This is a genomic window from Pseudomonas sp. FP2300, assembly GCF_030687595.1.
GTDB classification, from domain to species: Bacteria; Pseudomonadota; Gammaproteobacteria; order Pseudomonadales; family Pseudomonadaceae; genus Aquipseudomonas; species Aquipseudomonas bijieensis.
In genome coordinates this window covers 4,702,923-4,818,265 of sequence record NZ_CP117440.1, presented here as the reverse complement: position 1 = coordinate 4,818,265, position 115,343 = coordinate 4,702,923, and the positions used below count along the sequence as shown (strand labels likewise).

Sequence of the window (115,343 nt, the reverse complement as noted above, 5' to 3'; positions counted from 1 at the left end):
AACCCGGTGGTGATCCCGCAGATTCTCGACGGTGGTCACGAACAGATCCAGGCCTTCGTCCACCAGCAGATCGCCGAGCCATTCGACCTGCAAAACGGCCCGTTGCTGCGGGTTGGCCTGTTGCGGGTGGCGGCCGACGAGCATGTGCTGGTGCTGACCCAGCACCACATCGTCTCCGATGGCTGGTCGATGCAATTGCTGGTGCAGGAGCTGATACAAGGTTATGCCGCGTGCAGCCAGGGCGAACCCTTGGCATTGGCCGAGCTGCCGATCCAGTATGCCGATTACGCGGTGTGGCAACGTCAGTGGATGGACGCCGGCGAACGGGAACGGCAACTGGCGTACTGGACCGAGGTGCTGGGGGGCGAGCAGCCGTTGCTGGCGCTGCCCACCGACCGGCCGCGCCCGAACCGGCAGAGCTTTGCCGGCGCCCGCCTGGCCATCGACCTGCCGCCGGTCCTGGGCCAACAGTTGCGACAGCTGGCCCAGCGCGAAGGCAGCACGTTGTTCATGGTTTTGCTGGCGTCGTTCCAGGCCTTGCTGCATCGCTACAGCGGCCAGTCGGACATCCGTGTCGGCGTGCCCATCGCCAACCGCAACCGGGTGGAAACCGAAGGCCTGATCGGATTCTTCGTCAACACCCAGGTGCTCAAGGCCGAGGTCGATCCGCAGCAGCGTTTCAGCGCGTTGCTGGCCCAGGTCAAACAGGCGGCCATCGGCGCCGAGGCTCATCAGGACCTGCCGTTCGAACAACTGGTCGAGGCGCTGCGGCCTGAGCGCAACCTGAGCCACAGCCCGTTGTTCCAGGTGCTGTACAACCACCAGAGCGTCGCACGCCAGGCACTGCCGGCGCTGCCCGGGCTGGTGATCAAGGCCCAGGAATGGGAAAGCCAGACCGCCCAGTTCGACTTGACCCTCGACACCCTGGAAGCCGAGGGTGAACTCGGTGCGGCGCTGACCTATGCCACCGATTTGTTCGACGCCAGCACCGTGCAACGCATGGCCGAGCACTGGCTGAACCTGCTGCACGGCATCGTCGCCAACCCTCGGCAACGCATCGGTGAACTGCCGCTGCTGACGGCCGCCGAGCAACAGCAGCACATCGGCCAATGGAACCCGGCGCCGCGCAGCTTCCCGGGCGAGACCTGCCTGCATCAGCGCATCGCCGAACAGGCGCGTTTGCGTCCTGATGCCGTCGCTTTGCGTTTCAACGCCCAAACCCTGACCTACGGCGCCCTCAACGCCCAGGCCAACCGTCGCGCCCATCAGTTGATCGCCCACGGCGTTGGCCCGGATGTACTGGTGGGGCTGGCGGCCGAGCGTGGTTTCGACATGCTGGTGGGCCTGTTGGCAATCCTCAAGGCCGGCGGTGCCTACGTGCCGCTGGACCCGACGTATCCCCAGGATCGTCTGGCCTACATGATGCAGGACAGTGGCATCGGTTTGCTGCTGACCCAAGCGGCCCTGGTCGATCAGCTGCCGGTGCCGGACGGCGTGCAAACGCTGCTGCTGGACGCCGACGTCAGTGCATTCGCCGACAGCGATCCGCAGGTGTCGATGGACGCCGAAAACCTCGCCTACGTGATCTACACCTCCGGTTCCACCGGCAACCCCAAAGGCACGTTGCTGCCGCACCACAACGTGCTGCGCCTGTTCGAGGCCACCGAGCCGTGGTTCAACTTCGGTGCGGTGGATGTCTGGAGCCTGTTCCATTCCTACGCGTTCGATTTCTCGGTCTGGGAAATCTTTGGCGCACTGCTCCACGGCGGCGAGTTGCTTATCGTGCCGTACGACATCAGCCGTTCCCCGCAGCAGTTCCACGAATTGCTCTGCGACGCCGGGGTGACGGTGCTCAACCAGACGCCATCGGCGTTCAAGCAATTGATGCACGAGGCTTGCGCCGACTCGCGAAGCAATGCCTTGCGCTACGTGGTGTTCGGCGGCGAGGCGCTGGACGTCAAGTCCTTGCGCCCGTGGTTCGAGCGTTTCGGCGATGCGGCACCGCAACTGATCAACATGTACGGCATCACCGAAACCACCGTGCACGTGACTTACCGTCCGCTGTCGATAGCGGATCTGGAACAGGACGCCAGCAGCCCCATCGGCGAGCCAATTGCCGACCTGTCGTGGTACCTGCTGGACGGCGATTTGAATCCGGTGCCGAAAGGCTGCATCGGAGAGTTGTACGTCGGTCGCGCCGGCCTGGCCCGGGGTTATCTGAATCGTGGCGACCTCACCGCATTGCGGTTCATCCCCGACCCGTTCGGCGACAGCGGCGCACGTTTGTACCGCACCGGCGACCTGGCGCAATACCGCAGCGATGGGGTGATCGAGTACGTCGGCCGCATCGACCATCAAGTGAAGATCCGTGGCTTCCGCATTGAGCTGGGCGAAATCGAAGCGCGCCTGAACGCCCTGGCATCGATACGCGAAGCGCTGGTGTTGGCCCAAGAAGGGCCGAGCGGCCAGCAACTGGTGGGTTACGTGATTGCGGCGCAAGTCGGCGAGGACGAAGCCGGCCTGCGCGAGCAGCTCAAGACCCAACTCAAGGCCGAGCTGCCGGACTACATGGTGCCAACGCACCTGCTGTTCCTCGAGCAATGGCCGCTGACCGCCAACGGCAAGCTCGATCGCAAGGCCTTGCCAACCGCCGACGCCAGCCAGATCCAGCAGGACTACGTGGCGCCGCGAAGTGAACTGGAGCAACAGATCGCAACGATCTGGCAAGACGTGCTCAAAGTCGAGCGGGTCGGCTTGAGCGATAACTTCTTTGAGCTGGGCGGCGATTCGATTGTCTCCATCCAGGTGGTCAGCCGCGCCCGTCAGACGGGCATCCGCTTTACCCCCAAGGACTTGTTCCAGCACCAGACCGTGCAGGCGCTGGCGAGCGTCGCCCAAATGGGTGGGCAGGCGCAGGCCATCGATCAAGCGTCGACCGAAGGGTCGACACCGTTGTTGCCGATCCAGCAGGCGTTTTTCGCCGAGGTGATTCCCGAGCGTCACCACTACAACCAGTCGGTGCTGCTGAAACCGGCCAGCCCGTTGCAAGCTTCCGTGTTGGGGCAGGCCTTGCAGGCGTTGGTGCTGCACCACGACGCCTTGCGTTTGTCCTTCAGTGAAACCGCCGAAGGATGGCGCGCCGAACACCGTGAGGTGGCGGCGCAACAACAGGCTTGGGCGAGCAACGGTTTGCTGTGGCAGCGTGACGTGGCCGATGCCAGCGCGCTGGAAACCCTCGCCAATCAGGCCCAGCGCAGCCTCGACCTGGACGCCGGGCCGCTGTTGCGCGGCGTCCTGGCGACCTTGGCCGATGGCAGCCAGCGCCTGTTGCTGGTGGTTCATCACTTGGCGGTGGACGGTGTGTCGTGGCGGATTCTGTTCGACGACCTGCAAACCGCCTACCAGCAGTTGCTCGCCGGCCAAGCCCTGCAATTACCGGCCAAGACCAGCTCGGTCAAGGCCTTTGCCGAGCAGTTGCAAGCCCACGCTCGCAGCGCGGAGCTGCAGCAGCAATTGGCCTACTGGCAAGGGCTACTGCACGACGCACCGACCGATCTGCCGTGCCTCGACCCCGAGGCGATCGGGCAAAACCGCGAGGCCGTCACCGTTCACACACGGCTGGACGCGCCCTTGACCCGGCAGTTGCTGCAAGAGGCGCCAGCGGCCTATCGCACCCAGGTCAATGACCTGTTGCTCACGGCCCTGGCCCGGGTGATTTGCCGTTGGACCGGCCACGACAGCCTGTTGCTCCAGCTCGAAGGCCATGGCCGCGAAGAGCTGTTCGCCAACGTCGACCTGACCCGCACGGTGGGGTGGTTCACCAGTCTGTTCCCGGTGCGGTTGTCGCCGGCGGTCGAACTGGCGGACTCGATCAAGTCGATCAAGCAAGGGCTGCGGACGATTCCCGACAAAGGCGTGGGCTTCGGTGCGCTGCGTTACCTGGGTGACGACACCAGTCGGGCGGCCCTGGAAGCCTTGCCGGTGCCGCGCATCACCTTCAACTACCTCGGCCAGTTCGACGGCAGTTTCGATCAGGACCAAGGCGCGCTGTTCAGCCCGGCCAGCGAAAGCGCCGGCGACGAGCAAAGCCCGCTGACCACCCTGGGCAACTGGCTGACGCTCAACGGTCAGGTGTTCGATGGCGCGCTGCGGCTGGGCTGGACGTTCAGTGCGCAACAGTTCGAGCCGGCGACCATCCAGCGGTTGGCCGATGAGTACGCCCGTGAGCTGGCGCTGTTGATCGCCCATTGCTGCGACCCGACGAGCCAGGGCATGACGCCGGTGGACTTTCCCCTGGCCGGCCTGACCCAGGCACAACTCGATGGCCTGGCGCTGTCGGCACGCGGGGTGGAAGACCTTTACCCGCTGGCACCGATGCAGCAAGGCATGTTGTTCCACAGCCTGTACGAAGCGGGCAGTGGCCAGTACATCAACCAGATGCGCCTGGACATCGAAGGCCTCGACCCTCGGCGTTTCGAGGCGGCCTGGCAAGCGGCGGTCGATGCCCATGACAGCCTGCGCAGCAGTTTTATCTGGCAGGGCAGCGAGCGGCCGGTGCAAGTGGTGCACAAGCAGGTGCGAGTGCCGTTCACCTCCCTGGACTGGAGCGCCCGTGCCGATGCCACCCAGGCCCTGGCCGAACGGGCGGACGCCGAGCGCGAACAGGGCTTCGACCTGGCCTGCGCGCCGTTGCTGCGCCTGGTGCTGGTGCGCACCGCTGAGCGGCGTTATCACCTGATCTACACCCATCACCACATTCTGATGGACGGCTGGAGCAACTCGCAGTTGCTCGGCGAGGTCCTGCAACGCTACGACGGCCAGGCCCTGCCGCGCCCGGCCGGGCGGTATCGGGACTACATCGCCTGGCTGCAAGGCCGCGACGCCCAGGCCAGCGAAACCTTCTGGCTGGCGCAATTGCAAAGCCTGGAGGTGCCGACCCGTCTGGCCGAGCCCCGTGTCGCACCGCTGCAACCGGCGTTGGAAAGCAGCCACGCCAGCCACTACCACGACCTGACGCCCCAGCAGACCCAACGCCTGAGCGAGTTCGCCCGCCAGCAGAAAGTCACCCTCAACACCGTCGTCCAGGCGACTTGGTTGTTACTGCTGCAGCACTACACCGGGCACGCCACCGTGGCCTTCGGCGCCACCGTGTCGGGGCGGCCGAGCGAGCTCAAGGGCGTTGAGCAGCAGATCGGCCTGTTCATCAACACCTTGCCGGTCATCGCCAGCCCGCGTCCGGAGCAAGCGCTGAGCGCACTGCTGCAACAGATCCAGGGCCAGAACGTGGCCTTGCGCGAGCACGAGCACACGCCATTGTTCGAGATCCAGCGCTGGGCCGGGCAGGGCGGTGACGGTTTGTTCGACACCTTGCTGGTGTTCGAAAACTACCCCGTGTCCCGGGCCCTGCAAGCGCAGGCGCCCTCGGGTTTGAGCTTCGGCAGCGTGGCCAGCCAGGAACAGACTAATTTCCCGTTGACCCTGGCCGTCAATCTAACTGACATCCTGAGCCTGCACTTCACCTATGCCCATGCTGCTTTCCCTATACACACCGTCGAGCGCCTGGCTGAGCAGGTGGCCTACGTGCTCGCGCAGATGGTGAGCCTGCCGGCCGGCGGTTGCGTGGGCGACATCCAACTGCTGGATGAGGTGACCCGTGACAGGCTGCTGCACGACTGGAACGCCACTTCGGTGGTGGAGCCGCCTCGGCGCCCGGTCCATCAATGGATCGAGGCCCAGGCCCGAAGCACCCCCGACGCGGTCGCCGTGGTCAGCGAGCAGGAAACGCTTACTTACGCCGAGCTCAACGCCCGGGCCAATCGCCTGGCCCATGGCTTGATCGAACGCGGCATCGGCCCTGACGTGCTGGTGGGGCTGGCGCTGTCGCGCAGCGTGCAGATGGTCGTCGGCTTGCTGGCGGTGCTCAAGGCCGGTGGCGCCTACGCGCCGCTGGACCCGGCCTATCCGCGGGATCGCCTGGCGTACATGGTCGAGGACAGCGGCATCGCCTTGCTCCTCACTGATACCGATGGGTTGCCGCTGTTCGGCGACGCTGCCGTGGCCACGCTGCTGTTGGATCAGCCCGGGCAATGGCTGGCCGGCTACAGCGAGCGCGACCCGGGCGTGGCCATCGACGGCGAGCACCTCGCTTATGTGATCTACACCTCCGGCTCCACCGGCAAGCCCAAGGGCGTGACCCTTCGCCATGCCGGCCTGAGCAACCACATGGCGTGGATGCAGGATTGTTTGAAACTGACCGCCGCCGACCGCGTCCTGCAGAAAACCGCGATCAGTTTCGATGCCTCGGTCTGGGAGTTCTGGCTGCCGTTGATGAGCGGCGCGCAACTGGTGCTCGCCAGCCCGCACCTGAACCTCGACCTGACCACCCTCTGGGCCGACGTGGCGCGGTGGCGCATCAGCGTGCTGCAAATGGCGCCCTCGCTGTTGCAGGCCTTGCTGCCTCTGGCGACCCGCGAGCAACTGGCCTCCCTGCGCCTGCTGCTGTGCGGCGGCGAGGCCTTGAGCACGCACCTGTCACGCCAGGTCATGGCGCTGTTCGAGGGCGAGCTGCGCAACCTCTATGGCCCGACCGAAGCGACCATCGACACCAGCAGCCATGCCGTGGTGCGCGGCCGCGAAGAGGACGCCGAGCGGATCATCGCCATCGGCCGTCCCATCGATAACGTGCGCACCTACGTGCTGGACGCGGCGTTGCGGCCTTGCGCCGTGGGCGCCGTCGGCGAGTTGCACATCGCCGGTGATTCCCTGGCCCGTGGTTACCACCAACGACCGGCACTGTCCGCCGAACGCTTCATTCCCGACCCGTTCGCGCCAGATGCCGGCGGTCGCCTGTATCGCACCGGTGACCTGGCGCGTTACGGCGCGGACGGGGTGATCGAGTACCTCGGCCGGATCGACCATCAAGTGAAGATCCGTGGCCTGCGCATCGAACTGGGGGAAATCGAAGCGCGCCTGCAGGCCGATGCCGATGTGCGCGATGCGGTGGTGCTGGCGCGGGACGACGTGAGCGGGCCGAACCTGGTGGCCTACCTGGTCGGCCAGGACAGCCCGCTCGACAGCCCTCTTGACCAGGCCAGCCTGAGCGACCGGCTCAAGGCGCGACTGGCGGCCCAGGTGCCGGACTTCATGGTGCCGACCCATTGGGTCTTCCTCGACCGCTTGCCGCTGACCCCCAACGGCAAGCTCGATCGCAAGGCCTTGCCGGCACCGGACACCCGTGCCCTGCACTCGGCTTACCTCGCACCGCAGAGCGACCTCGAATGCCGGGTCGCGGCCATCTGGCAAGACGTGCTCAAGGTCGAGCGGGTCGGGCTGGGCGACGACTTCTTCGAGCTGGGCGGGCATTCGCTGCTGGTGGTGAGCGTGGTCTCGCGCCTGCAACTGGAGCTGGGCCTGACCTTGACCCCGCAACTGATTTTCCAATTCCCGGTACTCGGCGCGTTCGTGGCGCAACTCGAGCCTGCCGGCGAACCCATGAGTACGTCGAAATTGAGCAAGCTTGAAGCGCTGCTCGATGAATTTGAGGAGGTTTGATGGACACCGCTGTCGCACAACGTATTGCCAGGCGCTTCATAACGCTGCCGCTGGAAAAACGTCGCTTGTACTTGCAGAAAATGCTCGAAGAGAACGTTTCCCCAGCGAACCTGCCCATTGCGCCCGTCAGTGCCGAGTTCGACACGTTGTCGCTGTCATTTGCCCAGGAACGCCAATGGTTCCTGTGGCAGCTGGACCCCGAGAGCGCGGCCTACCACATGCCTACGGCCCTGCGCTTGCGCGGGCCGCTGGACATCGCTGCGCTGGAGCAGAGTTTCACGGCGTTGGTGGCGCGTCACGAGAGCCTGCGCACCACCTTCCAGACCCAGGGCGAGCAGGTCGTGCAGCAGGTGCACGCGGCGGCGCCAGTGCGCTTGCAGGCAGACACGTTGGAACAACGGCCGGACGAAACCCAGCTGCGCCAGTTGATCGAAGCCGAAACCCGCCAGCTCTTCGACCTGCAACAAGGGCCGTTGCTGCGCACGCGCCTGCTGCGGTTGGCGGCGGATGACCATGTGCTGATCGTGACCTTGCACCACATCGTTGCCGATGGCTGGTCGATGCAGGTGATGGTCGAGGAACTGGTCAATGGCTACGCCGCCTTCAGCCAGGGCCACGTGCCGGAGCTGCCGGCGCTGCCGATCCAGTATGCCGACTACGCCATCTGGCAGCGGCACTGGATGGAGGCGGGCGAGCGTGAACGACAGTTGGAATACTGGACCGCACGCTTGAGTGGCCAGCAACCGGTGCTGGAACTGCCCACCGATTTCCCCCGTCCGGCGGTGATGAGCTATCGCGGCGCGCGGCTGGAACTTGCCATCGATGCGGTACTGGCCGGCGACCTCAAGCACATGGCCCAGCGCGAAGGCGTCAGCCTGTTCATGCTTCTGCTGGCCTCGTTCCAGGCGCTGCTGCATCGCTACAGCGGCCAGCACGATATTCGTGTCGGCGTGCCGACGGCCAACCGTAACCGGGTCGAGACCGAGCGCCTGATCGGCTTTTTCGTCAACACCCAGGTGCTCGACAGCGATGTCCAGAGCCAGGATTCGTTTGGTGCCCTGCTGCAACAAGTGAAGCAGGCAGCCCTGGGCGCCCAGGCGCACCAAGAGCTGCCGTTCGAGCAACTGGTCGAGGCGTTGCAGCCTGAGCGCAACCTGAGCCACAGCCCGCTGTTCCAGGTGATGTTCAACCACCGGACCCAAGGCCCGGCGGGCGAGGGGCCGGTCGGTGCGTTGAAAGTCGAGGGGCTGCGCTGGGATTCGCACACGGCGCAATTCGACCTGACCCTGGAAACCGTGGAGCACAGCGAAGGGCTCTCGGCAGGGCTGATTTATGCCACCGACCTGTTTGGCGCCGAGACGATCGCGCGCATGGCCGGGCATTGGCAGAACCTGTTGCGGGCAATCGTGGCCGACCCGACGCAGCGCATCGGTGAACTGCCGTTGCTCGACGCGGCCGAACGCCAGGCCCAGCTCGACGACGGCCAGCGCAACGCGGCGCCAGCGCCCGAGGCGGGGTTTGTCCATCAATTATTCGAACGACAAGCGGCGCGCACCCCGGACGCTCCGGCGCTGGTGATCGACGACGAACGCTGGAGCTACGGCCAACTCAATGCCCGGGCCAATCAACTGGCGGGGAAGCTGCAGAGCCTTGGCGTCGGCCCCGATGTCCTGGTCGGCATTGCCGTGGAGCGTAGCGCGCACATGCTGGTGGGCCTGCTGGCGATCCTCAAGGCCGGCGGCGCCTACCTGCCGCTGGACCCGGCGTTCCCCCAGGACCGCCTGGCCTACATGATCGAAGACAGCGGCATCGAGCTGCTGCTGACCCAGAACTCGCTGCTCAACCGATTCTCGGCACCCTGTGGGAGCGAGCCTGTGGGAGCAAAGCTTGCTCGCGATGGCGGTAGTTCAGTCAATGGTGATGGTGGGTGTGCCGACGCTATCGCGAGCAAGCTTTGCTCCCACAGGTTCGCTCCCACAGGGGCCGGTGTTGGCATCACCACGCTGGTGTTGGACCAGGAGGGTGACTGGCTCGACGGCTATGCCTGCGAGGCGCCGGCGACGCGCCTGGATGCGGAGCACCTGGCCTACGCGATCTACACCTCCGGCTCCACCGGCAAGCCCAAGGGCGTGATGGTGCGCCACGGCGCGCTGACCAATTTCGTCGCGAGCATGGCCAAGGCGCCGGGCATGACCGCCCAGGACCGGGCGTTGTCGCTGACCACGTTCTCGTTCGATATTTTCGGCCTGGAAATCTACGTGCCGCTGATGGTCGGCGCGTGCATCGTGCTGACCGGCCAACACATCGCCCAGGACCCGTACGCGGTGTTGGCGCTGATCGCGGCGGAGCAGGTCAACGTGGTCCAGGCCACGCCGTCGACCTGGCGCATGTTGCTGGACAACGAGCACGCCCAGGGTTTGCGCGGCTGCAAGTGCCTGTGCGGTGGCGAGGCGCTGCCCCGGGAACTGGCCGTGCGCATGCTCGCCCTTGGCGGTGAAGTGTGGAACCTCTACGGCCCGACGGAAACCACCATCTGGTCGGCCCTGCACCCGTTGCAAACCCAGGCTGCGCAACCGTGGCTGGGCGGCCCCATCGACAACACCACGCTGTACATCGTCGGTGCCGACCTGATGCCGGTGCCCTATGGCGTGGCCGGTGAATTGCTGATCGGCGGCCAGGGCCTGGCCCGGGGTTATTTCCAGCGTCCGGCGCTGACCGCGGAACGTTTCGTGCCCCATCCGTTTGTCGCCGGCGAGCGCCTGTATCGCACCGGTGACCTGGCGCGCCAGCGTGCCGACGGCATCCTCGAATACCTCGGGCGCATCGACCACCAGGTGAAGATCCGCGGGTTCCGCATCGAACTGGGGGAAATCGAGGCGCGCCTGCTGGAACAGGGCAGCGTGCGCGAAGCGGCGGTGCTGGCCCAGGACGCGCCGGGCGGCCAGGCGCTGGTGGCGTACATCGTCCCAACCGCCGAACTGGATGACCTGGACGCCACCGCCCAGAGCGACCTGCGTGACAGCCTCACCGCAGGGCTCAAGGTCAATCTGCCCGACTACATGGTGCCGGCCCACGTGGTGCTGTTGCCGCGCTTCCCGCTGACGCCCAACGGCAAGCTGGATCGCAAGCAGTTGCCCAAGCCCGATGCCAGCCAGTGGCAGAAAACCTATGTCGCGCCGCAGACCTCCGTGCAGCAGGCGGTGGCGACGATCTGGGCCGATATCCTCAAGGTCCGGCGGGTGGGCCTGGATGACAACTTCTTCGAACTGGGCGGCCATTCCTTGCTGGCCACCCAGGTGATGTCGCGGATTCGCCAGCAACTGAATGTCCAGGTGCCGCTTCGCCTGTTGTTCGCCCACAACAGCCTGCGAGCGTTTGTCGAGGCCCTGGGCACGACGTCGGCGAATGATGAGCCGAGCATCCCCCGTATTCCTCGCGACCAGCCACTGGCGCTCTCGTACGCCCAGCAGCGGCAGTGGTTTCTCTGGCAACTGGAACCCACCAGCAGCGCCTATCACATTCCCGCCGCGCTGCGTTTGCGCGGTGCCCTCGACCGTGCCGCGTTGCAACAGAGCTTCGATGCACTGGTGGCGCGTCACGAGAGTCTGCGGACCCGCTTCGTGCTCGACAATGAGCGTCCCCTGCAAGTGATCGATGCACCGGCGCCGCTGACCCTGGCGGTGGAATCGGTGGACGCCGGTATCGATGAACAGGCCTTGCGCGGCTTGATCGAAGCCGAAACCCGACGATTGTTCGATTTGCAGCGCGGTCCGTTGCTGCGGGTCAAGTTGTTGCAACTGGGGGCTGATGAGCATGTGCTGATCCTGACCCAGCACCACATCGTGTCCGATGCCTGGTCGATGCAGATCATGGTCGACGACCTGCTGCAGTTGTACGCGGGTTTCAGCCAGGGCCAGCCCGTGGCGCTGGCGCCGCTGCTGATCCAGTACGCCGACTACGGCCACTGGCAGCGGCAATGGCTGGCGGCGGGGGAGCAACAACGTCAACTCGATTACTGGCTCGAGCAGTTGGGCGGCGAACAACCGATTCTCGAACTGCCGACCGACCATCCGCGCCCGGCCCAGCAAAGCTATCGGGGCGCACGGCTGCCCATCGTCATCGAGCCGGCTTTGGCCGAAGGCCTCAAGCGCCTGGCCCAGCAACACAACAGCACGCTGTTCATGCTCTTGCTCGCCGGCTTCCAGACCTTGCTGCACCGCTACAGCGGCCAGGACGACATCCGCGTCGGCGTGCCGATCGCCAACCGTAACCGGGAGGAAACCGAGCGCCTGCTAGGCTTTTTCGTCAACACCCAGGTGCTCAAGGCCGACATCGACGGCAACCTGCGGTTCGACCAATTGCTCGAACAGGTCAAGCAACGCGCACTGGGCGCCCAGGCCCACCAGGACCTGCCGTTCGAACAACTGGTGGAACGGCTGGAACCGGCGCGCAACCTGAGTCACACGCCGTTGTTCCAGGTGATGTTCAACCATGCCAGCGAGGCCCGCCGGGATCTGTCGGCGTTGCCGGGCCTGAGCCTGGAGCAACTGACCTGGGACTCAGGTACCGCGCAGTTCGACCTGACCCTGGACACCTTCGAATACGCCGATGGCCTCAGCGCCGCGTTGACCTATGCCCGCGACCTGTTCGAACCGGGCACCATCGCCCGCCTGGGCGAGCACTGGCTGAACCTGTTGCGCGCCATCGTCGCCAACCCGCCCCAGCGCATCGCCGAACTGCCGATGCTGGACGGGGCGCAGCGGCGCGTGATCGTCGAGGACTGGAACCGCACCTACGCCGACTACCCGAACCATGTTCCGGTGCATCAGTTGATCGAAGCCCAGGTCGAGCGTGACCCACACGCCGAGGCACTGGTGTTCGAAGGGCAATCGCTGAGCTATGCCCGGCTCAACGCCCGCGCCAACCAGTTGGCCCACGCCTTGATCGCCCGCGGCATCGGCCCGGATGTGCTGGTGGGCATCGCGGTGCAGCGCAGCGTGGAGATGGTCGTCGGCCTGCTGGCGATCCTCAAGGCCGGCGGCGCCTACGTGCCGCTGGACCCGGAGTACCCGACGGAGCGCCTGGCCTACATGATCGAGGACAGCGGCATCGAGCTGCTGCTGACCCAAAGCTCGTTGCTCAACCAACTACCGCTGTCCTGTGGGAGCGAGCTTGCTCGCGATGGCGGTGGTTCAGTCAATAGTGATGTTGAAGGTGAGGGCCTTATCGCGAGCAAGCTCGCTCCCACAGGGGGCGGTGTCACCCCCTTGGTGCTGGATGGGGACGACGCCTGGCTGCGGGACTATCCCACCGACAACCCACCTTCCCGGGTCGTCGCCGAGAACCTGGCCTATGTGATCTACACCTCTGGCTCCACCGGCAAGCCCAAGGGCGCCGGCAACAGCCATGGCGCGCTGACCAACCGCTTGTGCTGGATGCAACAGGCCTATGGCCTGGAGGCGGGCGACAGTGTCTTGCAGAAGACCCCGTTCAGTTTCGACGTGTCGGTCTGGGAATTCTTCTGGCCGCTAATGACGGGCGTGCGCCTGGTCGTCGCGGCACCGGGGGATCATCGCGATCCGCAGAAGCTGGTCAGCCTGATCGAACGGGAAAGCATCACCACCCTGCATTTCGTGCCGTCGATGCTGCAAGCGTTCGTGCTCGACGCCAACGTCAGTCGTTGCACCAGCCTGACCCGTATTGTCTGCAGCGGCGAAGCCCTGCCGGTGGATGCCCAGCAGCAGGTGTTCGCCAAGTTGCCCGATGCCCGGCTGTATAACCTGTACGGTCCGACCGAAGCGGCCATCGACGTGACCCATTGGACCTGCCGCGACGAAGGGCGCGATGCGGTGCCGATTGGCGAGCCGATTGCCAACCTGATGACCTACATCCTCGACGATGAACTGAACCCGGTGCCGAGCGGCGTCAACGGCGAGCTGTACCTCAGCGGCCAGGGCCTGGCCCGCGGTTATCACCGCCGCCCCGAACTGACCGCCGAGCGTTTCGTCGCCAGCCCGTTCGTGGCCGGCGAGCGGCTGTACCGCACCGGCGACCTGGCGCGCTATCGCCCGAACGGGGTGATCGACTACATCGGCCGGATCGACCATCAGGTGAAGGTCCGCGGGTTCCGTATCGAATTGGGCGAGATCGAAGCGCGCCTGCTTGAACATGCGGCGGTGCGCGAAGCGGTGGTGGTGGCCCAGGACAGCCGCAGCGGCAAGGTGCTGAGCGGCTACGTGGTCGTCCAGGCCGAGGCAACCGGTGATTGGTCGCTGCTGCGTGAAGCGCTTCTGGTCCATTTGCGCCTGAACCTGCCGGAACACATGGTGCCGACGCACCTGACCCGCCTGGAACACATGCCGCTGAGCCCGAACGGCAAACTCGACCGCAAGGCGCTGCCGGCGCCGGACCTGGCCGAACGCCAAGAAGCATTCACGGCACCGGTCAACGCCATCGAGCGGGCGCTGGTGGAGATCTGGCAAGGGGTACTCGGCGTCGAGCGGGTGGGCACCGCCGACAACTTCTTCGCCCTGGGTGGCGACTCGATCAACTCGATCCAGGTGGTCAGCCGGGCGCGTGCCCAAGGCATCGGCCTGGCTCCCAAGGACCTGTTCCTGCACCAGACCATCCAGGCCCTGGCGCGGGTCGCCATGGTGGCCGATGAGGCGGTGATCGACCTGGCACCGGTCACCGGCGACAGCTTGCTGGTGCCGATGCAGCACTGGTTTTTCGCCAGCGATATCCCGCACCGCGACCACTGGAATCAATCGGTCCTGCTGACTCCGCGCGAACCGTTGGACATCGTGCATCTGCAACAGGCCCTCCAGCACGTGGTGGCCCATCACGATGCCCTGCGCCTGCGGTTCACCCAGGCCGACGATGGCCGCTGGCACGCCAGCCATCAGGCCGTGGATGAGCAACCGCTGGAGATCTGGCAGCGCACCGCCCAGAACGCCGCCGAGATCGTCGCCATCGCCGACCAGGCGCAACGCAGCCTCGACCTGCAGCACGGCCCGTTGCTGCGCTGCAGCCTGATCGCGGTGCAGGACGGCAGTTCGCGCCTGCACCTGGCGATTCATCACCTGGTCATGGACGGCGTGTCGTGGCGGGTGCTGCTGGAAGACCTGCAAAACGTCTACCGCCAACTGCGGGCGAACCAGGCGCCGGCCTTGCCGGGCAAGTCCACGGCGTTCAAGGCCTGGGCCGCTCAGTTGCAGGATTACGCCCACAGCGAAACCCTGAACAAGGAACTGGATTACTGGGTCGGGCAATTGGATCAGCCTCTGCCGCCGTTACCACGGGCCCGTCCCGAAGGCAGCCAGGCCGCGGCCCATGGCCGTTCGGTGAGCACACGCCTGGACGCTACCCAGACCCAGCGTCTGCTCAAGCAAGCGCCGACGGCCTATCGCACCCAGGTCAACGATTTGCTGCTCAGCGCCCTGGCGCAAGTGGTCTGCCAATGGACCGGGCAACCGGCCTGCCTGGTGCAGCTCGAAGGCCATGGCCGCGAAGAGCTGTTCGATGGCATCGACCTGAGCCGCACCGTCGGTTGGTTCACCAGCCTGTTCCCGGTGTTGCTGACACCGGCCAGCGACCCCGCCGAGTCCATCAAGCGGATCAAGGAACAGCTGCGCGCGGTGCCGAACAAGGGCCTGGGCTACGGCGTCCTGCGCTACCTCGGTGCCGAAGCGGTCCAGCAGCGGCTGGCAAAACTGCCGCCAGCGCGCATCACCTTCAACTACCTGGGGCAGTTCGACCAGAGCTTCGATGAGCAGGCGCTGTTCGTGCCAAGCGAGGAGGGCAGTGGCGCAGGGCACGGCGATGACGTGGCGCTGGGCAACTGGCTGACCCTCGACGGCCGGATCTTCAACGGCCAGTTGTCCCTGGACTGGACTTTCAGTGGCGATGTCTTCGACGAGGCCACGCTCCAGCAGTTGGCCAATGCCTACGCGGTGGCGTTGCAACAACTGATCGACCACTGCTGCACCGACGGGCACCAGGGCCTGACACCTTCCGACTTCCCGCTGGCGCGCCTGAGCCAGTCGCAACTCAACGGCCTGCCGGTGCCCGTGGCCCAGGTGGAGGACATCTACCCGCTGTCGCCGATGCAGGACGGCATGCTGTTCCACACCCTGGCCGACGACAGCTCCGGCTTGTACATCAACCAGATCAGCCTGCCGGTACACGGCCTGGACACCGAGCGTTTCGCCCGGGCCTGGACCGCGGTGATCGAGCGGGAGGACATCCTGCGCACCAGTTTCCACTGGCAGGATGGCTTGAGCGCGCCGGTGCAAATCGTCCACCGTTACGTTGAGTTGCCGTTGCAGATCGAAGACTGGCGAGGACAGGACATCAGCGAGCAGGCGATCAGCGCCCGGGCGACCGCCGATTACCTGGCCGGTTTCGACTTGAGCCGTGCGCCCTTGCAACGGGTGCTGTTGCTGCGCCTGGAAGACGACCGCTACCAGATGATCTGGACCTGCCATCACATCCTCATGGACGGCTGGAGCAGTTCGCGCTTGTTCGGTGAGGTGTTGCAGTTCTACGCCCATGGGCAGGTGCCAAGCCGCAATGGTCGCTACCGCGAATTCATCGAATGGCTGCAACGCCAGGACCAGGGTGCGCTGGAGCGCTTCTGGCGCAGCCGCCTCGACCCATTGGAACAGGCGACCTCCCTCAACCAGGCGATGTTCCCGCGGCATGTCGCGGCATTGCCGGGGCACCAGGCGCTGTATTCGCGCTGGGACGCGGCGCAGACCGCGCGGCTGCAACAGGCCTGCCGCGCCTTGCAGATCACACCGAACACCTTGATCCAAGGGGCGTGGCTGCTGTTGCTGCAGCGCTTCACCGGGCAAAACACCGTGGTCTTTGGCGCCACCGTCGCCGGGCGTCCGGCGGGGCTGGTCAACGCCGACAACATCCTTGGCCTGTTCATCAACACCTTGCCGGTGATCCAGACCCTGGACCCGGAGCAGCCGCTGGATCAATGGCTGCAGCAGTTGCAGGCCTACAACCTGGACCTCCGTGAACATTCCCATGCGCCACTGGCGGACATCCAGCGCTGGTCGGGCCTGGGCGGGCAGGGCTTGTTCGACAGCATCATCGTGTTCGAGAACTACCCCATCGACGAACGCCTGGCCGACCAGCAGGACACCGGCCTGAGTTTCGGCGAGTCGCGCAATCATGACGTGACCAACTTCCCGATGGACCTGGCGGTCAACCTGGGTGAAACGCTGTCCATCGAGTACCTGTTCCTGCGCAACGCCTTCAGTGTCGAAGCGGTGGAGCGAATCCGCCGGACCCTGGAAGACACCCTGGAAGCGATGATCAATGCGCCCCACGCGTGCCTGGGCAACCTGCAGCGCTTGTCGCTGGAGCAGTGGCAGGCCTTCGAGCAATGGAGCGCGGCACCGAACGGCTGCTATCAGGCGCAGTTGCTGCCGGAAATGATTGGCCGGCATGCCCGGTCGCGTCCACAGGCCACGGCGCTGGTGTGTGGCGACGACTCGCTGGACTATGGCGAACTGGAGTGTCGGGCCAACCGCCTGGCCCACCGTTTGATCGAACTCGGCGCCGGCCCGGAAGTGGTGGTCGGCGTGGCCCTGGAGCGTTCGGTGGACATGGTCGTGGCGCTGCTGGCGGTGATGAAAAGCGGCTCGGCGTATGTGCCGCTGGACATCGATTACCCACCCGAGCGCCTGGCGTTCATGATCGAAGATTCGGCCATGGCGCTGTTGCTGACCCACAGCCGGGTGCAGGGGCGCCTGCCTGAACTCGACGGTTTGGCGCGCCTGGTCATCGACGGTTTCGACAGCCGTGGCTACAGCGACCTGCCGCCGCACAGCGGCTTGCTGGGTGGCAACCTGGCCTACCTGATCTACACCTCCGGCTCCACCGGCCGACCCAAAGGCGTCGCCGTGGCGCACGGGCCGATGAGCATGCATTGCCAGGCCATCGCCGGGCTGTATGACATGGACGAGCACACCCGTGAGCTGCATTTCATGTCGTTCGCCTTCGACGGCGCCCATGAGCGCTGGCTGAGCACGCTATTGAGCGGCGGCACCCTGGTGATTCGCGACGGCGCGCTGTGGACGCCGGAGCAGACCTTCGACGCCTTGCACCGCCACGGCATCACCATCGCCTGCTTCCCGCCGGCCTACCTCAAGCAACTGGCCGAATACGCTGCCCACAGCCAGCTGTCGCCACCGCCGGTGCGGGTGTACTGCTTCGGCGGCGATGCGGTGCCGGACCAGACCTTCGAGCAAGTGAAGGCGGCGCTGCGCCCGCAATGCTTCACCAACGGCTATGGCCCGACGGAAACCGTGGTCACGCCCATGTTGTGGAAGGTGCCGGCCAGCGAACGTTGCGAAGCCGCCTACGCGCCGATCGGGCGGGCGGTGGGCGAGCGCGCCTTGTATGTCCTGGACGACAACCTCAACCCGTTGCCGCCGGGCATTGCCGGCGAGTTGTACATCGGTGGCGAGGGGATCGCCCGTGGTTATCACCGCCGCCCGGACCTGAGTGCCGAGCGCTTCGTGCCGGACCCGTTCGGCCAGCCGGGCGATCGCCTGTACCGCAGCGGCGACCTGGTGCGCCAGCGTGTCGACGGGGTGCTCGATTACGTCGGGCGTATCGACCACCAGATCAAGGTGCGGGGTTTCCGCATCGAACTGGGGGAAATCGAAGCCAGCTTGCGACAGTTGGACGACGTCAGCGATGCGTTGGTGATCGCCCGCGACAGTGCCTCGGGCAAGCAACTGATCGGCTACGTGGTCACCCCCGAGGGCATGGCCATCGGTGATCGGCTCAAGGCCGAGCTGCGGGCGCAGTTGCCGGATTACATGGTGCCGGCCCAGGTCATCTGCCTGGAGGCGTTGCCGGTCACGCCGAACGGCAAGCTCGACCGCCAGGCCCTGCCAGAGCCGGAATTCAAGGGCGCCGAGTATGTGCCCGGGCGCAACCGCGATGAGCAGCTGTTGGCCGAGGTCTGGGCCGAGGTGTTGCAGGTCGAGCGGGTGGGCATCACCGACAACTTCTTCGAGTTGGGCGGTGACTCGATCCTCAGCCTGCAAGTGGTTTCGCGGGTACGCAACCATCCGGAGCTGAAGATGGAGCTCAAGCTGCGGGACCTGATGCGTGGCCAGACCATCGAGGCGATTTTCGACCAGCGTTCGAACACGCTTGCCGTGACGGTCGAGGATGTGACCCAGGTGGCGGGTGAAGGGCAGTTCAACCTGATTCCGATCCAGCAATGGTGGTTTGACCAGCGCATGAGTGAACCCCACCACTACAACCAGGCGTTGATGCTGCGGGCCCGCCAGGGGTTGAACCTGACGGCGCTGGAATTGGCGTTGCGCGGCATGATGCAGCAGCACGACGCCTTGCGCCTGCGCTTCAATGAGGTCGGCGGGCGTCACCTGCAACATTACCAGGCGTTGGAGGAAATGCAGGCGCAGTGGGCCAGCGAACCCTTGTTGTGGCAGCACACGGTGGCCGATGAAGCCGAGCTGGAGCTGTACGCCGAACAGGTACAGCGCAGCCTCGATGTGCACAACGGGCCGGTGTGGCGCACCGCGCACGTGACCTTGGGCAGTGGTGAGATTCGTGTGCTGATGGTCATTCATCACCTGGTCATCGACACGGTGTCGTGGCGTTTGCTCCTGCAGGATTTGCAGACCGCTTATGCGGCCTACAGCGACGGCCAGACGCCGAACCTGCCGATACGCACCAGCAGCTACCGGGCCTGGGCCGAGGGCTTGCAGGCCTATGCACGGGATTATCCGGCCCAGGAAAAAGCCTGGTGGCTGGAGCAGATCGACCAGCCGGGCAGCGAGTTGCCGTGTGACAACCCGCGGGGCAAGAACCAGGTGCAGTACCAGTCGGTCGCGCATTTGAGCCTGTCGGAGCAGCACACCCAGCAGTTGCTCAAACAGGTGCCGGCGGTCTACCAGACGCAGATCAACGACGTGTTGCTGGCGGCGCTGAGCCGGGTGTTGTGCCGCTGGAGCCAGCAGCCTTCGGTGCTGATCCAGCTGGAGGGGCATGGTCGCGAGGACTTGGTCAAGGACATCGACCTGAGCCGCAGCCTGGGCTGGTTCACCAGCATGTTCCCGGTGCGCCTGACCCCGAGCCCGGACGCCGACATCGGCACGTCGGTGCGGGCGGTGCAGCGGCAGTTGGCCGCCGTGCCGAACAAGGGGTTGGGCTATGGCGTGTTGCGCTACATGAGCGGCGAGCCGATGGCCGCCACCCTGGGCCGCGCCCCCCAGGCGCGGGTGACGTTCAACTACCTGGGGCAGTTCGACCAGAGTTTCGACGACAAGGCGTTGCTGGTGCCAGCGGCGGAAAGCTACGGCAGTTGCTACAGCCCCCATGCCGCGTTGGGCAACTGGCTGGAAGTGGTGGGGCAGGTGTACGACGGGCGCCTGGCGCTGCGCTGCATCTTCAGCACCCGCCGCTACCGTGCCGAGACTGTCGAGGGATTGATGTGCGCGTACCAGGAGGAACTGGAAGCGTTGATCGAGCACTGCGTGGCGCAGGCTGCCTAAGGATGGGGGCGGGTTCATCGTTATATGAGGAACCCGCCGTCGCCTGGAGGAAGATAGCCAGCACCGAACCTGTGGCGAGGGAGCAAGCTCCCTCGCCACAGGGTTTTGCATGAGCCTGAGTGGCTCATCTTTTACCCATGGTTTTTCACAAGGAACCCCTGCGATGTCCCTGCATCCGGAACTCAACGCCTTCCTCGACCTGGCCGAAGAAAGCCAGGCCGAGGGCCCCGGGCCGTTTCACCTGTCGACGCCGGCCCAGGCCCGCGAGGCGTTCGAGCGTACCACCGGGCAATTGCGCTGGAACGCTCCGGCGGATGTGCAGTGCGCCGCTCACACATTCACCGCCCGTGACGGTGCGCCGCTGACCCTGCGTCTGTATCGTCCGGCCACGGCTGCGGCCCAGGTGTTGCCGGTGCTGGTGTACTTTCACGGCGGCGGCTATGTGGTCGGCAGCCTGGACTCCCACGATGGTGTCTGCCGCGAATTCTGCGCCCGGACGCCGTGCGCGGTGTTGTCGGTGGGCTATCGCCTGGCCCCGGAACACACCTTCCCGACCCCGCTGAACGACGGCGCCGATGCCCTCGACTGGCTGGCCCGGCAGGCCCGCGCCGAAGGCCTGGACCTCAGCCGCGTGGCGTTCGGCGGCGACAGCGTCGGCGCGACACTGGCGACGGTGCTTGCGCTGCAAGCGGCCCTGGAACCCGCCTCCCTGGCGATCCAACCGTGCTTTCAGTTGCTCTGCTACCCGGTGACCGATGCGTCCACCAGCAGCCCATCCACCGAGTTGTTTGGCGAAGGGTATCTGCTGGAGAGCGAAACCCTGGAGTGGTTCTACCGGCACTACGCCAATGAGCCCAGCGATCGCCTGGACTGGCGTTTCTCGCCGTTGCTGGCACCCGGTTACCCAGGCCTGGCCCCGGCCCTGATCGCCCTGGCCGGCCATGACCCGCTGCTCGACGAAGGCCGCGCCTACGCCCGGCGCTTGCAGGAACAGGGGGTAAGCGTGGAGCTGATCGAATACACCGGCCTGATCCACGACTACCTGCGTTTGCAGAGCGTGGTGCCGGAGATTGACGAGGTGTACGCGCAATTGAGCCAAGCCTTGCGGATTGCACTCACTGCCTGAAACACCACAAAACAACTGTGGGTGGTCTCAGAATTTGCATAGGCCACAGATCCCCTGTGGGAGCGAGCTTGCTCGCGATAGCGGCAGGTCAGCCAGCACTTAAGTGCCTGATACACCGCCATCGCGAGCAAGCTCGCTCCCACAGTTGTTTTGTGGTGATTTCAGTATTTTGCAGGCACAAAAAAACCGGGCCAGGCCCGGTTTTTTGTGTGGGGTATTGCTTAGAAGTCGTAGGTCACGTCCAGCGAGGCCACGCGTTCCTGGCCGTAGTAGCAGCCGAACGAGTAGTTGCAGTGGGACACGTATTCGCGGTCGAAGACGTTCTGCACGTTCAGGCTGGTGGTGACGCCACGCAGGCTCGAGGTGGCCTTGCCCATGTCATAGCTGATGGTGGTGTCGAACACGGTGAAGGCCGGTACGTCGAACGAGTTGGCCGCATCGCCCGGCTTGCGGCCGGTGTGGCGGGCGCCTGCGCCGAAGGTCAGGCCATTGAGGACGGCCTGGGTGAAGTGGTAGTCGACCCACAGCGTGGCGGAGAACGGAGCCTGTTGTTCGCTGCGGTTGCCCTCGTTGCCGTAGTTGTCCTTGGTGTAGAACGAGTCGAGGTAGGTGGCAGCGGCCATGACGTCGATGTTGTCGACCGTGGATTTGACTTCCAATTCAACGCCCCGTGAACGCACCTGGCCCGACTGGATCGAGTTCTGCGGATCGGCGGGGTCGGCGGTCACCAGGTTCTTCTGTTTGATCTGGAACACCGAGGCGGTAATCATCGTCTTGTCGAACGGCTGGTACTTCACGCCCACTTCGTATTGCTCGCCTTCGGTCGGCTTGAAGGCGTTGCCGCTAGCGTCCGTGCCGGTGGTCGGCAGGAAGGATTCCGAGTAGCTGATGTACGGCGCCAGGCCGAAATCGGTGACATAGGTCAGGCCCACCCGGCCGGTGAACTTGTTGTCACGCAGTGACGAGACGGTGCCCGCCAGCAGGTCCTTGTTGTCCACTTCGGCCCAGTCCTGGCGGCCACCCACGGTCAGGATCCACTTGTCCAGCTTGATCTGGTCCTGCAGGTAGACGCCGGTCTGGCGAACGGTGTTGTCCCACTTGGTGTCCAGCGTCGGGGTCACGCTGCCGGTGTCGTAGTTGTTGTTATTGCCGTACAGGTCGATCGGCGCGACGTTGTAGGCGTTGTAACCATCGTACTTGCGGTTGAAATGACGATAGTCCACGCCCGCCAGGGTGGTGTGTTCCAGGGCGCCGGTGTTGAATTTGTATTCCACGTTGTTATCGACGGTGTAGGCGGTGTTGTGTTGCTGCCAGTCGAGTTTTACGCGGTTGGCCTGGGTCTGGTCAGTCACGCCACCGGTGGTGACGAAGCTGCGCAGGTAGAACCCCCGGTACTGGTCACGCACGTCGGTGTAGCGCGCCGTGGAGCGGAATTTCAGGTCATCGGTGAGGTTGTGGCTGAAGTCGTAGCCCAGGATGAACTGGTCGCGCTTGTAGTCGTTCCACCGCGTATCGCCGGAGAAAAAGTCCCGGTCGATCCGCTGGCCGTTGGGGCCGCGCTCCAGGGAGCCGATCCTCGGCAGCGCTTGGTAGTCCTCCAGGCCGTCGTCGCGCTGGATCTGCGCCAGCACGGTCAGCGAGGTGTCTTCGTTGGGCGCCCAGGTCAGGCTCGGCGCCAGCAGCATGCGTTCGCTGTGGGTGTGATCGACCTGTTGGTTGCCTTTTTTCGCCACGCCGATGACGCGATAGCTGAATTCCTTCTGGTCGTCGATCGGGCCGCTGGTGTCGAACGCGCCGTTGACCCGGCTGTAGCTGCCCGCGCCCAGCTTGATCTGGCTGCGCTGTTCCGTGGTCGGCCGCTTGGAGACCATGTTGATCAGGCCGCCGGGCTGGTTCTGCCCGTACAGCACCGACGAGGGGCCCTTGAGCACTTCGATGCGTTCCAGGGTGTACGGGTCGATTTGCGGCGCGCCGCCGAGGCTGCCGGCGTAGGGCAGGTAAGCCCCATCGAGGTACAGCGGCGTGGGCGAGAATCCCCGGCTGGTGATTTCGTCGGCGATGGCGTTGCGGTCGGTGAAGCCGCCGGTGTTCAGCCCCGGCGTGTAGCGCAGGGCCTGGGTCAGGTTGCGCGCGCCCTGGGTGGCGACCTGCTCGGCGGTGACCACGTTGATGGTCTGCGGGATCTCCAGGATCGGCGTGTCGGTCTTGGTGCCGGTGGCGCTGCGGGTGGCGACGTAACCGTCCACCGGACCGTAGGCGGACTCCACGGATTTACCGGTGATGGTGGTGGCGCCCAGTTCCAGCGAGTCGCCCGCCGTCCTGGCGCGCACGCTGGCCGTGTTGCCTTGAATGGTGAACATGACGCCGGTCCCCACCAGCATCTGCGACAACGCTTGGGCCGGCGACAACCGGCCGCTGACCGGCTGGCTGCGCAGGCCCTGGACATCGTTGGCGCTGTAGAGCACTTGCATGTTCGATTGATTGCTCAACGCCTGCAGGGCACTGGCCAGCGACTGCGCCGGAATATTGAGGTCGACTTCCTGTGCCTGGACCTGCGCGCTGAACGGCATGGCCAGTGCCAGGCTGAACGCGGTGGCGCTGAAGCCTGGTTGCAGCAGGCGGCGCATGATCAGTGCCTTGGTAAAACGTGGAATCCCCGGAGTTGCTGGCATGTGTTTCACTCTTGCAGGTTTTAGTTTTAATAGGGGTGTAGTTGTTATCAATTCTTAATTAGGACGCACGACCCCGGAAAAACCAGAATGAGAATCGTGATTATTTACGCGGATTGCAATTCGGTGATGACGCGGCCGGCTTCCATGCGCACCAATTGGTCGGCCACGTCGAAGTAACGGTCGTCGTGGGAAATCACGATGATGGTCTTGCCCAGGCGCTTGAGGTCCGGCAGCAGCTCGGTGTAGAAAATCCGCCGGAAGGTCGGGTCCTGGTCGGCGGCCCATTCGTCGAAGACCAGCACCGGGCGTTCTTCCAGCCACGCATTGACCAGTGCCAGGCGCTTGCGTTGGCCGGTGGACAGGTCGGTGGTGGTGAAGGCGCCGTCGCGCACGCTGACCTTGTGGGCGATCTCCAGGCGTTGCAGGTATTGGTTGGCGTCGTCCGGGATATGGGTGTCGCCCTGGACGATGTCGTCGAACAGGTAGTAGTCGGCGAAAATCGTCGTGAACAACTGTCGATAGTCGTCGCGGGTCACGGCCGTCACCACGTGGTCGTTGAGGCGGATTTCCCCTTGCTGCGGCGCGTACAGGCCCAACAGCAGCTTGATCAGCGTGGTCTTGCCACAGCCGTTTTCACCGACGATGAACACGATGTCGCCCTGGTCGATCTTCAGGTTCACCGGCCCCAGGCGGAACGGCGTGGCGCCTTCCACCGCCGGGAAGCTGTAGGCCACATTGCTCAGCTCCAGGGTCTGCACCGGGGTTTTCGGCTGGCCCTGGTCATTGAGCAGCAGGTGCGGTTCAGGGGATGAAAACTGCTCCGACAACTCGGCGATGCGGCGAAAGGCGATCTGCGCACGGCTGACGATCGGCAGGGTGCCGATCAGGTGCTCCAGTGGGCCTTTCATGTACAGCAACACCAGCACGAAACCGCTCATCACCGCTTTGTCGGCGCTCGGCCACAGCGATTGCAGGGCCAGGGCCAGGCCGATCACCACGAAGAACAGCATCGAGCCGAAGGTCTTGGCGATCACGAAGATGTTCACCGAGCGGATCTGCGTGTCGCAGATCTTGTCGGCGGTGTGCTCGATGCCTGAGACGAACATGCGTTGCCGACGGGGGCGATGGATACGCAGTTCCTTGGCGCCTTCGGCGATGGCGTTGTAGTGCTTCTGCAATTCGTCCTCGGAGTCGCGAGCCTCCATGAAGCCCTTGATCCCACGACCACGGGCGATGTACTGCACCACGGTGCCGATGACAATCGCCACGACCATCATCAGGAACATCGGCCACGACAGCATGGCCAGGTAACCCATGCACCCGAGGGTGACGGTCAGGGAGATGGCGAGAGGGGCGAAGGCGAAGGCGAAATCGCTGATGGTGTCGACGTCGTGGGTCAGCACCGGGATCAGGCGATGGCTGCGGTAGCGTTCGATCTGCTGGATGGGCGCCGAGAGGACTTTTTCCCCCAGCTCCTTGCGCAGTTTGGCGATGATCTTCTGGCCGACGTAGTTGGTGCCGATGTCGGAACAGATGGAGCTGACCAGGGCCAGCAGGCACAACCCGGCGAACACGCCCACCACGGTGTGGCTCAACCCGCCTTCGGCGTGCAGCACCTGGTTGATGGTCGCCAGCAGCACGGTCACGCTCAGGCCACCGACCATGCCCAGCAGGATGGCGCCGATGACAATCAGCCGGAAGGGTTTGAGCAGGGTGAACAATTCATTGATCACCCCGCGTTTTGGTTGGCTCATGGAGGTTTCCCTGCTAGATGAAAAGGGCGAAGGCCATCGCGGGTGGTTGCCGGAAGGGCTTTAGGGCGCAGGCGCGCCTGTCTGTAAGACGGTTGGAGTGGGAGGGGATTTAACGGCGGATAGCCTGAGGAACACCGTTGTGGCGAGGGGATTTATCCCCGCTGGGGCGCGAAGCGGCCCCCAAACAGGCGACGCCGGTCAGTCAGAAATAGCCAGGCCATATTCATTGGGGGCTGCTTCGCAGCCCAACGGGGATAAATCCCCTCGCCACAAGGTATTCATGTGGCCTGCGGGTTTACATATCCCGCGCCACCCGAAAACCAATCCAGTCCCCCCGATTATCCGGCACCAGCGCGTTGCGGTTGCCGGAGCGGGAGAACACCGGCGCCTCGCCCCAGTCGTTGCCGCGGATGCGCTTGAACTCGCACTTGCCGGTCAGCCAGGCGCTGCCGTCGCTCGGCGCGCCCACGTAGTTTTCGTTGTAGCAATCGGCGGTCCATTCGTAGATGTTGCCGTGCATGTCGTACACGCCGAAGGCGTTGGGCGGGAAACTGCCGGCCGGGGCGGTGAAGTTGTAGCCGTCGGCCGCGCCGTAGGTGTTGGCGTGCTGGGCGATGCTGTAGGCCTTGCCTTCATCGAACGGGAAGGGGAACGGCCCGGTGCTGCCGCCGCGTGCCGCGTATTCGCGCAGGGACTCGCTGACCAGCCGATACGGTTTGCCAGTCTTTTTCGACAACCACGCCACGTAGGCATTGGCCTCGGCGAAATCCATGCACACCGCCGGGTGCCGGTCGGTGTACTGCTTGCGCGGGTCGCTGCCCTGGTAGTCCGGGATGCCGGCCTTGCACGCCCGACCGGGGCGCTCATCGCCGTCGGGCATGGTGTAGCCGGTGTCGCGCAGGTAGGCGAACCATTCGCCCTTGAGTACCTGGAAGCGACTGATCGCCAGCGGCTTGGCAAACGTCACCGGGTGCAGCGGGCCTTCGTCGGGTTCGCGGCCCACTTCGTCGTCCGGGGTGCCCATCTGGAAGGTGCCGGTGGGCAGTACGACCATTTCCGGGCAGTCCTTGCAGTCGCGGAAAACCTGGCCCGGTTGCGACGCCTGGGCGCCGGAGGGCAGCAGGGCGGCGAGGGCCAATGCCGGGAAAAACTTCAGCGAAAAACTGTTCATCCATCTCTCTCGATAAGGTCAAAAAGGTTCGGCTCAGAGCGTTTTGCCCAGCAACCCCATGAAGCGATCGATCTCGGCTTCGGTGTTGAGCAGCCCCGGTGCGGTACGGACCACCGGCCCGGCGTCGCGATGCACGGCGTCGGCGATCACCCGGTTCTTCATCAGGTAGGCGGCGATCTCGTCGCTGTCGCGACCCTTGACCCGGAAGAAGGTGAAACCGGCGGACAGCTCCGGGCTCAGGGGCGTGACCAGTTCGATCTGCGGCTGTGCCACCAATTGCTTTTTCAGGTAGCTGTTGAGGGCATGGATGCGTGCCTGCACCTCGGCCTTGCCCAGTTGCAGGTGCAACTTGAACGCCTCGTCGGCCGCCCAGCGATGCTCGAAAGCGTGGTAGCCCCCCGGGGTCATGACGGTGGAAAACGCCGTGGCTTCGGAGAAGGTCGGGATGATCGGCGTGACGTACTTGAGCGCTTCGCTGCGGCTGCACACCAGGCCCGTGCCGCGTGGGCCGAACATCCACTTGTGGGTGCCAGCGATGAAAAAGTCGCAATTCATGGCGGGGAAGCTGAGGTCTTCGACGCCGAAACCGTGCACGCCGTCCACCACAAAAATGATCCGCTGCTCATCGCTGCGGCCCTGGTTGTGCTTGTCCACCAGGGCGCCGATCTTGTCGATCGGCAGCTTCACGCCGCTGCCCGAGTGCACCCAGGTCATGCCCAGCACCCGGGTTCCGGGGCGGATGTTGCGGTCGATGGCCGTGAGGATCTGCTCATGGCTGGCGTCGTGGGCGTTCTCGAACAGCTTGATCTTGCGCACCCGTGTCCCCGTCCTTTGGGTGCGCAGGTCGAGGATGGTGTGGGTGGCGTAGTGTTCGTGGGCGGTGGTGAGGATTTCCTGGTCGGCCGCCACGTGGACGCCGCCGTAGATGATCGACAAGCCTTCGGTGGTGCTGCCGGTGAGGGCGATCTGCTTCGGCGTCGCTTGCAGGTAGCGGCCGGCCCAGGTGCGGACGTTTTCCTCGCGTTCTTCGGTGACGCCCAGATCCCAGTCCATCAACAGCCCCGGGTTTTTATCCAGGGCGGCGCGGTGCCGCTCGATGGCCTCGCGCACCGGGCGCGGGTGGGTGGTGATCAGGAAGTTGGAGAAGTGCAGGTAGTCCGGGTCCTGGTTGAACAGTGAGCGCAGTTGCGCCCATTTATCCCTGGGCAGTGGCGGCAGAGGATCGGCGCTGGCCGTGGCGGGCAGGTTGGCGGCGAGCGGCAGGCCCGCGGCGAGGATCCCGGCCTGCTTGAGGAAGGTACGACGCTCATTCATGGTTGGGCCGCCTTCTGGATCGAGACGACAGCGGGGCGGGCGGCTTTCTGGACCTGATCCCAGACTCGCAGGAAATTGCCGCCCCACAGTTTGGCGATGTCGGCTTCGGAGTAGCCGCGGGTCAGCAATTCGGCGGTGACGTTGCGGATGTCGCCGACGTTCTCCCAGCCTTTCACACCGCCGCCTTCGTTGAAGTCCGAGCTGATGCCGACGTGGTCGATGCCGATCTTGCGCACGGTGTAGTCGATGGCGTCCCCCAGGTCCTTGAGGCTGGCCTTGGGTTCTTCTTCGAGGATGGCGTAGAGCTGGCCGGCGTATTCGCCGAATTTCTGTTCCGGCCAGGCGGCGATGATCGGGTCGCCGGGCATCAGCGCCATCGCCAGGTTGGGCAGTGGCGGCAGGTCGAAACGTTCGCGCAGGGCGTTGAGTTTGTCCTGGGTCTTTTGTGTCAGCGGGCGCAGGTATTGGGAGAAACCGACGATCTGCACCACGCCGCCACTGGCCTTGATCAGTTGCATTTCCTTGTCGCTGAGGTTGCGCGGGATGTCGACCATCGCCCGTGGCGCCGAATGGGAGGCCACCAGGGGCGTGCGGCTCAGTTGCACGACTTGCTCCAGGGCCTGGGTCGACATCTGCGACACGTCGATGATCACGCCCAGGTCGTTCAGGCGCGTCACCGCTTGCTTGCCGATGTCCGACAGACCGCCCAGGGCGTCGGGCGAGTCGTTGAAGAACGGCAGTGGGCGCGAGGAGTCGGCCCAGTCGTTGTTGCCGATGTAGCTGAAACCGAACATGCGCATGCCCCGCGCCGTCCACAGGTCCAGCAGGTTCAGGTCGTGGCCCAGGGGATAGGCGTTGAGCATGCTGATGAAGATCGCGAACTTGCCTTCCCCGTGCAGGCGGCGGAAGTCATCCGGGGTGTAGGCGATGGCGACCTGGTTGGGGAAGTCCCGGACCAGGCCGGTGATGATCTTGTAGCGCACTTCCTGCTGGTTGCGCGCTTCCTCGACAAAACCGGCGGTGGGCTTGTGCGGCGCGTTGGGCCCGTTCCACAACTCCGGCCAGCCGAACACCGTCAGCGCCGCGCCGGACAGGTGGCCGCGATTGGCTTTCACCAGGTCGAACTGGCCGCTGCCGTCCTTGTCAGCTTCATTGCCGGCGGTGCCGAAGTCCAGCGGCACGGTGATGTGGCTGTCGAAGGACAGCAGGCGTTCGTGCAGTTCCCTGGCTTCTTTCATCACTTTGACCGGGTAGCCGGGGTTGTCCCGCCACCAGTGGTCCCAGGCCGCGACGCCCGCACCGACGGCCAACGCCAGGGTCAGGGGCACGCCAATGAAAAGAGCCTTTTTCGAACGAGGTGTTGTCATTGCCGATCTCAGTCAGGTTCGCCTTGGAAGGACAGGCGCGGGGGCCTTTGCTATCTGGGGAGAACGAGTGATCGGGCGGGAAATTTAGGTGCGCTCGGGGCCGCCATCGCGAGCAAGCTCGCTCCCACATTGGAACGCGGTCAACCTGTGGGAGCGAGCTTGCTCGCGATGGCGGTCTGACAGTCGACCGATTTCTCGCGGATGTACCAGATCCATTGTGGGAGCGAGCCTGCTCGCGATGAGGCCCTCACAGCTCGCCTATAAATTTGTCAGCCCACCCCTCGTTCTAGCTTGGATAAAGCCCGCTCCAGGGCTGGACACAGGTAAGGCAATGACGATTTCTCGACGATGGTTCATGGCAGGCCTGGCGCTGACCGGTGCCGCCGTGCCTGCGGTGTATTACGGGCATCGCGAACTGACCCGGCCGGACCCGACCATTACCCCCGGCGAGGCGTCGTTCGACGTGGCCGACGTGGCGGGCCAGCGCCGGGCCGATACGTTGCGGGGCATCTGGACGATCCGTTTCACCGGCCGCGACGCCGGTCTCGACGGCTTGCCCCAGGACGATCTGCAGCTTTTCCTCGATCTTGGCCAAAGGGGCCGTGGCCTGGTGGGTTACCTCGACAGCGCCGAACGTTTGCGCGCTGCCGAGGAGCCGCGTTACCGGGTGTTGGGCGACCTGGCCGGAACCGATCCGAAGCAACTGAGCTGGCGGCTGATGGGGGCGCAGCACGACGCGCCGGACTATGAATGCATCATGACCCTGGACGAAGTCTGGGCCGGTTTTGGCAATGCCGGCAGCGCCACCCTCAGCGGTCGGGTATTGCGCCTGGACCGTCCCTTGGCGTCGCCTGAACTGGACAATCATTTCATCGCCGTCAAGCAGCGCTTCCCCGAGGCCCGGGAGCGCACGCCGTTGAGCCCGGCACTGCTGGCCTGGCTGGTGTCGCCCGAGCATCGGCTGTTCCACCAGCTCTGGCACGCCTCGCGGGACAAATGGCACACCCTGGACGAGGACAAGCGCAATGCCCTGCGTGGCATCGGCTGGCAGCCCGGCCCACGGAACCAGGAGCGCGATGCCCGCGGGCCGCGCAAGGATCGCAATGGCTCGGGCGTGGACTTCTTTTTCATGCACCGGCACATGCTCGGCACGGCCCGTTCGTTCCAGCCGCTGCCGTCGTGGCCGCGCTTCCCCTTGCCGCAACCGGAGCTGGAACGCGATCGTCTTGGCTTCGCCCGCTACCTCGATAACCACGATGGCACGGCCTTGCCGCCGACCTGGCTGGCTGATGGCGACGAGCAGTACGCCCAGTGGGTCAGCGACATCAAGACCGCCGAGACCTACCACAGCAATTTCCAGGTCTGGGAATCGCGCTACCGCGACCCGCGCTACCTGGCGAAACTGACCCTGGGCCAGTTTGGCTCGGAAGTGGAATTGGGCCTGCACGACTGGCTGCACATGCGCTGGGCCTCGGTGCCGCGTGATCCGTCCAACGGCCACCCGGTGCCGTTCGCCCGCGACCCGGCGGACTTCGCCCAGCGTTGGTACGCCCCGGAGAATGACTTTCTCGGCGATCCGTTTTCTTCCCACGTGAACCCGGTGTTCTGGGCCTTCCACGGCTGGATCGACGACCGCCTCGAAGACTGGTTCCGCGCCCATGAACGCTTCCATCCGGGGGAAGTGAGCCGGCTCAAGGTCAACGGCGTGCCCTGGTTCGCCCCGGGCCGCTGGGTCGAAATCGCCGACCCCTGGCTGGGCCCGGACACCCACGGATGCAGCACCACGCCGGGACTGCAGGTCGGACGCTCGGTGGAGATGGACCCGGAAACCATGAAACTGGCCCTGCGCATCACCTTCGGCAGCGATGACAAGAAGCTCGCCGAACTGTTTCGTCGCGTGCCGCAACGGCCGTGGTATGCGCGCAATCTCAAGTCCAAGCCGGTGTGAGCTCTGGCCCGAACTGACCGAACCTGGGCTGTGTGAATGACTGCTTTTGTGGCGAGGGAGCTTGCTCCCGCTGGGCTGCGAAGCGGCCCCAAAACCAGCCCCCTCCAAACACCTGACCCACCGAGGAGCCAGCCATTGGGGGCTGCTGCGCAGCCCAGCGGGAGCAAGCTCCCTCGCCACAGGTGTCACTTGGCTTGAGGTTAGTGTGGGGCGTCAGCGCGGCGCAGCGATGTCCAGGGCGCGGTTCGCCAGCAGCTCACTCAGCTCGACCATCTGCTGGATCCCCAGGGCGAAACTCCGTCGTGCGCCTTCCAGATCAAAGGCCAGTTCGTTGGCCATGACATTGACTGACGCAAGGGTTTCGCTGAGGTTGGCCAGCAGGCATTCCAAGTCCGCACTCTCTGCCACGGTGAACAACTGGTCTGGTGGTGGAACGGGTTTTTCAGGTTTGGGGTCGAGGTAGTAGGAGAGGGCGCGGTCGGCGGCTTCGTCGAGTTTTTTGGAATCGTCTTCGGGGGGGTTGGGGGTGATCTTGAACATGGTGCAGCTCCTGATTATTCAAAGGACGCTGCCAGACATCACTTGCAGATGATGGGGTGGCAGCTATGCGCGGGTCTGCAAGACCGGGAAACCAGGAACCCGGCAGACCCGAAGGTCTCCCGCACACAGCCGCCATGAAGCGAACACGAACGTGTCGATTGGCTTCGGCTATGCGCCTGGTATTCGTCGGGCTTGCAGACCCGATCACTGATGAGCAGTGACGGGGAACAAGTTATCGATGGGGTGCCAGGCGCACAAGCCGGCGGATTCTGGCGTAGTTGTAGGCAATGACGCAAGGCAACGTAGCCTCACTCGGGAGTCCTACATGGCCCGATAAACAGAACCAAAGCCGAACACTATTTGTGGCTAGGAGATTTATCTGTGGGAGCAAGGCTTGCCCGCGATGCAGGCACCTCGGTCCTCGGAAACCGTGTCGTCTGCATCGCGGGCAAGCCTTGCTCCCACAGGAGATAACCCTAGCCACAATGTATTACTTGGCTTGAAGGTGGGTTTGGGGCTTACATCACCCGCCAACCCCCACCCAACGCCTTGTACAACGCCACGCTCGCCTGCACCCGCGCCAATCTCAGTTGCACGTTCATATCCTGGGCGGCGTATAGGGTGCGTTGGGTTTCCAGTACGGTGAGCAGGTCTTCGGCGCCGGCCTGGTAGCGGCGTTGGGCGATGTCGAAGGCGGTCTGGGCCTGGTGCAGTTCTTCGCTTTGCCATTGCCGTTGGCGGTCCAGGCCGTTGATGCCGTTCAGGGCTTTTTCGACGTCGGCGAAGCCGTTGATGATGGCGGCGCGGTAGAGTTCCAGCAGTTCCTCTTGGCGGGCGGTGGCCCTGTCTCGTTCGGCCCTCAGGCGGCCGTTGTTGAAGATCGGCGCGGCCAGGCCGGCCGTGAGGTTGTAGACGTTGTTGCGCAGCAACTGGTCGGCGATGTCGGCGCCGGTGGCGAGGCTCAGGCCCAGGGTCACGGTGGGCAACATGGCGGCGCGGGCCACGGTGATGTCGGCCTGGGCGGCGGCGAGGCGGGCTTCGGCGGCGGCGATGTCCGGGCGACGGCGCAGCAGTTCGCTGGGCACACCGGCGTCGATGGCGGGCCAGTGCAAGCGGTCGAAACTGTCGTCGTCGAGCTTGACCGACTGCACCGGTTGCCCCAGCAGCGTCGCCAGGGTGATCACCGCTTCCCGGGCCTGTTGCTGCACTTGGGGCACGCGGCGCTGCTGGGCCGCCACCAGGCTTTTTTGCTGGGACAGTTCCAGGGCCGTGGCGCTGCCGGCGTCGTAGCGGGTCTGCACCAGGTCGAGTACGCGTTGGGCGTTGTCCAGGTTCTGTTCGGCAATGCGCTGTTGCTCGCGCAGGGACAGCGCCTGGGTGTAGCTGTTGGCGACGCCGCTGAGCAGGGTCAATTCCACGGTCGCCCGGTCGAGCTGACTGGCTGCCAGCGTGCTTAGCGCACTGTCCCGAGCCGCCCGCTTGCCGCCCCAGAAATCCAGCTCATAGGTGGCGCTGAGGTTGGCGTCGTAGTAATCGATGGTGCGGTTGTCCCGGTCGACGTCCAGTTGGCTATAGCCTTTGCCGCGCAACAGCTCCTGGCGATTGCCGTTGAGCCCGGCCGTGACCGCTGGCAGCAACGGCGCGCCGGCGATCACCGCGCTGGCCTGGGCCTGGCGCACCCGGGCCATGGCGGCGGCCAGGTCGTGGCTGTCCCGGCGCGCCTGTTCGATCAAGCGGTTCAAGGGCGGGCTGCCGAAGTGTGTCCACCATTGCTGGTTATCCGCTCGGGCGCTGGGTGTGTCGAGGGACTGCCAGGCCGCTGGCGGCTGGATGCCGCTGTCCGGCGGCGACGCAGGGGTGGCGCAGGCGGCCAGCAACAGGCTGGCGGCCAGGAGGGTCAGGTGCGCTTTCATAGGGTGGGGTTCATTCACTGGTGAGGGCCGCGACCGGGTCGAGGCGGGCGGCCTTGCGGGCGGGCATGAAGCCGAAGACGACGCCGGTGACCAGGGCGCAGCCGAAGGCGCCGAACATCGCCAGCCATTCGAAGGCCACGGCGATCTTGCCCAGCAGCAAGGCGCCGCCCACCAGCAGGGCCAGGCCGATACCGGCGAGCCCGCCGACCACCGAGAGCATCACTGCTTCGGTGAGGAATTGGCGCAGGATGTCGCGCTGGCGAGCGCCGGTGGCCATGCGAATGCCGATCTCGCGGGTCCGTTCGCGCACGGTCATGAGCATAATGTTCATCACGCCGATGCCGCCCACCAACAGCGAAATCGCCGCAATGGCCCCGAGCATCAGCGACAGTGTGCCCTGGGTGCGGGCCTCGGCCTGGATCATCGCGGCGTTGTTGGTCAGTTCGAAGTCCTGCTTGCCGTTGTGCAGACGCAACAGGGTGCGGGAGACCGCCTGTTCGGCCTCCTTGACCTTGCCCGCATCCCGGGCGGCGATCACCACGTACTCGGGGTGACGGGTGCCGAACAGCCGCACACTGGCGGCGGAATAAGGGATGGCGACGCGATTGTCGGCGTCCGAATCCCCGGAGCTGGCGCCTTTTTCCGCCAGTACGCCGACCACCTGGAACGGCATGTTCTCGATCAGGATGTAGCGGCCGATGGGGTCGGAAACATCCTTGAGCAGTTTCTGCCGGACCTTGTGGCCGATCACCGCCACCGCCGCGGCGCCGCGTTCATCGGCGTCGGTAAAGTAACTGCCCTCGGCCACCGGCCAATTGAAAATGGTCGGAAAATTGGTGTCATTGCCGCCGACGTAGCTGGTGTGATCGAGGTTGCCGAAACGCACGCTGGCTTCGGCGCCGTTGACCGGCATGATGCGCTGTACCTCGGGCAGGTCGGCGAGGGCGGCCAGGTCGTATTCGCTGATGATGCCCTTGGCGGCGCGCGGTGCGGGTGCACTGCCATTGAGGTAGATGATGTTCGAGCCGAACGCGCCCATCTGGGCCATGACCTGGCGCTTGCTGCCTTCGCCCACGGCCAGCATCACCACCACCGAGGCCACGCCGATGACAATGCCGAGCAAGGTCAGGGCGGTGCGAAAACGATTGATCCACATCACCCGCCATGCCGCCTGCACCGCGTCCACCAGCTCACCTTTCCAGGCGTCGTTGTGTTCGCTGCCGGCGCTCAGGCGTTGGCGCAGATCCACCGCTTGCAGTGCCTTTGGGTTGGCTCGCCCGTCGTGGGGCAAAGCGCTGGCGCTGTCGCTGATGATCAGTCCGTCGCGGATCTCGATGATGCGCTTGGCCCGGGCCGCCACTTCGCGGTCGTGGGTGATCAGGATGACTACGTGGCCCTGGCTCGCCAATTCGTCGAGCAACGCCATGACCTCGGTGCCACTCTGGCTGTCGAGGGCACCGGTGGGTTCGTCGGCGAGGATGATGTGGCCGCCGTTCATCAAGGCCCGGGCAATCGACACCCGTTGCTGCTGGCCGCCGGACAACTGGTGCGGACGATTGCCGGTGCGGCTGGCCAGGCCAAGACGGTCGAGCAGGGCGCTGGCCCGGGCGTGGCGTTCGGCGGCGGAAGTGCCGGCGTAGATGGCCGGCATCTCGACGTTCTCCTGGGCCGTGCCGGAGGGGATCAGGTGATAGCCCTGGAACACGAAGCCGAAGGCCTCGCGCCGCAGCCAGGCCAGTTCGTCGCTGCCCAGGCCGGCGACGTCTTCCCCGGCGAAACGGTACTCGCCGCGGGTGGGGCGGTCGAGGCAGCCGAGGATGTTCATCAGGGTCGATTTACCGGAGCCGGACGCCCCGACAATCGCCAGGAATTCCCCGGCGTGAATGGACAAATCGATGCCGCGCAGCACCTCCACCCGAGGGCTGTCGCCACCGCCATAGGCCTTGCGAATGTCCCGCAGTTCGATCAGGGGTGTGTTCATTCAGCCTCCGCTGCCGCTGGCCGGGCCGATCAGCACCCGGTCGCCTTCGCTCAGGCCGTCGAGGATCTGGGTGCGCAGCCGATCGCTGACGCCGGTGCGAACGGTGCGCGGCTGGACATCGCCGTTGTCGGCCAGCACCTGTACCTGGCCGGCGTCCCGCAGGGCGGCGATGGGCACGGTCAGCACGTCCTTGGCCTGGGCGGCGACGAAAAATACCTGGGCGGTCATGTCGGTCATCAGCGCGCGGTCGGCGTTGTCGACGTCGAGCAACACGGTGTAGAGCACCACCCGCTCGCTGCCGCTGCGCCCGCTCGTGGGGCTGCCGCCCTGGCTGGCCTCCAGCGGGCGTGGCGGCACCGGGAGGATCTGGCGAACGGTGCTGCTCCAGCGCCGGCCGCCGCCGGCCAGGGTGGTGAAGTAGGCGGTCATGCCCGGTTTGACGTGGCCGATGTCGGCTTCCGAGACTTCGGCCCAGACCGTCATCGGCGACAGCCTTGCGATGCGCAGGATCAGCGGGGTTTGCTGCTGGGCGTTGAGGGTCTGGCCTTCCCGGGCTCCGACGGCGACCACGGTGCCGCTCATCGGCGCATAGATGCGCGTGTAGCCCAGCTCGGCCTCGTCGCTGCGCAGGCTGGCCTGGGCCTGGCGGATCTGGGCCTGGAACATGTCGATGCGCGCCTGGGTCGCGCGCACTTCGGCCTGGGCGGTCTGCACGTCTTCCTCGCGGGTGGCGCCGCCGGCCTTGAGTTGCTGCTGGCGGCGGAATTTCTGCTGCGCCAGGTCGTGCTGGGCGCGCTGTTCCTGAAGCTGGGCCTTGAGGTTCTCGATCGAAAAACGCCCGGCGTCGAGCCGGGCCTTTTGCGTGGACGGGTCGATTTCCACCAGCAATTGGCCCTCACGCACTTCGTCGCCGGCTTCCACGTGAATCTTCTGGATCTGCCCGGACGCCTGGGCGCCCACATCGACATAACGCCGCGGTTGCAAAGTGCCCAGGGCGGTGACGCTGTTTTCGATATCGCCACGGGTGACGGGCGCGGTGACCAGGGGCGCACGGCTGGGCACGATCGCTTGCCACGCGGCGAAGGCCACGGCCGGAAGCAGGGCGAAGGTGAGAAGCCAGGCGCGTCGGGTAGGGCGGGGACGTTTCATGCAGGGTTCCGGCCGGTGATATCGGGCCCGTCCCAGGAAGGGCAGGGACGGGGGGCTGTTCTGGTAAACGAGCGTTCCGGGCGGGAATTTAGCGGGTGAAACACTTGGTAGCAGGTTGGGGAAAACAGTTGAAGCGCCACAGACCCCTGTGGCGAGGGAGCTTGCTCCCGCTGGGGCGCGAAGCGGCCCTGAAACCTGAATCCCGTTTATGTCAGATTCGCTGGTGTTGCCTGCCTTGGGCCTGCTGCGCAGGCCAGCGGGAGCAAGCTCCCTCGCCACAAAAGCCGCCAATAGAAAGGAACGAATCCGCCTCGATGCAAACCAACGCTTTAAATCTATATGAGAATTACTATAAATTACGCGATTGAATCTGCCACTATCGTGCCATGCCCTTGTCCGGCATGCCGGGTGGCACAGGGATAGCTGTCGCAGTCATTGCGCACGGGAGTCATGGTGGAAAACTACTATCGCGAGCTGGTGTGTTTCCTGAACGCCAGGCTTGGCAACCGCCAGGCGGCCGAGGATGTGGTGCATGACGCCTATGTGCGGGTGCTGGAGCGTGCCAGCGACACGCCCATCGAACAGCCTCGGGCGTTCCTCTACCGCACGGCGCTGAACCTGGTGATCGACGGGCATCGGCGCAATACGCTGCGCCAGGTCGAATCCCTGGATGTGCTGGACAGCGAAGAACGCTTCTTCACTCCGTCGCCCCACACCAGCCTCGACCATGGCCAGCGTCTGGACATGCTGCGGCGCGCCCTGGCCGAGCTGCCACCGCTGTGCCGCGAGAGTTTCCTGCTGCGCAAGCTCGAAGGCCTGTCCCACCCGCAAATCGCCGAGCGCCTGGGCATTTCCCGAGCGCTGGTGGAAAAGCACATCGTCAACGCCATGAAGCACTGCCGCGTTCGCGTGCGACAGTGGGACGCGCCCTGATTCGATCGTCGCCGGTCACCCGGCGGTAAATTTTTTTTCATTGTCCTCGTTCCTCTCAACAGACGACTTGCCGGCGCCTCGAATGCCGGTCAGGTTCCCCAGGCTTTTCGTGCCCTGTTGAGGGGCTTTTCCAGAGGACACTGGACATGACACAGGCAATTGCATCGCCCATCGTTCACGACTTGATCGGCATTGGCTTCGGCCCTTCGAACCTGGCGCTGGCCATCGCGCTGCAGGAGCGGGGGCCGGTCCAGGGTGAACTGGACGTGCTGTTCCTCGACAAGCAGGCCGACTACCGCTGGCACGGCAACACCCTGGTGACCCAGAGCGAGTTGCAGATTTCCTTCCTCAAGGACCTGGTGACCCTGCGCAACCCCACCAGCCCGTATTCGTTCGTCAATTACCTCAAGCACCATGGCCGCCTGGTGGACTTCATCAACCTCGGCACCTTCTACCCGTGCCGCATGGAGTTCAATGACTACCTGCGCTGGGTGGCCGGGCACTTCACCGAGCAGAGCCGCTATGGCGAGGAAGTGCTGCGCATCGAACCGGTGCTGCACAACCAGCAGGTCGAAGCGCTGCGGGTGATCTCCCGCGACGCCCAGGGCGCAGAACTGGTGCGTACCACCCGTTCGCTGGTGGTCAGTGCCGGCGGTACGGCGCGCATTCCCGAGGCGTTCAAGGCGTTCAAGGACGACGCGCGGGTGTTCCACCATTCCCAGTACCTGGAGCGCATGGCGGGCCAACCGTGCGTGAAGGGTCAACCGATGAAGATCGCCATCATCGGCGGCGGGCAGAGCGCGGCGGAGGCCTTCATCGACCTCAACGACAGCTTCCCTTCGGCACAGGTCGACATGATCCTGCGCGGCTCGGCCCTCAAGCCGGCGGACGACAGCCCGTTCGTCAACGAAGTGTTCTCGCCGGAATTCACCGACCTGGTGTTCCAGCAGCCCCACAGCGAGCGCGAGCGCCTGGTCAACGAGTACCACAACACCAACTATTCGGTGGTGGACATCGACCTGATCGAGCGCATCTACGGGATTTTCTATCGCCAGAAAGTCTCCGGCATCGCCCGTCATGCGTTCCGCACCCTCACCACGGTGGAGAAGGCCACGGCCACCGATGCCGGCGTGGAACTGGCGGTGCGCAACAACGCCACCGGTGAGCTGACGGTGCGCCGTTATGACGCCGTAGTGCTGGCCACCGGTTACGAGCGGCAGATGCACCGCACCCTGCTGGAACCGCTGGCGCAGTACCTGGGGGATTTCGAGGTGGATCGCAACTACAAGCTGATCACCGACGAGCGCTGCAAGGCGGCGATCTACATGCAGGGCTTCTGCCAGGCCAGCCATGGCCTGAGCGACACTTTGCTGTCGATCCTGCCGGTGCGTGCCGATGAAATCGCCGGTTCGTTGTATGAGCATGGGAACAATCGCGGGCAGGCGCGTCCGGTGCGCGACTTGCTGCTCGCCGCCGTATAGGCCCTATGGGAGCGAGTCACTCGCAGGAAATCTATCAGCCAACGCAACCCCTTGTGGGAGCGAGCTTGCTCGCGATGGCGTCAGTTCAGTCAATATTGAAGTGACTGACACGACGCCTTCACGAGCAAGCTCGCTCCCACAGGTCCGGGCCCTGGTTCTGGCCTCAAGTCACTCACAGGAAATTCTTCAGAAACTTCCTACACTCACCTCATGCGTCTGCTCGACAGGCGCATCGACGGTTCGCTGTTCCCTCGTATTGGCAGTCTGAACCCCCAGCCGGTGACCCTGACTGAAGGTACGGTCGACGGTGCGCCGGGCCGACTACGCCAAGCGAAACACCCTGATCAAAATGATGCTGCTTTTACGCACAGGCCTGCTGGCGCTGTTGCTGGGCTCATTGAGCATGGCGCCACCGGTAGGCGCGACCTCTGAGTCGTTGCAGGTGCTCGGGCGCTCCCATGTGGATGATTATTCGGTGTCCCTGGACACTGGCGACTGGGCCTGGCTGCGCCAGAAGGGCACGTTGCTGCTAGGTACCTCGGCGCCGGACTATGCGCCGTTCAGCATCACCGGCAATGGTCGTGACTACGAAGGCCTGACCGCCGACTATGCGCAACTGCTGGGGCAACTTTTGCACGTCAAGGTGCAGGTGCAGCGCTATGCGTCCCGGGCCGAAGCGCTCCAGGCCCTGCGCGGCGGTGAGATCGACCTGCTCGACACCGCCAACGGCTTCGAAGCCGCCGATCCGGACCTGGCGATGTCCCAGGCCTATGCCGAGGACTTGCCGACCCTTGTGGCCCGCATCGACGACAGCCAGGACTTGCCCACAGACCTGGCGGGCAAGCGGGTGGCGATGCTCTATCACTACTTGCCACCGGAGACGGTCGAGGCGTTTTATCCCGAGGCTTCCTTGCAGTTGTTCCCCTCGACCTTGAGCGCCATCGGTGCCGTGGCGTTTGGTCAGGCCGACGTCTACCTGGGGGACTCGATCAGTTCCAACTACCTGATCAGCAAGAACTACCTGAACAATGTTCAACTGGCCGATTTCTCGCGCCTGGAAGTGCAGCCGTTCGCCTTTGCGGTGAGTCGCGACAATTCGCGCGTATTGCGCATCGTCAACGCCGCGTTACAAGCCATTCCCACCCGCGAGCGCATGATCATTCTGCGGCGTTGGAGTGCCGGCGGAGCGAGCATGCCCGGTCAGCAGGCGCTGCATTTCAGCGTCAACGAACAGCGCTGGCTGGATGCCCATCCGCGAATCAAAGTGGCGGTCAACGAAAACTTCCTGCCGCTGACGTTCTTCGACGAGCAAGGCCATTTGCGGGGTATCGGCGCCGATGTGCTGGCCCGGATCAGCCTGCGCACCGGTTTGAAATTCGATGTGCAGCGGGGCGACTCGGTTGACGAGTTGATCGGGCAGATCAAGGACGGCAAGGCCGACGTCTTGGCGACCGCCACCCCCAGCGCCGAACTTGAGGACGAGTTGCGTTTTACCCGACCGTACCTGACAAACCCGTTCGTGCTGGTGGTGCCGATCAGGGCCAAGGCGCTGACCCTGGACCAGATGAATGGCAAGCGCGTGGCGCTGGTGCGTGGCAACGTGCTGCGCGAGTTCCTGCTGGAGCAGTTTCCCCAGGTGCAACTGGTGGCGGCGCAGAATGCGGCCGACGCCATGGCCATGGTCGCCGCCGGCACGGCGGACGCCGCGATCAATCCGCTGATCAGCGCCCGCTACATGATTTCCCGCCAGTACCGGGACACGCTGCAAGTCACCAGCACCGTGGGCACCGTGCCCGCACACATTGCCCTGGCGACGAACCGGGGCGCATTGGAACTCCATTCGATCCTGGACAAGGCACTGTTGAGCATTTCCCCGGAAGAAATGGACGAACTGACCAACCGCTGGCGCAGTGAGGTGGTGATCGACGACAGTTACTGGCTGCGCAACCGCACCACGATCCTCCAGGGGTTCGCCGTCGCTGCGCTGCTGTTGCTGGTGGCCTTGGGCTGGGGCATTTATCTGCGGCGCCTGCTGGAACAATTGCGCGTGGCCAAGGAAAGCGCCGACGCGGCCAATCGGGCCAAGACCACCTTCGTGGCGACCATGAGCCATGAGATCCGCACGCCCATGAATGCGGTGATCGGTCTGCTGGAGCTGGCCCTGAAAAAAGCCGACCAAGGCGTCGTGGACCGGTTGTCCATCGAAGTCGCCTCGGACGCCGCCCATGGCATGCTGGACTTGATCGGCGACATCCTCGACATCGCCCGCATCGAGTCGGGCAAGTTGTCGCTGGCGCCGCAACGGGCCAATCTGCACGCGTTGATCGAGTCGGTGGCGCGGATTTTCGAGGGCCTGGCCTGGCAGAAACACCTGCGCTTGCACTGGGCGCTGGAGGCCGGGGTCAACCGCGACGTGTTGATCGACCCATTGCGCTTCAAGCAGATCGTCTCGAACCTGTTGAGCAACGCCATCAAGTTCACCGACCAGGGTGAAGTGCGCCTGAGTGTGCGTGGCGAGCCGGCCCCCGGGCATGAACGCCTGGGCCTTTGCCTGCGGGTCGAGGACAGCGGTTGCGGTATTTCCCCCGAGGATCAGCGCCGCCTGTTCAGTCCCTTTACCCAGGCCGGCCATCATTCCCAGTCGGCCCGCAGCGGTTCCGGGTTGGGCTTGGTCATCAGCCGTACGTTGTGCGAAATGATGGGCGGCACCCTGACGTTGCGCAGCGTGCCGGGGGAGGGTACGCAAGTCGAGGTTCTGTTGGACCTGCCCCTGCTCGACGCGCTGCCGACGGCGCCGCCTGCCGAGGTCGAGGCGCTGTTGCCGGTCCCGGCGCTGAGTATCCTGGTGGTCGACGACTACCCGGCCAACCGCTTGCTGCTGTCCCAGCAACTGGGTTACCTGGGGCATCGTGTCCGGGAGGCACAGAACGGTGTCGACGGCCTGCAGGCCTGGCGTAGCGAACACTTCGATGTGGTCATCACCGACTGCAACATGCCCTTGATGAGCGGCTACGAACTGGCCCGGGCCATTCGCGACGAAGAGCGTGAGCGCAACCTCTCACCGGTGCTGATCCTGGGCTTTACCGCCAACGCCCAGTCCGAGGAACGGGACCGCTGCGTCGAGGCCGGAATGGACGATTGCCTGTTCAAGCCCATCGGCCTCAAGGCACTCAACGCACGCCTGGCTTCGGTCACGCCGGATGCGCGGGCGCCCCAGTCCGACGATGATCTCGACTTGACCGGCCTGGAGCAACTGACCGGGGGCGACACGACGGCCATCAGGGCGCTGCTGGAGGAACTGGTCAGCAGCAATGCCGAAGATCAAGCGCGGTTGCAGCATTTGGCCACCCGACCCGACTTGCCAGGCCTGGCGGACCTGGCGCACCGGATCAAGGGCGGAGCGCGGATCATCCAGGCGCAACGCCTGATCGCCGCCTGCGAGGCGCTGGAAAGCGCTTGTCGAGGGGACGATACGGTGCTGCTCGCCAACACCGTGGAAGACCTTCGCCAAGCCATCGAGCACCTGGCGGAACGGCTCAAGGCCCACGTGGCGAGGGAGCTTGCTTCCACTGGGCCGCGAAGCGGTCCTCCAGGTACCCCGCAGAGATAAATTCCCTAGCGACATGGGCTGTGTCTGTCCTGATTTTAGGAATAGTCCTACATCGCCCTTCAAACGCTTCCTCTAGCCTGAGCGCCCTGAATGTTCTTGAGCCGGTGCCTACCTGGCGCGTTGCTATTGGAAAGCTTGCCATGCCGAACAAAGCACTCCGTATCCTGATTGCCGACCCACAACAGACCCATCGAATCGTGCTGGAACGTCTGTTCAACCAACAGGGCTACCACCGGATTGTCCCCGTGAGCCATTTGCAGGAATTGCTCACGCTGGTGGAGTACGGCAGCGAGCCGTTCGACCTGATTGTCGTCAACGCACAATTGGCGGGCGGCGCATTGGATCTGCACGACTTTGTTATCTACAACCCGCAGGTGTGTCACGGGATGATTTACAACGCACAACCGGCCAGCCAGTCGTCGGTGCCTGTCGCGCGTCGATCGAGCGTGCACCTGAGCCAGGCGCCACTGCCTGACCTCGCGTCACTGCGACGCCTGATGGAGCAGGTTGATCCTCATGTCCATGAGCCGCTGCAACCGTGGGTGCGTCCCCTCAGGCAGGGTCATGGACACTGAACAAGGCCGTTGGTCCGCACTGTCAGGTCTGACAGGTGGCAGGGCCTGGCACTTGTGCAAGAGTCCGGTGCGGTCACGGCACCGGCGCCGTTTGTATTGTTTTGGGGAACTGCCTTGAAAGACGTGTTGATCGTGGATGACCACCCTGTCATACGAGGGGCGCTGCGGCTCATTTGCCAGAATGAGGCGTTCACCCACATCCGGGACGCCAGCGGCGTGGCCGATGCCAGGGCCCTCATCAAGGAGCGCGCGCCAGACCTGGTGATCCTGGACCTGGTGATGAACGGCTTCGATGGCCTGGACCTGCTGGTCTGGATCATGGCCCAGTTTCCTGAATGCAGCGTGCTGGTGTTCACCTCCCAGGATGCGCAGCACTTCTGCAACCGCTGCATCTCGGCCGGGGCCCGGGGCTTCGTGACCAAGAAAAGCGACCTCAAGGAATTGACCAAGGCCATCCAGGCGTTGAAGTCCGGTTATGCCTATTTCCCCCAGATGCCCGTCCGCCTGGATTTCCAGCAACGCAGCGAACAGCAGGCCCTGGAAAGCCTCTCCACCCGCGAGCTGTCCATCCTGCGCATGCTGGCCATGGGCATGCGCGGCAAGGACATCGCCGAAAGCCTGTTCCTGAGTCCTAAAACCGTCAGCACCTACAAGACTCGCCTGTTGGAAAAACTCGGCTTGCAATCCTTGGTGGGGTTGTCGGAGTTTGCCAAGCGTAATCATCTTTGAATGAGTTACACCAAATAAGGTGGGAGCGAGCCTGCTCGATAGCAGTCTGATAGTCGATGCATCATCGGCAGAGGCACCGCCATCGCGAGCAGGCTCGCTCCCACAGTTTTTTGATCGCTGTTCTCCAGATAGAACGCTAAGGCCGGTTTTTGCCATCTAGTGATTGAAGGGTGTCGGTTTTAAGCTGCGTTCATCGAATCGCAGTACCTGATTTTGGAGACACGGCATGAAAAACATCATCGGCCTCTACACCAGTCCACGGCCCCATTGGGTCGGCGATGGCTTTCAGGTTCGCACGCTGTTTTCCTACGACAACCTGGGCAAGCACATCAGCCCGTTCCTGCTGCTGGATCATGCCGCCCCCACGGAATTTACGCCCACCACCGAGCGCCGTGGCGTCGGCCAGCACCCCCATCGCGGTTTTGAAACCGTGACCATCGTCTACCAGGGCGAACTGGAGCACCGCGACTCCACCGGCAGCGGTGGCAAGATCGGCCCTGGCGATGTGCAATGGATGACCGCTGCTTCCGGCATCATCCACGAAGAGTTCCACTCCGAAGCCTTCGCCCGGCAGGGTGGGTTCATGGAAATGGTCCAGCTGTGGGTCAACCTGCCCGCCAAGGACAAGATGGCCCCGGCCGGCTACCAGACGATCCTCAAGGGTGACATCCCGAACATTGCCCTGAAGGACGACGCCGGCAGCCTGCGCCTGATCGCCGGGCGTTTCGAAGGGCATCAAGGCCCCGCGAAGACCTTCACGCCCATCGACGTCTGGGACATCCGCTTGAATGCCGGAAAAACCCTCACCCTTGACCTGCACGAAGGCCACAACACCGCCCTGGTGGTATTGCGAGGCTCGGTCCAGGCCAATGGCCGCGAACGGGTCGAGGCCGGGCAGATGGCCCTGTTCGACCGGGCTGGTGATCAATTGAGCCTGCAAGCCAATAACGATGCCGTGGTACTGCTGCTCAGCGGCGAGCCGATCGACGAACCCATCGTCGGCCATGGTCCGTTCGTGATGAACAGCGAACAGGAAATCCACCAGGCCTTCAGTGATTTCCACTCCGGGCGTTTTGGCCGGATGGACGACTGAACGCGAAAACTACCACCACCCTGAACCCCCTGTTTGCGTGGTCGGTACACTCTCGTCAAAACTGTGCCAATCTTCGCCAATGGCCTTTCTGGAGCTGTCCCGATGCTGTCTCTGATCTCCGATCACCCGCTGCTCTGTGCCCTGGTGCTGCTTGTGCTCGACCTATTGATGTGGCGCCTGGTCAGTGCGGATCGGACCTATTGGAAAATCGGCGCAAGGGTGGTGATTTTTTCGTTGTTCAGCGTGCTGCTGTTCAACGAAGGCCTCAACCCCATGCAGCCGGCGCAGTGGGTCGACGATGTGCCGCGGCATCTGGCCGCTACCGGTTTGCAGATCGCCTGGTGGTTGTTTGCCGCGCGAACCCTGACGGTGCTGATCGGCGCGGCGATGATGCAACGGGTCGGTCATACCGGGCGGTTGTTGCAGGACTTGCTGGGCGCGGTGATTTTCCTGATCGCGGTCATCGCGGCCCTGGCTTATGTGCTGGACCTGCCGGTCAAGGGCGTACTGGCGACGTCGGGTGCGATGGCGATCATCGTCGGCCTGGCCTTGCAGAGCACCCTCAGCGATGTGTTCTCCGGCATCGTGCTCAATACCACCAAGCCCTATCAGCTCGACGACTGGATTTCCATCGACGGCACCGAAGGCCGGGTCACCGACATCGACTGGCGAGCCACGCGCTTGCAGACCGCCCAGGGCAGCATGGCGGTGATCCCCAACTCGTTGGCGGCCAAGGCCAAGGTCATCAACTTCAGTCGACCCAGCGATGTCCATGGCTTGTCCATCAGCGTCCAGGTCAGCCCTCACGCGCGGCCCCAAACCGTGATCGACGCGCTGGAGCGGGCGATGATCGGCTGTCGTTCCTTGCTCTCCACCCCCGCACCCTGCGTCACGCTTAAAAGCAGCGGCAGTGCTGGTGCGGAGTACGAGATCAGCGGTTTCGTTGCCTCCATGGCCCAGAAACGCACGGTGCGCAACCAGCTGTTCGACCTGGCGTTCCGGCATTTGCAGGCGTCGGGCGTGAGCCTGTTGTCTACCAGCGAAAGCACGACTCCCCAGGCGGTGTCGCGCCCCCGGGCCTTGCTGGAAAGCTCGAACATTTTCTCCACCCTGCGCCAGGATGAGAAAGACACCTTCGCTCAGAACATGACCCTGCAGACCTTCCGCGCGGGCGACGTGATCCTGGCGGCCGGGGAGGTCAGCGATCATCTGTTCATCATCGAATCCGGGGTGGTCAGCGTGACCCTCATGCGCAACGGCCAGCCACTCGAGGGCGGGCGCATGGGGCCGGGAGAGGTGATCGGCGAAGCCGGGATCGTCGCCGAGCAGGCTGCGCTGGCGAATTTTACCGCCAAGACCTTCTGCACCCTGTACCGCATCGAGAACAGCTACCTCAAGCCTTGCCTGGAGGCCCGCCGCGACATCAACGACGCCATGAAGAACCTATTGGACGTACGCATCCACCTGGCACAGAACCTCACCCGCGAGCTGCCCAAGCCCGTGGCCAAGAAGCGCTTCCTGCAATGGCTGCGAAGCCGGGCCTGAAGCCTATCTTGAAGTCCCCACGTCCCCCTGTGGCGAGGGGATTTATCCGCGCTGTGTGGGAGCAAGGCTTGCCCGCGATGTAGGCGCCTCGGTTCTCCGGAAGATCGCGTCATCTTCATCGCGGGCAAGCCTTGCTCCCACAATCCCCTGGGTCTTCATTGGCCACCCGAACTTCCCAACAATTGGCTATTTGTACCGCGCCACTGCACGGCTAACTTAGCGCTACACCCAATTGTCCTGGAGTTCACCATGCAACCGCGTATCGATTTCTACACCGCTTCCCCCGACGCTTTCAAAGCCATGCTGGCCCTGGAAACCGCCGTCTCGAAACTGGGCCTGGAGAAGTCCCTGCTGGAGCTGGTCAAGCTGCGTTCCTCGCAGATCAACGGCTGCGCCTTCTGCATCGACATGCACACCGCCGACGCCCGCAAGGACGGCGAGACCGAACGCCGCTTGTACGCCGTGACCGCATGGCGCGAAGCGCCGTTCTTCACGGGCCGTGAACGCGCCGCCCTGGCCTGGACCGAAGCCCTGACCCGCCTGAGCGACACCCACGCGCCAGACGCCGACTACACCCTGTTGAGCGAGTATTTCAGCCCTAAGGAAATGGTCGACCTGACGGTGGCGATCAACGCCATCAACGGCTGGAACCGTCTGGCGGTGGGGTTTCGCAAGATGCCTGAGGCCTGAGACCTCTTGCACCAGAAAACCTGTGGGAGCGAGCCTGCTCGCGATAGCGGTCTGACAGTTCATGCATCACTGACTGACACACCGCCATCGCGAGCAGGCTCGCTCCCACAAGGATCAATTCCAGACTTTAAAGCTTCGGACGACAGGCACCGCAATCCGTTTGCTTCTCCTTAATAGTAACCATTACTATTCACGCCCCGTTCCCACAGCGCGCCGTGATGACCCCCAAGCTGCCCCGCAGACCCGGCTTTTTCGAGCATTACGAAGAGTTGATCGGCACCTGGACCCGTCGCCTGCGCAATCGCCAGCAGGCCGAGGACCTGGCCCATGACACCTTCGTGCGGGTGCTTGAGTCCGATTCGAGCGGGGTCGAGCAGCCACGGGCCTATTTGCATCAGACGGCGCGCAACATTGCAGTGGATGGCTATCGGCGCGAAGATCGACGGGGGGCCATGGAAGAGGCTGTCATCGACCTTGGTCAGTCGTTTTCGGGCGACCCGGAGCACTTCATGCACGCGATCCAACTGGCGGACTCCATCGAGCGGGCGCTTGCCGAGCTGCCGGCCAACTGCCGCACGGTGTTCGTCTGGCAGAAGATCGAGGGCCTGACCCAGGCGGAGATCGCCGAGCGCCTGGGCCTGTCCAAGAACATGGTGGAAAAGTATATGATCCGCACCCTGCGGCATCTGCGCGATCGTCTGGACGGGCCTGGCCAATGATCCGTCGCCATCTTCCACCCGAGCCACAGGACCTTCCATGATGGATAGCCGTGAATGCCCGTGCGGGCAGGACAGGGTTCGCGACGCGGCGGCGCAATGGTTCGTACGTTTGCAAGCACCTGCCATGAGTGTCGAGGAGCGCCAGCGCTTCGAAGCCTGGCTGGACGAGCATCCCAACCACCGCGACGAAATCCAATTGCTGCAGGGGATCTGGAGCGCCACGGACCTGTTGCCCAAGGAACGCCTGCGAGCGTTGTGCGAAGCTCCTGCCAAACGTTCCCCGCGTCGGCCTCTGTTGCGTTATGCGGTCGCCGCCGGGTTGTTCGCGGCGGCGCTTGGTTTGGGGTTGTTCAGCGGCTTGAGTTCTTCCACCGACTACAGCGGCGAATATGCCACCGCCTTCGGTGAGCGTCGGCATATCGCCTTGCCCGACGGCTCGGTGATCGACCTCAACAGCCGCAGCCGGGTGCGTATTCAATTCGCACACCGTCAACGCCGAGTGGAGTTGGCCGAAGGCGAGGCGTTGTTCACGGTCGAGCATGACGCCGGCCGGCCATTCACGGTCGATGCGGGCAACGGTCAGGTAACGGTAACCGGGACGCGCTTTGACGTGCGCCGCGATGCCGACAAGACCCGGGTGGCGGTGGAGCAGGGCAGCGTCAAGGTCCAGGGACGCGATGCACCGCGAACCCAGTACGTCAGTCTTACGCCGGGCCTTGGCACCCAGATCGATGCCCAGGGCAAAGTCGCCACACCTTACGCGGTCAACGCCGAGGCGCTCACCGCCTGGCGCAACGGCAAACTGGTGTTCAATAACGCGCCGCTGAAGGAAGTGGCTGAAGAAGTCTCCCGTTATCGCGCCAACCCCCTGCGGGTCGGCAGTGCGGCGGTGGGTAACTTGCGCCTGACCAGCGTGTTCCGTTCCGACGATCCCGAGGCTCTGCTCAAGGCCCTGCCGAGCATTCTGCCGGTGGCCGTGCGCACCCTGGATGACGGCAGCCAAGAAATAATTGCGCGATAGATTCAGGTTTTTTTCGAGTTCTTCGTCTTCTTGTCCAACTGCAACTGGTTTGCATTAACAGACGCGTATTCTTGCGATCAACAGGACAAGGTTCGACGTGAAAAAAACCGCCAAAAACAACAATCGTAGCCCCGCACGCTGGCTGCCACTGGCCCTGACCCTGGCGGTCAGCGCCGCGCTGCCCCAGGCGTTCGCCGATCAGTCCGCCACCGCCATTCACATCCAGGCGCAGCCGTTGGGCCAAGCCTTGAGCCAGCTCGGCCAGCAAACCGCGTTGCAAGTGTTCTTCAGCCCCGAACTGGTGGCCGGCAAGCAAGCCCCGGCGGTGGACGGCAACCTGTCCCCGGAAGCGGCCTTGCGCCAATTGCTCCAGGGTAGCGGCCTGCAATACCAGATCGATGACGGTTCGGTGACCGTTCTGCCGGCACCCTCGGCATCCAATGCGGGCCCGATGGAGCTGGGCGCCACTGAAATCCAGGTGGTCGGCGATTGGCTCGGCGATGCCAACGCCGAAGTGGTGCAGAACCATCCCGGCGCGCGCACGGTGATCCGCCGCGAAGCAATGGTGGAGCAGGGCGCCATGAACGTCGGTGATGTGCTGCGGCGCGTGCCGGGTGTGCAGGTGCAAGACGCCAACGGCACCGGCGGCAGCGACATTTCCCTGAACGTCGGCGTGCGTGGCCTCACCTCGCGCTTGTCGCCGCGCTCCACAGTGTTGATCGACGGCGTGCCGGCAGCGTTTGCGCCCTACGGCCAGCCACAGTTGTCCATGGCGCCGATCTCCTCGGGCAACCTGGACAGCATCGACGTGGTGCGCGGCGCCGGATCCGTGCGCTACGGGCCACAGAACGTCGGCGGGGTGATCAACTTCGTGACCCGGGCGATTCCGGAAAAAGCCACCGGCGAAATCGGCACCACCCTGGAAACTTCCCAACGCGGTGGCTGGAAGCACATCGACACGGCGTTCCTCGGCGGCACCGCCGACAACGGCCTGGGCGTGGCACTGTTGTATTCGGGCGTCAACGGCAATGGTTATCGCCGAAGCAACAACGACAACGACATCGACGACGTCATCCTCAAGACCCATTGGGCGCCCACCGATGTGGACGATTTCTCGCTGAACTTCCATTACTACGACGCCAAGGCCGACATGCCCGGCGGCCTGACCCAGGAGCAGTATGACGCCGACCCGTACCAGTCCGACCGTGACTGGGACAACTTCAGCGGGCGCCGCAAGGATGTGTCGTTCAAGTGGTTGCGCCAGATCGACGATCGCACCCAGGCCGAAGTGCTGACCTACTACTCCGACAGCTACCGTGGCAGCACCATCGCCTCCCGGGACCAGCGCAACCTGGCCTCCTACCCGCGCACCTATTACACCTTCGGCATTGAGCCTCGGGTGTCCCACGTGTTCGACCTGGGGCCAACCACCCAGGAAGCCAGCGTCGGCTATCGCTACCTCAAGGAAGGCATGCACGAAGAAGCCAGCCGCCTGGCGTTGCGTAACAACGAACCGGTGGTGCGTCCGGGCTCCGACGGTCACGTTTACCAGGACCGCACTGGCGGCACTGAAGCTCACGCGGTCTACATCGATGACAAGATCGATATCGGCAAATGGACCATCACCCCGGGTATCCGCTTCGAAAGCATCAGCACCGAGTGGCACGATCGCCCCGTGCTCGACACCGCCGGTCGCCCCGTGCAGGAAAAACGCCGCAGTATCGACAGCAACGAACCGCTGCCGGCCCTGAGCGTGATGTATCACCTGTCCGATGCGTGGAAGCTGTTCGCCAACTACGAGACGTCGTTCGGTAGCCTGCAATACTTCCAGCTCGGCCAGGGCGGCGACGGCAACAACACCGCCAGCGGTCTGAGCCCGGAAAAGGCCAAGACCTACGAGATCGGTACGCGCTACAACGATGACGTGTGGGGCGGGGAAGTGACGCTGTTCTACATCGACTTCGACGACGAGTTGCAGTACATCAGCAACGACGTGGGCTGGACCAACCTGGGCGCGACCAAGCACCAGGGCCTGGAAGCTTCGGTGCATTACGACATGGCCGCGCTCGACCCACGTCTCGAAGGCCTCACCGCCAACGCCGGTTTCACCTACACCCGGGCGACTTACGAAGGCGAGATTCCAAGCTTCAAGGGCCGCGACCTGCCGTTCTATTCCCGTCAGGTGGTGAACCTGGGCCTGCGCTATGACGTCAACCGCTGGACCTACAACCTCGATGCCTTCGCCCAGTCGAAACAGCGCTCGCCGGGTACCGGCGTGAACGCCGATGGCAGTTTCAGCGGTGACTACATCACCGACGGCACCGCTGACGGGCAGTACGGCGACATGCCGGGCTATGTGCTCTGGAACGTGCGCGCCGGCTACGACTTCGGCGAGCAACTGTCGAACCTGAAAGTCGGCGCCGGGGTGAAGAACCTGTTCGATCACCAGTACTACACCCGCTCCAGCGACAACAACTCGGGTATTTATGTGGGGGCACCGCGTACGTTCTTTGTGCAGGCCAGTGTGGGGTTTTGATCGAAGATCAGGCCCTGTGGCTTGGAACACAATGCCAGGGGCCGAAATACAATCCCAGGGGCTGAGTGACCATCCTGTGGCGAGGGAGCTTGCTCCCGTTCGGCTGCGAAGCAGTCGTAAACCAGTGGATGCGGTGTGCCTGAGGCTCCGCATTCAGCAGGTTTTGGGGCCGCTTCGCGGCCCAGCGGGAGCAAGCTCCCTCGCCACAGGTTTACTGGCTAGCCTAGGCTCCTTGTAGGCCTCAGACCTTCAACACTTTCCCACTGGCCGCCACCGCCACCAGCGACAGCGCAATCAGCCCAAAGGCAAAGCTCAAGCTGCTGCCATGGGCGACGAAGCCGATCAGCGCCGGGCCGGCGAGGATGCCGGCATAGCCGATGGTGGTGATGGCCGGTACGGCGATGGCTTCCGGCATCAGGGTCTGTTTGCCGACGGCGGTGTACAGCACCGGGACGATGTTCGAGCACCCGGCGCCCACCAACGCATAGCCCAGTAGCGCGGCTTGCCACATCGGTGCGAGGGTTGCCAGCAGGAACCCGGCTGCCGCGATCGATCCGCCATAGATGATCACGCGTTTGGCGCCCAGGCGATGCACCACCGAGTCGCCGGTCAGTCGGCCGACGGTCATGGTCAGCGCGAAGGCGGCATAACCCAGCCCGGCATAGGCGGTATCCACCGCGCGTTCGCTGGTCAGGAACACGGCGCTCCAATCCAGCACCGCGCCTTCGGCGAGGAATACGATGAAGCACAGGATGCCAATGAACAGCACCACTCCGTGGGGAATTGCAAACGCCGGGCCCGAGCTTTCACTGCCATAAGGCAACAGGTGCGGCGCAGCCTTGAACAATGCCACCAGCAGCACCGCGTTGACCACCAGCGTCGCCCCCAGCGGCGAAAGCCCCAGGCCGAGCAGGGCGCTCACACCGGCCGCGCCAATGATCCCGCCGAGGCTGAACATGCCGTGGAAGCCCGACATCATGGTCTTGCCACTGGCCCGCTCGACGATTACCGCTTGCAGGTTCACGGTCGAGTCCACGGTGCCGAGGCCGGCGCCAAACAGGAACAATGCCGCCACCAACCAGGGCAGGGAGGTCATCGTCGCCAGCAACGGCAACGCCAGGCAGATCAGAAGCGTGCCCCCGCTGAGCACTCGCCGGCAGCCGAACCGCGCGGCCAGCGCACCGGCAATCGGCATCGCCAGGATCGATCCCACCCCGAGGCACAGCAACAGCAAACCGAGGGTGCCTTCGTCCAGGTTTGCCCGCACCTTGGCGTATGGCACCAGTGGTGCCCAGGCGGCGATGCCGATGCCGGCGATGAGATAGGCGATGCGGGTGGACATCTGTTCCAGGCGTCCGGGAACAAAGGTTGGCGGAGGGGTGATGGCAGTCATGAATCGTCCTTGGCTTGCGTGTGGTGCGCTGGTGCGGGCAGGGAGCCTATGCTTGCATATCCACTGACCGCACCGCGACCCCAAGGTGCCGATCAAAGCGCAGGCTTTGCTCCCACAGCCTGTGCCAGCATAAAGTACCGGCCCTTGCTGGCTGATTTCGGGTCTGGTCCATGACGCAGTTTTATGATGCACGCGGCAATATTTATGGCGTCGTTTCCCCGCGACAGGTGCGTGACCACGGTATCGACCTGCCGCCGTCGGCCGCCCTCGCTGCACAGCGGCGCGAGTCCTGGGCCTTGGCTGCCGTGCATGCCTTCTGCAGTTGGTCGCCGGGTGAAGCACCGCCGGATGCCAAGGACCACCGCAGCGATGGGCTGTTGATCGGCCCGTTCCAGAGCGAACCACCCTTTGACGTTTTGATCGTCAACACTGACGGCACCCTGGCCGAGCGCAGCGGCAACGGCTTGACGATTTTCTCCCAGGCGCTGAAAGAGCAAGGCTTGATGCCGGGCGAGGGGGATTGCTTGTTGCAGGTGCACCATGACAAACACCAGGGCTTGTCGCCGCTGCACACGTCGGTGCGGTCAGCTGAGTTCGAGGGTGTGCAGGGCTTCTGGCTGGACTTGGGAAAACCCCTGTTTGGACCTCAGGCCGTCGCTGCCCAAAGCGTGGAGCGCGTGGTGTTCAATCAGCGTGAGGTCAGTCGGGTGGCGGTGCTCCATGGGTTGAACCCGGCATGGGGCAACAGTCAATTCGTGAACATTGGCAATCCGCATTGCGTGACCCTGGTGGAAGGGGCCGAGGCGCTGCCGAGCAATGCGCAAATGCGTGCTTCGCCATTGTCGCAACGCCTGACCCGTATCGCTTATGCCGCGCCCGCAGGGGCCGGGATGCCGTGCCCGGCGGGGGTGAATCTGCAATGGGCCTGGCGCGAGGCCGAAGGGCGGATCGTTGCCCGGGTATTCGAGCGGGGCGAAGGTCCCACTGCGTCCTCGGGCACCAGCGCCAGCGCGGTGGCCAGTGCTGCGTGGCGGGTGGGTTGGGTGCAGGCTGGGCCGGTGAGTGTGGTGATGCCGGGGGGGACTGCGCCGATTTTGTTGGAAGAAGAGGCTGGTGAGCTGGTTCGGGTCAGGTTGTTTGGTACGGCGCAGCTTGTGTCCTAGAAAATCTGGAGTTCCGCAGTGCGGCTAATGACGCCATCGCGAGCAGGCTCGCTCCCACAATTTTGAGCTTCAGCGGGCACGAATTTGTGTACGACACAAACCCTCTGTGGGAGCGAGCCTGCTCGCGATAGCGGCAGGTCAGTGACCTCAATATCAACTGATGGACACCAAGCTCACTCTCACAACGAGGTGCATCAGCCCAACGGCTGCGCGAACTCCACCACCGGCATCTGCCGCTTCATCAGCACTTCACCGTTGCGAATCGAGTACAGCGGCAAACCCTGGCTGCGGATCACTTCGTAGTCGCTGTCCGCCGACAGGATCAGCAGGTTCGCCGGCCGCCCCGGTTCCAGCCCGTAGCGCTCGCCCAGGGCCATGGCCTTGGCGCTGTTGTCGGTGACCAGGTCGAGGGCGCTTTGCAGGTTGCGGTAACCGAGCATGTGGCAGATGTGCAACCCGGCTTCGAGGACCCGCAGGATGTTGCCGTTGCCCAGCGGGTACCACGGGTCGACGATGGAATCCTGGCCGAAGCACACGTTCATCCCGGCTTCGAGCAGTTCATTGACTCGGGTGACGCCGCGGCGTTTGGGGAAGGTATCGAAGCGCCCTTGCAGGTGAATGCTCTCGGTGGGGCAAGAGACGAAGCTGATGCCCGAATGCCCGAGCAGGCGGAACAGCTTGGCGCAGTAGGCATTGTCGTAGGAGCCCATGGCCGTGGTGTGGCTGGCCGTGACCCGCGCACCCATGTCGCGACTGCGGGCTTCTTCGGCGAGCACTTCGAGAAAGCGCGAGTGTGGGTCGTCGGTTTCGTCGCAATGCACATCCACCAGGCAGCCGGTGCGTTCGGCCAGGTCCATCAGGAACTTCACCGAGCTGACGCCCTGGTCGCGGGTGTACTCGAAATGCGGAATGCCGCCCACCACGTCGGCGCCCATGCGGATCGCTTCTTCCATCAGCTCGCGGCCGTTGCGGTAGGACTCGATGCCTTCCTGGGGAAACGCGACGATCTGCATGTCGATCAGGTGACGACTTTCCTCGCGCACTTGCAGCATCGCCTTGAGGGCCGTGAGTTCGGGATCGGTCACGTCGACGTGGGTGCGTACATGCTGGATGCCATGGGCGGCCAGGGCCTGGATGGTTTTCTTGGCGCGGGTGCTGGTGTCTTCCTGGGTGATGGTGGCCTTGCGTTCGCCCCAGCACTCGATGCCTTCGAACAGCGTGCCGCTCATGTTCCAGCGCGGCTCGCCGGCGGTGAGGGTCGCGTCCAGGTGAATGTGCGGTTCGACGAAAGGCGGGACCACCAGGTTGCCGCCGGCGTCGAGGTCGTCCGGGCCGAGGCTGGGGGCCTCGGTCTGGCGGGCGATGTTGGCAATCAGGCCGTTTTCCAGGTGCAGTTCATGCAAGCCTTCGCGGTTGCGTAGGCGGGCGTTGATGATGTGCATCAGGCGAGTCCTTTATAAGTCTTGTAGTGGTGCGTCAGCGGTGCGAGTACCCATTGCGCCGATCAATAGCACATACGTTAGCGCGCCGGCAGCGATTCCTACCAGCGGCGCGACCCATGGCGAATTGAACGCGGCGACGGTGCCGACCCCATAGGCCAACAGCCCGGGCCAATTGAACGCCGGCAACTGCGCTTCGGCCAGGCGTGGATAACGACCGCGCCAGCGGAAGAAGAAATCGGCCATGATCACCCCGCCAATGGGCGGGATCACCGTGCCCAGCAGAATCAGGTAGGGCACCAGCATGTCGTACATGCCCAGCAGGGCCAGCAGCGTGCCGATCACCGCGCCGCCGAGGGTTACGGTTTTGCGCCGGCGGGTGCGCAGCAGGTTGCAACCGGCCACGGCGAAGTTGTAGATGGTGTTGTCCTGGGTGCTCCAGATGTTGAGCAGCAGCATCGCCATCGCTGCCATGGCGAAGCCCTGCAACAGCAGCACTTCGACCACGTCCGGCTGTTGATAGACGATGGCCCCGTAGGCGCCGATCAGCACCATCAGGCCATTGCCGAGGAAGAAGCCGATCAGGCTCGCCAGCACCGCGACCTTCGCCGAGCGGGAGAACCGCGTCCAGTTGGTCGCCTGGGTCGCGCCGCTGACGAAGGTGCCGAACACCAGTGTGATGGCGGTGGACCAGTCGAGGCTGCCCGTCGGCACCACCGCCAGCAAACCCTCGAAGCCGCCGACCTTCACCGTCGCGACCCACATCGACAGCATCAGCAGCAACATCATGGCTGGCACGGCGAGGTACGAGAGGATTTCCAGCCCGCGATAACCGACATAGGCCGTGGCACAGAACCCCATGCCGAACAGCACCATCAACCACAACACGGTGCCCTGGCCCAACTCGAAGTACTTGCCCAGCACCACCGCCGCCGTCGCCGTGCCCCAGGCGTACCAGCCGATCTGGGTGAAGCCCAGGATCAGGTCACTGAGCTTGCTGCCCACCTCGCCGAAACAGAAACGCCCCATCAACACCGAATTGAGCCCGCTCTTGAAGGCAATGTAGCCCAGGCCTGCCGCATACAGGCCCAGCAGCAGGTTGCCAATCACAATCACCGTGAGCATCTCGGCAAAACCGAACGCCACGCCCAGCTTGCCACCGGCAAACATCGTCGCGGTGAAAAAGGTGAAGCCCAGCAGCACCATGGCCGTGGAGGCCAGGCCCTTGCGGGCATGCATCGGAACTTCGCTCAAGGGGTAGTCGTTGCCTGGATCGTTCTGAGTCATGGGGGCGGTCCTTGCGGATGAGGGGAATATCGCAAGCGTGCAGCGGCCGTGCCAAACGAGTGATCGCGAGGTTATTTATAGACAATCCTGGAGATTGGGTGGGCGAAGGAGGGCGAAAGCGGTGCGGTGGTGATTCAAGTTGGAACACAGATCTCATTGTTCATGAAAGTCCCCTGTGGGAGCGAGCCTGCTCGCGATAGCGTCGGATCAGCCACATCGAAGTCAACTGGTACATCGCTATCGCGAGCAGGCTCGCTCCCACAGGTTCAGGTCAAAAAGCGCAACACCGCCACGGCGATGTCCTGCGGCGCATCTTCCTGAACCAGGTGCCCGGCGTTCGGAACCGGGTGCAACTGCGCGCCCGGAATTAGTTTGTGCAAGGCCCGGCCACGCTCGATGGGGATCCACTGGTCATCCTCGCCCCACAGTATCTGGGTCGGGCAGCGCACGTTTGGGTACAGGCCCTCGACCTCGCGGGTATAACGCTCGTCCATCTGCGCAATCTGCCGGTAGAACGCCGCCTGGCCCGGCTCGCCAAGCCACGGCTGTACATAAGGCGCCAGTTCTGCGTCCGTAATAGCGCGCTTGATCGCGCCGCGGATATAGGCCGGCACGATGGCCCGCTGAATGTAGTCGGGCAGGCCGTTGAAGGCTGTTTCATGCTGGCGTACGTGTTGAACAAAAGGCGAACCCCAGGGCGACAGCGCCACCGGATCGATCAGGGTCAGGCTGCGGTAGTCCTTGCCATTGAGCAGGTGCGTGCGCAGGGCCGTGGCACCGCCAAAGTCATGGGCCACCACGTCCGGGCAATCCAGGCCCCAGTGCTCCAGCAATTGCGCGAGCAGTTGATTTTGCACGCCGAGGGACACATCGGCATCGGGTTGCGCTGACTGGCCATAACCCAGCAGGTCGAAGTAATGCACCCTGTGGGTGGTGAAGAACAGCGGAGCGATCCGGTGCCACACGTAGGAAGAGAAGGGCGTGCCGTGGACAAACACCAGCGGCGGGCCGTCGCCGTGGATGGCGTAGCGGATGGGGTGTCCGTTGAAGTCGTAGGTCTGATCCAGCGGCCAGTGGGTCATGATCGATACTCCCCTGAAAATGGCTCAGGGGACCAAGCATAGGCCAATGCTGGCGGGACGGGGAAACACCCATTGTGGCGAGGGAGCTTGCTCCCGCTGGGCCGCGAAGCGGCCCTCAAACCTGAGGTTGCGGTGTATCAGGTTGAATCGAGTCGCTGCTTTTGGGGCTGCTTCGCAGCCCAGCGGGAGCAAGCTCCCTCGCCACAGAAGCTCCTTTGCCACAAAAGGCTCCCGAGCCAGGAAGCAGCACCTGTCCCTATTCGCCGTGATAGATGCAACCGCTGGTGCAGGTCTCATGGATGCGGATGGCGCTGAGTTCCGGCAGCAACGGCTTCAATTCATTCCAGATCCACTTGGCCAGGACTTCGCTGGTGGGGTTTTCCAGGCCAGGGATGTCGTTGAGGTAGTTGTGGTCCAGGCGCTCGTAGAGCGGCTTGAAGATCGCCTTGATCTCCGAGAAATCGCGAATCCAGCCGGTATGCGGGTCAATGTCGCCGCTCAGGTGGATCGCCACCTTGAACGAGTGACCGTGAAGGCGGCCGCACTTGTGGCCCTCTGGTACGTGGGGCAGGCGGTGGGCGGATTCGAAAGTAAACTCTTTGAAGATTTCCACAGGTTCGGGCTCTTTTAGATAGCGGTCGCGAGGCAGGCGGCGGAGTTTATCAGTTTGATAACGGCGTTGCGCGAGCGTGCTGACTAAAGGGTCAGCAAACGCTCGCCCAGGCCACCGTTGGCTGCCAGTTCAAGAAACTCGTCACCGAGCCGGCGGCTCTCGTCCATTGCCGTGCGCCAATATTTGCGGCGGCTCGGGTCATCGCCCATGAAGCGCTTGAAGTCGTTGCGGTCCGGCAGTTTGCCGTAGGGCAGGCGCGCCAGGTATTCCCGGGACGGTGCCAGCAACAGCACGTCCTGCAGGCGGTCGACGTTGCCCCGGCGCCACGGCAGGCCCTTGTCGAACCAGCCGGGGATGACCCGGTCGGTGAAGTGCGGATACAGCACGATGTCCTCGCCGCTGTACGGCAGGTCGAGGTGGTAGTCCAGCAAGCCGCCATCGCGGTAGGTGCCGGCACCGGCGCCCGGCAGGTCGCGCACGCCCTCCATGATCATCGGGATCGAGCCCGAGGCCAGCAGGGCCTGGCGCAGGTTGCCAGCGGCCAGGGGCACGAAGCGCGACGGAAAGTCATTCAACGGATGCAGGGGCGGGGCCAGGCGCGGGTCATGGATGATCAACCGTTCGAAATGCCGCGACAGCCGCGCACGGCCTCGCAGGTTGTCGGCGATCACCGATGACAACCCCAGGCCCAGCCGGCCGCGATGATCCTGGGCGAGCAGGCCGTGGCTCTTGACCACCATGATATTGAGCCGGTATCGCGGGTTATCGAGGATCGAAGTGTCGCGCCCTTCGAGCAAGTCATCGAGCATGCGCTGCGAGCTCTGGCTGACCCCGGCCATGGTCACGCCTTTGGCGAAGCTTTGTTCGTTGTACAGGGTGCCCAGGCGCCGGATTCCTTCGGCGGCGTCTGGCAGGCAGGCACTGGCGAAGCGCCAGGCGCCCACCGAGGCGCCGATCAGCGAGCGTTCCCGCGGCGCGGCTGGCAGCCATTGGCCGAACAGCGCCAGGTCCAGTCCCTGGATACCCAAGGCCTTGGGACCACCGGCGGCGCCCGGCAGGATGCCGACGTCGGCGGCGTTCAGGCCGGCCTGGCGAATCCGCCCGAAGGCACGGGGGCCGGCCTTGAGGGTAAGGGCGGGGAACTTGATGTGGATGGCGGTCATACCGGCCTCGAATGCAAACAAGCGGACAATTATAGCGACACAAAACCCTGTGGGAGCGAGCTTGTTCCGGGCGGCGTTCCGACGATGGCGGTCTGTCAGTTGATATTGATGTGACTGAGCTGGCGCTATCGCGAGCAAGCTCGCTCCCACACACTATTGATGTGGGTTCCATGATGGCCATTCAGTTTCAGTTAAGTTCACCCCGATACAGTCCCCCGGCAAAGATTATAAAAAAGGAGACAACCCATGAACCGCCTGACTGCCTTTTTCATCGCGACCCTCATGGCCCTCGGCGCTGGCCTGGCTCACGCACGAGACCTCAACAACGACGAAGCCCGCAAACTGCGAGACGCTGGTACCATTCTGTCCACTGAAAAACTCGACGCCATTGCCCTGGCCAAACACCCTGGCGCCACCTTGACCGATACCGAACTGGAAGAGGAGTACGGCAGGTACATTTACCAGGTGGATCTGCGCGATACGAAGGGCATTGAGTGGGACCTGGAATTGGACGCCACCAACGGCGAGGTACTCAAGAATCATCAGGATACGTAATGAAGCTTAATCTGCGCGCCCATAGTCGATGGGCGCTGGCGCTGTTGGCGTTTTGTTCGCTGGCCGTAGCCCGGGACCTGGACCAGGACGAGGCCCTGCAACTGCGCCAGCAAGGCGTGATCCTGCCGCTGGAGCAATTGCTGCAACAGGCGCTGGACCTGCATCCCGGCGCCAAACTTCTGGAAGCCGAGTTGGAGGAGAAACACGGCGTCTATATTTATGAGGTCGAGTTGCTGGACACCGACGGCGTCGTGCGCGAGTTGGACCTGGAGGCCGCGACCGGCCGCTTACTCAAAGATAAGGAAGACTGATGCGCCTGCTTCTGGTGGAAGATCACGTGCCCCTGGCGGACGAATTGATGGCGGGGCTGACACGACAGGGCTATGCCGTCGATTGGCTCGCCGATGGTCGCGATGCGGTGTACCAGGGCAGCAGTGAGCCCTACGACCTGATTATCCTCGACCTTGGCCTGCCGGGTGTGCCGGGGCTGGAGGTACTGGCCCAGTGGCGCGCCGGCGGCCTGGCCACACCGGTGCTGATCCTCACTGCCCGCGGGTCCTGGGCCGAGCGCATCGAAGGCCTCAAGGCCGGTGCCGACGATTACTTGACCAAACCTTTTCACCCCGAAGAACTGCACTTGCGGATCCAGGCGTTGCTGCGCCGTTCCCATGGTCAGGTCAACCAGCCGACGCTGAAGTCGGCCGGGCTGCACCTGGATGAAGGGCGACAATGCGTGGTCCGCGACGGCACCGACATCCAGCTCACGGCCGCCGAGTTTCGCCTGTTGCGCTATTTCATGCTGCATCCCGAGCAGATCCTTTCCAAAAGTCATCTTGCCGAACACCTGTACGACGGTGAGACCGAGCGCGACTCCAACGTGCTGGAAGTCCACGTCAATCACCTGCGACGCAAGCTGGGACGCAGCGTCATCGAAACCCGTCGCGGCCAGGGCTACCTGTTCGGCGGGCAGGCGCAGTGAGATCCATCCAGCGACGCCTGAGCCTGGGCCTGATCGGTGTGATGGTGGTGGTCGGCCTGGTGCTGGCGCAGACCAGCCTGTGGCTGTTCGAACTGGGCTTGCAGCGTTATCTGGAAGCGGGCCTGCGCAACGACAGCGAGAACCTGCTGGTGGCCCTGGTGCGCGGCCCGCAGGGTTTGCAATTGGATGAGCGACGTTTGTCGCCGGCCTATCAGCGACCTTTTTCCGGACATTATTTCCGCATCGATTTTGCCGATGTGCACTGGCGCTCCCGTTCCCTGTGGGACCAGGAATTGCCCCGGCTCGACCACCCGGGCCTGCACAGCAACCTGCAACTGGGCCCCGAGGGCCAGAAGCTGCTGGTGCTGCGTACCGACTATCGGCGGCTCGGCCAGGCGATTTCCATCAGCGTGGCCCAGGACTACACGCCGGTGCGTGACAGTTTCCGAAGGATGCAGCAGGTTGGCCTCGGGCTCGGGTTGGCGGGGCTGCTGCTGATCCTGTTGCTGCAACGCATCACCGTGCGCCGCGCCTTGCGTCCGCTGGACCGGGCCCGGGAGCAGATTGCCCAGTTGCAGCGCGGGCAGCGTTCGCAACTCGACGAACAGGTGCCACGGGAGCTGGAGCCGCTGGTGACACAAATCAACCATCTGCTGGCCCACACCGAAGACAGCCTCAAGCGTTCACGCAACGCCCTGGGCAACCTCGGCCATGCCTTGAAAACCCCGCTGGCAGTGCTGCAAAGCCTGGCTTCGAACGAAAAGCTCGACCCGTATCCCGAGTTGCGCAAGCTGTTGCTCGAGCAATTGGAGCAGGTCCGGCAGCGCTTGAACCGCGAACTCAACCGCGCCCGCCTGTCCGGCGATGCCTTGCCCGGCGCGCATCTGGACTGCGACGCCGAACTGCCAGGATTGCTGGCCACGTTGAACATGATCCACGGCGAACACCTGCACCTGAGCTACGTCGCCCCGCCAGGCATGCACCTGCCCTGGGACCGTGAGGACCTGCTGGAATTGCTCGGCAACCTGCTGGACAACGCCTGCAAATGGGCCGACGCCGAGGTACGCCTGACCATGACCGAAACAGCCGAGGGCTTCAGCCTGGCCGTGGAGGACGACGGCCCGGGCATCCCCAAGGACCGCCGCGACCAGGTGTTCAGCCGGGGCACGCGGCTGGACGAACAGACCGATGGACACGGCCTGGGCCTGGGCATCGTGCGGGACATCGTCGACACCTGGGGCGGCCTGCTGGCGTTGGACGACAGTGAATGGGGTGGGTTGAAGGTGGTGATCGAATTGCCCAAGCGCTGACAGCTATTTCATGGCCTCCCTGTGGAGTGAGCCTGTGGGAGCAAAGCTTGCTCGCGATAGCATTTTTTTGGCCAACACAGATGTTGTAGGTGACGACGTCATCGCGAGCAAGCTTTGCTCCCACAGATCCCCCTCATACAGGGGGGCGAGACTTGAAAACCCGCCCCACGGCCCTTGCAGCTTGCCGCCGCTTGCTGCAAAGTCGCGACCTTTTTGTCCGGTGGCTTTCCATCGCTGTGCTTTGAGGTAACGATGATAAATGCAGTAATTGCTGCGGTAGGCGTCATGCTGGTACTCAGCCTGTCCCGCGTGCATGTGGTGATCGCGCTGATTATCGGCGCGTTGGTGGGTGGTCTGACAGGCGGCCTGGGGATCGAGGCGACGCTCAAGGCGTTCAATGCCGGCCTGGGTGGCGGTGCGACGGTGGCGTTGTCCTATGCCTTGCTCGGAGCCTTCGCCGTGGCGATTGCCAAGTCCGGCATGGCCCATGCCCTGGCCGACAAAGCCTTGGCCCTGGTGGATCGCCAGGATGCCGCTGGCGGCTCGGGCGTCAAGTGGGTCCTGATTGGTCTGCTGGGAACGGTCGCGGTCGCCTCCCAGAACATTTTGCCGATCCATATTGCCTTCATCCCGCTGCTGGTGCCGCCACTTCTCTATGTGCTGACCAAGTTGCAACTGGACCGCCGGTTGATCGCCTGCGTCATGACCTTCGGCCTGATCACGCCCTACATGTTCCTGCCGGTGGGGTTCGGCAATATCTTCCTCAACGAAATCCTGCTGGCCAACATCGCCCGCAGCGGTGTGGACGTCAGCGGCATCAACGTTACTCACGCCATGGGCATTCCGGCGCTGGGCATGGTGTTCGGCTTGCTGTTGTCGTTGTTCTCCTACCGCAAGAAACGCGTCTACGACCTGAAGAAAATTGCCCGGGTCGAGCAAGTGGCCGTGCGCTACAACCCGCTGAGCCTGATGGTGGCCGGGTTTGCGGTGGCGGCGGCGTTCGCGGTGCAGCTACTGGTGGACTCGATGATCATCGGCGCCCTGGTCGGGTTCCTGATTTTCTCGCTCTCGGGAGTGGTGCGCTGGCGCGAAACCGACGACCTGTTCACCGAAGGCATGAAAATGATGGCGATGATTGGCTTCATCATGATCGCCGCCTCGGGGTTCGCCGAAGTGATGAAGGCCACCGGTGAAGTCCAGAGCCTGGTGGAAACCTCGGCGGCCTGGATCGGCCACAACAAGGGCATCGGTGCGCTGATGATGTTGTTGGTGGGGCTGCTGGTGACCATGGGCATCGGCTCGTCGTTTTCCACGGTGCCGATCCTGGCGACGATTTTCGTGCCGCTGTGCCTGCAACTGGGCTTCAGCCCGCTGGCGATCGTCTGCATCGTCGGCACCGCCGGCGCCCTGGGCGATGCCGGTTCGCCCGCCTCGGACTCGACCCTGGGCCCGACCTCCGGCCTGAACATCGACGGCCAGCACCATCACATCTGGGACACCGTGGTCCCGACCTTCATTCACTACAACCTGCCGTTGCTGGCGTTTGGCTGGGTGGCGGCGATGGTGTTGTAATCCGAGACGGCGTTGCCTGCATCGCGAGCAGGCTCGCTCCCACAGGGGACTTGCAGTGGACACAACATCTGTGAACACCTCAATCCAATGTGGGAGCGAGCCTGCTCGCGATGGGGCCCTCCAGATTCAATACCTCCCTCAAGCCTTGTTCACTTTGTCCTACAGTTTTGCCGTGCCTTGCCGTTAATACAGCTAACCACGCCAATAACACCAACAAGAGTGAACAGCATGCGCCTGAGCCTGAAGGCTAAAGTCCTGTCCCTTGCGATACTGCCGGTATTGCTGTCCGCCGTGATCATCAGCCTGACCACGGCTTTCATCTTGAAGGAACAAGCTGGCAAAGAAGTCCAGCAGACTCGCGAACGCCTGCTCAGCGAGGCCAAGGCCACGCTGCAGAACTACGTGGCGGTGGGCCTTACCGCCATCAAGCCGCTGTACGATGCCGCAGCTGCGGGCGATAACGAGACACGCGCCCAGGCGATCAAGCTGCTGTCGAATATCAGTTACGGCAAGGACGGTTATTTCTTCGGCTACGACTCCGAGACCATTCGTCTGTTCAAGGCCAACAGCCCCGATGGCGTGGGCAAGAGTTTCAAGGACAACCGCGACCCGAACGGTGTCTACGTCAACCGTGACCTGGTGAAAGTCGCCAAGGATGGCACGCATTACCTGGAATACAGTTCGCCGCTGCCCGGCAGCAAGGACCTGGTGCCCAAGCTCGGCTACACCGAGTACCTGCCCAAGTGGGACCTGGCGGTCGGTAGCTCGGTCAACCTGGACGGCATCGAAGCCCAGGTGGCGCTGGTGGAAGCCAAGGTCCACGATCGCCTGCAAGGCGTGATCTTGAGCATCGTCGGGATCGCCGCGGTGGTGTTGCTGGTGATTGCGGTGGTGGGCCTGGTGCTCGCCAATACGATCCTGCGTCCCCTGCACCTGATGAAAGACAACCTCGACGACATCGCCGCGGGTGAGGGCGACCTGACCCGTCGCCTGGCCATCACCAGCCAGGACGAACTCGGTCAGTTGGCCGGTTCGTTCAACCGCTTCGTCGACAAGATCCACGGCCTGGTGCGGCAGATCACCGACATGACCTCGCAACTGACCGGCCTGGTGACGCAAGTCTCCGAACAGGCCCAGCGCTCCGAGCAGGCCATGGAGCGCCAGCGCCACGAAACCGATCAGGTCGCCACGGCGATCAACGAGATGTCCTCGGCTGCCCAGGAAGTCGCCCGCAGTGCCCAGGGCGCCGCTGTCGCGGCCCAGCAGACCGACGAGGAAGGGCAGTCGGCCAAGCGCGTGGTGGCTGGCAGCATCCAGCAGATTCATGCGTTGGTGAACGATATTCGTAGCAGCGGCGTGTCCCTGGACAGCTTGCAGCAGGACGTGGCCTCGATTGTCAGTGTGCTCGGGGTGATTCGTTCGATCGCCGAGCAGACCAACCTGCTGGCCCTCAACGCCGCTATCGAGGCCGCGCGTGCCGGGGAAGCGGGGCGTGGCTTCGCCGTGGTGGCCGATGAAGTACGGGCCCTGGCCAGCCGGACCCAGCAGAGCACTCAGGAAATCCAGGGCATGATCGACCGCCTGCAATCAGGCACCCATGCGGCGGTGGAAGCGATGCGCCGTTCCAGTGAGGCCGGCGATGGCACCTCGGAACGGGCCAACGAGGCGGGTGCTTCCCTGGACACCATGGCGCAGTTGATCGGCACCATCAATTCGATGAACGCCCAGATCGCCAGCGCTGCCGAGGAACAGACCGCAGTGGCCGAAGAAATCAACCGCAGCGTGCATCAGATCGCTGTGGCGGTGGACAGTGTCGCCGACGAAACCCAGCTCGGCGCCCAGACCTCCCGCAGCCTGGCCGACCTGGGCCAGCGCCTGGGCCAACTGGTGGGGCAGTTCCGGATCTGATCCCGTCGCAGCAGGAGCTGCCGAAGGCTGCGATCTTTCGCTCTCGATCCAGATGTTTTCGCCTGGGTTACCAGGCCTTATCGGAAGCGGAGGATCGCAGCCTTCGGCAGTTCCTGCCGGGCACGGCAGGCCATCCCCAACCCTGTGGGAGCGAGCTTGCTCGCGATGACAACTTCCAGCCGAGCGCAGTTGTGGCGAGGGAGCTTGCTCCCGCTGGGTTGCGAAGCAGCCCCAAACGCTTGGGACCGCTGCGCGCTCCAGCGGGAGCAAGCTCCCTCGCCACGAATGGATTTCAGGCGGGCGCTCCCTGCACATCCCGCATCAACAACCCAAACCGCAAATCCACCGCATCCGGAATCGGCACGTACACCACATGCCCATCCCCCGGCGCCACCTCGATGCTCTGGCCTTTGACGTCCTGCAACTGATGCAGGTCGAAGTGGAAGTTGCCCTTGGGGGTCATCAGTTCCATGTGGTCGCCCAGGCCAAAACGGTTTTTCACCCGTACTTCGGCCAGGCGTTCGCGACGTTCGCCGGTCAGTTCGCCGACGAACTGCTGGCGCTCCGACACCGAGCTGCCGTTCTGGTAGTTCTGGTACTCGTCGTGCACGTGGCGTCGTAGAAAACCTTCGGTGTAGCCGCGCTGGGCCAGGGACTCCAGGTCGGTCATCAGGCTGCGATCGAATTCCCGGCCGGCCACCGCGTCATCGATGGCCCGGCGATAGACCTGGGTGGTGCGCGCGCAATAAAAGTGCGATTTGGTCCGGCCTTCGATCTTCAACGAATGCACGCCCATGCGCGCCAGCCGCTCCACGTGCTGCACCGCTCGCAGATCCTTGGCATTCATGATGTAGGTGCCATGCTCGTCCTCGAAGGCCGGCATGGCGTCTTCCGGGCGGTTGGCTTCATGGAGCAAAAACACCTGGTCGGTGGGCGCGCCGAGGCCCAGGGTCGGTTCCGGCTGACAGGTTTGCACAATGTCGCCCACGACGTTTTCCACCGCCGGCTGCGCCGAATATTTCCAGCGACAGGCATTGGTGCAACTGCCCTGGTTGGCATCGCGCTTGTTCAAGTAGCCGGACAGCAGGCAGCGCCCGGAATAAGCCATGCACAACGCGCCATGGACGAACACTTCCAGTTCCATGGCCGGCACCTGCTCGCGGATCTCGGCGATTTCCTCCAGGGACAGCTCCCGGGACAGGATGATCCGGCTCAAGCCCTGTTGCTGCCAGAACTCGACGCTCGCCCAGTTCACGGTATTGGCCTGCACCGACAGGTGGATCGGCATCTGCGGGAAGTGTCGGCGCACCAGCATGATCAGCCCCGGGTCGGACATGATCAGCGCGTCCGGCGCCATGGCGATCACCGGCTCCAGATCCTTGAGGAAGGTCCGCAGCTTGGCGTTGTGCGGGGCAATGTTCACCACCACGTAGAAGCGCTTGCCCATGGCTTGGGCCTCGGCAATACCCAAGGCCAGGTTCGCGTGGTCGAATTCGTTGTTGCGCACCCGCAGGCTATAGCGCGGCTGACCGGCGTACACCGCATCGGCACCGTAGGCGAAGGCGTAGCGCATGTTTTTCAGGGTGCCGGCGGGAGCGAGCAGTTCGGGGGCGGCGAGGGTCATGGTGGCGTCAGGTCGCAAAAAGCGGCGAGGGTACGCCACGGTCGGCCCGGCGGTATTGATTTGGATCAATGCCGGGTGCAAACGCGAAGGCACTCCGGCGAGTCCTGGATGACTAATGTTTATCCCGCCTTTGGACATGGAAAGCTGATGAATCGAAAGATGCTGCAAAACAAAGCCCAGATGCTGCTCCTGGTGCTGGTCACGGTCGCCTTCATCTGGATCCTGCTGCCATTTTACGGCGCGGTGTTCTGGGCGGTGATCCTGGGTATTGTCTTTGCCCCGATGCAGCGCCGCCTGCAGTTGAGGTTCGGCTGGCACCGTAATGTCACCTCGTTGTTCACGTTGAGCATCTGTGTGGTCAGCGCGATCCTGCCGGTGATCATCATCAGTACGTTATTGGTCCAGGAGGGCGCGGCGCTGTACAAGAGCCTGGAGAGCGGAGAGCTGGACATTGCCGATTACCTGGCCCGCTTCAAGGATGCCTTGCCGCCGTACTTCCAGCACCTGCTGGACCGCTTCGGCCTGGGCAACCTGAATGGCTTGCGCGACAAGATCGTCAAGAGTGCGATGCAGGGCAGCGAGTTCTTCGCCACCCAGGCCTTCAGTTTCGGCCAGGGCACGTTCCAGTTCCTGGTCAGCTTCTTCGTGATGATCTATCTGCTGTTCTTCTTTCTGCGCGACGGTCCGGAATTGGTGCGCAAAGTGCGCACGGCTGTTCCATTGGGGGAACATCAAAAACGCCGCCTGCAGTTGAAATTCAATCGGGTGGTGCGGGCCACGGTGAAAGGCAACCTGCTGGTCGCCATCAGCCAAGGTGCGCTGGGTGGGCTGATCTTCTGGATCCTGGGGATCCCGACGGTATTGCCCTGGGCAGTGCTGATGGCGTTCCTGTCGCTGTTGCCAGCGGTGGGGGCGGGGCTCGTCTGGGCACCGGTGGCAGTGTATTTCCTGCTCTCGGGGGCGATCTGGCAGGGCGTGGTGCTGACGCTGTTCGGGGTATTCGTGATCGGTCTGGTGGACAACTTCCTGCGTCCGATCCTGGTGGGCAAGGACACCAAGATGCCCGACTACATGGTGCTGGTCTCGACACTGGGCGGGCTGGCGGTGTTCGGGCTGAACGGTTTCGTGATCGGACCACTGATCGCCGCGCTGTTCATGTCGTGCTGGGCGTTGTTCGTCGAAAGCACGCCGCGTGTACAGTTGCCCTAGGCGCTCAACAGGTAGGGGCCGATGCGTTGCGACAATGCCTGGGCGGCGGGCAGTGAAGTCAGCGGGCCGCTGATGGTCACGCCGTCCTGCACCAGATACCAGCAGGCCAGCAACCCGAGCTCCCGGAGTGGGGCGGGAACGGCGCTGCCAATGACAGACATGATTTGAACCTTGGGCATGGGAAACCTCCATCAAACGATGGGGTTACCTTACGACTCAGAAGGAAGGACGAAAAATCAACCGGCTCAATAGTAGGAATCGATGCCGCTCAATCGACGACCAGATCGAGCATGTGCACCACTTCCTGCTCGTTGAGCAGGCCCTTGCGCACCAGGTTTTCCGCCAGCAGCGAAAGGAACTTGGCGCTGCGGTGGCCTTCCAGTTGCTTGAGTTCGGTCAGCACGTTGTACACCTTGCTGGAGGTGCACAAGCCGACAATGCGATGGGGATTTTGCGTGGGCATACCTTCGTCCTTGTTTTTATGAAGCTGTTGTTGGCGGACAATGCCAGTTTGCGGCCCTGTCATGACGCTCACGTGACAGCTTGAGTTGTTGGAAAAAGAAGCAGGATCCGGACCATAATGCCTTTTTGGCGCCGGATTATTGTTCCGGCAGCGACCTCGGGCAGGCTCATACGGCCATCTGGTCTGTTTTTCACCCACAAAAAAGCCCCTGGATCTTTCGATCCAGGGGCTTTTTCTGTTGCTGTCTGGCTCCACGACCTGGACTCGAACCAGGGACCCAGTGATTAACAGTCACTTGCTCTACCAACTGAGCTATCGCGGAATGGCGCGTATGTTACTGATTGGAAAAGAGAAGTCAAGCGTCTATTGCCGGGCGGCGCATTCCTGGGGCCCATTGGCGGTCAATCAACAATTGCGGTTACCGCAATGGCGGGAGAGGGCTACCATGCTTGCCCGGAAGTGGCAGGACGCGCTGCCGGCCATTCGCCGACATTGAGGTACGCGCCATGAACCATCTGTTACCGCTCCACACAGCCAGCTGCGCCGAGGTGTCGTTATGAGTACCGCGCAGATCAGCTTGCCCAAAGGGGTGGGACCGCACGCCGAGAAACTCTACGACGCCATCACCCAGGCCAGCACCGCCGAGGAATTGAACCGCGCTGGCGGCAAGGCCGAAGGTTTTGTCCTGGGGCTGGAAAGCACCAAAGCGATCAAGAGCCAGGTGGCCGAGTCGTTGTATGTCATCTATGACGATGCGGCGAGCCAGCGGGCGACGGAGCTTTAGCCTCGCCGAAAGTGTCGTGCCTGGTGCTTTGTGGCCTTGCTTTTGTGGCGAGGGAGCTTGCTCCCGCTGGGCTGCGAAGCAGCCCCAAAAAATGCTGGGCTAATCAACCTGAAGTACCGAGGTGGCTGGCTTTAGGGCTGCTGCGCAGCCCAGCGGGAGCAAGCTCCCTCGCCACAGGTTCAGGGTGCACCTGTTCTTGCGGGGACACTTCAAAAAAAACGGGAAGCCTTGGCTTCCCGTTTTTCATGTCGCTGGGCTTCAGATCACCTGAACGATGGCCTTGGTCACCGCATCGATGTTGTTCTGGTTCAACGCAGCCACGCAGATGCGCCCGGTGTCCAGAGCATAGATGCCGAACTCGTTGCGCAGGCGCGTCACTTGTTCAACGGTCAGGCCGGAGTAGGAGAACATCCCGCTCTGGCGTGCGACGAAACTGAAGTCGTGCTGCGGGGCGGCCTTGGCCAGCATGTCGACCATCTGGTTGCGCATGCCGCGAATCCGCAGGCGCATTTCGGCCAGTTCGGCTTCCCACTGCGCGCGCAGCTCCGGGCTGTTGAGTACGGCGGCGACGATGCTGGCGCCATGGGTTGGCGGGTTGGAGTAGTTGGTGCGGATCACGCGCTTGACCTGGGACAGCACGCGAGCACTTTCTTCTTTTGATTCGCTGACGATCGACAAGGCGCCGACGCGCTCGCCGTACAGCGAGAACGACTTGGAGAACGAGCTGGAGGCGAAGAAGGTCAGGCCCGACTCGGCGAACAGGCGCACGGCCGCTGCGTCTTCGTCGATGCCGTCGCCAAAGCCCTGGTAGGCCATGTCCAGGAACGGTACGTGATTCTTGGCCTTGACCACGGCCAGTACGTCTTTCCAGTCTTGCGGGCTCAGGTCCACGCCAGTCGGGTTGTGGCAGCAGGCGTGCAGCACAACGATCGAGCGGTCGGGCAGGGCGTTGAGGTCTTCCAGCAGACCGCTGCGGTTCACGTCGTGGGTGGCGGCGTCGTAGTAGCGATAGTTCTGCACCGGGAAGCCGGCGGTTTCGAACAGCGCGCGATGGTTTTCCCAGCTTGGGTCGCTGATGGCGACGACGGCGTCAGGCAGCAGTTGCTTGAGGAAGTCGGCACCGATCTTCAGGGCGCCGGTTCCGCCCACGGCCTGGGTGGTGATGACGCGGCCGGAGGCGATCAGTGGCGAATCCTTGCCGAACAGCAAAGTCTGGACCGCCTGGTCGTAGGCGGCGATACCGTCGATCGGCAGGTAACCACGGGAAACGTGCTGAGCCACGCGAGCCGTCTCGGCTTCGACAACCGCGCGCAGGAGTGGAATGCGCCCCTCCTCGTTGCAGTAAACACCCACGCCCAGGTTGACCTTATTGGTACGGGTGTCGGCGTTGAAAGCTTCGTTGAGGCCCAGGATGGGGTCGCGGGGTGCCAATTCGACAGCGGAAAACAGGCTCATTATTGCGCGGCTCTGAATGGAGTGAGGGGGACGTGTCGCGCTCCAGCCGGATGCACTAGAGCGGTGCACAAACGGGGAGCTAGTATAGAGGCCATCACCCGGTACGGCGACAGGCGATTCGGCTTTTGCGGTAAGTATTTTCGATTTTTTTTGACCGTTAGTCCCTTCTCCGCGTCAAAGTCTGCAAGGCGTGTAGGACGTTCGTCTTGAAAGCGAAGGCATTCACCTCCACATTGTGTGCATCCCAGCTTTTTCCTCGGACGGCATCAGTCGTTTCGGTCTTTCTCATTCCTGTCGGCTGGCCGACAGGAATGAACCCAGAGGTTATGTCATGTCTGAATTCCAGCTAGTCACCCGATTCCAGCCCGCCGGCGACCAGCCGGAAGCCATTCGCCTGATGGTCGAAGGCATCGAGGCCGGGCTGGCGCACCAGACGCTGCTCGGTGTGACCGGCTCGGGCAAGACCTTCAGTATTGCCAACGTGATTGCCCAGGTGCAGCGCCCAACCCTGGTACTGGCACCGAACAAGACCCTGGCCGCGCAGCTATACGGTGAGTTCAAGGCGTTTTTTCCGAATAACGCCGTGGAGTACTTCGTTTCCTACTACGACTACTACCAGCCCGAGGCCTACGTGCCGTCGTCGGACACCTTCATCGAGAAGGATGCCTCGATCAACGACCACATCGAACAGATGCGCCTGTCGGCGACCAAGGCCTTGCTCGAGCGCAAGGACGCGATCATCGTCACCACGGTGTCGTGCATCTACGGTCTGGGCAGCCCGGAAACCTACCTGAAGATGGTGCTGCACGTGGACCGCGGCGACAAACTCGACCAGCGCGCCTTGCTCAGGCGCCTGGCGGACTTGCAATACACCCGCAACGACATGGATTTTGCCCGGGCGACGTTCCGGGTGCGCGGCGATGTGATCGACATCTACCCGGCGGAATCGGACCTCGAAGCGATCCGCATCGAGCTGTTCGACGATGAAGTGGAGAGCATTTCCGCGTTCGACCCGCTGACCGGCGAAGTCATCCGCAAGCTGCCGCGTTTCACCTTCTACCCCAAGAGCCACTATGTGACGCCGCGGGAAACCCTGCTGGACGCCATCGAGGGGATCAAGGTCGAGCTGCAGGAGCGCCTGGAATACCTGCGGTCGAACAACAAGCTGGTAGAAGCCCAGCGTCTTGAGCAGCGGACCCGCTTTGACCTGGAGATGATCCTGGAGCTGGGCTACTGCAACGGTATCGAAAACTACTCGCGCTACCTGTCGGGTCGTCCGGCGGGCGCGCCACCGCCGACCTTGTATGACTACCTGCCGGCCGATGCCTTGCTGGTGATCGACGAATCCCACGTCAGCGTGCCTCAGGTCGGCGCCATGTACAAAGGCGACCGTTCGCGCAAGGAAACCCTGGTGGAATACGGTTTCCGCCTGCCCTCGGCCCTGGACAACCGGCCGATGCGCTTCGACGAATGGGAAGGCGTGAGCCCGCAGACGATTTTTGTCTCGGCCACCCCCGGCAACTACGAGGCCGAGCACGCCGGTCGTGTGGTCGAGCAAGTGGTACGACCGACCGGGTTGGTGGACCCGCAAGTCGAGGTGCGTCCGGCGTTGACCCAGGTCGACGACCTGCTCTCGGAAATCACCAAGCGTGTGGCGGTGGAGGAGCGGGTGCTGGTCACCACGCTGACCAAGCGCATGGCCGAAGACCTGACCGATTACCTGGCCGACCATGGCGTGCGGGTGCGCTACCTGCACTCGGACATCGATACGGTGGAGCGGGTCGAGATCATCCGCGACCTGCGCCTGGGCACTTTCGACGTGCTGGTGGGCATCAACCTGCTGCGCGAAGGCCTGGACATGCCGGAAGTGTCGTTGGTGGCGATTCTCGACGCTGACAAGGAAGGCTTCCTGCGTTCGGAGCGTTCGTTGATCCAGACCATCGGTCGCGCGGCGCGTAACCTCAACGGCCGGGCGATTCTGTATGCGGACCGCATCACCGGCTCCATGGAACGGGCCATCGGCGAGACCGAGCGCCGGCGCGACAAGCAGATCGCCTTCAACCTGGCCAATGGCATCACCCCCAAGGGCGTGTTCAAGGACGTCGCCGACATCATGGAAGGCGCTACCGTACCTGGCTCGCGCAGTAAAAAGCGCAAAGGCATGGCCAAGGCGGCCGAAGAGAGCGCCCGCTACGAGGCCGAACTGCGCTCACCGAGCGAGATCGCCAAGCGGATCCGGCAGTTGGAAGAGAAGATGTACCAACTGGCCCGGGACCTAGAGTTCGAAGCCGCGGCGCAGTTGCGCGACGAGATTGGCAAGTTGCGCGAGCGGTTGCTGACTGTCTGAGGTTTGTAGTGGTTGTAATGGCCTCATCGCGAGCAGGCTCGCTCCCACATTTTGACCGAGTCGCGGTCCCTGTGGGAGCGAGCCTGCTCGCGATGGGCGCGACTCCGTCCAACGGCTGACCACACAAATCCCGCTCTCACTGGAGCCCGCCCGCCATCGCCTGTTACCATTCGCCCCCTGTTTCATCTTCGCTTTTATATTCTTTCCGAGACATGCCATGACCACCGTCCGCACCCGCATCGCGCCTTCGCCCACTGGCGATCCCCATGTCGGCACCGCCTACATCGCTTTGTTCAACTATTGCTTTGCCAAGCAGCATGGCGGCGAGTTCATCCTGCGGATCGAGGACACCGACCAGTTGCGTTCGACCCGCGAGTCCGAACAGCAGATCTTCGACGCCCTGCGCTGGCTGGGCATCGACTGGAGCGAAGGCCCGGACGTTGGCGGCCCGCACGGTCCGTACCGCCAGAGCGAACGGGGTGATATCTACAAGCAGTATTGCCAGCAGTTGGTGGACATGGGGCACGCGTTCCCGTGCTTCTGCACTGCCGAAGAGCTGGACCAGATGCGCGCCGAGCAAATGGCCCGGGGTGAAACCCCGCGCTACGACGGCCGGGCGCTGCTGCTTTCCAAGGAAGAAGTCGCCCGTCGTCTGGCGGCCGGTGAGCCCCATGTGATCCGCATGAAGGTGCCGAGCGAAGGTGTCTGCGTGGTGCCGGACATGCTGCGGGGCGATGTCGAGATCCCGTGGGATCGCATGGACATGCAAGTGCTGATGAAGACCGACGGCTTGCCGACGTACTTCCTGGCGAACGTGGTCGACGATCACCTGATGGGCATCACCCACGTCCTGCGCGGCGAAGAATGGCTGCCGTCGGCGCCGAAACTGATCCTGCTCTACGAATACTTCGGCTGGGAGCAGCCGCAACTGTGCTACATGCCGCTGCTGCGTAACCCGGACAAGAGCAAGTTGTCCAAGCGCAAGAACCCGACTTCGGTGACGTTCTACGAGCGCATGGGCTTCATGCCCGAGGCGATGCTCAACTACCTGGGGCGCATGGGTTGGTCGATGCCGGATGAGCGCGAGAAGTTCTCGTTGCAGGAAATGGTCGAGCATTTCGATTTGTCGCGCGTCTCCCTAGGCGGGCCGATCTTCGATATCGAGAAGCTGTCGTGGCTCAACGGCCAGTGGTTGCGGGACCTGCCGGTAGAAGAGTTCGCCGCGCGTGTGCAGAAGTGGGCGTTGAACCCTGAGTACATGATGAAAATCGCGCCCCATGTGCAGGGCAGGGTAGAGACGTTCAGCCAGATCGCCCCGCTGGCCGGCTTCTTCTTTGCCGGTGGCGTGACGCCGGATGCGAAGTTGTTCGAATCCAAGAAGCTGTCGGGTGACCAGGTGCGCCAGTTGATGCAGTTGATCCTGTGGAAATTGGAAAGCCTGCGTCAGTGGGAGAAGGACAGCATCACCGCGACCATCCAGGCCGTGGTCGAGTCGTTGGAGTTGAAATTACGCGATGCCATGCCGCTGATGTTCGCCGCCATTACCGGTCAGGCCAGCTCGGTGTCGGTGCTCGATGCGATGGAAATCCTCGGACCTGACCTGACCCGTTTCCGCTTGCGCCAGGCTATCGATCTGCTCGGTGGCGTGTCGAAGAAGGAAAACAAGGAGTGGGAAAAACTGCTGGGCGCGATCGCGTAAGCGCTCGATGAGGCAGGACATACCCCGGTTTTCCGGGGTTTGTCGGTAAGTGATTGTTATCCCGGCAAAAAACTTTCAAATTTGTTGAAAATAAATTTGACAGCCCTCCGATACGCCCTTAAGATTCGCCCCGTCCTCAGCGATGAGGGGCTATAGCTCAGCTGGGAGAGCGCTTGCATGGCATGCAAGAGGTCGACGGTTCGATCCCGTCTAGCTCCACCAATTTACACTTCAAGGCCTGGCCACACCGGTCTTGAGGCGATCAACACTCAGCGTTGATCAGTTGTATAGAAGGGTTTGCGTCCCCTTCGTCTAGTGGCCTAGGACACCGCCCTTTCACGGCGGTAACAGGGGTTCGAGTCCCCTAGGGGACGCCAGTTTTACAGAAGCGATGTTGCAAGATGTCGCTCCGCCGCGAGGCGAAAAATCCGGGGCTATAGCTCAGCTGGGAGAGCGCTTGCATGGCATGCAAGAGGTCGACGGTTCGATCCCGTCTAGCTCCACCAATTTACAGGTTCAAGATCTGGCCACACCGGTCTTGAGTCGATCAGTTCTCAGCGCTGATCAAGCTAGAAGGTTTGTGTCCCCTTCGTCTAGTGGCCTAGGACACCGCCCTTTCACGGCGGTAACAGGGGTTCGAGTCCCCTAGGGGACGCCACGATTACCCGCTCTGCGGGATTTTATAAGGGTCATTCAATTCTTGAATGGCCCTTTTGTTTGTCTGGCGTTCGGCCAATTCCCTTATCCTTGAAATCGACTTCTGACCAGCGGTCAAAATTTCTGCTTGCGGAAAATTATTATGGGAATAATATTTCAATCGTAATATTCGGAGGCGACGATGAGCGATAAGAAGGCACAAACCCGTGAACGCATTCTCAAGGCCGCCAGCGATGCGCTGATCCAGCGTGGGCCGGCTGAACCGAGCGTGGGCGAGGTGATGGGGGCAGCGGGGCTGACGGTGGGCGGTTTCTATGCTCATTTCGAAAGCAAGGATGCCTTGATGCTGGAGGCATTCAAGCAGTTGCTCAATCGGCGCCGCGGCTTGATTGCCGATATGGACGGCGAGCTGACAGGCGAAGAGCGGCGCGCGTTGGTGGCGGCGTTCTATCTGTCACGAAAGCACCGTGATTCCACCGAGAATGCCTGCCCGATTCCTGCGTCGGTCGGCGAACTGGGTCGGCTGCCAGATGCGTTTCGTGAGGTGCTCAACGAGCATGTTGAATTGATGGTCGCGCAATTGGCGGCCAGCCCGGAGGACGCCGACAAGGCCCTGGCCGACATTGCCTTGATGGTGGGTGGCCTGGCCCTGGCAAGGGCCCTGGGCCCTGGAGAGTTATCCGATCGTTTGCTGCGCGCCGCCAAGTCGGCAGTGCAATGAGCTGAGGCGCAAGCCCTGGAGATGAGCGATGAACAGGTTGAGCTGGATTCGTAGTGTCAATGGCACGCTTGGCTGGGTGGCTCCGCGCCTGGTGGCCAAGCAGATGCGTCTGCTGTTCATGCGCCCTCGAGACCTGCCGCCGCGGGATTGGGAGTTACCATTGCTGGCCTCGTCCGAGCGTATCACCTTGCGCTTCGGTCTTTCGGCGTTGCGCTGGGGCAAAGGCCCGGTAGTCTTGCTGATGCACGGCTGGGAAGGGCGGCCGACTCAATTCGGGGCGCTGATCACGGCCCTGGTGGACGCCGGTTACATGGTGGTGGCCCTGGACGGTCCGGCCCATGGTCGTTCGCCGGGCCGCGAGGCGAATGTCCTGTTGTTCGCCAGGGCCATGCTTGAGGCCGCCGCTGAGCTGCCACCGTTGCAGGCCGTGATCGGGCATTCCATGGGTGGAGCCAGTGCCATGCTCGCGGTTCAGTTGGGGTTGCGGACCGAGACCTTGGTCAGCATCGCTGCGCCTGCGCGCATTCTTGGTGTGTTACGCGGATTCGCGCGGATGATGGGGCTGCCGCCCAAGGCCCGTTCAGCTTTCATTCGTCTGGTGGAAAGCGATGTGGGCATGCGGGCCGAGAAAATGGACGTCGCCCATTACCAACTGGACGTGCCCGGGTTGATCGTCCATGCCGACGACGACACTTTCGTCTCGGTCAAGGAATCGCAATTGATCCATGAAGCCTGGTTCGACAGTCGTTTGCTGCGACTGCCACAGGGTGGGCATCAGCGGGTGTTGGCCGATTCGCGGGTCGTTGATGGTGTGTTATCGCTGTTGGCCGGGCGCAGCCTGCAAGCGCGGCAATCGGCTTGATCTGTGGGAGCAAGGCTTGCCCGCGATGGCGGTCAAGCTCGGATCCGTTACACTGCCCCAACCAAATTCGACCGGGAGAGGGGCATGGGCTGGGATCGGGCAACGCCGTTCATCATTGATCTTCAAGTAAATGCCGAAGATATCGACGGGCTGGGCCATGCCAACAACGCGGTGTACGTCACCTGGCTCGAGCGTTGTGCCTGGCGCCATTCCCAGCGCCTGGGCCTGGATCTGGTGGAGTACCGGCGCCTGGACCGAGCCATGGCGGTGGTGCGGCATGAAATCGATTACCTGGCGGCGGCTTATGAAGGCGACGAGCTTCAATTGGCAACCTGGATCGTCGACTGGGACCAGCGCCTGAAAATGACCCGGCATTTCCAGTTGGTCCGCCCCAGCGACAACACTACCTTACTGCGGGCCCAGACCACATTTGTCTGCATTGAACTGTCCACCGGTCGGCCAAAGCGCATGCCGCAGGAATTCATCGAGGGTTATGGCGTGGCGTTGAATCCATCTGGCATCTTCATAGACTGAACTGCTGCTATCGCGAGCAGGCTCGCTCCCACAGGGATTTGTGGCGGGCTCCAATTCTGTAAATACATTGGAACCATTGTGGGAGCGAGCCTGCTCGCGATGACGGCAGCACATCCAACATCAATGCAAGCTGACCCATCGCTATCGCGAGCAAGCTCGCTCCCACAAGGATTTGTGGTGAATGCCGGCTATGTGGGCAAAATCCGGTAAACTGCCGCACGTTTTTCGTTTGAGTGTGTGTTTCCATGCAAATTGCCCTGGCACCCATGGAGGGGTTGGTCGACAACATCCTGCGGGATGTCCTGACCCGTGTTGGCGGTATCGACTGGTGTGTCACCGAGTTCATCCGCGTCAACGACCGTCTGCTCACGCCGGCCTATTTTCATAAGCTCGCCCCTGAACTGTTGACTGGCGCCCGAACTGCTGCCGGTGTACCGCTGCGGGTGCAGCTGCTTGGTTCCGATCCGGTGTGCCTGGCGGAAAACGCGGCGTTGGCCTGCGAGTTGGGCTCAGAGGTGATCGACCTGAACTTCGGTTGCCCGGCCAAGACCGTGAACAAATCCCGGGGTGGGGCGGTGTTGCTCAAAGAACCGGAATTGCTCAACGAAATCGTCGAACACGTGCGTCGTGCGGTGCCAGAACACATCCCGGTCACCGCCAAGATGCGCCTGGGTTTCGATAGCCCGGATGGCGCGTTGGTCTGTGCCACGGCGTTGGCCGAAGGCGGCGCGGCGCACATTGTGGTGCATGCGCGGACCAAGGTGGACGGCTATAAGCCTCCCGCCCACTGGGAGTGGATCCCCAGGGTGCAGGAAGTGGTCAAGGTGCCTGTGTTTGCCAATGGCGATATCTGGAGCGTGGAAGATTGGCGTCGATGCCGTGAAATCAGCGGCGTCGAAGACATCATGCTCGGTCGCGGCCTCGTTTCTCGCCCTGATCTGGCCCGGCAGATCGCCGCGGCCCGGGCTGGTGAGGAAGTGATCGAGATGTCCTGGGCCGATTTGCAGCCGATGCTCCAGGACTTCTGGGTGCAAGTGGTCGAGCAACTGACACCCCGCCAGGCCCCGGGCAGATTGAAACAGTGGCTGGCCATGCTGACGCGCAATTATCCCGAAGCGGTGGCGCTGTTCAGCGCTCTGCGGCGGGAAACCGACTTGGACGCGGTGGGGCATCTGCTGGGTGTGCAGCGCACCGAAGCGGCCTGAAAAAATTTCAAAAAAAGCTCTTGAAAAGTTTTTGGCGAACCCTAGATAAGGGTTACGCGATGCCGAATTCGGGTCGCGGAGACAAAAAAACTTGCTGAATTTTTCAGGAGATTTGAATCATGAGTACTGCATTTTCGCTGGCCCCGCTGTTCCGTTCCTCGGTGGGTTTCGATCGTTTCAACGATCTGTTCGAAACCGCTCTGCGCAACGAACCGGGCAGCAGCTATCCACCCTACAATGTGGAAAAACATGGCGATGACGAATACCGCATCGTGGTCGCCGCCGCCGGGTTCCAGGAAGAAGACCTGGACCTGCAAGTGGAAAAAGGTGTGCTGACCATCAGTGGCGGCAAGCGCGAAGCGAGCAACGACAGCGTGACTTACCTGCACCAAGGTATCGCCCAGCGTGCGTTCAAGCTGTCCTTCCGGTTGGCCGATCATATCGAGATCAAGTCCGCCGGCCTGAGCAACGGTCTGTTGAGCATCGACCTGTTGCGGGTGATTCCGGAAGAGGCGAAAGCCAAGCGCATCCCGATCAACGGGGCGCAGCAGCAACCCGCGTTGCAAAACTGATGCATCGCAACTGAAGAAGGGCGCCAGATGGCGCCCTTCTTCATTTTGGAGAACGGTGGAAGATTAATTGTGGCGAGGGGATTTCATGTGGGAGCAAGGCTTTCCCGCGATAAAAGCGATGCGGTCCTTCAAATACCGAGTCAGGCTGCAGTCGCGAGCAAGCTTTGCTCCCACATAGACCCCCCCTTGCCACAAGCGCTCCCCGTAGCGCCTCCATGTCACGGCAACAACCGCTCAAACGCCTCCAGCGGCAACGGCCGGCTGTGCAGGTAGCCTTGGTACAGGTGGCAACCCAGCCCCTGCAGGAATTGCAATTGCTCCAGGGTCTCCACGCCTTCGGCAATCATCACCAGGTTGAGGCTGCGGGCCATGGCGACGATGGCGCGGATGATCTCCGCGTCGTTGGGGTCGCTGGTGGCGTCGCGCACGAATGACTGATCGATCTTCAGCGTATCCACTGGCAGGCGCTTGAGGTAGGTCAGCGACGAATAGCCGGTGCCGAAATCGTCCATGGCAAAGCTCACCCCGAGTTTCTTGAGCCGGCGCATCTTGGCGATGGTGTCATCCAGGTTCTGGATCACGATGCCTTCGGTGATTTCCAGCTTCAGCAGGGAGCATGGCAGGCCGTGGGTGGCCAAGCTGCTTTCGATGCGTTCGACGAAGTCGCTTTGGCGGAATTGCCGCGGGCTGATGTTTACACACAGGCTGAATTGGTCCGGATCGATCTTGCCCTTGGCAATCAGTTGCTTGAAACCATCGCAGGCTTCGTCGAGGATCCAGGTCCCGACTTCCAGGATCAGGCCGCTGTCTTCCAGCACCTTGATGAATTCGTTCGGCGATTGGGCGCCCAGATCCGGGTGATGCCAGCGCACCAGGGCTTCGGCACCGACAATGCGGTTGTCCCGGGCATCGACCTGGGGCTGGAAATGCACGCTGAACTCGCCACGGGCCAGGGCCTGGCGCAGGTCGGTCTCCATGCGCAGCCGTTCGCTGGCGGCTTTTTGCATGGTGGTGTGAAACATCTGCGAGGTGTTGCGCCCCGAATCCTTGGCGCGATACAACGCAATGTCGGCGCGCTTGAGCAAATCGGTGGGCGTGGAGCCGTGATCGGGAATCAGCGCTATACCGATGCTCGGCGTGACCTGCAGTCGCTGGCCATCGAGAAACATCGGCTCCGAAAGCAGTTCGCGCAGGGTGTCGGCCAGGGTTTGCACTTGCTTGCTGACTTCGTTGCGCGAGCCTTCCAGGCCGCTGAGCAGCACCACGAATTCGTCGCCGCCCAGTCGCGCGACGGTGTCTTCCAGGCGCACGCTGGCCTCCAGGCGCGCGGTGATGATTTTCAGCACGGTGTCGCCCACCGGGTGACCGAGGGAATCGTTGATGTGCTTGAAGTGGTCCAGATCGAGAAACAGCAGGGCGCCACGCAAATTATGGCGCTTGAGCAGGGCGATCTGCTGGCTCAGCCGGTCCATCAGCAAGGCCCGGTTGGGCAGGTTGGTCAGTGGGTCGTGATAGGCCAGGTGGCGGATCTGGGCTTCGGCATTGCGTAGCAGGCTCACGTCCCGGGCGGTCAGCAGCAGACACGCCGTTTCATTGAGCGTGATGGGCTCGACCGAGACCTCCACCGTGAGGATTTCCCCCCGTTTATTGCGCCCGAGCATTTCCTGGTGAACGACGCGGCCCTTGAGTTGCAATTCGGCCAGCAGGGCGGCGCGTTGTTTTTCTTCGGCCCAGATCCCCACTTCGTAGACCGTGCGCCCGATCACCTCGTCGGCGCGGTAGCCGGTCAACCGACAGAAGCCGTCGTTGACCTCCAGGTAGCGACCGCTTTTGTGCTCGGTGATGGTGATGGCGTCGGGGCTGGAATGAAACGCCTTGGCGAATTTCTCTTCGCTGGCCTTGAGGGCAGCTTCGGAGCGTTGTTGCTGTGTGATGTCCCGCAAGGTCGTGACGATGCAGGGCTGGTTGCCGACGTTGATCTGCCGGCTGGAAATCACACAGGTCAGCGGCTGGCCGTTCTTATGATGAACGACGATGGCGACATTGTTCAGCGATTGTTCGCGGATCACCCGTTCGATGCGTTGCAGGCTACTGCCCGAGGCGTCCCAGAGGCCGATTTCGTCGGCGCCGAGGCCGATCACGTCGTTGGCGGTCCAGCCGAAGGTCTGGGTGAAGCTTGAGTTGATCTCGAGAAACCGGCCACTGTCCTGGTGGGTGACGCAGATCGGGTCGGGGCTGACCTGGAACAGCGTGGCGAATTTTTCTTCCGAGGCGGCCAGGCTCTGTTCGCGCTCCACCTGGTCGGTGATATCCAGCAAGGTGCCGGCCATGCGCAAAGGGCTGCCGTCGTCGTTGCGGTAGAGGCGGGCGCGGCTTTCCAGGTAGCGCGAGCTGCCGTCCGGCAGTTGCACCCGGTAGGTCAATTGGTAGTTGCCCGCCGGGCCTTCGCGCAGGCTGCGATAGGCGTTGCGCATGTTGTTGCGTTCTTCCGTGGGGACGCCCTCGAAAAACGCATCGAACGATTCGTGGAAGGGCTTGGGGTCCAGGCCATGGAGCTGCGCTGCGCGGGCCGAGCCGTAGAGCATGCCGCTGGGAATGTGCCAGTCCCAGGTACCCAGTTGCGCCGAGTCGAGGGCCAGGTCCAGGCGTTCCTGGCTGTCCTTGAGGGCCTGCTCGGCGAGTTTGCGCTCGGTGGTGTCGAGAAAGGTGCTCAACAGGTAGGGCTGGCCTTCGAGTTCGACTTTTTGCGCACTGAGAATGCCGTTATGAATCTGACCGTTGCTGGCCCGGAACTCCACCTCCATGCTCACCAGCTCGCCCTTGGCTTTGGTCGCTTCCACCAGTTTCGCCCGTTGGCTGGGGTCAACCCACAAGCCCAGCTCCAGGGTGGTGCGGCCGATTACGTCATGCACCGGCCAGCCGAACAGGCTTTCGAAATACTGGTTGGCTTCGCTGATCAGCCCGTCCTCCTGGCGGGTCAGCAAGACCATGTTCGGGCACAGATGAAAGAGCGTGGCGAAGCGTTTTTCCGAACTGCGCAGGGCTTGTTCGCGCTCGCGCTGATGGGTGATTTCGCGGATCACCCCGATCATGCGCGGACGGCCATGCTTGTCGGGCAGCACGCTGCCGCTGATCTCCAGCCAGTGCAGGCTGCCATCGGGCCAGACGATGCGGTGGTGCATCGCCTGTTCCAACGGCGCCCCGGCCACTGCCGCGTGAAAGGCGCGCACGGCCCGGGCCCGGTCTTCGGGCAGCAACAGGTCCAGATAATCCACATCCGCCGGCAATGGCTGGCGCGGATCGAAACCGAACAGCGCCTGGGTGCCGCGGGACCAACTGATCTGCCCGCTGTCGATGTCCCACGACCAGGCCCCCAGCCGAGCGCCGTTCAGGGCGGCCAGCAACTGCGGCGCGCTGTCCCAGCTTTGCTCGGACCGTTTCGGGTCTAGCGCCTGGATGCGTGGCAAGGGCGGGAGATGGTCAGCGGGTTTGGGCATTTCTGGCGAGCCTTGAGCGGGTTTGGGCATTAAGCACAAGCATCCAAGGCCCTACAGGCGCGGCACAACCTATGCCTTTGTCCCTGGCAAATCGATTTGTGCGTCCAGTAAGGCCATGAAAGCCCGTGCGGCGTTCGACAGCGTCCGTTCGGTGTGCAAGATATAGCCTAGCTGGCGACTGAGTTGTATGCCCGGCAAAGGAATGCGCGCCACCTGTTCGTCGAGCATGGTGCGCGGCAAAACGCTCCAGGCCAGGCCGATGGAGACCATCATTTTTATCGTTTCCAGGTAATTCGTGCTCATGGCGATGTTCGGTGTCAGGCCCTGGGCCTCGAACAGCCGTCGCACGATGTGATGGGTAAAGGTGTTGCCCCCCGGGAAAACCGCCGGATGCAAGGCAATGTCCGCCAGGCTGACCGCGCCGTTTTCCAGTAATGCATGCTCGGGGGCGACCACGAAATCCAGGGGGTCGTCCCACACCGGCGTGGCCCTTACCAGCGTGTGGGGTTCGGGGGCGAGGGTGATGACGGCCAGTTCGGCCCGGCCATGGAGGATTTCTTCGTAGGCCACTTCCGAATCCAGAAACTGAATGTCCAGTGCCACCTGGGGGTAGCGGCGGGTGAACTCCCTGAGTAGAGGCGGCAGGCGGTGCAGGCCGATGTGGTGGCTGGTGGCGAGCGTCAGGCGCCCGGTCACTTCGCCAGTCAGGTTGGTCAGGGCGCGGCGGGTGTCGTCCAGCACATTGAGGATTTGATAGGCCCGTGGCAACAGGGCCCGGCCGGCCTCGGTCAGGCCCACTTCACGGCCCAGGCGGTCGAACAGGCGCACCTTGAGTTGTTGTTCGAGGCCGGCAATGCGCTTGCTGATGGCCGGCTGGGTCAGGTGCAGGCGTTCGCCGGCGCCGGAGAAACTGCCCGTCTCGGCGATGGCAATAAAGGCATTGAGATTGGCGAGGTCCATGGCGGTTCCGGTCGAATTCCACTTGGTTATGCAAAGTATAAAAAATATGAATTTGAGTTATTTAATGTAACCCCATAGGATCAGCCTCACAAGCCAAGGGGTTATTGATTCGTTCAGGCCCGGGGCATAGAAACAAGCTGATGAGGAACCGTCTGATGGCCGGCAAAACGCTCTACGACAAGCTCTGGGATTCGCATTTGGTCAAGCAGCGCGACGATGGCTCGGCGCTGATCTACATCGATCGTCACATCATCCACGAAGTGACGTCGCCGCAAGCCTTCGAAGGCCTGCGCCTGGCCGGGCGCAAGCCGTGGCGCATCGATGCCAACATCGCGACCCCGGACCACAACGTACCGACCACGCCGGAGCGCAAGGGCGGCATTGAAGCCATTGCCGACCAGGTCTCGCGTCTGCAGGTCCAGACCCTCGACGATAACTGTGACGAATATGGCATCGTCGAATTCAAGATGAATGACGTGCGCCAAGGCATCGTCCACGTCATCGGCCCGGAGCAGGGCGCGACCTTGCCGGGCATGACCGTGGTCTGCGGCGACTCGCACACCTCGACCCACGGTGCCTTCGGCGCCCTGGCCCATGGCATCGGCACCTCCGAGGTGGAGCATGTGCTCGCCACCCAGTGCCTGGTTGCCAAGAAAATGAAGAACATGCTGGTGCGCGTCGAGGGCAAGTTACCGTTCGGCGTGACTGCCAAGGACATCGTCCTGGCGGTGATCGGCAAGATCGGTACCGCGGGTGGTAACGGCCACGCCATCGAGTTCGCCGGCAGCGCGATCCGCGACTTGTCCGTCGAAGGCCGCATGACCATCTGCAACATGTCCATCGAGGCTGGCGCTCGCGTTGGCCTGGTGGCTGCCGATGAAAAAACCGTGGAATACGTCAAGGGCCGTCCGTTTTCGCCGAAAGGCGCGGAATGGGACCTGGCGGTCGAGGCCTGGAAAGACCTGGTCTCCGATGCCGATGCCAAGTTCGACACCGTGGTCGAGCTCGACGCGACCCAAATCAAGCCGCAAGTCAGCTGGGGCACTTCGCCGGAAATGGTGCTGGCGGTGGACCAGAATGTACCGGATCCGGCCAAGGAAATGGACCTGGTCAAGCGTGACTCCATCGTCCGCGCCTTGAAATACATGGGCTTGAGCGCCAACCAGGCGATCACCGACATTCAGCTCGACCGCGTGTTCATCGGTTCCTGCACCAACTCGCGGATCGAAGACCTGCGCGCCGCGGCGGTGATCGCCAAGGGCCGCAAAGTTGCCTCGACGATCAAGCAGGCCATTGTGGTGCCGGGCTCGGGCCTGGTGAAGGCCCAGGCCGAAGCGGAAGGGCTGGACAAGATTTTCCTCGAGGCCGGTTTCGAGTGGCGCGAGCCAGGGTGCTCGATGTGCCTGGCGATGAACCCGGACCGTTTGGAGTCGGGCGAGCATTGCGCCTCCACCTCCAACCGTAACTTCGAAGGCCGTCAGGGCGCCGGTGGCCGTACGCACCTGGTGAGCCCGGCGATGGCCGCGGCGGCGGCTGTCAACGGCCGTTTCGTCGACGTCCGCGAATTGATCTGAAGGAGCGCAGCATGAAAGCTTTTACCCAGCACACCGGTCTTGTCGCGCCTTTGGATCGTGCCAACGTCGACACCGACCAGATCATTCCCAAGCAGTTCTTGAAGTCCATCAAGCGCACCGGCTTCGGCCCGAACCTGTTCGACGAATGGCGTTACCTGGATGTCGGCCAGCCGTACCAGGACAACTCCAAGCGGCCGTTGAACAAGGATTTCGTGCTCAACGCCGAGCGTTACCAAGGCGCCAGCGTGTTGCTGGCCCGGGAGAACTTCGGCTGTGGTTCCAGTCGCGAGCACGCGCCGTGGGCCCTGGAAGAATACGGTTTCCGCAGCATCATCGCGCCGAGCTACGCCGACATCTTCTTCAACAACAGCTTCAAGAACGGCTTGCTGCCGATCATCCTCAGTGATGCTGAGGTGGATGAGTTGTTCCAGCAGGTCGAAGCCAACCCCGGCTACCAGCTGAAAATCGACCTCGCGGCCCAGACCGTGACTCGCCCCGACGGCAAGGTGTTGGGGTTCGAGATCGATGCGTTTCGCAAACATTGCCTGCTCAACGGCCTGGATGACATTGGCCTGACCTTGCAGGACGGCGAGGCGATTGCCGCGTTCGAGGCCAAGCATCGGGCGAGCCAGCCTTGGTTGTTTCGCGATGCTTGATTTTGCGTAAGGCGTAACGACGCCATCGCGAGCAGGCTCGCTCCCACAGGGATTTTCTTTACGCCGCAAATCCAATGTGGGAGCGAGCCTGCTCGCGATGAGGCCAGAACAGACACAGCCAAAAGGAAGTTCCATGACCAGCACCGCCCACAGTCAGGTTGTACAAAAGCAATTCGGTGAACAGGCCTCGGCCTATCTGAGCAGTGCCGTGCACGCCCAGGGCGCTGAGTTCGCGCTGCTACAGGCTGCGCTGGCTGGCCGTGGCGATGCCCGTGTGTTGGACCTGGGCTGTGGCGCCGGCCATGTGAGTTTCCACGTGGCGCCGCTGGCCGGTGAAGTGGTGGCCTATGATTTGTCCCAGCAGATGCTCGATGTGGTGACTGCGGCGGCCGCGGAGCGGGGCCTGGGCAATATCAGCACGGTGCGCGGTGCCGCCGAGCGTTTGCCCTTCGCCGACGGTGAGTTCGACTTCGTGTTCAGCCGCTATTCGGCGCATCATTGGAGTGACCTGGGCCTGGCGTTGCGGGAGGTGCGTCGGGTGCTCAAGCCGGGCGGGATGATGGCGTTCATTGACATCCTGTCGCCGGGCACGCCGTTGCTGGACACCTACTTGCAAAGCATCGAAGTGCTGCGCGACACCAGCCATGTGCGCGATTATTCGGCCGGCGAGTGGTTGCGCCAGGTCAGCGAAGCGGGGTTGCACACCCGCAGCACCTCACGCCAGCGCCTGCGCCTGGAGTACCACTCCTGGGTCGAGCGCATGCGTACCCCCGAGGTGATGCGTGCGGCGATTCTCCAGCTGCAGCGTTCGATGGGTGATGAAGTGCGTGAATATTTTGAGATTGAGGCCGATGGTTCGTTCAGTACAGATGTACTGGTGCTGTGGGCCGAGCGGTAGCATTTTTCCCGGCCAGCGCCAGAGGCCTGTGTCGACAGAGCAAACGAGGAAAGCATGAGCAAGCAGATTCTGATTCTCCCAGGTGATGGCATTGGCCCGGAAATCATGGCCGAAGCGGTCAAGGTCCTGGAGCTGGCGAACGACAAGTACAGCCTGGGCTTCGAACTCAGCCACGACGTGATCGGCGGCGCGGCCATCGACAAGCATGGCGTGCCCCTGGCCGACGAGACCCTGGACCGTGCCCGTGCCGCCGATGCCGTGCTGCTGGGTGCCGTGGGCGGCCCGAAATGGGACAAGATCGAACGCGACATCCGCCCCGAGCGCGGCCTGCTGAAAATTCGCGCGCAACTGGGCTTGTTCGGCAACCTGCGTCCGGCGATTCTTTACCCGCAACTGGCCGATGCATCGAGCCTGAAGCCGGAAATCGTCTCGGGCCTGGACATCCTCATCGTTCGCGAGCTGACCGGCGGCATCTATTTCGGCGCCCCGCGTGGCACCCGCGAGCTGGATAATGGCGAGCGCCAGGCCTACGACACCCTGCCGTACAGCGAAAGCGAAATCCGCCGTATCGCCCGGGTCGGCTTCGACATGGCCCGCGTGCGTGGCAAGAAGCTGTGCTCGGTGGACAAGGCCAACGTGCTGGCCTCCAGCCAATTGTGGCGCGAAGTGGTCGAGCAGGTGGCCAAGGATTACCCGGACATCGAACTGAGCCACATGTACGTCGACAACGCCGCCATGCAACTGGTGCGCGCGCCGAAGCAGTTCGACGTGATCGTCACCGACAACATGTTCGGCGACATCCTGTCCGACGAAGCGTCGATGCTCACCGGTTCCATTGGCATGCTGCCGTCGGCTTCCCTGGACGCCAACAACAAGGGCATGTACGAGCCATGCCACGGTTCGGCGCCGGACATCGCCGGGCAGGGCATTGCCAACCCGTTGGCGACCATCCTGTCGGTGTCGATGATGCTGCGTTACAGCTTCAACTTGAACGATGCCGCCGACGCGATCGAAAAAGCCGTCAGCGTGGTCTTGGACCAAGGCTTGCGTACCGGTGATATCTGGTCGCAAGGTTGTACCAAAGTCGGTACGCAGCAAATGGGCGATGCAGTAGTCGCCGCGCTGCGGAATCTGTAATCTTTCGGGCCCACTGCTTCGACGGTGGCCCACTTTTGTATAGGTGTAGTTGCGATGAAACGTGTAGGTCTGATCGGTTGGCGCGGCATGGTCGGTTCCGTGCTCATGCAGCGAATGCTGGAAGAGCAGGATTTCGATCTCATTGAGCCGGTGTTTTTCACCACTTCCAATGTCGGTGGCCAGGGCCCATCCGTGGGCAAGGACACCGGTGTGCTCAAGGATGCCTACAGCATTGACGAGCTCAAGACCCTCGACGTGATCCTGACCTGCCAGGGCGGCGACTACACCAGCGAAGTATTCCCCAAGCTGCGTGAAGCCGGCTGGCAGGGTTACTGGATCGACGCCGCCTCCAGCCTGCGCATGCAGGACGATGCGGTGATCATCCTCGACCCGGTCAACCGCAAGGTCATCGACCAGCAGCTGGATGCGGGCACCAAGAACTACATCGGCGGCAACTGCACTGTCAGCCTGATGCTGATGGGCCTGGGCGGCTTGTTCGAAGCCGGGCTGGTGGAGTGGATGAGCGCCATGACTTATCAGGCGGCATCCGGTGCTGGTGCGCAGAACATGCGTGAACTGATCAAGCAGATGGGCGCGACCCACGCCGCCGTCGCCGATGACCTGGCCAACCCGGCCAGCGCCATCCTCGACATCGACCGCAAGGTCGCCGAGGCGATGCGCAGCGATGCCTACCCGACCGAAAACTTCGGCGTACCGCTGGCTGGCAGCCTGATTCCGTGGATCGACAAGGAACTGCCTAACGGCCAGAGCCGTGAAGAGTGGAAGGCCCAGGCCGAAACCAACAAGATCCTCGGTCGCTTCAAGAGCCCGATCCCGGTGGACGGCATCTGCGTGCGCATCGGCGCCATGCGTTGCCACAGCCAGGCGCTGACCATCAAGCTGAACAAAGACGTGCCGATAGCCGACATCGAAGGGCTGATCAGCCAGCACAACCCTTGGGTCAAGCTGGTGCCGAACAACCGCGAAATCAGCATGCAGGAGCTGAGCCCGACCAAGGTCACCGGCACCCTGAATGTCCCGGTGGGCCGTTTGCGCAAACTGAACATGGGTTCGCAATTCGTCGGTGCCTTCACCGTCGGCGACCAACTGCTGTGGGGTGCGGCCGAACCGCTGCGTCGCATGCTGCGGATCCTGCTCGAGCGTTGATCGATTGTCGCTGTGAAAGAACCCGCGCCTTGTGAGAGGTGCGGGTTTTTTATTTGGGGGGCGGTTTTGGGATTTTATGCGCCTGAGGCGGCGCCATCGCGAGCAGGCTCGCTCCCACATGGGATCCTTGGTGGCCGCAAAACCTGTGGGAGCGAGCCTGCTCGCGATGGGACCAGCCCAGGCACCGCAAATCCCCCTGCCAATTGCCTGCATACCGACCACCCGGTAAAGTGCCGCTCCCCACGTTTTACCTGAGGTAGACCCATGAGCCAGTCCTTTGATATTGCCGTGATCGGCGCCACCGGTACTGTTGGCGAAACCCTCGTCCAGATTCTCGAAGAGCGGGACTTCCCGGTCGGTAACCTGCACCTGCTGGCCAGCAGCGAATCGGCAGGCAGCTCGGTGATGTTCCGCGGCAAAAACGTGCGGGTGCGCGAGGTCGACGAGTTCGATTTCAGCAAAGTCCAACTGGTGTTCTTCGCGGCGGGCCCAGCGGTGACCCTGAGTTTCGCCCCGCGGGCCACGGCAGCCGGTTGTGCGCTGATCGACCTGTCCGGTGCCTTGCCGCCCGAACAGGCGCCGCAGATCGTGCCGGAAGCCAATGCCCAAGTATTGGCTGGCTTGAACAAACCGTTGCAGGTCAGCAGCCCCAGCGCGTCGGCCACGGCCTTGGCGGTGGTGCTGGCGCCGCTGCGTGAATGCCTCGATCTGCAACGCATCAGCCTGACCGCCAGCCTCGCGGTGTCGGCCCAGGGCCGCGTGGCCGTGAGCGAGTTGGCGCGTCAGACTGCCGAGCTGCTCAACGCCCGTCCGCTGGAGCCGAAGTTCTTTGACCGTCAGATGGCGTTCAACCTGCTGGCCCAGGTTGGCGCGCCGGACGAGCAGGGGCATACGCAGCTGGAAAAACGCCTGGTCCGCGAGTTGCGCCAAGTGCTGAATCAGCCTTTGTTAAAGATTTCCGTCACTTGCATTCAAGCCCCGGTGTTTTTTGGCGATAGCTTTAGCGTGACTGTGCAGTCTGCCAAGGCCGTCGACCTGGCCAAGGTCAACGCGGCTTTGGAAGCGGCGCCCGGTATCGAGCTGGTGGAGGCGGGCGATTACCCGACGGCGGTGGGCGATGCGGTGGGGCAGGATGTGGTCTACGTTGGTCGTGTGCGCGGCGGGATCGACGATCCGGCGGAGCTAAATATGTGGCTGACGTCAGATAACGTGCGCAAGGGCGCGGCGCTCAATGCCGTGCAGGTGGCTGAGTTGTTGATAAAAGACTTGCTGTAAAAGATACTTGGCATCAATTTGTCGAATGATTCTAGCTGGGCGCTATGCTTGGCCGGAGTGCTGAAGGCGAACATCCCTCTGGGGGACTTTCCCGGGGCATGAGTGAAATGATCGCGCGCACCGTCGCATCGGGGCTGCGCGCAATGCCTTACGGCAGCGGCATCAATACCTTCTCGCTGGCCGAGGAATGTTCAAACAAAGGAAGAGGCTATGGTTCAAGTTCGCAAACTGGTGTTAGCAATAGCGGCCGCCTCGGCGCTGTCCTCCGGTATGGCGCAAGCGCTCGGGCTCGGGGAATTGACCCTGAAGTCGACGCCGAACCAGCCCTTGGTCGCCGAGATCGAGTTGCTCGACGTCCAGCAACTGACCGCCGCCGAAGTCGTGCCGAGCCTGGCCTCCCCCGAAGACTTCGCCAAGGCCGGGGTCGACCGCCAGGCCTTTCTCAATGACCTGACCTTCACCCCGGTGATCAACGCCAACGGCAAGAGCGTCCTGCGGGTAACCTCCAGCCGTCCGCTGTCCGAACCCATGGTCAAGTTCCTGGTGCAGGTGATGTGGCCCAATGGCCGTCTGCTGCGCGACTACAGCGTATTGCTCGACCCCTCCAAATTCTCGCCACAGGCCGCCGACGCCGCCCGGGCGAAGCCACCCCAGGTTGTGTCCACACCGGTTACCGGCGCCACCAAGCCTTCCCAGTACACCACCACGCCGCGCGATACCCTGTGGGAAATCGCCGCCAAGGTGCGCAACGGCGGGTCGGTCCAGCAAACCATGCTGGCGATCCAGGCGTTGAACCCGAACGCGTTCATCAACGGCAACATCAACCTGCTCAAGACCGGGCAGGTGTTGCGCCTGCCGGATCCGGTGCAAAGCACGGCGTTGCCGCAACCCCAGGCCATCGCTGAAGTGGCTGCGCAGAACGCCGCCTGGCGTTCGGGACGTCGGGGCGTGGCGGGTGCCGGCAAGCAGCAATTGGATGCCACCAAGCGTGGTCGTGGCGAAGGCGCGCCGGCACAGGCGGCCGGTCGCGACAACTTGAGCCTGGTGTCGGCCGACTCGGCGAAGGCGGGCGGCAAGGGCAAGGGTGCTGCCGGCGATGCCCAGGCGCTCTCCAACAAGCTTGCTGTCACCCAGGAAAGCCTCGATTCGGCGCGCCGGGATAACGAAGAACTGAAAAGCCGCATGGCGGATCTGCAGAGCCAACTGGACAAGCTGCAGCGCCTGATCGAGCTGAAGAACAATCAACTGGCCAAGATGCAGGCCGAGGGCGCCGCCGTTCCGCCAGCCGGCGAGGCGCCTGGGGCGATGTCCGCACAGCTGACGCCTGCGCCAGCGGCACAAGCCCCGGCGACTGCACCGGCACCTGCGCCAGAAGCGACCCCGGAAGCGACACCGCCTGCCGCGCCGGTCGAACCGACGCCTGCCGCGTCCAACGAGCAAAAATACAACGACCTGCTGACCAACCCGATCCTGCTGGGGTTGATTGGCGGCGGTGCACTGCTCCTGCTGTTGCTGCTGTTGTTGCTCGCTCGACGCCGCAAGGCCCAGCAAGAAGCGGAAAAACACTTGCGCATGGCCCGGGCCCTCGAGGAGGAGGCTGACTTCTCCCCGGAGCTCGATCTGCCCCCGAGCAGCTTCGAGGGCATTGAGGTTCCGCCACCCAGCGTAAAACTCGAGCCGAAACCCGCACCCGCGCCTGCGCCGGCCCCCAAGCCAGCCCCGGTGGTCGCGCCTGTGGTGGTCACGCCGCCTATCGCCGCGCCATTGGTGGCTCCGGCCGCCGAGCGTTCCGACGACGTGCTGCCCCAGGCCCAGTCCCATATCGACCGCGGCCGCTTGAACCAGGCAGCCGACCTGCTCGAGCAGGGCATCAAGGCCGAGCCTCAGCGCAGCGACTTGCGTCTGAAGCTGATGGAAGTCTACGGTCAGCAGGGTGACCGCGACGCCTTTGTCGCCCAGGAGCGCCAGCTGGTGGCCAATGGCGAAAACTTCGCCCAGGTCGAACAACTGAAGAGCCGTTTCCCGGCCATGGTGGTCGCCGCTACAGCAGGCCTGGCCGCGGCGACCGTGGCCGCGGAGCTGGATGCGCAGTACGTCAAGGATCTGCTGGAAGACAAGTCGCCAACCGACGAGGAACTCGACAGCGCCTTCGACCTGAGCCTGGATGACCTGGAAACCCCGGTCGCACCGGCCCCCGAGCCTGTCGCGGAGCTGGACGCGTTTCCGGAAGACGACGACCTGAGTTTCGAGTCGGTGCTCAAGCAGCAGACCGAGGCCAACGAAAGCCTGGACGACCTGTCGGAGTTCGACCTGGACCTGGGCGCCGACGCGCCGACGCCGATTCCGGCGCTCGATGACGAAGACTTCCTGCTGGACCTGGACGATGACCTCAAGGGCTTGGACTTGCCTGCGACTGAAACGCCAGCCTTGGCCGATACACCGGCTGACGACCTGGAGCTGCCAGCGGATTTCGATCTGTCCCTGTCCGATGAAATGGATGCCCACGATGCGCCCAAGGACGCCTTCGAGTCCGAGCTGGATGATGTAAACGCCGAGCTGGATCGTTTGTCCGACAGTCTGGGCCAACCGACCTTCACTGCCGAAGATGCCTTGGTCGGCGCTGAAGACGAACCGGACTTCGACTTCCTCAGCGGTACCGACGAGGTAGCCACCAAGCTCGATCTGGCCCAGGCCTACATCGACATGGGTGACAACGACGGCGCTCGCGATATCCTCGGCGAAGTCCTCAGCGAAGGCGACGCGACCCAGAAGAGCGAAGCACAGGAAATGTTGTCGCGCCTGGTCTGAGAGGCTCGGTTCAACAAGAGCGGCAGCCAATGAGGCTGCCGTTTTTGTTTGGGGTTGGGAGGTGATGGTGTTGGGCTAGCCCCATTGCGAGCGGGCTCGCTCCCACAGGTTTTTGTGTGTAGCGCAAAATCTGAATCCAACAGAGCTCTTTGTGGGAGCGGGCTTGCTCGCGAAAGCAGGGTGTCAGTCATGAATTTTTAGCTGGCACACCGTATTCGCGAGCAAGCCCGCTCCCACATGGTATTTGTGTGTTGCGTAAATTCTGAGTCCATCGCCAGCCCCCTGTGGGAGCGAGCCCGCTCGCGATGGCGTCGGCCCGTCCAGCACAGGACTAACGGTTGCACTGGCATCCCGTCCCGACCGCCTTATAATGCCCGCCTTTGCGTACCTCAGCAGGCTGTAATTCCTTGGCAAACATAGACAACCCGGCCGCCGAAATGGCGGCCGACGGCTTTTTCCGGATCGCCTTGGGCGTTGAATACAAAGGCTCGCGCTACCGTGGCTGGCAGCGCCAGGCTTCCGGTGTACTGACCGTGCAGGAAACCCTCGAAAACGCACTGTCCAAAGTCGCCGACTCGCCCGTGTCGCTGCATTGCGCCGGCCGTACGGACGCTGGCGTGCATGCCTGCGGCCAGGTGGTGCATTTCGATACCCAGGTCGAGCGTTCGATGAAGGCCTGGGTGATGGGCGCCAACATCAACTTGCCGCACGACGTCAGCGTCAGTTGGGCCAAGGAGATGCCGGCGCATTTCCATGCGCGCTTCAAGGCCATCGCCCGGCGTTATCGCTACGTGATCTACAACGATCAGATCCGTCCGGCGCACCTGAACGAAGAAATTACCTGGAATCACCGCCCGCTGGACGTCGAGCGCATGGCCGAGGCCGCGCAATACCTTGTCGGCGTCCATGATTTCAGCGCGTTCCGAGCTGGCCAGTGCCAGGCCAAGTCGCCGATCAAGGAACTGCATCACTTACGCGTGACCCGTCACGGCAAGATGATCGTGCTCGACATCCGCGCCAGTGCCTTCCTGCATCACATGGTGCGCAACATCGCCGGCGTATTGATGACCATTGGGGCCGGCGAGCGCCCGGTGGAATGGGTCAAGGAAGTGCTCGACAGTCGTATCCGCCGTTCCGGTGGCGTCACGGCGCACCCGTTTGGCTTGTATCTGGTGCAGGTCGAATATCACGATGAATTCGAGTTGCCACAGCGTTACATAGGGCCACATTTCCTCACGGGCTTCTCGGAACTCGACGGCTGACGCCCCGCGCAGTATTTGCTACCATCCGGGACTTTCACGGATTTGCCTGAGGTTTTAGCCACCATGCCGGTCGTTCGCAGCAAGATTTGCGGGATCACCCGCGTCGAGGACGCGTTGGCGGCGGTCGAGGCCGGGGCCGATGCCATCGGGCTGGTGTTTTACGCCAAGAGTCCGCGGGCGGTGACGGTGCAGCAGGCGAGGGCGATCGTCCAGGCCTTGCCGCCATTCGTGACTCCCGTGGGCCTGTTCGTCAACGCCAGTCGTTGCGAGCTAGGCGAGATTCTCGATGCGGTGCCGCTGGGTTTGTTGCAGTTCCATGGCGACGAGACCCCGGCCGATTGCGAAGGCTGGCATCGTCCGTACATCAAGGCGTTGCGGGTCAAGGCCGGCGACGACATTGCCGCCCGTTGCGAGGCCTTCGCCAGTGCCAGCGGCATTTTGCTGGACACTTATGTGGAAGGTGTTCCTGGCGGTACCGGCGAAGCCTTCGACTGGTCGCTGGTGCCACAAGGCCTGGGCAAACCGATCATCCTGGCCGGTGGCCTGACGGCGGAAAACGTCGCCGCAGCCATTCGTCAGGTTCGCCCTTACGCAGTGGATGTGAGCGGTGGGGTGGAACAGGGCAAGGGCATCAAGGACCCGGCAAAGATTCGTGCATTCATGGCCGCTGTACGCAGTAGCCAGTCGTCAATGTGACGGCTGGCAGACTGCCGCCGTCCATACCAGCACTGTACAAAGCAGGCAGGCGCCGCCTCCGGGTGGGCCGATAACGTAGGGGTAACCGCGGTGCAGCGGTTGCCGGGATGGCTGAGGAGGTTGGGCTGCATGCAGGTCATGTTTCGCGCTGACCGTGGTGGCCTTCGATCCTCGCCGCACAATGAATTTAGCTCAAGGGCATACGCGGGGCCGCGAACCAGAGCGTTCGGGCCGCCGGTACTGGAGAAAGAAGCATGAGCAACTGGTTAGTAGACAAACTGATCCCTTCGATCATGCGTTCCGAGGTGAAGAAAAGCTCGGTGCCTGAAGGTCTGTGGCACAAATGTCCATCCTGCGAGGCGGTGCTGTACCGTCCCGAGCTGGAAAAGACCCTGGACGTTTGCCCCAAGTGCAACCACCACATGCGCATCAGTGCGCGTGCCCGTATCGATATTTTCCTGGACGCTGAAGGTCGTGTGGAATTGGGCGCCGACCTGGAGCCTGTGGACCGCCTGAAATTCCGCGACGGCAAGAAGTACAAGGACCGCCTGACCGCTGCCCAGAAGCAGACCGGCGAAAAAGACGCCCTGGTGTCCATGAGCGGCACTTTGCTGGGCATGCCAGTGGTGGTTTCGGCCTTCGAGTTCTCCTTCATGGGCGGTTCCATGGGCGCCATCGTTGGCGAGCGTTTCGTTCGCGCAGCCAACCATGCCCTGGAAAACCGTTGCCCGATGATCTGCTTCTCCGCTTCCGGCGGTGCGCGGATGCAGGAAGCGCTGATCTCCCTGATGCAAATGGCCAAGACCTCCGCGGTGCTGGCGCGTCTGCGTGAAGAAGGCATTCCGTTCATCTCGGTACTGACCGACCCGGTCTACGGCGGTGTTTCCGCCAGTCTGGCCATGCTCGGCGACGTGATCGTCGGCGAGCCGAAAGCCCTGATCGGCTTCGCCGGCCCACGCGTGATCGAGCAGACCGTGCGTGAAAAGCTGCCGGAAGGCTTCCAGCGCAGTGAGTTCCTGCTGGAGCACGGCGCCATCGACATGATCATCCATCGCCAGGAGTTGCGTCCGCGCCTGGGCAACCTGCTGGCTCAACTGATGGGGCTGCCGACGCCGAAATTCGTCGCCGCACCGATCGAGCCGGTCGTGGTTCCGCCGGTGCCTGCAGGCCTATGATCCAACGTACCCTGGGCGACTGGCTTGCCTACCTCGAGCAGTTGCATCCATCGGCCATCGACATGGGGTTGGAGCGCTCGCAAGCGGTAGCGTCCCGCATGGGACTCGCCAAGCCCGCGCCCCGGGTCATCACCGTCACCGGCACCAACGGCAAGGGTTCGACCTGCGCCTTCATGGCCTCGCTGCTGCGGGCCCAGGGGCTGAGCGTCGGTGTCTACAGTTCGCCGCACCTGCTGCGCTATAACGAGCGGGTGCAAGTGAACGGCGTCGAAGCCACAGACGCCCAGCTGTGCGAAGCCTTCGCCGCGGTGGAAGCCGGGCGTGGCGATACAACCCTCACATATTTCGAGATGGGCACCCTGGCGGCGTTCTGGTTGTTTGCCCGTGCCGGTCTCGATGCGGTGGTGCTGGAAGTCGGCCTGGGCGGGCGGCTGGATACGGTCAACCTGGTGGACGCAGACATTGCACTGGTCACCAGTATTGGCGTGGACCATGCCGATTACCTGGGTGATACCCGCGAGTCCGTGGCCTTCGAAAAGGCCGGCATCTTTCGCCAGGGCGCGCCTGCACTCTGCGGCGATCTCAATCCGCCCCAGCCGTTGCTGGACAAGGTTCGCGAACTGAGTTGCCCTTTTTTTCTGCGCGGGCGGGATTTCGACCTGGCGATGACCGAACAGCATTGGCAATGGCGCGGCAGCGACCTGCGGGGCAATCCGATGGAGTTGCGCGATCTGCCGCTGTTGGACCTGCCGATGGAAAACGCCGCGTTGGCGCTCCAGGCCTATCTGCTGCTGGGCTTGCCCTGGGATGCCGGGCAAATCGTCCAGGCGTTGCAGGCGACTCGTGTGGTCGGGCGCCTCGATCGTCGTCAGTTCGATTGGCAAGGCAAGCGCCTGAACCTGTTGCTGGATGTCGGCCATAACCCCCACGCAGCGCAGTACCTGGCCGAGCGCCTGGCGCGGCGGCCGGTGGTGGGGCAACGCCTGGCGGTGTTCGGGTTGCTGTCCGACAAGGATCTGGATGGCGTTGTCGAGGCGTTGGGTGCTAGTGTCCAGCACTGGGCGGTGACGCCACTGGATTCGCCGCGCTCACGTACGGCGGCGCAGTTGCAGGAAGCCTTGCAGCGTCGCGGTGCTTCAGTGCAAGCCTACGCCAGTGTGGCCGACGCCCTGGAAGGGCAGTGCGCCCTGGCGACGGCCGATGATGAAATTCTGCTGTTCGGATCATTTTTTTGTGTTGCCGAGGCCCTTCAATGGCTGGCCCGGCGCTCCACGGAGGAGACTGCAGATGGCATTGCTGGATAAGGCGTACAAGCAGCGCATGGTCGGGGCCCTGGTGTTGGTGGCCCTGGCGGTGATTTTCCTGCCGATGCTGTTTTCCCGCCAGGATGAGCAGCGCCAGGTCACAGTCGACGCGCCGGCCGCGCCCCAGGCGCCTTCAGTGCAGCCGGTGCAAGTTGAGCCAGTGGTTGTGCCCGAGCCTCAGACGTTGCCTCAGGAACCGGTGCCAAGCGACGAGGAACTGGCTGAGCAACCTGCTGCGCCTTCCACGCCTATTGCGCCCGCGCCTGCCACGCCTGCTCCGGCCGCGCCAAGCAAGCCGCCTGTCGCGCCAGTGCCTGTTCCAGCAGCACCGGCGGTCAAGCCGGCTCCGAGCCAGCCGATCACTGCGGCACCCGCCAAGCCGGATACGACCCAGAGTCGTGTGGATGCCAATGGCCTGTCAGTCAGCTGGTCGGTGCAACTGGCCAGCCTGACCAGTCGCGAAAGTGCCGAGAACTTGCAGAAAACCCTGCGCAGCCAGGGCTACAACGCCTACATCCGTTCAGCCGATGGCAAGAACCGGGTGTTTGTCGGTCCGCTGATCGAGCGTGCCGAGGCCGACCGCCTGCGTGATCTGCTCAGTCGCCAGCAGAACCTCAAGGGGTTCGTCGTGCGCTTCCAGCCAGAACGCGGCTAACAGCGATTTAGTGGATTTGAATCGTGCAGCTTACCGACAGCCCTGCGCTCTGCTAAAATGCGCCGCCTTATCCGTCTGTAGGCTGCACCGTGCCATTTACCTGGGTTGACTGGGCGATCGTTGCGATCGTCGCCATCTCCGCATTGATCAGTCTGAGCCGCGGCTTCGTCAAGGAAGCCCTCTCGCTGCTGACCTGGATCATCGCGGGAGTCGTAGCCTGGATGTTTGGTGGTTCGCTGTCCCAGTACCTCGCCGGATACATCGAAACTCCATCGGCCCGCGTGATCGCGGGCTGTGCCATCTTGTTTATCGCCACCTTGCTGGTTGGCGCAATGATCAATTATCTGATCGGCGAACTGATTCGCGTCACCGGGCTTTCCGGGACGGACCGGTTCCTGGGCATGGCCTTCGGCGCGGCGCGTGGCGCGTTGCTGGTGGTCGTGGCCGTCGGGCTCTTGAGCCTGGGGCCGGTGCAGCAGGATACGTGGTGGCAGGAGTCCCGGCTCGTGCCACAATTTCTATTGGTCGCAGACTGGTCCAAAAACCTGATCCTGGGTTGGAGCAGTCAGTGGCTTGCCAGCGGTATCAGCGTACCCGCTGAAATACCGTTCAAGGAACACCTCTTGCCGATGGCCAAAACGCCGCAGTGAGTGTTGTTCAGTTCAGATCCATTAAGTAGGGGTTGCGTCGCATGTGTGGCATCGTCGGTATCGTCGGTAAGTCGAACGTCAATCAGGCGCTGTATGACGCGCTAACCGTGCTCCAGCACCGCGGCCAGGACGCTGCCGGTATCGTGACCAGCCATGACGGCCGGTTATTCCTGCGCAAGGACAACGGCCTGGTGCGTGACGTGTTCCATCAGCGTCATATGCAGCGCCTGGTCGGTCACATGGGTATCGGCCACGTGCGCTACCCGACCGCGGGCAGTTCGACGTCGGCTGAAGCCCAGCCGTTCTACGTCAACTCGCCTTACGGCATCACCCTGGCCCACAACGGCAACCTGACCAACGTCGAGCAACTGGCCAAGGAGATCTACGAATCTGACTTGCGCCACGTCAACACCAGTTCCGATTCGGAAGTGATGCTCAACGTGTTCGCCCATGAGCTGGCCCAGCGCGGCAAGCTGCAGCCTACCGAAGAAGACGTGTTCGCCGCCGTGACCGACGTGCACAACCGTTGCGTGGGTGGCTACGCGGTGGTGGCGATGATCACCGGCTACGGCATCGTCGGTTTCCGCGATCCCCACGGGATCCGTCCGATCGTGTTCGGCCAGCGTCACACTGATGAAGGCGTCGAGTACATGATCGCCTCCGAAAGCGTGTCCCTGGACGTGCTGGGCTTCACTCTGATTCGCGACCTGGCCCCAGGCGAAGCGGTCTACATCACGGAAGATGGCAAGCTGCACACCCGTCAGTGCGCGACCAATCCGACCCTGACTCCGTGCATCTTCGAACACGTCTACCTGGCGCGTCCGGACTCGATCATCGACGGTGTCTCGGTCTACAAGGCCCGTCTGCGCATGGGCGAGAAACTGGCTGACAAGATCCTGCGCGAGCGTCCGGAACACGACATCGACGTGGTCATCCCGATCCCGGACACCAGCCGCACTGCGGCCCTGGAGCTGGCGAACCACTTGGGCGTCAAGTTCCGCGAAGGCTTCGTAAAGAACCGCTACATCGGCCGGACCTTCATCATGCCGGGCCAGGCCGCACGGAAGAAATCCGTACGCCAGAAGCTCAACGCCATCGAGCTGGAATTCCGCGGCAAGAACGTGATGCTGGTGGACGACTCCATCGTGCGCGGCACCACGTGCAAGCAGATCATCCAGATGGCCCGTGAAGCCGGCGCCAAGAACGTGTATTTCTGCTCCGCGGCCCCGGCCGTGCGCTACCCGAACGTCTACGGCATCGACATGCCGAGTGCCCATGAGCTGATCGCTCATAATCGCACCACCCAGGACGTCGCCGACCTGATCGGCGCCGACTGGTTGATCTACCAGGACCTGCCGGACCTGATCGAAGCGGTCGGCGGTGGCAAGATCAAGATCGAGCAGTTCGATTGCGCGGTATTCGACGGCAAGTACGTCACCGGCGACATCGACGAGGCCTACCTGAACAAGATCGAGAACGCGCGTAACGATGCGTCCAAGGCCAAGACTCAGGCGGTCAGTGCGATCATCGATCTGTACAACAACTGATTGACGAACCGGCCCTGAGGGGCCGGTTTGCGTTTAAACCGAATTCAGGAGTGACAGCATGAGTCAGGATTGGGGTGCCGGTCGGCTGGACAGCGACCTTGAAGGTGTAGCGTTCGATACCCTGGCGGTTCGCGCGGGTCAGCACCGCACGCCGGAAGCCGAACATGGCGATCCGATGTTCTTTACCTCCAGCTACGTGTTCCGCACCGCAGCTGATGCGGCGGCACGCTTTGCTGGCGAAGTGCCGGGCAACGTCTACTCGCGCTACACCAACCCGACCGTGCGGGCTTTCGAGGAGCGTATCGCCGCCCTGGAAGGCGCCGAGCAAGCCGTGGCCACTGCCACTGGCATGGCGGCGATCATGGCCGTGGTGATGAGTCTGTGCAGCGCCGGTGACCATGTGCTGGTATCGCGCAGCGTCTTTGGCTCGACCATCAGCCTGTTCGAGAAGTACTTCAAGCGCTTTGGCGTGGAAGTCGATTACGTGCCCCTGGCGGACCTGTCCGGTTGGGATGCCGCAATCAAGGCCAACACCAAGCTGCTCTTTGTTGAATCTCCCTCTAACCCGCTCGCCGAGCTGGTGGACATCGCCGCGCTGGCGGAAATCGCCCACGCCAAGGGTGCCATGCTGGTGGTCGACAACTGCTTCTGCACTCCGGCGCTGCAACAGCCGCTGAAGCTGGGCGCGGACGTGGTGGTGCATTCTGCGACCAAGTTCATCGACGGTCAGGGCCGTTGCATGGGCGGCGTGGTGGCCGGTCGTGGCGAACAGATGAAAGAAGTGGTGGGCTTCTTGCGTACCGCAGGTCCTACTCTTAGTCCGTTCAACGCCTGGATCTTCCTCAAGGGCCTGGAAACCTTGGGCCTGCGCATGAAAGCCCATTGCGCCAACGCCCAGGCCCTGGCCGAGTGGCTGGAGCAGCAGGATGGCATCGAGAAAGTGCATTACGCCGGCCTCAAGAGCCATCCACAACACGACCTGGCCCTGCGTCAGCAACGCGGTTTTGGTGCGGTGGTGAGCTTCGAGGTCAAGGGGGGCAAGGAGGGCGCCTGGCGCTTCATCGACGCCACCCGGCTGATCTCCATCACCGCCAACCTGGGTGACAGCAAAACCACCATTACCCACCCGAGCACCACGTCCCACGGTCGCCTGTCGCCCCAGGAGCGTGAATCGGCGGGTATTCGTGACAGCCTGATCCGCGTTGCGGTCGGCCTGGAAGACGTGGCGGACCTGCAAACCGACCTGGTCCGCGGGTTGGCGGCCTTGTGATCGAGCTGGCTACGCCGCCGAGCGGCACTCATGGCCGGGTTGCACTGGTTACGGGCGCCGCGCGGGGTATCGGCCTGGGCATCGCCGCCTGGCTGATCTGTGAAGGCTGGCAGGTGGTGCTGACCGACCTGGATCGTGAACGTGGTTCCAAGGTGGCGAAGACCCTGGGCGACAATGCCTGGTTCATCGCCATGGACGTGGCGGACGAGGCGCAGGTCGCCACCGGTATCGCCGAGGTGCTCGGGCAGTTTGGGCGGCTCGACGCGCTGGTGTGCAACGCGGCCATCGCCGACCCGCACAACATCACCCTGGAAAGCCTGGACCTGGCTTATTGGAATCGGGTCCTGGCGGTGAACCTGGGTGGGCCGATGCTGCTGGCCAAGCACTGCGCGCCGTACCTGCGCGCCCACAACGGCGCCATCGTCAACCTGGCCTCGACCCGCGCCGCGCAATCGGAACCCGACACCGAGGCCTATGCCGCGAGCAAGGGCGGCTTGCTGGCCCTGACCCATGCCCTGGCGATCAGCCTGGGGCCGGAGATCCGGGTCAACGCCGTCAGCCCCGGTTGGATCGACGCGCGAGACCCCTCCCAGCGTCGCGCACAGCCGTTGACTGATGCCGACCACGCCCAGCATCCAGCGGGCAGGGTAGGCACGGTAGAGGACGTGGCGGCGATGGTGGCGTGGCTGTTGTCGCGCAATGCCGGTTTTGTCACGGGGCAGGAGTTCGTGGTGGACGGCGGCATGACCAAGAAAATGATTTATAAGTGAGGGCGGTTGCGGGTGCCGTTTGAAACTGTTTTGAAAAAACTTCAACCCTGCTATTGACTTAGCTTCGGTACCTGCGTAAATTTCGCGGCCTCAACGAAGCAAAGGGTGATTAGCTCAGCTGGGAGAGCGTCTGCCTTACAAGCAGAATGTCGGCGGTTCGATCCCGTCATCACCCACCATGTTTTACGAGAGTCTTGCGAAAGCGAGACGGAAGCTGTCAAAAGCCTCCACCGACGCGCAGCGGTAGTTCAGTCGGTTAGAATACCGGCCTGTCACGCCGGGGGTCGCGGGTTCGAGTCCCGTCCGCTGCGCCATATTTTCCGAAGCAGGTTCGCCTGGTTCGAGATCCGAGCCCAAGGGGTTGGATCAGACGAGTTAACTGGACGCAAGTCCATAGCGATACGCAGCGGTAGTTCAGTCGGTTAGAATACCGGCCTGTCACGCCGGGGGTCGCGGGTTCGAGTCCCGTCCGCTGCGCCATATCTGCTTCGAGGCCCACTGAACGCCTTGAAGCTAAGAAGAAAGCTGAAAAGCTACTTCTAGTCGATAGCAAAGACCCTGGTCGAAAGACCGGGGTTTTTTGTTTTCGGGATTTGAAAGATTGGAACAAGCCTGTGGCGAGGGAACTTGCTGTGGCGAGGGGATTTAGCGAAACGTCGCACCGCCCCGTTGGGCTGCGAAGCAGCCCTTGTTGCTGGGCGCTTCAGAACCCCAATTTATCCCGCAACCCGTAATACCAAGCCCCCATCGCCGCGAACGGCGTACGCAACAGTTGCCCGCCGGGGAAGGGGTGGTGGGGCAGGTCGGCAAACGCATCAAAACGCTCTGCCTGCCCACGCAGCGCCTCAGCCAGGACCTTGCCCGCCAGGTGCGTATACGTCACACCATGACCGCTGCAGCCCTGGGAATAATAAATGTTATCCCCCAGGCGCCCGACCTGAGGAAGACGCGACAGCGTCAGCAGGAAATTTCCGGTCCAGGCGTAATCGATCTTCACATCCTTGAGCTGAGGGAATGCCTTGAGCATCTTCGGACGAATGATCGCTTCAATATTCGCCGGATCCCGCGCGCCATACACCACGCCGCCGCCGAAGATCAGACGCTTGTCCCCCGTCAGTCGGTAGTAATCGAGCAAGTAGTTGCAGTCTTCAACGCAATAATCCTGAGGCAACAGGCTGTGAGCCAGCTCATCACCCAACGGCTCGGTGGCGATCACCTGGGTACCGCAAGGCATGGACTTGGCCGCCAGCTCCGGTACCAGATTGCCCAGATAAGCATTGCCGGCCACAATAATGAACTTGGCCCTGACCTTGCCCTGTGGCGTATGCACAACCGGACTGGCGCCACGCTCGATGCGCACCGCTGGCGACTGTTCATAAATCACCCCACCCAGCGACTCCACCGCCGCCGCTTCACCCAAGGCCAGGTTGAGCGGATGAATATGCCCGCCGCTCATATCCAGCATGCCGCCCACATACTCCTCGCAAGCCACCACCTCGCGAATACGGCGCTGATCCAGCAACTCCAACTGGGTATGCCCGAAACGCTCCCATAAACGCTTCTGCGACTCCAGGTGGCCCATCTGTTTAGCGGTGAGGGCAGCGAATACACCGCCGTCCTTCAAATCGCACTGAATCTGATACTTCGCCACCCGCTCGCGAATGATTCGCCCACCCTCGAACGCCATATTGCCCAGCAACTGCGCCTGCTGAGGCCCGACGCTACGCTCGATCACATCGATGTCGCGGCTATAACTGTTAACGATCTGCCCGCCGTTGCGGCCCGAAGCGCCAAAGCCGACCTTCGCCGCCTCAAGCACCGTCACCTTGAAACCGTTCTCCAGCAAAAACAGCGCAGAAGACAGACCGGTGTAACCAGCGCCGATCACGCAAACATCCGTCTCAACGTCATCCTGCAGGGCAGGGCGCGGAGGAACCGGGTTGGCTGACGCGGCGTAATAGGACGCTGGATAGGATGTGTTCGCCATTCTGCAACCTCTGTTTTATATTTTTTACGAATGCGCCGATCCTACCCGAGTTAAAAATCGGCCGCCAGCCACCGCCAAATCTTCGTCGCATCGGTGAAATTAAATATTTTGCATATTCATAGGGTTAGGTGAAAAAAAGGTGTTGACACCCCTCCGGAATTCCGTAGAATGCCGCCTCACAGCAGGCACGTAGCTCAGTTGGTTAGAGCACCACCTTGACATGGTGGGGGTCGTTGGTTCGAGTCCAATCGCGCCTACCAAACAAAATCCGCTCTGCTGGGCGGTCTAGAAGGGCCCACCGAAAGGTGGGCCCTTTTTTGTTATCGCGCATAAGGACATGGTCATGCGGGTTGTCACTTTCGTCACTTTTCTTTCTATAGCACTTGTGGGTTGCTCTGGAATACCTTCAGTTCCTTACGAAGAGCCTGCTCAATCAGAGGGAGTGGCGCGTGTTCGCGTTATCACGAACTCTGATGTGTACGGAGATAGCATCGTCGGCAGTTGTGCTCCTGCTACCCGGCATAAGATGGCTGAAGCCGGACGTTTCGGGGGGGACGGGGCAGCGAACATCAACTATCCGCAGTATCCCCTGAAGTCGGCGAGCGTTGGCGTACCGAAAAGAGTTTGGCCCAGTCTTATCCAGTACATCCCTGCAATTCGGATGGGGGAAGGGTCTTACAAAGAGGTCGTAACCGAGTATCGCGTCAGGACGGATCTGCCATTCCAAATTGCAACCCGGGGCGCGACCATTGCGGGCAACGGCAGCTCTTACCGGACCTGTGGTGGCCAGGCGCTCGTTTACAAGCTGGAACCAGGGAAAGACTACGAAGCGGTGGTAGGGGTGGATGGCAGACCAAGCAAAGATGGCGATCCAGCGCTAATTTGCATGTTGGCGGTTCTCGAACTTACCACTTTGCCTGGCACTTCGATTGTGATTCCCCAAAAGCTGACGCATGCTGCGCCTCCGCAGGTGGCCTGTAAAAACTAACAAGCACCGCCTGCCATCGAGCGGTTTTTGCGTCTAGCAGAAACGAGAAAGTCCCGACTTAGGTTGGGGCTTTCTCGTTGTGGCGAATTGGGAAAAGCGGGAAAAGGGGACAGATTTATTTTTGCTTCGCTGCGCTGAGAATTTTCATCGAATGGATTTGCTTGGATCAATTAGCTGCAGGTTAGAAAATAAATCCATCCACCTCTCCCCGCCGGTGAAATATATCGTCCCGGCGATTCGGATGGATGAAGTGTCCGATCGGGGACAGACCGCGGTGATAAGAAGGGTTGATTACAAATAAGCTCAATCGTGGTCCGTCCCTTGTTTCACTTACTGGTCTTCGAGACCAGGAATAGAAAGTGGGACAGGAGTATCAGTTGCTGGCGCAACGGGCGGAGCTATAGGAGGGGGCTGATTGCCAAGTTGGCCTTTGACCTGGGGCAAGGCATAGGCGCTTACGAATAAGTTGCGGCGCTCATTTAGTGTAAGTATTTGTTTGCTAAGAGTAGATTTCTCTGCGGATGAAAAGCTCAGGCTTGAGTCGTTGAGTAAGTTTTTGATTCTATTTATTTCATTATCAATTGAGAGAATTGCAGCGCTGTTATCAATGGCGCTAGTCGGGGCTGCTTCTGCCTTGTTCACTAACCCTACAAGAGCGAATGGAATGGAGCAGAGGTTGTGGTAGGCAATTGCGTCGACTATTGCTAAGGGGTATGGGTAGGCACTAATATCATCTTGCTGGCGCGCAGCAATCTTTGCGTATAAATCCTTTCTTGTTTGAAGAATTTCTTTGGTGATAGCGGGCATTAAGATACCCTGGTACATCTCTTGATTAATGGAGTTGTTGGTGGAGCTGAGGACGGCTGCTGTACCTGCAAGGTTCTGGCCTGCTCTGCCTGCCACGATGGCGGCAGCAGTTGAAGCGATAGTTGTCATTGTGCCGAAGCTTATATTTCTTGCGGCGCGCTGGTTGTGGATACTCTCAACAAAGTAGTTGCAATTTACTTCTGATTTGGCAAGGAGTTTAGATTGCTCAAAGTTTCTGATTTTTCTTTGCTCATTCTCTGATCTGGTTGAATCCTCTCCCTTCTTAAGCAGGTCTTCAATGCTGGTAGGGGCCGTGGATTCGGGGGTTATTAATCTGGATGAATAGCCTTGATTGGCAAGGTTTTGTTGCTTGAAGGCTTCAAAAAATTTCTCAGTCGTGGTACAGCCGCTCAACAGCGTTGCTGAAAGCAGTAGGACGGCTCGCATAATTGCTTCCTTTCGGCGAGGGGACAGGGTTTCCATTACTTATAGCGTACTAGTGGCACAATGCAAGCAGTGCTCATTTTTGACATCCGATGCCACTCTCGATCTACTGCGTGCTTGGCAGGGGAACACGAGGATAGACCACGACTATGAGACGGGTCGATTACAAGGGACCTCAAAATTGTGGTCTGTCCCCAGTCTCATGATGGCTCTGGACGACTGAATAGGTTAGCCGGCCACTCAGCGCAACCAAGCGAACGAAGCCCTGTTCAAGGCACGTACCCGCGCATTGCGGGAAAAGGGGAAAGGAGAAAGGGGAAAGGGGAAAGGAGAAAGGAGAAAGGAGAAAGGGGACAGATTTATTTTTTGCTGCCCTGAGGGCTTCCATCGAATGGATTCGCTTGGGTCAACTAGCTGCCGGCTAAAAAATAGATCCGTCCACTTTTCCACTTGCCCCCCCATCGCGACAGCACGGTTTGGGCACGTGGTGCCGATTAGTACGCTCATAGCAATATCTCGGGTGAATCACGTGATCGGTCTTGGAAATAACGGCACCCATGGCGTTGTGCCCGCTTTTCCACGGAACAGGACAGGCAAGGAGTTGTTCGGGCACGTGGCAGGCAATACCAACAGCAGACCCTGCTCCTGAAAGCCCAGTGGAGACTTGTACAGCTTAGCGCCCAGTTCCTGGCATAGAGCTTTGGCGCGGTGCATCTCATCTGCATCGCTCCAGAATCCGATACCTGATTTCGGAAACGCGAAATACTCGCTCGCCATGATTTCACAGGGGTAAAACTGAGAGGTGATATCAAATTTGCTGAGCGCAGCCGTGACCTTCTTCTCACCCTCTTCTGTAGATACCAACGCGATAGCCAGCAATGGAATTTTCAACGAAGATAATTGCTCTGCGATGGGCCCGACCAGCCCCGCGACTCCTTTCGAGAGCGTCTCGCCACTGCCCACCACGTCGTCGACGACGATCAGGGCTTTGGGAGGCCCCTCTTCTCGTAGCTGGATTCCGTTTAGACGCTTGAGCAGGTCGGTATGATCAAGTATGCAGGTAAGGGAGATGGCATTGGCTTTAGCGTACTCGCGGGCGTACTGCTGACCGCTCTTCCCCGCTCCGTCAACGTAGGTGATCCACACGTCCGTGCGCCGGTCGGTTTTTCTGGTTATCGTCAGCGCGCCGATTGCCGGCCGCACCACGCGGTCATGTGCGAGTTTGAGGTGGTCTTCAATTTCTAAAGGTGACAGGAACCTGATGTGCTGCAAAGTCTTGAACAACAGCCTCTGGTTTTGCATCAACGGCAACTGATCCAGCCACGCCCTGACTTGCTCAGCGTTAATTTTTTGCGCGCGGTAGGTTGGCCAGGTAGTCACCAGTTGTTGAATCTCAGTGGCGGTAACATGCGCCTTGTCTTCCGCCTGCTTGATGCTAACTTCGAGCTCATCTCCCAACGTGCTGGTAATCAGCTTGCTCAGACCGAACTCGGTTAGCCATGCTTCGAATATGGGAACCGTGAAAAACAGCTCGCCATTACGTTCGCACAAAATTTCCCTGCGCTGGAAGTCGCTGAGCAACGGAGTGATCTCATGTTCTGGAAGGTGCGCTCCCACTGCCTGCTGTTTGACATCATCCTCTTTTCGCTTGTGCTCTCTCAGCGATCGTCCGATACCGACCAGCAACCTGAGCCGCTTGAGCTCGGTGACCTCGGCAAGATCACGTTCGAAACTGATACCGTCTTTCCACAGATGCGCAAACGCGTTGGTATCGAGCTCCGGCAGGAGCAACGTCAACCCTCTGGAAATGTCTGGGGCAATAATCTCGGTATCCCGCTCTGCAACTGCTGCGCTTACAACCTTGGAGCACAACAGCTTTGTGTAATATGGGTGTCCATGGGTAAGCGTGAATAGCTCGTTGATCGCCGCAGCATCCCAATTCAATATGCCCTCGACAGGCTTGCTGATGAGCTCCAGATACTCCGTCCATTCGGAGCTCCGGGAAAAATAGTCCAGAGGCTCACGCGAGAATTTGTTCAGCTGGTCGCCTTGCGCGCCAATGATGAACGGCATTTTCTCACCGCCCACCAGGATGAACGCCAGATTCTTCCTGGCGGCAAGCGTTCGCAGATTAGCGAAGAAGGTTTCGGCCAGTGGCCCAGAGCGGTACAGCTCAGGATGGATTTCGTCGAACTCATCCAGAATGATGACAAATCGCTTATTGGGATATTTTGCCTCAAGCTTTTTGGCCGCAATATTCAGGTCTGCGATCGACTCGGAAAAATCAGGAGTTGTGACCTCGGCCGCCGAAAGGAACTCGCTCAGGAACGAGTAGATGTTTTCCCCTAACGTCCTGAGTGTCTTTTGAGGGGTAGCAGAACAATATTCGCCATATTCAAGGTACAGGCTGTGAAAGTCGTCGTGTTCCTGAACGAGATAGTTGGCCACAGCCCTGGCTAGGGACGTCTTGCCGATCCGCTTCTGGCCGGTAATGTACGAGGACGTCATGGGGCGCTTTAGCAGCTTGTTCGCGATCGCCTTCACCTTGGCGACCCGTCCCACAAACATGTCGCCCTCAGCGACCTCAAGGCTGTAGGGCTCCAGAGACTCCAAAGAAGTCCAGTCCACGGTTTCGTTCTGACCTTCGATCTTCACCTCGAAAATGCAGCTTTGCCTCGAGCCGAAGACTTCTCCCCAACTGACCTCGATCGCTATCTCGAAGTTTTTCGATGCTTCGATGACATAACCACCAAAACACATCGCGAAGTGGCCCGGAGGTACGTCTCCCAGACAAAGCTGGTCGTTTTCAAGCGCAATGTTGGAGTCCAGCCCGCAGTCGATTTCAACCACCACATCGACAGCCGTGCTTGGGCCTTTGTTGACCATCGGCAGGGTGAAGTTTATATAGCGATCGACCTGATGCAGTGGGTACTTTTTCTCCGCGCATTTCGGGGGAGACCTCAAGGACTCGATCGTGGATCGGAATTTCTCCGAAGCAGAGCTTTTCACCTCCTCCAGCGCGTTACTCACTGCAATGAGGAATGGACTGACAAACTCGTCCGTGAAAAACGACTGGCAGGTCTGCACCAACGTCATCGCCTCGGAGACGGCTCGCTCGGTGTCGTCAAAATTCGTCTTGTAGTCAGCCCCGCCGCTCGCGGATAACGCCTCAAGCCCTTCGCATATCGACTCAAGCTTTATCTTGATCGGCACGATGTTGAAGGGATGCATATACCCTAAAAACAAATTGTGCCTGAGGCATTTCAGTATGGTGTTTTTCTGGCCGGCGATCTCTGAAAGCGAGCCCGACACCGTGGCCAAGGGAGTGTAGTTGGAACATACCGTGCTATGGAGTGAACGCAGAATATTCAGTTTTTCATAGGTCTGCTGTTTTTCGATCTTGGCAAATTTCATCAGATCAGGCGCGTGGCTTTCGATGATATTCAGGATCTTCCTGTCGACCAAACCATGGGGATCATCGAGAGGCAATAACCCTTCAATCGAAATGCATCGAATCAACAGTACAGCGACGACGCGATGGCCAGTGGTGGCTGTTTCCACCTTGCTGAGAACGCGCTCAAGATTCGCGCCAGAGTAATGGCCGGTGAAATGGCAGACATTACCGATCGTCGCAACTAATGCGTCCCTGGCATCGGCATAGGACGCTGAGCTATGTAGGCCAAGGCCAAGCTTGTGAATTTCAGCTTCAACCGTAAACACGTCATTTGTATTGACGGAAGCGTTGTTAACAGCTTCGTGCCCTGGCATTGCAGTCATCTTTATTTCCCTATAAGAAACGGTTTTTATTATTCGAACTTATGAGCTGCTACAGCAACATAGCCCACGGAGTAAGCAACGTCCAGAGCGTTTGCAATGGCTCAGAAGTGACCATGTGCGACGGGAACTTGCCATTGTCACGAGACGGCACCTAGTGCATCACCCGGATGAGTCCCACAGGAAAATCGACTGACCGAGGTGATTCGACGGGGTCACCCGCCGCCGATGTGAGAAAAGGGGACAGATTTATTTTTGCTTCGCTGCGCTGAGAGTTTTCATCGAGTGGATTCGTTTGGATCAACTGGCAGCCGGCTAGAAAATGAATCTGTCCCTTTTTCCGTCGAGGTCCGGTCGTGAAAGTCATCCGCGAGGCGTATCCTCAACTATGTACTCGTCAGTTCCTGGCAAATGAGTGACGTAGGCCACCTTGTATCCATCGCCTAGGCTTGCAGCTCTTGATCTTGCAGCATTTTCAGTCGGAAACGCTGTGACAAAGGTTGATGGGCTCTCACGAACCACCGCCCAAGTGAAAATCCATCCCTCTTTGCGCGGGTCTTTTTGTTGATCGCTCACATTGACCTCCAGATCATAAACGCGCCGAAATTGGCGCAATCCCAGTCCTTGGGCTTGCAGACAAAGGACTGGGGAATCCTTTGAACTAAAAGAGCATAAGCGCAACGTTGAGTACCTCAAGTGAAGGGTCTTCGTCCGCCTCAATTAGATTTGGAACCGCGTCAATATTTTCCCAGTGAGCGTTGCCAATGGGCTGCCCTGGCGGGGCAAAAAAATCGATGAATCTGTCCCGATTGATCGAACTGCCTTCAAGCACATCGAACATGGCTAGCCGAAAGTGATACAGGCCATTCTCAATCAGCGGTGCATTCCTGATTGCGTACCGCATCAAATCCGCTCGCTGTTTATTGGATAAAGGCATTGACCCGCCCCGTGTGACGTAGCCAAACGCTACTACCGAAACACTGAAGTGTGCTACTGGGGATTCGTACAGGACGACATCGATTTTTTTAGAGATTTGGCTTGGATGTTAGATTGCCCAATTCCGAAGAACGGGAAAAAGGGGATTTATTTTTTTGCTTCGCTGCGCTGCAATCTTCCATCCAAATGGATTCGCTTGGATCAACTAGCTGCCGGCTAGAAAATGAATCCGTCCCCTTTTCGGTTGTCCCCTTTTCGGTTACGGCGGGGAAGTTGAAGTCTTCAAAGCCAGTCATCGGCCCGGCCAGCTACAGCCGGTTGGCGCGGTTGGCAGCGAGCGTGATGCCGGCCTTGGGCATCGGTGCGACGCGGTTCATGCCCATCGCATAGGCCTGACCTTGGAACGCAATGAGCTGATCGAGAAGCGTTCGGCGTGCTGATGGTGCAAGTTTTCGATGGCATGGCGATCATCTGAGTGGTTCCGATTTTCTACGAGCATGGCTATGTCCCTGCCGTGGCATGCCCGGGCGGCGTTTACGGTACGGATGTTGGGAAACGGGCGATACAAATCTCAACGCATTCATGGAGTAAATGCCGGCTGTATGCCATCATTCGGCCTGAGTGCAGTTCATATGGCGAGGGATCTACTTATGGTCAAAAAAAATAATAATGAATTAGTTACCGAAGCAGAAGTTAAGAAAAAATGCTTTATTGTTACTCCAATCGGCGCCGATAACAGCCCGACTCGGAGAGCAGCGGATGGACTTATTAACGCTGTTATGAGGCCCGTGCTAAAAAATCTAGGTTTCGAAGTTTATGTGGCTCATGAAATAGCTGCGCCGGGCTCAATTACAAAGCAAGTAATTGAGCACGTTGTTTATGATGAATTGGTGGTGGCTAATTTATCTGAGTTAAATCCAAATGTTATGTATGAGCTTGCAGTTCGACATTGCGTAGGGTTGCCAATAATCGTTTTGGCTGAAAATGGTACTAGGTTACCATTTGACATTTCTGATGAAAGAACATTGTTTTTTGAGAATGATATGGCTGGAGTGGTCGATCTGGGCCCTAGATTAGCTGCCGCCGTTGAGGCGGCAATGTCATTGGAAGAGGCGGACAACCCAGTTCTCCGTGTTACAAGCAGTAAGGCATTGCGTGAATCCGTGGAAACAGATGATGCGCAGAGTTTTCTCATTAAAAAGCTAGATTACATAGAATCTTTTATCGGGGAGGTGAAGTCGGGAGCGATGTCTACCAATTTCGCAAAGGTGGCTAACGCGCCCGGTAATACGTGGTTATATCAACTTGATATGGAAGGTGAAGCAACAAAGTGCGAAAAGGCTAGAGTTGAAGTTGCGTCAATGCCAGGGGTAATTCAAATGTTGAATGTTAAAACCTCCACTGATGACGCTAAGATTCGATTTCGCGTAAGATCTACAATTGAGTTGAATTTTTCGCTGTTGGGGGATATTTGCAACAAGCTGGGGGTAAGTGTTGTTGTAGGTACCTTGAGAACGGGATTGTGATGTTGATTTTGAAAATAGGGAAAAGGGGACAGATTTATTTTTTTGCTTCGCTGCGCTGCGAGCTTCCATCGAGTGAATTCGATTGGATCGATTAGCCGTCGTTAGAAAATAAAACCGCCCCCTTTTCCCTTTTCCCCGTATTGCGGGCCAAGTCCTATAAGTTAGCGCTCTGTGAGTGATAACCTACGAGTTCTTCCATAAATGATATTGGACCAATTATGAAAAACTGTGTGAGGACGCTTGGAGCTAGCCTCGCCAACAGTATAGTGATCCCCGCCGCTTGGTTGTCGGGGCTTGCGACGATAGGACTCTTGTGGGGCATGATAGAGTTTTCGCCCGGTAAGCTTACAGTCGAAGGACGTCAGCTCTTCCTGGCTTCTGTTTCTATTTTTTGCCTCGCCATATGGCATTTGATACGGCGCAAGAGACGAGCAAAAGCACTTGTAGCATCCATCAACCTAAAAGAAGGCCTGAACCTTGATGATACTCAGCTGCTCGGCTATCCAAGCCCCATATTTCTTGCCTTTGACCTCTCCAACAAGAAACTCGCTCAATGCCAAAGCGCCACCGGCGACTATCAAATTCGAGACTTCACGTGGGTAACAGGATGGCAGTGTGAGTGGCAACGGATTGACAGCAGGGTGTCGGGCGGGGTTCTTCAAATAGTCGATGGGGCGGGCATGAGCGTTCCAGCCGACGAGATTCGGCGTAGATTCATAGGATTCTCACTGGTTTTGACGGTTGCCGATACAAGCCATCCTCTCCTCCGTTTTCCAATGAACCGGAGCGCAGCTGAAAGGTGGTGCGCCCGGTGCAATGTACTTTTCAAGGACTAAACACGAAACATCACACCAGAAGATAATTATCTTTAGAGCTCGCGTCAGCAGCTCGACGAGCAGCATGTGTTCCGATGTTCACTCGAAATGAGGACCGTTGATGCCGTACAACTACACGAACGGCCGTTACCTAGTCTTCAAAGGCAATGGCAGCGACGGGGCGCCCTTGGGCCGGATTCACC

The 115,343-nt window shown here is 62.2% G+C and carries 76 protein-coding genes, 9 tRNA genes and 1 pseudogene (2 of these 86 cut by a window edge); 60 read left to right on the top strand and 26 right to left on the bottom strand.

Going from position 1 to position 115,343, the window contains the following annotated elements; genetic code table 11:
* The 3 genes from PSH86_RS21150 to PSH86_RS21140 all read left to right on the top strand — a co-directional run.
* Nucleotides 1–7,551, top strand: partial view of a non-ribosomal peptide synthetase gene (locus PSH86_RS21150; protein WP_305484718.1) — the 3' portion only. The gene continues 3,537 nt to the left of window position 1, outside the view; the window shows 7,551 of its 11,088 coding nt (coding positions 3,538–11,088); its start codon lies beyond the left edge, outside the window; it ends in the stop codon at nt 7,549–7,551.
* Nucleotides 7,551–20,099 (top strand): non-ribosomal peptide synthase/polyketide synthase, encoded by a 12,549-nt coding sequence (locus PSH86_RS21145; protein WP_305484716.1) that lies wholly within the window; start codon nt 7,551–7,553, stop codon nt 20,097–20,099. The genes PSH86_RS21150 and PSH86_RS21145 overlap by 1 nt, the downstream gene beginning before the upstream one ends.
* 163 nt (nt 20,100–20,262) lie before the next feature.
* Nucleotides 20,263–21,225 (top strand): alpha/beta hydrolase, encoded by a 963-nt coding sequence (locus PSH86_RS21140; protein WP_305484714.1) that lies wholly within the window; start codon nt 20,263–20,265, stop codon nt 21,223–21,225.
* Nucleotides 21,226–21,446: 221 nt separating this feature from the next.
* Here PSH86_RS21140 and PSH86_RS21135 read toward each other — a convergent pair whose 3' ends face one another.
* The 5 genes from PSH86_RS21135 to pvdM all read right to left on the bottom strand — a co-directional run bounded on the left by PSH86_RS21135 (nt 21,447) and on the right by pvdM (nt 29,503).
* The gene (locus tag PSH86_RS21135) at nt 21,447–23,897 is read right to left on the bottom strand and encodes a TonB-dependent siderophore receptor (protein WP_109754554.1); all 2,451 of its coding nucleotides are present in this window, start codon (nt 23,895–23,897) and stop codon (nt 21,447–21,449) included.
* A gap of 104 nt (nt 23,898–24,001) precedes the next feature.
* Entirely contained in the window at nt 24,002–25,651 is a 1,650-nt protein-coding gene (locus tag PSH86_RS21130) for a cyclic peptide export ABC transporter (RefSeq protein WP_116833070.1), read from the bottom strand.
* Nucleotides 25,652–25,946: 295 nt separating this feature from the next.
* A complete protein-coding gene (locus PSH86_RS21125) occupies nt 25,947–26,822 on the bottom strand; it encodes a formylglycine-generating enzyme family protein (protein WP_109754556.1) in 876 nt (291 codons plus the stop codon).
* A gap of 33 nt (nt 26,823–26,855) precedes the next feature.
* Nucleotides 26,856–28,136 (bottom strand): aminotransferase class V-fold PLP-dependent enzyme, encoded by a 1,281-nt coding sequence (locus PSH86_RS21120; RefSeq protein ID WP_176689372.1) that lies wholly within the window; start codon nt 28,134–28,136, stop codon nt 26,856–26,858.
* A complete protein-coding gene (pvdM, locus tag PSH86_RS21115) occupies nt 28,133–29,503 on the bottom strand; it encodes a pyoverdine-tailoring dipeptidase-like protein PvdM (protein ID WP_305484711.1) in 1,371 nt (456 codons plus the stop codon). Before pvdM ends, PSH86_RS21120 begins: the two co-directional genes overlap by 4 nt.
* Before the next feature lie 331 nt (nt 29,504–29,834).
* On the opposite strand from pvdM, the gene PSH86_RS21110 reads away from it, so the two are divergent.
* Nucleotides 29,835–31,451 (top strand): PvdJ/PvdD/PvdP-like protein, encoded by a 1,617-nt coding sequence (locus PSH86_RS21110; protein ID WP_305484709.1) that lies wholly within the window; start codon nt 29,835–29,837, stop codon nt 31,449–31,451.
* A 213-nt stretch (nt 31,452–31,664) separates the two neighbouring features.
* Here the strand turns inward: PSH86_RS21110 and PSH86_RS21105 are convergent, their stop codons facing one another.
* The 4 genes from PSH86_RS21105 to PSH86_RS21090 all read right to left on the bottom strand — a co-directional run bounded on the left by PSH86_RS21105 (nt 31,665) and on the right by PSH86_RS21090 (nt 37,034).
* Nucleotides 31,665–31,991, bottom strand: a complete 327-nt coding sequence (locus PSH86_RS21105) for a DUF6124 family protein (RefSeq protein WP_305484707.1) — start codon at nt 31,989–31,991, stop codon at nt 31,665–31,667.
* Between the two features lie 518 nt (nt 31,992–32,509).
* Complete coding sequence (locus PSH86_RS21100; RefSeq protein ID WP_305484706.1) at nt 32,510–33,904, bottom strand: efflux transporter outer membrane subunit; 1,395 nt, start codon at nt 33,902–33,904, stop codon at nt 32,510–32,512.
* 10 nt (nt 33,905–33,914) lie between these two features.
* Entirely contained in the window at nt 33,915–35,885 is a 1,971-nt protein-coding gene (locus tag PSH86_RS21095; protein ID WP_305484704.1) for a MacB family efflux pump subunit, read from the bottom strand.
* Nucleotides 35,886–37,034 (bottom strand): efflux RND transporter periplasmic adaptor subunit, encoded by a 1,149-nt coding sequence (locus PSH86_RS21090; protein ID WP_305484702.1) that lies wholly within the window; start codon nt 37,032–37,034, stop codon nt 35,886–35,888.
* Nucleotides 37,035–37,484: 450 nt separating this feature from the next.
* Here PSH86_RS21090 and PSH86_RS21085 point away from each other — a divergent pair, with 450 nt between their 5' ends.
* From PSH86_RS21085 to PSH86_RS21035, 11 genes are all read left to right on the top strand, one after another.
* A complete protein-coding gene (locus PSH86_RS21085; RefSeq protein WP_109754564.1) occupies nt 37,485–37,967 on the top strand; it encodes a sigma-70 family RNA polymerase sigma factor in 483 nt (160 codons plus the stop codon).
* A gap of 146 nt (nt 37,968–38,113) precedes the next feature.
* Entirely contained in the window at nt 38,114–39,448 is a 1,335-nt protein-coding gene (locus tag PSH86_RS21080; protein ID WP_163857664.1) for a lysine N(6)-hydroxylase/L-ornithine N(5)-oxygenase family protein, read from the top strand.
* 349 nt (nt 39,449–39,797) lie between these two features.
* A complete protein-coding gene (locus tag PSH86_RS21075; RefSeq protein ID WP_305490382.1) occupies nt 39,798–43,058 on the top strand; it encodes a transporter substrate-binding domain-containing protein in 3,261 nt (1,086 codons plus the stop codon).
* Between the two features lie 140 nt (nt 43,059–43,198).
* Nucleotides 43,199–43,633: a response regulator gene (locus tag PSH86_RS21070; RefSeq protein ID WP_163857666.1), complete on the top strand. Its 435-nt coding sequence runs from the start codon at nt 43,199–43,201 to the stop codon at nt 43,631–43,633.
* Nucleotides 43,634–43,747: 114 nt separating this feature from the next.
* Nucleotides 43,748–44,362: a response regulator transcription factor gene (locus PSH86_RS21065; protein WP_116834257.1), complete on the top strand. Its 615-nt coding sequence runs from the start codon at nt 43,748–43,750 to the stop codon at nt 44,360–44,362.
* Nucleotides 44,363–44,588: 226 nt separating this feature from the next.
* Nucleotides 44,589–45,455, top strand: a complete 867-nt coding sequence (locus PSH86_RS21060; protein ID WP_305484700.1) for a pirin family protein — start codon at nt 44,589–44,591, stop codon at nt 45,453–45,455.
* Between the two features lie 102 nt (nt 45,456–45,557).
* Nucleotides 45,558–47,000: a mechanosensitive ion channel family protein gene (locus PSH86_RS21055; protein WP_116833062.1), complete on the top strand. Its 1,443-nt coding sequence runs from the start codon at nt 45,558–45,560 to the stop codon at nt 46,998–47,000.
* 249 nt (nt 47,001–47,249) lie between these two features.
* Nucleotides 47,250–47,690 carry a carboxymuconolactone decarboxylase family protein gene (locus PSH86_RS21050; protein ID WP_249015358.1) on the top strand — a complete coding sequence of 147 codons (441 nt, stop codon included), beginning with the start codon at nt 47,250–47,252 and terminating at the stop codon, nt 47,688–47,690.
* Between the two features lie 218 nt (nt 47,691–47,908).
* Nucleotides 47,909–48,409 (top strand): sigma-70 family RNA polymerase sigma factor, encoded by a 501-nt coding sequence (locus PSH86_RS21045; protein WP_305484697.1) that lies wholly within the window; start codon nt 47,909–47,911, stop codon nt 48,407–48,409.
* A gap of 37 nt (nt 48,410–48,446) precedes the next feature.
* The gene (locus PSH86_RS21040; RefSeq protein ID WP_305484695.1) at nt 48,447–49,430 is read left to right on the top strand and encodes a FecR family protein; all 984 of its coding nucleotides are present in this window, start codon (nt 48,447–48,449) and stop codon (nt 49,428–49,430) included.
* Nucleotides 49,431–49,527: 97 nt separating this feature from the next.
* Complete coding sequence (locus tag PSH86_RS21035) at nt 49,528–51,966, top strand: TonB-dependent receptor (RefSeq protein ID WP_249015354.1); 2,439 nt, start codon at nt 49,528–49,530, stop codon at nt 51,964–51,966.
* Nucleotides 51,967–52,207: 241 nt separating this feature from the next.
* Here PSH86_RS21035 and PSH86_RS21030 read toward each other — a convergent pair whose 3' ends face one another.
* Nucleotides 52,208–53,359 carry an MFS transporter gene (locus PSH86_RS21030; RefSeq protein ID WP_109754573.1) on the bottom strand — a complete coding sequence of 384 codons (1,152 nt, stop codon included), beginning with the start codon at nt 53,357–53,359 and terminating at the stop codon, nt 52,208–52,210.
* Nucleotides 53,360–53,529: 170 nt separating this feature from the next.
* On the opposite strand from PSH86_RS21030, the gene PSH86_RS21025 reads away from it, so the two are divergent.
* On the top strand, nt 53,530–54,522 hold the full coding sequence (locus tag PSH86_RS21025; RefSeq protein WP_305484693.1) for a diaminopimelate epimerase: 993 nt from the start codon (nt 53,530–53,532) through the stop codon (nt 54,520–54,522).
* Between the two features lie 194 nt (nt 54,523–54,716).
* On the opposite strand, the gene codA is transcribed toward PSH86_RS21025, so the two are convergent.
* From codA to PSH86_RS21000, 5 genes are all read right to left on the bottom strand, one after another.
* Nucleotides 54,717–55,964 carry a cytosine deaminase gene (gene codA / locus PSH86_RS21020; RefSeq protein WP_116833058.1) on the bottom strand — a complete coding sequence of 416 codons (1,248 nt, stop codon included), beginning with the start codon at nt 55,962–55,964 and terminating at the stop codon, nt 54,717–54,719.
* A 12-nt stretch (nt 55,965–55,976) separates the two neighbouring features.
* On the bottom strand, nt 55,977–57,248 hold the full coding sequence (gene codB, locus PSH86_RS21015; RefSeq protein ID WP_116833057.1) for a cytosine permease: 1,272 nt from the start codon (nt 57,246–57,248) through the stop codon (nt 55,977–55,979).
* A 266-nt stretch (nt 57,249–57,514) separates the two neighbouring features.
* Nucleotides 57,515–58,330 (bottom strand): alpha/beta fold hydrolase, encoded by an 816-nt coding sequence (locus PSH86_RS21010; RefSeq protein WP_305484690.1) that lies wholly within the window; start codon nt 58,328–58,330, stop codon nt 57,515–57,517.
* A gap of 256 nt (nt 58,331–58,586) precedes the next feature.
* The gene (gene queD / locus PSH86_RS21005; protein ID WP_025212792.1) at nt 58,587–58,943 is read right to left on the bottom strand and encodes a 6-carboxytetrahydropterin synthase QueD; all 357 of its coding nucleotides are present in this window, start codon (nt 58,941–58,943) and stop codon (nt 58,587–58,589) included.
* Between the two features lie 83 nt (nt 58,944–59,026).
* On the bottom strand, nt 59,027–60,106 hold the full coding sequence (locus PSH86_RS21000; protein WP_109754578.1) for a hypothetical protein: 1,080 nt from the start codon (nt 60,104–60,106) through the stop codon (nt 59,027–59,029).
* A 246-nt stretch (nt 60,107–60,352) separates the two neighbouring features.
* Between PSH86_RS21000 and PSH86_RS20995 the strand changes: the two genes are divergently transcribed.
* From PSH86_RS20995 to PSH86_RS30695, 7 genes and pseudogenes are all read left to right on the top strand, one after another.
* A complete protein-coding gene (locus PSH86_RS20995; protein WP_109754579.1) occupies nt 60,353–60,661 on the top strand; it encodes a PepSY domain-containing protein in 309 nt (102 codons plus the stop codon).
* Nucleotides 60,661–60,972 (top strand): PepSY domain-containing protein, encoded by a 312-nt coding sequence (locus PSH86_RS20990; protein ID WP_109754580.1) that lies wholly within the window; start codon nt 60,661–60,663, stop codon nt 60,970–60,972. Before PSH86_RS20995 ends, PSH86_RS20990 begins: the two co-directional genes overlap by 1 nt.
* Complete coding sequence (locus PSH86_RS20985) at nt 60,972–61,640, top strand: response regulator transcription factor (protein WP_109754581.1); 669 nt, start codon at nt 60,972–60,974, stop codon at nt 61,638–61,640. The genes PSH86_RS20990 and PSH86_RS20985 overlap by 1 nt, the downstream gene beginning before the upstream one ends.
* Nucleotides 61,637–62,950, top strand: coding sequence for a sensor histidine kinase (locus tag PSH86_RS20980; protein ID WP_116833055.1), 1,314 nt, complete (start codon nt 61,637–61,639; stop codon nt 62,948–62,950). The genes PSH86_RS20985 and PSH86_RS20980 overlap by 4 nt, the downstream gene beginning before the upstream one ends.
* Before the next feature lie 255 nt (nt 62,951–63,205).
* A complete protein-coding gene (locus PSH86_RS20975; protein WP_162893913.1) occupies nt 63,206–64,522 on the top strand; it encodes a Na+/H+ antiporter family protein in 1,317 nt (438 codons plus the stop codon).
* 87 nt (nt 64,523–64,609) lie between these two features.
* Nucleotides 64,610–65,524, top strand: a pseudogene (locus PSH86_RS30700) (cache domain-containing protein); the annotation flags it as partial.
* An 84-nt stretch (nt 65,525–65,608) separates the two neighbouring features.
* Nucleotides 65,609–66,430 (top strand): methyl-accepting chemotaxis protein, encoded by an 822-nt coding sequence (locus PSH86_RS30695; RefSeq protein ID WP_370873826.1) that lies wholly within the window; start codon nt 65,609–65,611, stop codon nt 66,428–66,430.
* 292 nt (nt 66,431–66,722) lie between these two features.
* Here PSH86_RS30695 and yegQ read toward each other — a convergent pair whose 3' ends face one another.
* Entirely contained in the window at nt 66,723–68,054 is a 1,332-nt protein-coding gene (yegQ, locus tag PSH86_RS20965) for a tRNA 5-hydroxyuridine modification protein YegQ (protein ID WP_305490381.1), read from the bottom strand.
* 147 nt (nt 68,055–68,201) lie between these two features.
* Between yegQ and PSH86_RS20960 the strand changes: the two genes are divergently transcribed.
* Nucleotides 68,202–69,263: an AI-2E family transporter gene (locus tag PSH86_RS20960; protein WP_116833054.1), complete on the top strand. Its 1,062-nt coding sequence runs from the start codon at nt 68,202–68,204 to the stop codon at nt 69,261–69,263.
* Here the strand turns inward: PSH86_RS20960 and PSH86_RS20955 are convergent.
* The 3 genes from PSH86_RS20955 to PSH86_RS20945 form a co-directional block, all read right to left on the bottom strand.
* Nucleotides 69,260–69,442: a hypothetical protein gene (locus PSH86_RS20955; RefSeq protein WP_003203898.1), complete on the bottom strand. Its 183-nt coding sequence runs from the start codon at nt 69,440–69,442 to the stop codon at nt 69,260–69,262. The two genes, PSH86_RS20960 and PSH86_RS20955, sit on opposite strands and share 4 nt — an antisense overlap.
* A gap of 89 nt (nt 69,443–69,531) precedes the next feature.
* Entirely contained in the window at nt 69,532–69,726 is a 195-nt protein-coding gene (locus tag PSH86_RS20950) for a hypothetical protein (protein ID WP_003203896.1), read from the bottom strand.
* Nucleotides 69,727–69,972: 246 nt separating this feature from the next.
* Nucleotides 69,973–70,048: transfer RNA gene (locus tag PSH86_RS20945), tRNA-Asn, on the bottom strand.
* Nucleotides 70,049–70,282: 234 nt separating this feature from the next.
* Here PSH86_RS20945 and PSH86_RS20940 point away from each other — a divergent pair.
* Nucleotides 70,283–70,510: a hypothetical protein gene (locus PSH86_RS20940; RefSeq protein WP_018612405.1), complete on the top strand. Its 228-nt coding sequence runs from the start codon at nt 70,283–70,285 to the stop codon at nt 70,508–70,510.
* Nucleotides 70,511–70,768: 258 nt separating this feature from the next.
* On the opposite strand, the gene PSH86_RS20935 is transcribed toward PSH86_RS20940, so the two are convergent.
* Nucleotides 70,769–71,965, bottom strand: coding sequence for an amino acid aminotransferase (locus tag PSH86_RS20935; RefSeq protein WP_116833053.1), 1,197 nt, complete (start codon nt 71,963–71,965; stop codon nt 70,769–70,771).
* Between the two features lie 331 nt (nt 71,966–72,296).
* Between PSH86_RS20935 and uvrB the strand changes: the two genes are divergently transcribed.
* The 11 genes from uvrB (at nt 72,297) to PSH86_RS20880 (ending at nt 80,562) form a co-directional block, all read left to right on the top strand.
* Entirely contained in the window at nt 72,297–74,312 is a 2,016-nt protein-coding gene (gene uvrB, locus PSH86_RS20930; RefSeq protein ID WP_305484684.1) for an excinuclease ABC subunit UvrB, read from the top strand.
* 217 nt (nt 74,313–74,529) lie between these two features.
* Nucleotides 74,530–76,011, top strand: coding sequence for a glutamate--tRNA ligase (gene gltX / locus PSH86_RS20925; RefSeq protein ID WP_041023763.1), 1,482 nt, complete (start codon nt 74,530–74,532; stop codon nt 76,009–76,011).
* A 146-nt stretch (nt 76,012–76,157) separates the two neighbouring features.
* Nucleotides 76,158–76,233: transfer RNA gene (locus PSH86_RS20920), tRNA-Ala, on the top strand.
* Nucleotides 76,234–76,312: 79 nt separating this feature from the next.
* Nucleotides 76,313–76,388 (top strand) — tRNA-Glu (locus PSH86_RS20915).
* A 53-nt stretch (nt 76,389–76,441) separates the two neighbouring features.
* A tRNA-Ala gene (locus PSH86_RS20910) sits at nt 76,442–76,517 on the top strand.
* 76 nt (nt 76,518–76,593) lie between these two features.
* Nucleotides 76,594–76,669 (top strand) — tRNA-Glu (locus PSH86_RS20905).
* 180 nt (nt 76,670–76,849) lie between these two features.
* Nucleotides 76,850–77,389, top strand: a complete 540-nt coding sequence (locus tag PSH86_RS20900; RefSeq protein ID WP_109754589.1) for a TetR/AcrR family transcriptional regulator — start codon at nt 76,850–76,852, stop codon at nt 77,387–77,389.
* Between the two features lie 28 nt (nt 77,390–77,417).
* The gene (locus PSH86_RS20895; RefSeq protein WP_176689380.1) at nt 77,418–78,251 is read left to right on the top strand and encodes an alpha/beta fold hydrolase; all 834 of its coding nucleotides are present in this window, start codon (nt 77,418–77,420) and stop codon (nt 78,249–78,251) included.
* An 84-nt stretch (nt 78,252–78,335) separates the two neighbouring features.
* A complete protein-coding gene (locus PSH86_RS20890) occupies nt 78,336–78,785 on the top strand; it encodes a thioesterase family protein (RefSeq protein ID WP_116833051.1) in 450 nt (149 codons plus the stop codon).
* A 245-nt stretch (nt 78,786–79,030) separates the two neighbouring features.
* Complete coding sequence (locus PSH86_RS20885; RefSeq protein WP_116833050.1) at nt 79,031–79,990, top strand: tRNA-dihydrouridine synthase; 960 nt, start codon at nt 79,031–79,033, stop codon at nt 79,988–79,990.
* Between the two features lie 119 nt (nt 79,991–80,109).
* Nucleotides 80,110–80,562, top strand: a complete 453-nt coding sequence (locus PSH86_RS20880) for an Hsp20 family protein (protein WP_003203872.1) — start codon at nt 80,110–80,112, stop codon at nt 80,560–80,562.
* Between the two features lie 218 nt (nt 80,563–80,780).
* Here the strand turns inward: PSH86_RS20880 and PSH86_RS20875 are convergent, their stop codons facing one another.
* Nucleotides 80,781–84,059, bottom strand: a complete 3,279-nt coding sequence (locus PSH86_RS20875) for an EAL domain-containing protein (RefSeq protein ID WP_305484678.1) — start codon at nt 84,057–84,059, stop codon at nt 80,781–80,783.
* Between the two features lie 69 nt (nt 84,060–84,128).
* Nucleotides 84,129–85,019 carry a LysR family transcriptional regulator gene (locus PSH86_RS20870; RefSeq protein ID WP_109754595.1) on the bottom strand — a complete coding sequence of 297 codons (891 nt, stop codon included), beginning with the start codon at nt 85,017–85,019 and terminating at the stop codon, nt 84,129–84,131.
* A gap of 155 nt (nt 85,020–85,174) precedes the next feature.
* On the opposite strand from PSH86_RS20870, the gene leuC reads away from it, so the two are divergent.
* The 19 genes from leuC (at nt 85,175) to PSH86_RS20775 (ending at nt 104,343) form a co-directional block, all read left to right on the top strand.
* Nucleotides 85,175–86,593 carry a 3-isopropylmalate dehydratase large subunit gene (leuC, locus tag PSH86_RS20865; RefSeq protein ID WP_003179747.1) on the top strand — a complete coding sequence of 473 codons (1,419 nt, stop codon included), beginning with the start codon at nt 85,175–85,177 and terminating at the stop codon, nt 86,591–86,593.
* A gap of 11 nt (nt 86,594–86,604) precedes the next feature.
* A complete protein-coding gene (gene leuD / locus PSH86_RS20860) occupies nt 86,605–87,249 on the top strand; it encodes a 3-isopropylmalate dehydratase small subunit (RefSeq protein ID WP_109754597.1) in 645 nt (214 codons plus the stop codon).
* Nucleotides 87,250–87,382: 133 nt separating this feature from the next.
* Entirely contained in the window at nt 87,383–88,147 is a 765-nt protein-coding gene (locus PSH86_RS20855) for a class I SAM-dependent methyltransferase (protein WP_109754598.1), read from the top strand.
* Nucleotides 88,148–88,201: 54 nt separating this feature from the next.
* A complete protein-coding gene (gene leuB, locus PSH86_RS20850) occupies nt 88,202–89,284 on the top strand; it encodes a 3-isopropylmalate dehydrogenase (RefSeq protein WP_109754599.1) in 1,083 nt (360 codons plus the stop codon).
* 54 nt (nt 89,285–89,338) lie between these two features.
* Entirely contained in the window at nt 89,339–90,451 is a 1,113-nt protein-coding gene (gene asd / locus PSH86_RS20845; protein WP_109754600.1) for an aspartate-semialdehyde dehydrogenase, read from the top strand.
* A gap of 264 nt (nt 90,452–90,715) precedes the next feature.
* Nucleotides 90,716–91,726: an aspartate-semialdehyde dehydrogenase gene (locus PSH86_RS20840; protein ID WP_109754601.1), complete on the top strand. Its 1,011-nt coding sequence runs from the start codon at nt 90,716–90,718 to the stop codon at nt 91,724–91,726.
* Between the two features lie 210 nt (nt 91,727–91,936).
* A complete protein-coding gene (locus PSH86_RS20835; RefSeq protein ID WP_305484675.1) occupies nt 91,937–94,534 on the top strand; it encodes a FimV/HubP family polar landmark protein in 2,598 nt (865 codons plus the stop codon).
* Between the two features lie 437 nt (nt 94,535–94,971).
* Nucleotides 94,972–95,796 carry a tRNA pseudouridine(38-40) synthase TruA gene (gene truA, locus PSH86_RS20830; protein ID WP_109754735.1) on the top strand — a complete coding sequence of 275 codons (825 nt, stop codon included), beginning with the start codon at nt 94,972–94,974 and terminating at the stop codon, nt 95,794–95,796.
* A gap of 63 nt (nt 95,797–95,859) precedes the next feature.
* Entirely contained in the window at nt 95,860–96,492 is a 633-nt protein-coding gene (locus tag PSH86_RS20825) for a phosphoribosylanthranilate isomerase (RefSeq protein WP_109754603.1), read from the top strand.
* Nucleotides 96,493–96,746: 254 nt separating this feature from the next.
* On the top strand, nt 96,747–97,667 hold the full coding sequence (accD, locus tag PSH86_RS20820; RefSeq protein ID WP_109754604.1) for an acetyl-CoA carboxylase, carboxyltransferase subunit beta: 921 nt from the start codon (nt 96,747–96,749) through the stop codon (nt 97,665–97,667).
* Nucleotides 97,664–98,971, top strand: coding sequence for a bifunctional tetrahydrofolate synthase/dihydrofolate synthase (folC, locus tag PSH86_RS20815; protein WP_305484671.1), 1,308 nt, complete (start codon nt 97,664–97,666; stop codon nt 98,969–98,971). Before accD ends, folC begins: the two co-directional genes overlap by 4 nt.
* Nucleotides 98,955–99,626, top strand: coding sequence for an SPOR domain-containing protein (locus PSH86_RS20810; protein WP_305484669.1), 672 nt, complete (start codon nt 98,955–98,957; stop codon nt 99,624–99,626). Before folC ends, PSH86_RS20810 begins: the two co-directional genes overlap by 17 nt.
* Before the next feature lie 89 nt (nt 99,627–99,715).
* Nucleotides 99,716–100,276 (top strand): CvpA family protein, encoded by a 561-nt coding sequence (locus tag PSH86_RS20805; protein WP_003179770.1) that lies wholly within the window; start codon nt 99,716–99,718, stop codon nt 100,274–100,276.
* A 41-nt stretch (nt 100,277–100,317) separates the two neighbouring features.
* Nucleotides 100,318–101,823, top strand: coding sequence for an amidophosphoribosyltransferase (purF, locus tag PSH86_RS20800; protein WP_109754607.1), 1,506 nt, complete (start codon nt 100,318–100,320; stop codon nt 101,821–101,823).
* Between the two features lie 58 nt (nt 101,824–101,881).
* Nucleotides 101,882–103,093: an O-succinylhomoserine sulfhydrylase gene (locus PSH86_RS20795; RefSeq protein WP_305484666.1), complete on the top strand. Its 1,212-nt coding sequence runs from the start codon at nt 101,882–101,884 to the stop codon at nt 103,091–103,093.
* The gene (locus tag PSH86_RS20790) at nt 103,090–103,863 is read left to right on the top strand and encodes an SDR family oxidoreductase (protein WP_109754609.1); all 774 of its coding nucleotides are present in this window, start codon (nt 103,090–103,092) and stop codon (nt 103,861–103,863) included. The genes PSH86_RS20795 and PSH86_RS20790 overlap by 4 nt, the downstream gene beginning before the upstream one ends.
* A gap of 103 nt (nt 103,864–103,966) precedes the next feature.
* Nucleotides 103,967–104,042: transfer RNA gene (locus tag PSH86_RS20785), tRNA-Val, on the top strand.
* A 58-nt stretch (nt 104,043–104,100) separates the two neighbouring features.
* Nucleotides 104,101–104,177, top strand: a tRNA-Asp gene (locus tag PSH86_RS20780).
* An 89-nt stretch (nt 104,178–104,266) separates the two neighbouring features.
* Nucleotides 104,267–104,343: transfer RNA gene (locus PSH86_RS20775), tRNA-Asp, on the top strand.
* A gap of 223 nt (nt 104,344–104,566) precedes the next feature.
* Here PSH86_RS20775 and PSH86_RS20770 read toward each other — a convergent pair.
* The gene (locus tag PSH86_RS20770; protein WP_305484664.1) at nt 104,567–105,850 is read right to left on the bottom strand and encodes an FAD-binding oxidoreductase; all 1,284 of its coding nucleotides are present in this window, start codon (nt 105,848–105,850) and stop codon (nt 104,567–104,569) included.
* Between the two features lie 183 nt (nt 105,851–106,033).
* Between PSH86_RS20770 and PSH86_RS20765 the strand changes: the two genes are divergently transcribed.
* Nucleotides 106,034–106,110: transfer RNA gene (locus tag PSH86_RS20765), tRNA-Val, on the top strand.
* 83 nt (nt 106,111–106,193) lie between these two features.
* Nucleotides 106,194–106,838 carry a hypothetical protein gene (locus PSH86_RS20760; protein ID WP_305484662.1) on the top strand — a complete coding sequence of 215 codons (645 nt, stop codon included), beginning with the start codon at nt 106,194–106,196 and terminating at the stop codon, nt 106,836–106,838.
* A 330-nt stretch (nt 106,839–107,168) separates the two neighbouring features.
* Here the strand turns inward: PSH86_RS20760 and PSH86_RS20755 are convergent, their stop codons facing one another.
* The 3 genes from PSH86_RS20755 to PSH86_RS20745 form a co-directional block, all read right to left on the bottom strand.
* A complete protein-coding gene (locus tag PSH86_RS20755; protein WP_305484660.1) occupies nt 107,169–108,092 on the bottom strand; it encodes a hypothetical protein in 924 nt (307 codons plus the stop codon).
* A 522-nt stretch (nt 108,093–108,614) separates the two neighbouring features.
* Nucleotides 108,615–111,866 (bottom strand): AAA family ATPase, encoded by a 3,252-nt coding sequence (locus tag PSH86_RS20750; RefSeq protein WP_305484657.1) that lies wholly within the window; start codon nt 111,864–111,866, stop codon nt 108,615–108,617.
* Between the two features lie 658 nt (nt 111,867–112,524).
* On the bottom strand, nt 112,525–112,800 hold the full coding sequence (locus PSH86_RS20745; RefSeq protein ID WP_305484655.1) for a hypothetical protein: 276 nt from the start codon (nt 112,798–112,800) through the stop codon (nt 112,525–112,527).
* A 502-nt stretch (nt 112,801–113,302) separates the two neighbouring features.
* Between PSH86_RS20745 and PSH86_RS20740 the strand changes: the two genes are divergently transcribed.
* From PSH86_RS20740 to PSH86_RS20730, 3 genes are all read left to right on the top strand, one after another.
* Nucleotides 113,303–114,325, top strand: coding sequence for a hypothetical protein (locus tag PSH86_RS20740; protein WP_305484653.1), 1,023 nt, complete (start codon nt 113,303–113,305; stop codon nt 114,323–114,325).
* Nucleotides 114,326–114,645: 320 nt separating this feature from the next.
* Entirely contained in the window at nt 114,646–115,161 is a 516-nt protein-coding gene (locus tag PSH86_RS20735) for a hypothetical protein (protein ID WP_305484652.1), read from the top strand.
* Nucleotides 115,162–115,261: 100 nt separating this feature from the next.
* Nucleotides 115,262–115,343 carry the 5' end (the start) of a hypothetical protein gene (locus PSH86_RS20730; protein WP_305484650.1) on the top strand. The gene runs 677 nt beyond the window's last position, so only the first 82 of its 759 coding nucleotides appear in the window; its start codon is at nt 115,262–115,264; the stop codon falls past the right edge of the window.

What these genes read in the sequence shown, in the direction of transcription:
- PSH86_RS21145 (WP_305484716.1), top strand. Translation starts at nt 7,551, where the DNA reads ATGGACACCGCTGTCGCACAACGTATTGCCAGGCGCTTCATAACGCTG.
- PSH86_RS21140 (WP_305484714.1), top strand. Translation starts at nt 20,263, where the DNA reads ATGTCCCTGCATCCGGAACTCAACGCCTTCCTCGACCTGGCCGAAGAA.
- PSH86_RS21135 (WP_109754554.1), bottom strand. Translation starts at nt 23,897, where the DNA reads ATGCCAGCAACTCCGGGGATTCCACGTTTTACCAAGGCACTGATCATG.
- PSH86_RS21130 (WP_116833070.1), bottom strand. Translation starts at nt 25,651, where the DNA reads ATGAGCCAACCAAAACGCGGGGTGATCAATGAATTGTTCACCCTGCTC.
- PSH86_RS21125 (WP_109754556.1), bottom strand. Translation starts at nt 26,822, where the DNA reads ATGAACAGTTTTTCGCTGAAGTTTTTCCCGGCATTGGCCCTCGCCGCC.
- PSH86_RS21120 (WP_176689372.1), bottom strand. Translation starts at nt 28,136, where the DNA reads ATGAATGAGCGTCGTACCTTCCTCAAGCAGGCCGGGATCCTCGCCGCG.
- pvdM (WP_305484711.1), bottom strand. Translation starts at nt 29,503, where the DNA reads ATGACAACACCTCGTTCGAAAAAGGCTCTTTTCATTGGCGTGCCCCTG.
- PSH86_RS21110 (WP_305484709.1), top strand. Translation starts at nt 29,835, where the DNA reads ATGACGATTTCTCGACGATGGTTCATGGCAGGCCTGGCGCTGACCGGT.
- PSH86_RS21105 (WP_305484707.1), bottom strand. Translation starts at nt 31,991, where the DNA reads ATGTTCAAGATCACCCCCAACCCCCCCGAAGACGATTCCAAAAAACTC.
- PSH86_RS21100 (WP_305484706.1), bottom strand. Translation starts at nt 33,904, where the DNA reads ATGAAAGCGCACCTGACCCTCCTGGCCGCCAGCCTGTTGCTGGCCGCC.
- PSH86_RS21095 (WP_305484704.1), bottom strand. Translation starts at nt 35,885, where the DNA reads ATGAACACACCCCTGATCGAACTGCGGGACATTCGCAAGGCCTATGGC.
- PSH86_RS21090 (WP_305484702.1), bottom strand. Translation starts at nt 37,034, where the DNA reads ATGAAACGTCCCCGCCCTACCCGACGCGCCTGGCTTCTCACCTTCGCC.
- PSH86_RS21085 (WP_109754564.1), top strand. Translation starts at nt 37,485, where the DNA reads ATGGTGGAAAACTACTATCGCGAGCTGGTGTGTTTCCTGAACGCCAGG.
- PSH86_RS21080 (WP_163857664.1), top strand. Translation starts at nt 38,114, where the DNA reads ATGACACAGGCAATTGCATCGCCCATCGTTCACGACTTGATCGGCATT.
- PSH86_RS21075 (WP_305490382.1), top strand. Translation starts at nt 39,798, where the DNA reads ATGATGCTGCTTTTACGCACAGGCCTGCTGGCGCTGTTGCTGGGCTCA.
- PSH86_RS21070 (WP_163857666.1), top strand. Translation starts at nt 43,199, where the DNA reads ATGCCGAACAAAGCACTCCGTATCCTGATTGCCGACCCACAACAGACC.
- PSH86_RS21060 (WP_305484700.1), top strand. Translation starts at nt 44,589, where the DNA reads ATGAAAAACATCATCGGCCTCTACACCAGTCCACGGCCCCATTGGGTC.
- PSH86_RS21055 (WP_116833062.1), top strand. Translation starts at nt 45,558, where the DNA reads ATGCTGTCTCTGATCTCCGATCACCCGCTGCTCTGTGCCCTGGTGCTG.
- PSH86_RS21050 (WP_249015358.1), top strand. Translation starts at nt 47,250, where the DNA reads ATGCAACCGCGTATCGATTTCTACACCGCTTCCCCCGACGCTTTCAAA.
- PSH86_RS21045 (WP_305484697.1), top strand. Translation starts at nt 47,909, where the DNA reads ATGACCCCCAAGCTGCCCCGCAGACCCGGCTTTTTCGAGCATTACGAA.
- PSH86_RS21040 (WP_305484695.1), top strand. Translation starts at nt 48,447, where the DNA reads ATGATGGATAGCCGTGAATGCCCGTGCGGGCAGGACAGGGTTCGCGAC.
- PSH86_RS21030 (WP_109754573.1), bottom strand. Translation starts at nt 53,359, where the DNA reads ATGACTGCCATCACCCCTCCGCCAACCTTTGTTCCCGGACGCCTGGAA.
- PSH86_RS21025 (WP_305484693.1), top strand. Translation starts at nt 53,530, where the DNA reads ATGACGCAGTTTTATGATGCACGCGGCAATATTTATGGCGTCGTTTCC.
- codA (WP_116833058.1), bottom strand. Translation starts at nt 55,964, where the DNA reads ATGCACATCATCAACGCCCGCCTACGCAACCGCGAAGGCTTGCATGAA.
- codB (WP_116833057.1), bottom strand. Translation starts at nt 57,248, where the DNA reads ATGACTCAGAACGATCCAGGCAACGACTACCCCTTGAGCGAAGTTCCG.
- PSH86_RS21010 (WP_305484690.1), bottom strand. Translation starts at nt 58,330, where the DNA reads ATGACCCACTGGCCGCTGGATCAGACCTACGACTTCAACGGACACCCC.
- PSH86_RS21000 (WP_109754578.1), bottom strand. Translation starts at nt 60,106, where the DNA reads ATGACCGCCATCCACATCAAGTTCCCCGCCCTTACCCTCAAGGCCGGC.
- PSH86_RS20995 (WP_109754579.1), top strand. Translation starts at nt 60,353, where the DNA reads ATGAACCGCCTGACTGCCTTTTTCATCGCGACCCTCATGGCCCTCGGC.
- PSH86_RS20990 (WP_109754580.1), top strand. Translation starts at nt 60,661, where the DNA reads ATGAAGCTTAATCTGCGCGCCCATAGTCGATGGGCGCTGGCGCTGTTG.
- PSH86_RS20985 (WP_109754581.1), top strand. Translation starts at nt 60,972, where the DNA reads ATGCGCCTGCTTCTGGTGGAAGATCACGTGCCCCTGGCGGACGAATTG.
- PSH86_RS30695 (WP_370873826.1), top strand. Translation starts at nt 65,609, where the DNA reads ATGACCTCGCAACTGACCGGCCTGGTGACGCAAGTCTCCGAACAGGCC.
- yegQ (WP_305490381.1), bottom strand. Translation starts at nt 68,054, where the DNA reads ATGACCCTCGCCGCCCCCGAACTGCTCGCTCCCGCCGGCACCCTGAAA.
- PSH86_RS20960 (WP_116833054.1), top strand. Translation starts at nt 68,202, where the DNA reads ATGAATCGAAAGATGCTGCAAAACAAAGCCCAGATGCTGCTCCTGGTG.
- PSH86_RS20955 (WP_003203898.1), bottom strand. Translation starts at nt 69,442, where the DNA reads ATGCCCAAGGTTCAAATCATGTCTGTCATTGGCAGCGCCGTTCCCGCC.
- PSH86_RS20950 (WP_003203896.1), bottom strand. Translation starts at nt 69,726, where the DNA reads ATGCCCACGCAAAATCCCCATCGCATTGTCGGCTTGTGCACCTCCAGC.
- PSH86_RS20940 (WP_018612405.1), top strand. Translation starts at nt 70,283, where the DNA reads ATGAGTACCGCGCAGATCAGCTTGCCCAAAGGGGTGGGACCGCACGCC.
- PSH86_RS20935 (WP_116833053.1), bottom strand. Translation starts at nt 71,965, where the DNA reads ATGAGCCTGTTTTCCGCTGTCGAATTGGCACCCCGCGACCCCATCCTG.
- uvrB (WP_305484684.1), top strand. Translation starts at nt 72,297, where the DNA reads ATGTCTGAATTCCAGCTAGTCACCCGATTCCAGCCCGCCGGCGACCAG.
- gltX (WP_041023763.1), top strand. Translation starts at nt 74,530, where the DNA reads ATGACCACCGTCCGCACCCGCATCGCGCCTTCGCCCACTGGCGATCCC.
- PSH86_RS20900 (WP_109754589.1), top strand. Translation starts at nt 76,850, where the DNA reads ATGAGCGATAAGAAGGCACAAACCCGTGAACGCATTCTCAAGGCCGCC.
- PSH86_RS20895 (WP_176689380.1), top strand. Translation starts at nt 77,418, where the DNA reads ATGAACAGGTTGAGCTGGATTCGTAGTGTCAATGGCACGCTTGGCTGG.
- PSH86_RS20890 (WP_116833051.1), top strand. Translation starts at nt 78,336, where the DNA reads ATGGGCTGGGATCGGGCAACGCCGTTCATCATTGATCTTCAAGTAAAT.
- PSH86_RS20885 (WP_116833050.1), top strand. Translation starts at nt 79,031, where the DNA reads ATGCAAATTGCCCTGGCACCCATGGAGGGGTTGGTCGACAACATCCTG.
- PSH86_RS20880 (WP_003203872.1), top strand. Translation starts at nt 80,110, where the DNA reads ATGAGTACTGCATTTTCGCTGGCCCCGCTGTTCCGTTCCTCGGTGGGT.
- PSH86_RS20875 (WP_305484678.1), bottom strand. Translation starts at nt 84,059, where the DNA reads ATGCCCAAACCCGCTGACCATCTCCCGCCCTTGCCACGCATCCAGGCG.
- PSH86_RS20870 (WP_109754595.1), bottom strand. Translation starts at nt 85,019, where the DNA reads ATGGACCTCGCCAATCTCAATGCCTTTATTGCCATCGCCGAGACGGGC.
- leuC (WP_003179747.1), top strand. Translation starts at nt 85,175, where the DNA reads ATGGCCGGCAAAACGCTCTACGACAAGCTCTGGGATTCGCATTTGGTC.
- leuD (WP_109754597.1), top strand. Translation starts at nt 86,605, where the DNA reads ATGAAAGCTTTTACCCAGCACACCGGTCTTGTCGCGCCTTTGGATCGT.
- PSH86_RS20855 (WP_109754598.1), top strand. Translation starts at nt 87,383, where the DNA reads ATGACCAGCACCGCCCACAGTCAGGTTGTACAAAAGCAATTCGGTGAA.
- leuB (WP_109754599.1), top strand. Translation starts at nt 88,202, where the DNA reads ATGAGCAAGCAGATTCTGATTCTCCCAGGTGATGGCATTGGCCCGGAA.
- asd (WP_109754600.1), top strand. Translation starts at nt 89,339, where the DNA reads ATGAAACGTGTAGGTCTGATCGGTTGGCGCGGCATGGTCGGTTCCGTG.
- PSH86_RS20840 (WP_109754601.1), top strand. Translation starts at nt 90,716, where the DNA reads ATGAGCCAGTCCTTTGATATTGCCGTGATCGGCGCCACCGGTACTGTT.
- PSH86_RS20835 (WP_305484675.1), top strand. Translation starts at nt 91,937, where the DNA reads ATGGTTCAAGTTCGCAAACTGGTGTTAGCAATAGCGGCCGCCTCGGCG.
- truA (WP_109754735.1), top strand. Translation starts at nt 94,972, where the DNA reads ATGGCGGCCGACGGCTTTTTCCGGATCGCCTTGGGCGTTGAATACAAA.
- PSH86_RS20825 (WP_109754603.1), top strand. Translation starts at nt 95,860, where the DNA reads ATGCCGGTCGTTCGCAGCAAGATTTGCGGGATCACCCGCGTCGAGGAC.
- accD (WP_109754604.1), top strand. Translation starts at nt 96,747, where the DNA reads ATGAGCAACTGGTTAGTAGACAAACTGATCCCTTCGATCATGCGTTCC.
- folC (WP_305484671.1), top strand. Translation starts at nt 97,664, where the DNA reads ATGATCCAACGTACCCTGGGCGACTGGCTTGCCTACCTCGAGCAGTTG.
- PSH86_RS20810 (WP_305484669.1), top strand. Translation starts at nt 98,955, where the DNA reads ATGGCATTGCTGGATAAGGCGTACAAGCAGCGCATGGTCGGGGCCCTG.
- purF (WP_109754607.1), top strand. Translation starts at nt 100,318, where the DNA reads ATGTGTGGCATCGTCGGTATCGTCGGTAAGTCGAACGTCAATCAGGCG.
- PSH86_RS20795 (WP_305484666.1), top strand. Translation starts at nt 101,882, where the DNA reads ATGAGTCAGGATTGGGGTGCCGGTCGGCTGGACAGCGACCTTGAAGGT.
- PSH86_RS20770 (WP_305484664.1), bottom strand. Translation starts at nt 105,850, where the DNA reads ATGGCGAACACATCCTATCCAGCGTCCTATTACGCCGCGTCAGCCAAC.
- PSH86_RS20760 (WP_305484662.1), top strand. Translation starts at nt 106,194, where the DNA reads ATGCGGGTTGTCACTTTCGTCACTTTTCTTTCTATAGCACTTGTGGGT.
- PSH86_RS20755 (WP_305484660.1), bottom strand. Translation starts at nt 108,092, where the DNA reads ATGCGAGCCGTCCTACTGCTTTCAGCAACGCTGTTGAGCGGCTGTACC.
- PSH86_RS20750 (WP_305484657.1), bottom strand. Translation starts at nt 111,866, where the DNA reads ATGACTGCAATGCCAGGGCACGAAGCTGTTAACAACGCTTCCGTCAAT.
- PSH86_RS20745 (WP_305484655.1), bottom strand. Translation starts at nt 112,800, where the DNA reads ATGCCTTTATCCAATAAACAGCGAGCGGATTTGATGCGGTACGCAATC.
- PSH86_RS20740 (WP_305484653.1), top strand. Translation starts at nt 113,303, where the DNA reads ATGTCCCTGCCGTGGCATGCCCGGGCGGCGTTTACGGTACGGATGTTG.
- PSH86_RS20735 (WP_305484652.1), top strand. Translation starts at nt 114,646, where the DNA reads ATGATAGAGTTTTCGCCCGGTAAGCTTACAGTCGAAGGACGTCAGCTC.